Origin of the sequence: Streptomyces mutabilis, assembly GCF_014649815.1 — a bacterium.
GTDB lineage: Bacteria > Actinomycetota > Actinomycetes > Streptomycetales > Streptomycetaceae > Streptomyces > Streptomyces mutabilis.
In genome coordinates this window covers 508,822-622,837 of sequence record NZ_BMTT01000002.1, presented here as the reverse complement: position 1 = coordinate 622,837, position 114,016 = coordinate 508,822, and the positions used below count along the sequence as shown (strand labels likewise).

108 protein-coding genes and 2 pseudogenes (2 of these 110 running past the window's edge) are annotated in these 114,016 nt (G+C 70.8%); 74 read left to right on the top strand and 36 right to left on the bottom strand.

Annotated elements, in window-relative coordinates; translation table 11 throughout:
* From hemL to IE142_RS07065, 9 genes are all read left to right on the top strand, one after another.
* On the top strand, positions 1–406 hold the 3' end of the coding sequence (hemL, locus tag IE142_RS07105; RefSeq protein WP_191884876.1) for a glutamate-1-semialdehyde 2,1-aminomutase. Its footprint begins 911 nt before the window's first position; the window shows 406 of its 1,317 coding nt (coding positions 912–1,317); its start codon lies beyond the left edge, outside the window; the stop codon is at positions 404–406.
* Positions 407–441: 35 nt separating this feature from the next.
* Positions 442–1,089 carry a histidine phosphatase family protein gene (locus tag IE142_RS07100; protein ID WP_191885059.1) on the top strand — a complete coding sequence of 216 codons (648 nt, stop codon included), beginning with the start codon at positions 442–444 and terminating at the stop codon, positions 1,087–1,089.
* Positions 1,090–1,230: 141 nt separating this feature from the next.
* Entirely contained in the window at positions 1,231–2,532 is a 1,302-nt protein-coding gene (locus tag IE142_RS07095) for a polysaccharide deacetylase family protein (RefSeq protein ID WP_191884875.1), read from the top strand.
* Between the two features lie 66 nt (positions 2,533–2,598).
* Entirely contained in the window at positions 2,599–3,249 is a 651-nt protein-coding gene (locus tag IE142_RS07090) for a TlpA family protein disulfide reductase (protein ID WP_191884874.1), read from the top strand.
* A 1-nt stretch (position 3,250) separates the two neighbouring features.
* Positions 3,251–4,021 carry a cytochrome c biogenesis CcdA family protein gene (locus IE142_RS07085; RefSeq protein ID WP_191884873.1) on the top strand — a complete coding sequence of 257 codons (771 nt, stop codon included), beginning with the start codon at positions 3,251–3,253 and terminating at the stop codon, positions 4,019–4,021.
* 3 nt (positions 4,022–4,024) lie between these two features.
* Positions 4,025–5,785, top strand: coding sequence for a cytochrome c biogenesis protein ResB (gene resB, locus IE142_RS07080; RefSeq protein ID WP_191884872.1), 1,761 nt, complete (start codon positions 4,025–4,027; stop codon positions 5,783–5,785).
* Positions 5,782–6,921 carry a c-type cytochrome biogenesis protein CcsB gene (ccsB, locus tag IE142_RS07075; protein WP_191884871.1) on the top strand — a complete coding sequence of 380 codons (1,140 nt, stop codon included), beginning with the start codon at positions 5,782–5,784 and terminating at the stop codon, positions 6,919–6,921. Before resB ends, ccsB begins: the two co-directional genes overlap by 4 nt.
* 86 nt (positions 6,922–7,007) lie before the next feature.
* On the top strand, positions 7,008–7,613 hold the full coding sequence (locus tag IE142_RS07070; RefSeq protein WP_052412290.1) for an RNA polymerase sigma factor: 606 nt from the start codon (positions 7,008–7,010) through the stop codon (positions 7,611–7,613).
* Positions 7,610–8,530, top strand: coding sequence for a CU044_5270 family protein (locus tag IE142_RS07065; protein ID WP_043381412.1), 921 nt, complete (start codon positions 7,610–7,612; stop codon positions 8,528–8,530). Before IE142_RS07070 ends, IE142_RS07065 begins: the two co-directional genes overlap by 4 nt.
* Here IE142_RS07065 and IE142_RS07060 read toward each other — a convergent pair.
* From IE142_RS07060 to IE142_RS07045, 4 genes are all read right to left on the bottom strand, one after another.
* Complete coding sequence (locus IE142_RS07060; RefSeq protein WP_191884870.1) at positions 8,527–9,927, bottom strand: condensation domain-containing protein; 1,401 nt, start codon at positions 9,925–9,927, stop codon at positions 8,527–8,529. The two genes, IE142_RS07065 and IE142_RS07060, sit on opposite strands and share 4 nt — an antisense overlap.
* A 128-nt stretch (positions 9,928–10,055) precedes the next feature.
* Entirely contained in the window at positions 10,056–10,409 is a 354-nt protein-coding gene (locus tag IE142_RS07055) for a hypothetical protein (protein ID WP_191884869.1), read from the bottom strand.
* Positions 10,406–11,047, bottom strand: a complete 642-nt coding sequence (locus IE142_RS07050) for a DUF6232 family protein (protein WP_191884868.1) — start codon at positions 11,045–11,047, stop codon at positions 10,406–10,408. The genes IE142_RS07055 and IE142_RS07050 overlap by 4 nt, the downstream gene beginning before the upstream one ends.
* 47 nt (positions 11,048–11,094) lie before the next feature.
* Complete coding sequence (locus IE142_RS07045; RefSeq protein ID WP_191884867.1) at positions 11,095–11,826, bottom strand: MerR family transcriptional regulator; 732 nt, start codon at positions 11,824–11,826, stop codon at positions 11,095–11,097.
* A 215-nt stretch (positions 11,827–12,041) separates the two neighbouring features.
* On the opposite strand from IE142_RS07045, the gene IE142_RS07040 reads away from it, so the two are divergent.
* The 5 genes from IE142_RS07040 to IE142_RS07020 all read left to right on the top strand — a co-directional run bounded on the left by IE142_RS07040 (position 12,042) and on the right by IE142_RS07020 (position 15,671).
* The gene (locus IE142_RS07040) at positions 12,042–12,449 is read left to right on the top strand and encodes a VOC family protein (protein WP_191884866.1); all 408 of its coding nucleotides are present in this window, start codon (positions 12,042–12,044) and stop codon (positions 12,447–12,449) included.
* 73 nt (positions 12,450–12,522) lie between these two features.
* Positions 12,523–14,316 carry a protein kinase domain-containing protein gene (locus tag IE142_RS07035; protein WP_191884865.1) on the top strand — a complete coding sequence of 598 codons (1,794 nt, stop codon included), beginning with the start codon at positions 12,523–12,525 and terminating at the stop codon, positions 14,314–14,316.
* A 51-nt stretch (positions 14,317–14,367) separates the two neighbouring features.
* Positions 14,368–14,706: an RICIN domain-containing protein gene (locus IE142_RS07030; RefSeq protein WP_191884864.1), complete on the top strand. Its 339-nt coding sequence runs from the start codon at positions 14,368–14,370 to the stop codon at positions 14,704–14,706.
* 150 nt (positions 14,707–14,856) lie between these two features.
* On the top strand, positions 14,857–15,348 hold the full coding sequence (locus IE142_RS07025) for a DUF6232 family protein (RefSeq protein WP_141658514.1): 492 nt from the start codon (positions 14,857–14,859) through the stop codon (positions 15,346–15,348).
* Positions 15,345–15,671, top strand: coding sequence for a hypothetical protein (locus IE142_RS07020; protein WP_191884863.1), 327 nt, complete (start codon positions 15,345–15,347; stop codon positions 15,669–15,671). Before IE142_RS07025 ends, IE142_RS07020 begins: the two co-directional genes overlap by 4 nt.
* Before the next feature lie 23 nt (positions 15,672–15,694).
* Here IE142_RS07020 and IE142_RS07015 read toward each other — a convergent pair whose 3' ends face one another.
* Positions 15,695–16,048 carry a PLD nuclease N-terminal domain-containing protein gene (locus tag IE142_RS07015; protein WP_191884862.1) on the bottom strand — a complete coding sequence of 118 codons (354 nt, stop codon included), beginning with the start codon at positions 16,046–16,048 and terminating at the stop codon, positions 15,695–15,697.
* Positions 16,049–16,122: 74 nt separating this feature from the next.
* On the opposite strand from IE142_RS07015, the gene IE142_RS07010 reads away from it, so the two are divergent.
* The 10 genes from IE142_RS07010 (at position 16,123) to IE142_RS06970 (ending at position 24,295) form a co-directional block, all read left to right on the top strand.
* Complete coding sequence (locus IE142_RS07010; protein ID WP_191884861.1) at positions 16,123–17,580, top strand: menaquinone biosynthesis decarboxylase; 1,458 nt, start codon at positions 16,123–16,125, stop codon at positions 17,578–17,580.
* Positions 17,577–18,482: a menaquinone biosynthesis prenyltransferase MqnP gene (mqnP, locus tag IE142_RS07005; protein WP_191884860.1), complete on the top strand. Its 906-nt coding sequence runs from the start codon at positions 17,577–17,579 to the stop codon at positions 18,480–18,482. The genes IE142_RS07010 and mqnP overlap by 4 nt, the downstream gene beginning before the upstream one ends.
* A 31-nt stretch (positions 18,483–18,513) precedes the next feature.
* Positions 18,514–19,194, top strand: coding sequence for a UbiX family flavin prenyltransferase (locus IE142_RS07000; RefSeq protein ID WP_191884859.1), 681 nt, complete (start codon positions 18,514–18,516; stop codon positions 19,192–19,194).
* 89 nt (positions 19,195–19,283) lie between these two features.
* The gene (locus tag IE142_RS06995) at positions 19,284–19,739 is read left to right on the top strand and encodes an Lrp/AsnC family transcriptional regulator (RefSeq protein ID WP_043381382.1); all 456 of its coding nucleotides are present in this window, start codon (positions 19,284–19,286) and stop codon (positions 19,737–19,739) included.
* A 58-nt stretch (positions 19,740–19,797) separates the two neighbouring features.
* Positions 19,798–20,961 carry an aminofutalosine synthase MqnE gene (gene mqnE, locus IE142_RS06990; protein WP_191884858.1) on the top strand — a complete coding sequence of 388 codons (1,164 nt, stop codon included), beginning with the start codon at positions 19,798–19,800 and terminating at the stop codon, positions 20,959–20,961.
* Positions 20,962–21,060: 99 nt separating this feature from the next.
* Positions 21,061–21,711, top strand: coding sequence for a UdgX family uracil-DNA binding protein (locus IE142_RS06985; RefSeq protein ID WP_191884857.1), 651 nt, complete (start codon positions 21,061–21,063; stop codon positions 21,709–21,711).
* A gap of 16 nt (positions 21,712–21,727) precedes the next feature.
* Positions 21,728–22,252, top strand: coding sequence for a GNAT family N-acetyltransferase (locus tag IE142_RS06980; RefSeq protein ID WP_191884856.1), 525 nt, complete (start codon positions 21,728–21,730; stop codon positions 22,250–22,252).
* Positions 22,253–22,335: 83 nt separating this feature from the next.
* A complete protein-coding gene (locus tag IE142_RS06975) occupies positions 22,336–22,635 on the top strand; it encodes a DUF4229 domain-containing protein (protein WP_191884855.1) in 300 nt (99 codons plus the stop codon).
* Between the two features lie 153 nt (positions 22,636–22,788).
* Positions 22,789–22,890: a putative leader peptide gene (locus tag IE142_RS37620; RefSeq protein WP_328287003.1), complete on the top strand. Its 102-nt coding sequence runs from the start codon at positions 22,789–22,791 to the stop codon at positions 22,888–22,890.
* A 79-nt stretch (positions 22,891–22,969) separates the two neighbouring features.
* A complete protein-coding gene (locus IE142_RS06970) occupies positions 22,970–24,295 on the top strand; it encodes a dicarboxylate/amino acid:cation symporter (protein ID WP_191884854.1) in 1,326 nt (441 codons plus the stop codon).
* A gap of 128 nt (positions 24,296–24,423) precedes the next feature.
* Here IE142_RS06970 and IE142_RS06965 read toward each other — a convergent pair whose 3' ends face one another.
* Entirely contained in the window at positions 24,424–25,317 is an 894-nt protein-coding gene (locus IE142_RS06965; protein WP_191884853.1) for an NADP-dependent oxidoreductase, read from the bottom strand.
* Between the two features lie 70 nt (positions 25,318–25,387).
* On the opposite strand from IE142_RS06965, the gene IE142_RS06960 reads away from it, so the two are divergent.
* Positions 25,388–25,972: a TetR/AcrR family transcriptional regulator gene (locus IE142_RS06960; RefSeq protein WP_191884852.1), complete on the top strand. Its 585-nt coding sequence runs from the start codon at positions 25,388–25,390 to the stop codon at positions 25,970–25,972.
* 31 nt (positions 25,973–26,003) lie between these two features.
* Positions 26,004–26,708: a TetR/AcrR family transcriptional regulator gene (locus IE142_RS06955; RefSeq protein WP_191884851.1), complete on the top strand. Its 705-nt coding sequence runs from the start codon at positions 26,004–26,006 to the stop codon at positions 26,706–26,708.
* Here IE142_RS06955 and IE142_RS06950 read toward each other — a convergent pair.
* Both IE142_RS06950 and IE142_RS06945 read right to left on the bottom strand, forming a co-directional pair.
* Entirely contained in the window at positions 26,696–27,640 is a 945-nt protein-coding gene (locus IE142_RS06950) for a MaoC/PaaZ C-terminal domain-containing protein (protein ID WP_191884850.1), read from the bottom strand. The two genes, IE142_RS06955 and IE142_RS06950, sit on opposite strands and share 13 nt — an antisense overlap.
* On the bottom strand, positions 27,640–28,938 hold the full coding sequence (locus tag IE142_RS06945; RefSeq protein WP_191884849.1) for a 3-oxoacyl-ACP reductase: 1,299 nt from the start codon (positions 28,936–28,938) through the stop codon (positions 27,640–27,642). Before IE142_RS06945 ends, IE142_RS06950 begins: the two co-directional genes overlap by 1 nt.
* 107 nt (positions 28,939–29,045) lie before the next feature.
* Between IE142_RS06945 and IE142_RS06940 the strand changes: the two genes are divergently transcribed.
* Both IE142_RS06940 and IE142_RS06935 read left to right on the top strand, forming a co-directional pair.
* On the top strand, positions 29,046–30,332 hold the full coding sequence (locus IE142_RS06940) for an acetyl-CoA C-acetyltransferase (protein ID WP_191884848.1): 1,287 nt from the start codon (positions 29,046–29,048) through the stop codon (positions 30,330–30,332).
* Between the two features lie 237 nt (positions 30,333–30,569).
* Positions 30,570–32,501, top strand: a complete 1,932-nt coding sequence (locus IE142_RS06935; RefSeq protein ID WP_191884847.1) for an AMP-dependent synthetase/ligase — start codon at positions 30,570–30,572, stop codon at positions 32,499–32,501.
* A gap of 11 nt (positions 32,502–32,512) precedes the next feature.
* Here the strand turns inward: IE142_RS06935 and IE142_RS06930 are convergent, their stop codons facing one another.
* Together IE142_RS06930 and IE142_RS06925 are read right to left on the bottom strand one after the other, a co-directional pair.
* A complete protein-coding gene (locus IE142_RS06930) occupies positions 32,513–33,157 on the bottom strand; it encodes a class I SAM-dependent methyltransferase (RefSeq protein ID WP_191884846.1) in 645 nt (214 codons plus the stop codon).
* 146 nt (positions 33,158–33,303) lie between these two features.
* A complete protein-coding gene (locus IE142_RS06925) occupies positions 33,304–33,507 on the bottom strand; it encodes a cold-shock protein (RefSeq protein WP_004984723.1) in 204 nt (67 codons plus the stop codon).
* Between the two features lie 292 nt (positions 33,508–33,799).
* Here IE142_RS06925 and IE142_RS06920 point away from each other — a divergent pair, with 292 nt between their 5' ends.
* Complete coding sequence (locus IE142_RS06920) at positions 33,800–34,648, top strand: menaquinone biosynthetic enzyme MqnA/MqnD family protein (protein WP_191884845.1); 849 nt, start codon at positions 33,800–33,802, stop codon at positions 34,646–34,648.
* Between the two features lie 116 nt (positions 34,649–34,764).
* Positions 34,765–36,429: pseudogene (locus tag IE142_RS06915) on the top strand (serine/threonine-protein kinase).
* Positions 36,430–36,456: 27 nt separating this feature from the next.
* Here IE142_RS06915 and IE142_RS06910 read toward each other — a convergent pair.
* Complete coding sequence (locus IE142_RS06910) at positions 36,457–41,112, bottom strand: type VII secretion EssC family protein (RefSeq protein WP_191884844.1); 4,656 nt, start codon at positions 41,110–41,112, stop codon at positions 36,457–36,459.
* Between the two features lie 285 nt (positions 41,113–41,397).
* On the opposite strand from IE142_RS06910, the gene IE142_RS06905 reads away from it, so the two are divergent.
* On the top strand, positions 41,398–41,700 hold the full coding sequence (locus IE142_RS06905) for a WXG100 family type VII secretion target (RefSeq protein WP_043381344.1): 303 nt from the start codon (positions 41,398–41,400) through the stop codon (positions 41,698–41,700).
* A gap of 274 nt (positions 41,701–41,974) precedes the next feature.
* Here the strand turns inward: IE142_RS06905 and IE142_RS06900 are convergent, their stop codons facing one another.
* A complete protein-coding gene (locus IE142_RS06900; protein WP_191884843.1) occupies positions 41,975–42,724 on the bottom strand; it encodes a hypothetical protein in 750 nt (249 codons plus the stop codon).
* Positions 42,721–44,070, bottom strand: a complete 1,350-nt coding sequence (locus IE142_RS06895; RefSeq protein WP_191884842.1) for a putative T7SS-secreted protein — start codon at positions 44,068–44,070, stop codon at positions 42,721–42,723. The genes IE142_RS06900 and IE142_RS06895 overlap by 4 nt, the downstream gene beginning before the upstream one ends.
* Before the next feature lie 107 nt (positions 44,071–44,177).
* On the opposite strand from IE142_RS06895, the gene IE142_RS06890 reads away from it, so the two are divergent.
* Positions 44,178–44,774, top strand: coding sequence for a hypothetical protein (locus IE142_RS06890; RefSeq protein WP_191884841.1), 597 nt, complete (start codon positions 44,178–44,180; stop codon positions 44,772–44,774).
* A 3-nt stretch (positions 44,775–44,777) separates the two neighbouring features.
* On the opposite strand, the gene IE142_RS06885 is transcribed toward IE142_RS06890, so the two are convergent.
* From IE142_RS06885 to IE142_RS06875, 3 genes are all read right to left on the bottom strand, one after another.
* Positions 44,778–45,083, bottom strand: coding sequence for a DUF6317 family protein (locus tag IE142_RS06885; RefSeq protein WP_191884840.1), 306 nt, complete (start codon positions 45,081–45,083; stop codon positions 44,778–44,780).
* 115 nt (positions 45,084–45,198) lie between these two features.
* Positions 45,199–45,990, bottom strand: coding sequence for a hypothetical protein (locus IE142_RS06880; RefSeq protein WP_191884839.1), 792 nt, complete (start codon positions 45,988–45,990; stop codon positions 45,199–45,201).
* Between the two features lie 82 nt (positions 45,991–46,072).
* Positions 46,073–47,005 (bottom strand): hypothetical protein, encoded by a 933-nt coding sequence (locus IE142_RS06875; RefSeq protein WP_191884838.1) that lies wholly within the window; start codon positions 47,003–47,005, stop codon positions 46,073–46,075.
* Between the two features lie 496 nt (positions 47,006–47,501).
* Here IE142_RS06875 and IE142_RS06870 point away from each other — a divergent pair, with 496 nt between their 5' ends.
* From IE142_RS06870 to IE142_RS06820, 11 genes are all read left to right on the top strand, one after another.
* Complete coding sequence (locus tag IE142_RS06870; RefSeq protein ID WP_191884837.1) at positions 47,502–48,218, top strand: hypothetical protein; 717 nt, start codon at positions 47,502–47,504, stop codon at positions 48,216–48,218.
* 17 nt (positions 48,219–48,235) lie between these two features.
* Positions 48,236–49,093, top strand: a complete 858-nt coding sequence (locus IE142_RS06865; RefSeq protein ID WP_191884836.1) for a hypothetical protein — start codon at positions 48,236–48,238, stop codon at positions 49,091–49,093.
* Complete coding sequence (locus tag IE142_RS06860; RefSeq protein WP_043381296.1) at positions 49,090–50,397, top strand: TadA family conjugal transfer-associated ATPase; 1,308 nt, start codon at positions 49,090–49,092, stop codon at positions 50,395–50,397. Before IE142_RS06865 ends, IE142_RS06860 begins: the two co-directional genes overlap by 4 nt.
* Positions 50,398–50,402: 5 nt before the next feature.
* Positions 50,403–51,455, top strand: coding sequence for a type II secretion system F family protein (locus tag IE142_RS06855; RefSeq protein WP_191884835.1), 1,053 nt, complete (start codon positions 50,403–50,405; stop codon positions 51,453–51,455).
* Entirely contained in the window at positions 51,452–52,375 is a 924-nt protein-coding gene (locus IE142_RS06850; RefSeq protein ID WP_191884834.1) for a type II secretion system F family protein, read from the top strand. The genes IE142_RS06855 and IE142_RS06850 overlap by 4 nt, the downstream gene beginning before the upstream one ends.
* A gap of 86 nt (positions 52,376–52,461) precedes the next feature.
* Positions 52,462–52,722: a hypothetical protein gene (locus IE142_RS06845; protein ID WP_043381290.1), complete on the top strand. Its 261-nt coding sequence runs from the start codon at positions 52,462–52,464 to the stop codon at positions 52,720–52,722.
* 43 nt (positions 52,723–52,765) lie between these two features.
* A complete protein-coding gene (locus IE142_RS06840) occupies positions 52,766–53,215 on the top strand; it encodes a TadE family protein (RefSeq protein WP_229830190.1) in 450 nt (149 codons plus the stop codon).
* The gene (locus tag IE142_RS06835) at positions 53,216–53,665 is read left to right on the top strand and encodes a TadE/TadG family type IV pilus assembly protein (RefSeq protein WP_191884832.1); all 450 of its coding nucleotides are present in this window, start codon (positions 53,216–53,218) and stop codon (positions 53,663–53,665) included.
* A complete protein-coding gene (locus tag IE142_RS06830; RefSeq protein ID WP_191884831.1) occupies positions 53,662–54,123 on the top strand; it encodes a TadE/TadG family type IV pilus assembly protein in 462 nt (153 codons plus the stop codon). Before IE142_RS06835 ends, IE142_RS06830 begins: the two co-directional genes overlap by 4 nt.
* A 63-nt stretch (positions 54,124–54,186) precedes the next feature.
* Entirely contained in the window at positions 54,187–54,843 is a 657-nt protein-coding gene (locus IE142_RS06825) for a hypothetical protein (RefSeq protein WP_191884830.1), read from the top strand.
* Positions 54,843–55,892, top strand: a complete 1,050-nt coding sequence (locus tag IE142_RS06820) for a hypothetical protein (RefSeq protein WP_191884829.1) — start codon at positions 54,843–54,845, stop codon at positions 55,890–55,892. Before IE142_RS06825 ends, IE142_RS06820 begins: the two co-directional genes overlap by 1 nt.
* 139 nt (positions 55,893–56,031) lie before the next feature.
* Here the strand turns inward: IE142_RS06820 and IE142_RS06815 are convergent, their stop codons facing one another.
* The 7 genes from IE142_RS06815 to IE142_RS06785 all read right to left on the bottom strand — a co-directional run bounded on the left by IE142_RS06815 (position 56,032) and on the right by IE142_RS06785 (position 61,059).
* On the bottom strand, positions 56,032–56,511 hold the full coding sequence (locus IE142_RS06815; RefSeq protein WP_191884828.1) for a DUF4279 domain-containing protein: 480 nt from the start codon (positions 56,509–56,511) through the stop codon (positions 56,032–56,034).
* A 415-nt stretch (positions 56,512–56,926) separates the two neighbouring features.
* A complete protein-coding gene (locus IE142_RS06810; protein WP_191884827.1) occupies positions 56,927–57,265 on the bottom strand; it encodes a hypothetical protein in 339 nt (112 codons plus the stop codon).
* 19 nt (positions 57,266–57,284) lie between these two features.
* Entirely contained in the window at positions 57,285–57,890 is a 606-nt protein-coding gene (locus IE142_RS06805; RefSeq protein WP_191884826.1) for a hypothetical protein, read from the bottom strand.
* Between the two features lie 37 nt (positions 57,891–57,927).
* The gene (locus IE142_RS36340) at positions 57,928–58,323 is read right to left on the bottom strand and encodes a hypothetical protein (RefSeq protein ID WP_229830187.1); all 396 of its coding nucleotides are present in this window, start codon (positions 58,321–58,323) and stop codon (positions 57,928–57,930) included.
* Between the two features lie 26 nt (positions 58,324–58,349).
* The gene (locus IE142_RS06795) at positions 58,350–59,930 is read right to left on the bottom strand and encodes a DUF8616 domain-containing protein (protein WP_191884825.1); all 1,581 of its coding nucleotides are present in this window, start codon (positions 59,928–59,930) and stop codon (positions 58,350–58,352) included.
* 75 nt (positions 59,931–60,005) lie between these two features.
* A complete protein-coding gene (locus IE142_RS06790; RefSeq protein ID WP_191884824.1) occupies positions 60,006–60,197 on the bottom strand; it encodes a DUF397 domain-containing protein in 192 nt (63 codons plus the stop codon).
* Positions 60,198–60,207: 10 nt separating this feature from the next.
* A complete protein-coding gene (locus tag IE142_RS06785) occupies positions 60,208–61,059 on the bottom strand; it encodes a helix-turn-helix domain-containing protein (RefSeq protein WP_191884823.1) in 852 nt (283 codons plus the stop codon).
* Between the two features lie 215 nt (positions 61,060–61,274).
* On the opposite strand from IE142_RS06785, the gene IE142_RS06780 reads away from it, so the two are divergent.
* Entirely contained in the window at positions 61,275–61,700 is a 426-nt protein-coding gene (locus IE142_RS06780; protein ID WP_191884822.1) for an ATP-binding protein, read from the top strand.
* Positions 61,701–61,833: 133 nt separating this feature from the next.
* On the opposite strand, the gene IE142_RS06775 is transcribed toward IE142_RS06780, so the two are convergent.
* Together IE142_RS06775 and IE142_RS06770 are read right to left on the bottom strand one after the other, a co-directional pair.
* Complete coding sequence (locus tag IE142_RS06775; RefSeq protein ID WP_191885057.1) at positions 61,834–62,901, bottom strand: hypothetical protein; 1,068 nt, start codon at positions 62,899–62,901, stop codon at positions 61,834–61,836.
* Complete coding sequence (locus tag IE142_RS06770; RefSeq protein ID WP_191884821.1) at positions 62,901–63,551, bottom strand: hypothetical protein; 651 nt, start codon at positions 63,549–63,551, stop codon at positions 62,901–62,903. The genes IE142_RS06775 and IE142_RS06770 overlap by 1 nt, the downstream gene beginning before the upstream one ends.
* Positions 63,552–63,833: 282 nt before the next feature.
* On the opposite strand from IE142_RS06770, the gene IE142_RS06765 reads away from it, so the two are divergent.
* The 4 genes from IE142_RS06765 (at position 63,834) to IE142_RS06750 (ending at position 69,461) form a co-directional block, all read left to right on the top strand.
* On the top strand, positions 63,834–66,842 hold the full coding sequence (locus IE142_RS06765; RefSeq protein ID WP_191884820.1) for a BTAD domain-containing putative transcriptional regulator: 3,009 nt from the start codon (positions 63,834–63,836) through the stop codon (positions 66,840–66,842).
* On the top strand, positions 66,839–67,576 hold the full coding sequence (locus IE142_RS06760; RefSeq protein WP_191884819.1) for a prepilin peptidase: 738 nt from the start codon (positions 66,839–66,841) through the stop codon (positions 67,574–67,576). The genes IE142_RS06765 and IE142_RS06760 overlap by 4 nt, the downstream gene beginning before the upstream one ends.
* 78 nt (positions 67,577–67,654) lie before the next feature.
* A complete protein-coding gene (mqnC, locus tag IE142_RS06755; protein WP_191884818.1) occupies positions 67,655–68,854 on the top strand; it encodes a cyclic dehypoxanthinyl futalosine synthase in 1,200 nt (399 codons plus the stop codon).
* A 7-nt stretch (positions 68,855–68,861) separates the two neighbouring features.
* Positions 68,862–69,461 (top strand): hypothetical protein, encoded by a 600-nt coding sequence (locus IE142_RS06750; protein WP_191884817.1) that lies wholly within the window; start codon positions 68,862–68,864, stop codon positions 69,459–69,461.
* Positions 69,462–69,493: 32 nt separating this feature from the next.
* Here the strand turns inward: IE142_RS06750 and IE142_RS06745 are convergent, their stop codons facing one another.
* Complete coding sequence (locus tag IE142_RS06745) at positions 69,494–70,516, bottom strand: chitinase (protein WP_191884816.1); 1,023 nt, start codon at positions 70,514–70,516, stop codon at positions 69,494–69,496.
* A 184-nt stretch (positions 70,517–70,700) separates the two neighbouring features.
* Here IE142_RS06745 and IE142_RS06740 point away from each other — a divergent pair, with 184 nt between their 5' ends.
* The 4 genes from IE142_RS06740 to IE142_RS06725 are packed head-to-tail and all read left to right on the top strand — an operon-like array spanning position 70,701 to position 75,333.
* On the top strand, positions 70,701–71,177 hold the full coding sequence (locus IE142_RS06740) for a hypothetical protein (RefSeq protein WP_191884815.1): 477 nt from the start codon (positions 70,701–70,703) through the stop codon (positions 71,175–71,177).
* Positions 71,178–71,196: 19 nt separating this feature from the next.
* Positions 71,197–73,437, top strand: coding sequence for a bifunctional polysaccharide deacetylase/glycosyltransferase family 2 protein (locus tag IE142_RS06735; protein ID WP_191884814.1), 2,241 nt, complete (start codon positions 71,197–71,199; stop codon positions 73,435–73,437).
* Positions 73,437–74,594: an acyltransferase family protein gene (locus IE142_RS06730; protein WP_191884813.1), complete on the top strand. Its 1,158-nt coding sequence runs from the start codon at positions 73,437–73,439 to the stop codon at positions 74,592–74,594. The genes IE142_RS06735 and IE142_RS06730 overlap by 1 nt, the downstream gene beginning before the upstream one ends.
* A 43-nt stretch (positions 74,595–74,637) precedes the next feature.
* Entirely contained in the window at positions 74,638–75,333 is a 696-nt protein-coding gene (locus IE142_RS06725) for a demethylmenaquinone methyltransferase (RefSeq protein WP_100046801.1), read from the top strand.
* Here the strand turns inward: IE142_RS06725 and IE142_RS06720 are convergent.
* Positions 75,320–75,700 carry a PASTA domain-containing protein gene (locus IE142_RS06720; protein ID WP_191884812.1) on the bottom strand — a complete coding sequence of 127 codons (381 nt, stop codon included), beginning with the start codon at positions 75,698–75,700 and terminating at the stop codon, positions 75,320–75,322. The genes IE142_RS06725 and IE142_RS06720 overlap by 14 nt on opposite strands.
* 96 nt (positions 75,701–75,796) lie before the next feature.
* Positions 75,797–76,312 carry a GNAT family N-acetyltransferase gene (locus tag IE142_RS06715; RefSeq protein WP_191884811.1) on the bottom strand — a complete coding sequence of 172 codons (516 nt, stop codon included), beginning with the start codon at positions 76,310–76,312 and terminating at the stop codon, positions 75,797–75,799.
* Positions 76,313–76,409: 97 nt separating this feature from the next.
* Between IE142_RS06715 and IE142_RS06710 the strand changes: the two genes are divergently transcribed.
* The gene (locus IE142_RS06710) at positions 76,410–77,702 is read left to right on the top strand and encodes a geranylgeranyl reductase family protein (protein WP_191884810.1); all 1,293 of its coding nucleotides are present in this window, start codon (positions 76,410–76,412) and stop codon (positions 77,700–77,702) included.
* A 65-nt stretch (positions 77,703–77,767) separates the two neighbouring features.
* On the opposite strand, the pseudogene def reads toward IE142_RS06710, so the two are convergent.
* Both def and IE142_RS06700 read right to left on the bottom strand, forming a co-directional pair.
* Positions 77,768–78,402: pseudogene (gene def / locus IE142_RS06705) on the bottom strand (peptide deformylase).
* A 145-nt stretch (positions 78,403–78,547) separates the two neighbouring features.
* Entirely contained in the window at positions 78,548–79,375 is an 828-nt protein-coding gene (locus IE142_RS06700) for a C40 family peptidase (RefSeq protein WP_191884809.1), read from the bottom strand.
* Between the two features lie 764 nt (positions 79,376–80,139).
* Between IE142_RS06700 and IE142_RS06695 the strand changes: the two genes are divergently transcribed.
* Genes IE142_RS06695 through nuoN form a run of 14 tightly spaced genes read left to right on the top strand, consistent with a single transcriptional unit; the run spans position 80,140 to position 96,224 of the window.
* A complete protein-coding gene (locus tag IE142_RS06695) occupies positions 80,140–80,499 on the top strand; it encodes an NADH-quinone oxidoreductase subunit A (protein ID WP_003974383.1) in 360 nt (119 codons plus the stop codon).
* A 12-nt stretch (positions 80,500–80,511) separates the two neighbouring features.
* Positions 80,512–81,066, top strand: coding sequence for a NuoB/complex I 20 kDa subunit family protein (locus IE142_RS06690; RefSeq protein WP_010041554.1), 555 nt, complete (start codon positions 80,512–80,514; stop codon positions 81,064–81,066).
* The gene (locus IE142_RS06685; protein WP_100046797.1) at positions 81,063–81,818 is read left to right on the top strand and encodes an NADH-quinone oxidoreductase subunit C; all 756 of its coding nucleotides are present in this window, start codon (positions 81,063–81,065) and stop codon (positions 81,816–81,818) included. The genes IE142_RS06690 and IE142_RS06685 overlap by 4 nt, the downstream gene beginning before the upstream one ends.
* Positions 81,815–83,137, top strand: coding sequence for an NADH-quinone oxidoreductase subunit D (locus tag IE142_RS06680; RefSeq protein ID WP_191884808.1), 1,323 nt, complete (start codon positions 81,815–81,817; stop codon positions 83,135–83,137). Before IE142_RS06685 ends, IE142_RS06680 begins: the two co-directional genes overlap by 4 nt.
* The gene (gene nuoE / locus IE142_RS06675) at positions 83,134–84,006 is read left to right on the top strand and encodes an NADH-quinone oxidoreductase subunit NuoE (protein ID WP_191884807.1); all 873 of its coding nucleotides are present in this window, start codon (positions 83,134–83,136) and stop codon (positions 84,004–84,006) included. Before IE142_RS06680 ends, nuoE begins: the two co-directional genes overlap by 4 nt.
* Positions 84,003–85,355, top strand: coding sequence for an NADH-quinone oxidoreductase subunit NuoF (gene nuoF / locus IE142_RS06670; RefSeq protein WP_191884806.1), 1,353 nt, complete (start codon positions 84,003–84,005; stop codon positions 85,353–85,355). Before nuoE ends, nuoF begins: the two co-directional genes overlap by 4 nt.
* Positions 85,352–87,856: an NADH-quinone oxidoreductase subunit G gene (locus IE142_RS06665; RefSeq protein WP_191884805.1), complete on the top strand. Its 2,505-nt coding sequence runs from the start codon at positions 85,352–85,354 to the stop codon at positions 87,854–87,856. The genes nuoF and IE142_RS06665 overlap by 4 nt, the downstream gene beginning before the upstream one ends.
* Positions 87,853–89,229, top strand: coding sequence for an NADH-quinone oxidoreductase subunit NuoH (nuoH, locus tag IE142_RS06660; protein WP_191884804.1), 1,377 nt, complete (start codon positions 87,853–87,855; stop codon positions 89,227–89,229). Before IE142_RS06665 ends, nuoH begins: the two co-directional genes overlap by 4 nt.
* A complete protein-coding gene (gene nuoI / locus IE142_RS06655) occupies positions 89,222–89,863 on the top strand; it encodes an NADH-quinone oxidoreductase subunit NuoI (protein WP_191884803.1) in 642 nt (213 codons plus the stop codon). Before nuoH ends, nuoI begins: the two co-directional genes overlap by 8 nt.
* Positions 89,860–90,717 carry an NADH-quinone oxidoreductase subunit J gene (locus tag IE142_RS06650; protein ID WP_191884802.1) on the top strand — a complete coding sequence of 286 codons (858 nt, stop codon included), beginning with the start codon at positions 89,860–89,862 and terminating at the stop codon, positions 90,715–90,717. The genes nuoI and IE142_RS06650 overlap by 4 nt, the downstream gene beginning before the upstream one ends.
* The gene (gene nuoK, locus IE142_RS06645) at positions 90,714–91,013 is read left to right on the top strand and encodes an NADH-quinone oxidoreductase subunit NuoK (RefSeq protein ID WP_004927567.1); all 300 of its coding nucleotides are present in this window, start codon (positions 90,714–90,716) and stop codon (positions 91,011–91,013) included. The genes IE142_RS06650 and nuoK overlap by 4 nt, the downstream gene beginning before the upstream one ends.
* 14 nt (positions 91,014–91,027) lie before the next feature.
* Positions 91,028–92,992 (top strand): NADH-quinone oxidoreductase subunit L, encoded by a 1,965-nt coding sequence (nuoL, locus tag IE142_RS06640; protein ID WP_191884801.1) that lies wholly within the window; start codon positions 91,028–91,030, stop codon positions 92,990–92,992.
* Between the two features lie 5 nt (positions 92,993–92,997).
* Complete coding sequence (locus IE142_RS06635) at positions 92,998–94,569, top strand: NADH-quinone oxidoreductase subunit M (RefSeq protein WP_191884800.1); 1,572 nt, start codon at positions 92,998–93,000, stop codon at positions 94,567–94,569.
* Positions 94,566–96,224 (top strand): NADH-quinone oxidoreductase subunit NuoN, encoded by a 1,659-nt coding sequence (gene nuoN / locus IE142_RS06630; protein ID WP_191884799.1) that lies wholly within the window; start codon positions 94,566–94,568, stop codon positions 96,222–96,224. The genes IE142_RS06635 and nuoN overlap by 4 nt, the downstream gene beginning before the upstream one ends.
* Before the next feature lie 79 nt (positions 96,225–96,303).
* Here the strand turns inward: nuoN and IE142_RS06625 are convergent, their stop codons facing one another.
* Positions 96,304–96,903 (bottom strand): Uma2 family endonuclease, encoded by a 600-nt coding sequence (locus tag IE142_RS06625; protein WP_191884798.1) that lies wholly within the window; start codon positions 96,901–96,903, stop codon positions 96,304–96,306.
* Between the two features lie 260 nt (positions 96,904–97,163).
* On the opposite strand from IE142_RS06625, the gene recQ reads away from it, so the two are divergent.
* Entirely contained in the window at positions 97,164–99,179 is a 2,016-nt protein-coding gene (gene recQ, locus IE142_RS06620; RefSeq protein ID WP_191884797.1) for a DNA helicase RecQ, read from the top strand.
* Between the two features lie 80 nt (positions 99,180–99,259).
* On the opposite strand, the gene IE142_RS06615 is transcribed toward recQ, so the two are convergent.
* Together IE142_RS06615 and fahA are read right to left on the bottom strand one after the other, a co-directional pair.
* A complete protein-coding gene (locus IE142_RS06615) occupies positions 99,260–100,198 on the bottom strand; it encodes a M56 family metallopeptidase (RefSeq protein ID WP_191884796.1) in 939 nt (312 codons plus the stop codon).
* A gap of 299 nt (positions 100,199–100,497) precedes the next feature.
* Positions 100,498–101,730: a fumarylacetoacetase gene (fahA, locus tag IE142_RS06610; protein WP_191884795.1), complete on the bottom strand. Its 1,233-nt coding sequence runs from the start codon at positions 101,728–101,730 to the stop codon at positions 100,498–100,500.
* 407 nt (positions 101,731–102,137) lie between these two features.
* Here fahA and IE142_RS06605 point away from each other — a divergent pair, with 407 nt between their 5' ends.
* The 5 genes from IE142_RS06605 to IE142_RS06585 all read left to right on the top strand — a co-directional run bounded on the left by IE142_RS06605 (position 102,138) and on the right by IE142_RS06585 (position 109,957).
* Positions 102,138–103,379 (top strand): DegT/DnrJ/EryC1/StrS family aminotransferase, encoded by a 1,242-nt coding sequence (locus tag IE142_RS06605; RefSeq protein WP_191884794.1) that lies wholly within the window; start codon positions 102,138–102,140, stop codon positions 103,377–103,379.
* Positions 103,372–105,963 carry a lipopolysaccharide biosynthesis protein gene (locus tag IE142_RS06600; RefSeq protein ID WP_191884793.1) on the top strand — a complete coding sequence of 864 codons (2,592 nt, stop codon included), beginning with the start codon at positions 103,372–103,374 and terminating at the stop codon, positions 105,961–105,963. The genes IE142_RS06605 and IE142_RS06600 overlap by 8 nt, the downstream gene beginning before the upstream one ends.
* 261 nt (positions 105,964–106,224) lie before the next feature.
* Positions 106,225–108,312, top strand: a complete 2,088-nt coding sequence (locus IE142_RS06595; RefSeq protein WP_229830183.1) for a glycosyltransferase — start codon at positions 106,225–106,227, stop codon at positions 108,310–108,312.
* 38 nt (positions 108,313–108,350) lie between these two features.
* Complete coding sequence (locus IE142_RS06590; RefSeq protein ID WP_229830181.1) at positions 108,351–108,821, top strand: hypothetical protein; 471 nt, start codon at positions 108,351–108,353, stop codon at positions 108,819–108,821.
* Positions 108,818–109,957, top strand: coding sequence for a glycosyl hydrolase (locus tag IE142_RS06585; protein WP_191884792.1), 1,140 nt, complete (start codon positions 108,818–108,820; stop codon positions 109,955–109,957). The genes IE142_RS06590 and IE142_RS06585 overlap by 4 nt, the downstream gene beginning before the upstream one ends.
* Positions 109,958–109,967: 10 nt before the next feature.
* Here the strand turns inward: IE142_RS06585 and IE142_RS06580 are convergent, their stop codons facing one another.
* The 3 genes from IE142_RS06580 to IE142_RS06570 all read right to left on the bottom strand — a co-directional run bounded on the left by IE142_RS06580 (position 109,968) and on the right by IE142_RS06570 (position 113,410).
* Positions 109,968–110,723 carry a polysaccharide deacetylase family protein gene (locus IE142_RS06580; protein WP_191884791.1) on the bottom strand — a complete coding sequence of 252 codons (756 nt, stop codon included), beginning with the start codon at positions 110,721–110,723 and terminating at the stop codon, positions 109,968–109,970.
* Between the two features lie 188 nt (positions 110,724–110,911).
* On the bottom strand, positions 110,912–112,300 hold the full coding sequence (locus IE142_RS06575) for a glycosyltransferase family 2 protein (protein WP_191884790.1): 1,389 nt from the start codon (positions 112,298–112,300) through the stop codon (positions 110,912–110,914).
* A gap of 39 nt (positions 112,301–112,339) precedes the next feature.
* Entirely contained in the window at positions 112,340–113,410 is a 1,071-nt protein-coding gene (locus tag IE142_RS06570) for a GNAT family N-acetyltransferase (protein ID WP_370466306.1), read from the bottom strand.
* A 259-nt stretch (positions 113,411–113,669) separates the two neighbouring features.
* Here IE142_RS06570 and IE142_RS06565 point away from each other — a divergent pair, with 259 nt between their 5' ends.
* Positions 113,670–114,016, top strand: the 5' portion of a protein-coding gene (locus tag IE142_RS06565; RefSeq protein WP_191884789.1) for an HAD family hydrolase. It continues 463 nt past the right edge of the window; 347 of the gene's 810 nt are visible here — the first part of the coding sequence; the start codon lies at positions 113,670–113,672; the stop codon falls past the right edge of the window.

The following is a 114,016-nucleotide window of genomic DNA, read 5'->3' as shown; positions in this document are numbered from 1 at the left end:
CGGCACCCTCTCCGGGAACCCGGTCGCCACCGCCGCCGGTCTCGCCCAGCTGCGCCTCCTCGACGACGCCGCGTACGCCAAGGTCAACGCCGTGTCGGAGCAGATCCAGGGGCTGGTCACCGAGGCGCTGAACAAGGAGGGCGTCGCGCACACGCTGCAGACCGCCTCCAACATGTTCTCCGTCTTCTTCACCGACGGCCCGGTGCGCAACTACGAGGACGCCAAGGCGCAGGAGTCCTTCCGCTTCACCGCCTTCTTCCACTCGCTCCTCTCCGACGGCGTCTACCTGCCGCCGTCCTCCTTCGAGTCCTGGTTCGTGTCCACCGCCCACGACGAGCGGGCCGTCCAGCGCATCGCCGACGCCCTCCCGGCGGCGGCCCGCGCGGCTGCGGAGGCGTCCGCGTGAGCCACGACAACGACGAGCTGACCGTCGTCCACGTCATGCGGCACGGCGAGGTGGAGAACCCCACCGGTGTCCTCTACGGCCGCCTGCCCGGCTACCACCTCTCCGACCTGGGCCGACGCATGGCCGACCGGGTCGCCGAGCACCTCGCCCCCCGCGACGTGAGGTACGTCGTCGCCTCGCCGCTGGAGCGGGCGCAGGAGACGGCGACGCCGATCGCCAAGGCGCACGGGCTGGACCTCGCCACCGACGCCCGGCTCATCGAGGCCGGCAACGTCTTCCAGGGCAAGACCTTCGGCATCGGTGACGGCGCGCTGCGCCGGCCCGCCAACTGGAGGCACGTGGTCAACCCGTTCAAGCCGTCCTGGGGCGAACCGTACGTCGACCAGGTGGTGCGGATGATGGGCGCGGTGGACGCGGCCAAGGAGCGGGCGCGCGGGCACGAGGCCGTGGTCGTCAGCCATCAGCTGCCGATCTGGATCCTGCGCTCGTACGTCGAGCGGCGGCGGCTGTGGCACGACCCGCGCAAGCGGCAGTGCACGCTGGCGTCCCTGACGACGTTCACCTACCGGGGCGACCGCATCGTCTCCGTCGGCTACACCGAGCCCGCCCGCGACCTCGTCCCACCCCACCTCCTCGCCGGCGCCAAGCCGGCCAAGGGGCAGGGCAAGGCGTACGGTGCCTGAGGGCGGCGGCCCCACCGGTCCGCCGTAAGACCCGGCGGCATGTGACGCTCGTTACGGAATCCGCACGTATTTCCGGAACGCGCACGTTCGTCACGTCCTCTGACTGAGTGACCACCAGAGGACGTGACGAACGAGGTTGCGATGCGCACTTCCACCCGCACTCTCACCCGCAGGGGGATGCTCGGACTCGGCGCTGGCGCCGCGGCCGCCGTCGGGCTCGCGGGCTGCGGTACCGGCTCCCACGCGGCGTCGGACGGCCCGCACCCGGCCGGGGGTTCCGGGAAGCCCTCGTCTTCCGGCGGCGACGAGGCCCCCGCGAAGCCCATCGGCGACGGCTCGACGTCGTACACCGGCAAGCAGCCCCACCAGCCGGACGCGCCCGTGCCGCTGGAGCCGGGTCAGACGCCGCCGCAGTTCGTCGTCTTCTCCTGGGACGGTGCGGGCGAGGTCGGCAACGGGCTCTTCCCGCGCTTCCTCGACCTCGCCCAGGAGCACGGCGCGCACATGACCTTCTTCCTCTCCGGGCTGTACCTGCTGCCCGAGTCGAAGAAGCGCCTCTACGACCCGCCGAACAACCCGCGCGGCGCCTCGGACATCGGCTACCTCACCGACGGCCACATCAAGGACACCCTCGCCAACGTCCGCCGGGCCTGGCTGGACGGCCACGAGATCGGCACCCACTTCAACGGGCACTTCTGCGGCGGCGGCGGTACGGTCGGCAACTGGACGCCCGCGCAGTGGCGCAGCGAGATCGACCAGGCGAAGTCCTTCGTGAAGGAGTGGCGGACCAACACCGGCTGGACCGACCTGCCCGCCCTGCCCTTCGACTACGGCAAGGAACTGGTCGGCGGTCGCACGCCCTGCCTCCTCGGCCAGGACAACCTGCTGCCCACCGCCCGCGAGCTCGGCTGGCGCTACGACGCCTCCTCGCCCGGCGGCCGTCAGGTGTGGCCGGCGAAGAAGGACGGGATCTGGGACCTGCCGCTCCAGCAGATGCCTTTCCCCGGGCACTCCTTCGAGGTGCTCTCGATGGACTACAACATCCTCGCCAACCAGTCCGTCAACTCCACCAAGGCGCCCGCCCACAACTACCCGGGCTGGCGCGAGCAGGCCACAAACGCCTACATATCCGGCTTCAAGCGGGCATACGAGACGAACCGGGCGCCGTTCTTCATCGGCAACCACTTCGAGGAGTGGAACGGCGGCATCTACATGGACGCCGTCGAGAACGTCATCGAGCACATCGCCAGGGAGAAGGAGAAGGGCGAGGACGTCCGGCTCGTCTCCTTCCGCCAGTTCACCGACTGGCTGGACGTGCAGGAGCCGGAGGTGCTGGCCAAGCTCCGGAGTGTCGAGGTGGGGCAGCGGCCGCCCGGCGGCTGGAACGCCTTCCTGAGGGACGTCGGCGCCGGCTCCTCGACACCCACCGGAAAGGCTGCCTGAAATGCGGGTTTCCGCCCGTGAGGGGGGTGCGCAAGATCCCCGGAACGGACATGCGAAACTTTTCACATGAGTGCCGCCAGCCGCGCCCCCCTGCGCTCGACCCGCACCGCCGTCCGCGTCCGCCGTCGCGCCGCCCTTGCCGCCGGCGTGGCAGTCTCAGCACTGCTCGTGTCCGCGTGCGGCTCCGGCGGCACCTCGGGCGGCGGCGGCCAGACCGGCTTCGTCACGGGCGCCGACGGGATCTCCACCGCCAAGAAGGGCGAGCGGGCCGACGCCCCCGACCTGTCCGGCAAGACCGTCGACGGCGGACACCTCGACGTCGACGACTACAAGGGCAAGGTCGTCGTCCTCAACGTGTGGGGCTCCTGGTGCCCGCCCTGCCGGGCCGAGGCCAAGAACTTCGAGAAGGTCTACCAGGACGTCAAGGACCAGGGCGTCCAGTTCGTCGGCATCAACACCCGCGACACCTCCACCGGCCCGGCGAAGGCCTTCGAGGAGGAGTTCGGGGTGAGCTACCCGAGCCTGTACGACCCGACCGGCAAGCTGATGCTCCGCTTCGAGAAGGGCACCCTCAACCCGCAGGCCATCCCCTCGACGCTGATCATCGACCGGGAGGGCAAGGTCGCCGCGCGCACCCTCCAGGCGCTCAGCGAGGAGAAGCTCCGCAAGATGCTGGAGCCCTACCTCAAGGACTCCTCCGGCAAGTCGGAGACGTGACGTGTCCGCAGCGATCACGCTCGCCGTGGAGGGATACAACGGCACGGTGCTCAACGGCGCCCTGCTGGTGGCCCTGCCCATCGCGCTGCTCGGGGGCCTCGTCTCCTTCTTCTCGCCCTGCGTCCTGCCGCTCGTCCCCGGCTACCTCTCCTACGTGACCGGAGTCACCGGCACCGACCTCCAAGAGGCCCGGCGCGGCCGGATGGTCGCCGGGGCCTCGCTCTTCGTCCTCGGTTTCACCGCCGTGTTCGTCTCCAGCGGTGCGCTGTTCGGCTACTTCGGCGAAACGCTGCAGTCCAACCGGGGCGTGCTGACCAAGGTGCTGGGCGTCTTCATGATCCTCATGGGCGTCTTCTTCATGGGCCTGATGCCCTGGCTCACCCAGCGCGAGTTCCGCTTCCACAAGAAGCCCGTCAGCGGCCTGGTCGGCGCCCCCGTCCTCGGCGCCCTGTTCGGCATCGGCTGGACGCCCTGCATCGGCCCGACGCTCTCGTCCGTACTGGTGCTCTCCGCCGAGCAGGGCACCGCCGGCCGCGGCGCGATACTGACCGTCGCCTACTGCCTGGGCCTCGGCCTGCCCTTCGTGCTCGCCGCGGTCGCCTTCCGCAAGGCGCTCGGCGCCTTCGGCTGGATCAAGCGCCACTATGTGTGGGTCATGCGGATCGGCGGCGGCATGATGATCGCGACCGGCCTGCTCCTGCTGACCGGTGCCTGGGACAGCATCGTGCAGGACATGCAGACCTGGTCCAACGGCTTCACTGTAGGGATCTGACCGATGAGCAACACCACGACCGGCAAGACCCCGGCCGACAAGGCCCCGGCGGCCAGGACCCCGGCGGCCGGCGAGGACCAGGACCTCGGCGCCGCAGGCTCCCAGCTGACCACCGCCCCCAAGGAGGAGGCACCGAACCTCCCAACCCTCGGCGTCATCGGCTGGGCCCGCTGGTTCTGGCGGCAGCTCACCTCGATGCGGGTGGCGCTGCTGCTGCTCCTGCTGCTGTCGCTGGGCGCCATCCCCGGCTCGCTGATCCCGCAGGAGGGCGTCGACGCCCTCAAGGTGGAGGAGTTCCGCGAGAACCACGACGTCCTGGCGCCGGTCTACGACAAGCTCGGCCTCTTCCACGTCTACAGCTCGGTGTGGTTCTCCGCGATCTACATCCTGCTGTTCGTCTCCCTCATCGGCTGCATCGTGCCGCGCACCTGGCAGTTCGTCGGCCAGCTGCGCGGCCGTCCGCCCGGCGCCCCCCGGTGGCTGACCCGGCTGCCCGCGTACACCACCTGGCGCACCGGGGCCGAGCCCGAGGAGGTCCGCGAGGCCGCGCTGAAGCTGCTGCGGAAGCGCCGCTTCCGCGCCCACGCCGTCGGTGAAGCCGTCGCCGCCGAGAAGGGCTACGTGCGCGAGGCCGGCAACCTGGTCTTCCACGTCGCGCTGATCGTGATGCTGATCGCCTTCGCCTGGGGCCAGCTCTTCAGGTACGAGGGCAACAAGCTGATCCTGGAGGGCGACGGCTTCTCCAACACCCTCACGCAGTACGACGACTTCAGGTCCGGCAACCTCTTCGACCCGGACCACGACCTGGCCCCCTTCAGCTTCACCCTGAAGGACTTCCACGGCACCTACGAGCCGTCCGGCCCCAACCGCGGCACCCCCCGCGTCTACGAGGCCAAGGTCGCCTACAGCGAGGGAGCCTACGGCGAGGAGAGGTCGACCACCATCAAGGTCAACGAGCCGCTGGAGATCGACGGCTCGAAGGTCTACCTCGTCAGCCACGGCTACGCGCCCGTCCTCACCGTCAGGGACGCCAAGGGCAAGGTCGTCATGGACAAGGAGGCGACCGCCCTGCTGCCGCTGGACGCCAACGTCACCTCCTCCGGCGCCGTCATGGTCCGCGACGGCTACCGCAACGCCGAGGGCGAGAGGGAGCAGCTCGGCTTCAACGCCTTCTTCCTGCCGACCTACGGCGGCGAGGGCAGCACGATGCTGTCGACGTTCCCCGCGCTGATCAACCCGATGCTGGCGCTCTCCGCCTACCACGGCGACCTCGGCGTGGACGCGGGCTTCGCGAAGAGCATCTACCAGCTCGACAAGACCAACCTGGAGGAGTTCAAGGACTCCGACGGGGAGCTGTTCAAGAAGCAGCTCAAGGTCGGGGAGACCATGACGCTGCCGGACGGCGCCGGCACGGTCACCTTCGACGGCGTCCAGGAATGGGCCGGTTTCCAGGTCACCCGGCAGCCCGCCAGCGGCTGGGCGCTCGCGGGCGCCGTCGCCGCGATCCTCGGCCTCGCCGCCTCCCTGTTCATCCAGCGCCGCCGCGTCTGGGTGCGGGCCGTCAAGGGCGCCGACGGCGTCACGGTCGTGGAGATGGCCGGCCTCGGGCGGAGCGAGTCCGCGAAGGTCCCCGAAGAGCTCGGCGACCTGGCCGGGATCCTGTACGAGCAGGCACCCGACGCACCCGACGCGCCGAAGAACGACGACGACTCCCCCGAATCCCCCGACACCCACGTCGTACCTGCCGAAGGGGCTGAGAAGTGACTCTCGCCGCCGCAATCGATCTGGCCGCCGCGACCAACGAGGACCTCGCGAACGCCAGCAACACGCTGATCTACTCCGCGATGGCGGTCTACACGCTGGCCTTCTTCGCGTACATCGCCGAGTGGCTCTTCGGCAGCCGCAGCAAGGTCGGCCGCACCGCCGCCGCGCTCACCGCGACCGGTGCGGCCAGGGCGACGGCGAAGGCCGGGCCGGACGTGACCGTGAACAAGGCCGGCGGCACCGCCGTACTGGAACGGCCCAAGGTCGTCGTCCGCGCAGCCACCGGCTCCCGCGACGTACCGGACGGGCCGGGCGCGCACGGCGGCACCGAGAAGGGCGACCTGTACGGCCGGATCGCCATCTCGCTCACCGTGCTCGCCTTCGCCCTGGAGGCCGCCGGCGTGATCGCCCGCGCGCTGTCCGTGAAGCGGGCGCCGTGGGGCAACATGTACGAGTTCAACATCACCTTCACGACGACCGCCGTCGGCGTGTACCTGGTGCTGCTCGCACTGAAGAAGAACGTCCGCTGGCTCGGCCTCCCACTGACCACCACGGTCCTGCTCGACCTCGGCCTCGCCGTCACGGTCCTGTACACCGCCAGCGACCAGCTCGTCCCCGCGCTGCACTCGTACTGGCTGTACATCCACGTCTCGACGGCGATCTTCTGCGGCGCGGTGTTCTACGTCGGCGCGGTCTCCACGATCCTCTACCTGTTCAAGGACTCGTTCGAGGACAAGCTCGCCTCCGGCGGCACCCCCGGCCGCTTCGCCAACTCGGTCCTGGACCGCCTGCCGGCCGCCGCCTCCCTCGACAAGTTCGCCTACCGCGTCAACGCCGCCGTCTTCCCGCTGTGGACGTTCACGATCATCGCGGGCGCGATCTGGGCGGGCGACGCCTGGGGCCGCTACTGGGGCTGGGACCCGAAGGAGACCTGGTCGTTCATCACCTGGGTCGCCTACGCCGGTTACCTGCACGCCCGCGCCACCGCCGGCTGGAAGGGCCGCAAGGCCGCCTACCTGGCCCTGGCCGCCTTCGCCTGCTGGCTGTTCAACTACTACGGCGTGAACATCTTCGTCTCCGGCAAGCACTCCTACGCGGACGTGGGCCTGGGCGCCCTCCGGTCCGTCGGCTTCTGACCCGCCCGACGAACCCACGGCGATGGCCGGTTCCCGTGACCCACGTCACGGGAACCGGCCTTCCGCGTACGGACAGGCGAAAGGGCGTGGATACGAATCTGCGGAACCGCGTCCGCGCGGGGGACCACGACGCATTCGGTGATCTCTTCGACGCGTACGCACGCTCCGTCTACAACCACGCCTTCCGCCTCACCGGTGACTGGGCGAGCGCCGAGGACGTCGTCTCGCTGACGTTCCTGGACGCCTGGCGGCTGCGCGGGCGCGTCGACGAGGAGGGCGGCTCCCTGCGGCCCTGGCTGCTGGGCATCGCCACCAACGTCACGCGCAACACCCGCCGCGCCGCCCGTCGGCACGCCGCCGCCGTCGCCCGGCTGCCCCGCGACGAGTCCGTACGCGACTTCGCCGACGAGGTCGCGGGCCGGGTGGACGACACCGCGCAACTGGCGCTCGTACGGACCGCCCTGGCACGGCTGCGGCGGGCCGAGCGGGAGGTGCTGGCGCTGTGCGTGTGGTCGGGCCTGGACTACCGCGCCGCCGCCGACGCCCTCGGGGTGCCCGTGGGCACCGTGCGGTCCCGGCTCTCCCGCGCACGGACGAAGCTCGCGAGATACACGGAACCCCCCGGGGAGCGCGGACAGCTGAAAGGTGACCGCGGCCCCGCGGTCAGGCCCATCACGGAGGGAAACCGATGACCCGCCTTCCCGAACACGACCTCCCGCCGGGCCGTCACCGACTCCTCAAGGAGCACTTGATGACCGAGATCCGGCGCACGGCACCGTCCGCTCCCGCTCCGACTCCCGCCCGCGGGCCGTCCCGGTGGAAGCGGCCCGCCCTGGTGGCCGCGGCCGTCACGGCGGTGGTCGCCGCCCTCACCGTCGCCCTGCCGACCGACGAGTCCGCACCACCCGCCTCGAAGGAGGCGGTGGCCCTCCTGGAGGACATCGCGCTGGCGGCGGAGCGGACGCCGGCGCCGGCCGGCATCAGGGACGACCAGTTCGTGTACATCAAGAGCGAGGGCGGCTGGACGGTGCAGGAAGGCGACGGGCCCGCGCGGCTCCAGCCCGTCCACCAGCGCGAGGTCTGGCTGTCGGTGGACGGCTCGCGGGAGGGCATGCTGCACTCGCCCTTCGACCGGTCCGACCACGCACCGCTGGAGAAGCCGGCCCCCGGCGTCCCGTCCAGCACCGACTACCGCCACCTCCAGACCCTCCCCACCGACCCGGACGCCATGTACGAGTGGCTGGACAGCGTCAGCGAGGGGAGCGACAGCAAGGACGAGGCGAACTTCGTCCTCGTCGGCGACCTCGCCCGCGAGTCCCTGATGCCGCCCGCCCAGGCCGCCGCGCTCTACCGGGCCGCGGCGAGGATCCGCGGCGTCTTCGTCGTCGACGACGCCGTCGACGCGGCCGGCCGGCACGGTGTCGCGGTCGCCCGGATCGACGACGGGGAGCGCGTCGAGCTCATCTTCGACCGGGAGACCAAGGAGTTCCTGGGCGAGCGCGAGGTGGCCGTCGAGGACTTGTCCTGGGGCTTCGAGAAGGGCGAGGTGACCGGACGCTTCGCCGTCCTGGAGCGGGCCGTGGTGGACCGGGCGGGTCAGCGCCCCTAGGGGCGGGCGCGGGCGACGCCCGCGACGATGTCCCGCAGCCGCTCCACGTACAGGTTCAGGTTCTTGTGCGCGATGTCGGTGTCCGGATGGCGGGCGGCGAACCACAGGCCCTCCGGGAGCCGGGTGACCCACGCGCACACCTGGTCGCCGTACGACACGCGCAGCAGGGCGTACGCCGTCCGGTCCGGCCAGCGGCCGGAACCGGGGACGTCGCGGGCGTCGACGTAGGAGACGATCGAGTACAGGTCGGGCGAGGTGGGCCGGAAGTCCGTGCCGAGCAGGCGCAGCACCCGGTCGATCGGCATGCGGGACATCCGCCGGTTGGCCTGGAGCTGGGCGCGGACGGTGCGCAGGGCGTCCGTGAAGTCGTGGACCCTCGCCACGGGGACCTCGATCGGCGCGCCGCCCACGTACCAGCCCACGGACTCCGACCACTGGGACCGCGACCGGGTGTGGAACGGCACGACGGTGCGGTAGACGGGCTCACCCCCGATCTCGTGGACGACTCGCGCGGTGGCGGCCAGGACACCGACCAGGCTGCCGCCGTAGGGGCGGCAGTACGCCTCGAACGCGGCGGCGTCGGCCGCGTCCACCAGTGGCCCGCGCAACAGCTTCTGCTCGGGCAGCGGGCCGCCCGGCTCCAGGCCGAGGTCGACGGGGAAGGAGGGCAGCCGCCCGTCGCACCGCCGGATGAACTCCCGCCAGCGGCCCACGATGTCGTGGTCGCCGTCGATCCGGTCGGCGTCCGCCCGCTCGGCCTCGCAGAAGTCGACGTAGCTGCCGACCCGGGGCCGCGGCACGGACCGGCCCTCGACGCCGGCCGCGTACAACTCGTCGATCTCGGCGGGGATGCGGTAGATGGAGTAGGCGTCGACGTTGCTGTGGTCGAAGGCCATGTAGACGCTGACGCCGTCGTCGCGGACGACCGCCGTGTAGATGAGGTTGGGCCAGCGCAGCGCGTCGGCGACGCCGTCGAAGCGGTCCTGGAGGTGGCGGGCCAGTTCCGTCGCGTCCGGGAAGTCGCCGACGTCCTCGCGGTGCAGGGACACCGCGTCCGCGTCGAGGGTGAAACGCCGCATCGGGTCCCCGCTCCCCCCGCCCCACCGGAAGCCGCTGCGCAGCGTCTCGTGCCGCAGCGTCCAGGCGCGCAACGCCTCCTGGAGCGCGTCGAGGTCGACCGGGCCGGGGATGTCGAAGGCCGCGCCGAGCCAGGTCGGCACGAAGAGACCGTCGTCGCGGACCGACCGGGCCGTCCGGATGTGCGACTCCTGGATGTACGCAGGCGGCCGCGCGTCCTCGGGCAGCGCTGCCGCGACCTCGACGGTCGCCGGACTGAGCGTCCACTCGACGAGGCGCCCGGGCCGGATCTCGCAGCGGTGGATGTCGGTCAGTCGCACGAGGGGTCTCCGTTCGCAGATGTACAGACCCGACCAAGGGAATGACGAGCCCGCGGCCGTGCACCTGCTGTGTCGGCACGGTTCAACGGAACGGATGGCCCCTCGAACGACGGTACGAAGAACTGCCGTCAACCGCCGAGCAGCGCGAGGACGCTGTTCACCGCCTCGACGACGGGCTGGCCGACCGCTCCCACCGTGGCGGCGATGCCCGCCACCGCCATCAGGGCGCGGTGCCGCTGCTGCGGCTGGACGCCGGGAGCCGCGGTGATGTCCGGCAGGCAGTCGTCGAGGGACCGCGCGCTGGCCGGCGGCACCTGTGCACGCAGCTCGTCGAGCAGCTCGACCAGCTGCTGGATCGCCGCCTCCAGGGCGGGCGACGCCTCCGTCGCGGCGGGCGCCGCCTGGTTCTTGACGATGCCGGTGTTGCCGAGGCCGCCGTGCATCGAGACGCTGTCGCCGAAGTAGTAGTTGTCGCCGCTCAAGATTTCCCCATCCCTACGTTTCCCGATCCGCCGTACATGTTGACGTTGTCGCCGAAGTAGTAGTTGCTGGGGTTGACCAGGAGCTGCTCGACCTCGACGTGGAACTCCGCCTCGGGATTCTCGATGGCCTGCACGATGGGCGCGACGAGTCGGTCCAGCTGGTGCGGGTCGGAGCTGGTCACCATCGCGATGGACGGCCCGGACGTCTCCACCGCCAGGACGTACTGGGCCGGTGCCGACAGCACGGAGAACAGATCCACGATGCTGAACACCAGCGCCGCGACGGCCCCGATCCACACGAAGGTGAGGATGCCGCCGGCCATCGAGCTGTCCGCGATCGCCGTCAGCCCGGCGACGATCGTCAGCGCGAAGGCCACCGACAGGATCAGCGCCGTGCGCTTCAGGAACCGCAGCGTGGCCTCCTTGCGCCGGGGCATCATGGTGAAGGTGTACACCCGGGTGATGTTCTGCAGGGGGTACGCCGCCGCGCCGACCCACAGCAGCCGCTTGCCGACCCGCAGGTCGACGGCCCGGACGGTCCGCGGTGGCACGGCGGGCGGCGGCGGGATGTCGTACTGGCCCGGTGGCTGGGTTCTCTGGCCGGGTGGCTGGAACTCCTGGTGCGGGGCACTCTCCATGTTTTCCTGAGCCTCCGTCGGCTGAGGGGCCGTCAGTAAGTGATCCATTAACCACGCAGGGTGTCGTCGGTGCAAGTCAGATACGTGTGCAGCCGGCCGGCGCCCTTCAGGGCGGCCCGTGTGCGGGCGGTGACCGCCTGTTCCCGGGCGGCGATCGCCGTTCGCAGCCCCTCGCCGCCGCCCTCCCGCCGCAGGCCGTCCAGGACCGGACGGATCTGCTCGAACGGGTAGTGGCTGCGGCGCAGCGTGTGCACGACCCGTGCGTCGCGCACGTCGGCCGGGGCGTACACGCGGTACCCGGTCCCGCGTTCCCGTCCGGGCGTGAGCAGCCCCGCCGCCTCCCACACCCGCAGCGCCGACGTCCGTACGCCGACCAGCGCGGCCACCTCACCGATGCGCAGGCCACCGTTGCCCGGCACCGGTTCCGCCCCCTGCGCATCCAGCGCCTCCAGCGCCTCGCGCGCGGCCCGCAGCGAGCCCCGCTCCCCGTGCAGGGCGGCGTGCGCGGCGTCCACGAGGGCGAGCGCGCCGGAAACGTCCCCCTCGTGCACGGTCCGCATGATCCGCGTCGCCGTCACCGGCCCGTAGCCGTTCTGGAGCGTCCGGTACGTCAGCAACGCCTGCCGGTGCCGCTCGCCGAAGACCCGGTACCCGGACTCCGTCCGCTCGGCTGCGGGGAGGACACCGGCGTCCTCGTAGTTGCGGATCTGCTGAGTCGAGAGACCGGCCGTGCGGGCCAGGTCCACGGTGCGGAGACGGCGGCGGTCGTCGGTGGTCATCGGTCCGCAGCCTATGCGCGGCCCTCGGAGCCGGCACCCGCCGCTTCGATCATTGACGCGTCGGAGGAGTGAGGAGTACCACGAGGATCGGCGGGGACGAGAACGAGTTCGGCGCGGCGACCTCGGGTCTCGACGCCGGAACGGCGGTCGGCAGCTGTCCTACATCGCTCCTAGCGTGCGCCTCAAGACAGCCCCGACCGACCAGGAGCGAACCCATGAACCTCGTCTCGATCCGCGTCATCACGAGCGACGTCGACCGCCTCGTCGACTTCTACGAGCGCGTCACCGGAGTGAAGGCGAACCGGTACACCGAGGACTTCGCCGAACTCCGCACCGGCTCCGGCACCCTCGCGATCGGCAGCACACGGACGGTGCCGCTCTTCGCACCCGGCTCCGCCCACCCGGCCGACAACCGCAGCGCCGTCATCGAGTTCCTCGTCGACGACGTGGACGCCGTGCACCGCGACCTGACCGGATTCGTCGACGACATCGTCAAGGAGCCCACGACGATGCCCTGGGGCAACCGTGCCTTCCTGTTCCGCGACCCCGACGGCAACCTGGTCAACTTCTTCACCCCGGTGACCCCAAAAGCCGTCGAGAGGTCCACCGCGGCCACCGGCTGAGAGCCGCCCCTATGCTGGCACTGCCCGTACGGAGAGACGGATACGGGGAGGGACCGCACGCCGGGAGGCATCTGTGTCAGCGCTGGAACCCGACGATCCGCGCTCCGTCGGGGAGTACCGGTTGCTGAGCCGACTGGGCGTGGGCGGCATGGGCCGGGTCTACCTCGGCCGATCGCCGGGCGGCCGGCTCGTCGCGGTCAAAGTGGTCCACGCCGAGCTGCTGCGCAGGCCGGAGTTCCGCCAGCGCTTCCGCCGCGAGGTGCAGGCGGCCCGGACGGTCAGCGGCGCCTTCACCGCTCCCGTCGTCGACGCCGACCCGGACGCGCCCCGGCCCTGGCTGGTCACCAGCTACATCGCCGGGCCGTCGCTGGAGCGGGCGGTCGCCGAGCGGGGGCCGTTCGAGCCGGGGGCGGTGCTCGCGCTGGCGGCCGGGCTGGCCGAGGCGCTGGTGTCCATCCACGCCGCGCACCTCGTCCACCGCGACCTCAAGCCGTCCAACGTCCTCCTCGCCGAGGACGGGCCGCGCGTCATCGACTTCGGCATCGCGCGCAGCGTCGACGCCGAATCGATCACCGGCACCGGGCACATGGCGGGCTCGCCGGGATTCATGTCCCCCGAGCAGGTCAACGGGGACGAGGTGACCTGGGCCAGCGACGTCTTCTGCCTGGGCGCGGTCCTGGCCCACGCGGCGACCGGCGCCAACCCGTTCGGCGGCGGACCGACCCCCGCGCTCCTCTACCGCGTCGTGCACAACGCCCCCGACGTGGACGCCGTCACCGACCCGGTCCTGCGCGCCCTCGTCGACGACTGCCTCGTCAAGGACCCTGCCCGCCGGCCGACCCCGCGCGAGATCCTCGCCCGGATCGGCCCGTACGTCGGCGAGACCACGGTGGCCCTCCCGCTCGCCGGCCACTGGAACCCGGGCCTCCGCCCGACCGGCACGGACGCGACACCCACCGGGGCCGCCCCGGCTCCCGCCCGGCCCACCGAGGTCACCCCGCCCGCCGCCGTGCCCCCGGCGACCCGGGTGGAGGCCGTGGGGCCGTCGGCGCCCGGTGCACAGGACGTGCGCCCCGCCGCGCCGGACCCGCGCGGGGGCGACCGCGGCCGGCGGGCGTTCCTGCTCTCCGGCGCGGGCGCGATCGCCGCGCTCGGCGTCGGAACGGGATTCTGGCTCAACCGCTCGGCCACCTCACAGGGGACCGGCGTCACGCCCGCGCCGTCACCCTCGCCCTCCACCGCCGGCCCGCGCCTGCCCCGCCCCGTCGGTCGCTGGCCCCTCGACGAGACCTCCGGCGCGATCGCGCGGGACACCGCCGGCGGGCACGACGGCACCGCGACCGCCGTCGCCTGGCAGCCCGGCGGGGCCGGCGCCGCCTTCGACGGGGCCGGCAGCCAGATCGTGACCGACGGCCCGGTGCTGAAGACGGGAGCGGGCCGGAGTTTCACGGTCGCGGCCTGGGTCCGCCTGGCCGCCGTACCGGGCATCTTCGCCACCGCCGTCAGCCAGGAGAGCGGCGGCGCCAGCGGCTTCTACCTCCAGTACTCCAGCGAGGACAAGGGCTGGGCCTTCGCCCGCCCCGGCCGTCGCGCCGTCGCCCGCACCGCCCCCGCCGCGCACGTCTGGACCCACCTGGCCGGCGTCTGCGACGGCGAGGCCCGCAAGCTGCTGCTGTACGTCGACGGCGTGCAGGAGGCCGTCGTCGAGGACCCCGACCCGATGCCCGCCACCGGCGCCTTCATGATCGGCCGCGCGTCCTTCGGCGGGGAGCCCCGCGACTTCTTCCCCGGCGCCGTGCGCGACGTACGGGCCTTCGACCGGGCTCTGTCCCCGGCCGGGATCAAGACGCTGACGGGACGCGGCTGACCGCGTTCACCCGACGCGTGCAGCATCGCACTTGGACCTTTCGTGCCAAAGATGCGGCTTCCCGTGGGTGGCGTCGGCGGCCGGTACGCCGCCCCCGGCAGCGTCCGCCCCGGCTCCTGCGCCGCCGAGGCAGCCGTCTGGAACCTCCAGGGCACGTCCTCCGGCACCTACCGGATCGTCAACAAGGCGACCGGCAACTGCCTGAGCAGCTACGGCGCGCTCCACACCGGATACTGCGGCTCGCAGAGCGGCCAGGAGTGGCGCTTCGGCCCGAACGGCTCGGTGGTCGCCCCCAACACCGGCAAGCGCATGGAGGAGTCCAGGGTGGGCGGCACGGTCATGATGCAGAAGTGCGACGGCTCCGCCGTGCAGCGCTGGGCCCGCTCCTGAGGCACGGGCGTGGCCGGCCGTGCTCCGCCGCTTGCGGACCGTAGATGGCCGGATCGCCTTGTTGCTGTCGGGAGTTGGTCACCCTAGTGTGTCAAGGAGTGGTAAAAAACGGGGGCTGGGGGCTTGGTGCAGGGAAGAGAAACCGTCGACGTGCGTGTCAGCCGTCGCGTGCTGTGGCTGCGCGACGACGCCTACCCGCTGCAGAACATCGCTCGGGCGAAGACCGTCGAGATACCGACCCGTCGTACCGGCGAAACGCTGAAGTTCCTCGCCGGTGGCGTGGGAATGACCCTGTTCGGCGTCATCCTCATTGCGATCCTTGACGCACTGCCCTCGTGGGGCTTCGTTACCTTCCTCGGCTACGCGGTACGCATCTGCGGAATCATCTTCTATCTGCTCCTGGCCTTCGCCCTGTACGAGATCCTGACCCGCAAGCTGCTGTACGCGTTGGTGATCGAGACGTCCGGAAACCCGGCCACCCTGGTGGCGAGCGAGGACCGCGCGGTCGTGGACGACCTCGTCGTCAAGATCATGGACGCGATCGACGACCCCGGCGCGGAGTTCCAGGTCTCGGTGGAGAACTTCCACGTCGGCGACAGGATCCAGCAGATCGGCAACGGCAACACAGGGGTGAGGCGATGAGCGGGGACATGCACTTCGGCGACCGGGTCAGCCAGTACGGCGACAACAACACGGGCATCGTCCACAACTACGGACCCGCGGACCCCGCAGTCGCCCGCGCCCGGATGATCGAGGCCGTCCAGGACCTGCGCACGCACCTCTCGGACGCCGACCGGCAGGTGATCGACCAGTGCCTGCCGGAACTGGAGGCGGCCGACGGGAGCGACCCCACGCGTCTTCGGAACGTGCTCGCGGCGGTGTCGGGTATCGCGGTGCTGGTGGGAGACGTGGGGGCGCCCGTCGTCGAGGCCGTCCGGAACTTCCTGAACGCCCTCGGCGCATAGCGCACCGTCCGCTCGTAGGGCGTTCAGTCGGCCCGGGGGTCCTCGTCCTTCTGACGGTCCTCGCGCCCGTCCCCGTCCGCGTCCCTGTCCCCGCCCTTCTCGTCGTCCTTGCCCAAGGACTTCAGGAAGTCGGGATTGTCGTCCGGCGCCACCCACTGCCGCCGCCCGCCGCCCTGCCAGGGCGACGAGCCGGCCGGCTGCCGCTTCTTGCCGGCGATGATCCAGGAGATCGACCCGACCAGCGGGAACAGCAGCACGAGGATCGCCCACAGCGGCTTGGGCATGTGGCGGATGTCGTCGTCCTTCGTGCTGATGCAGTCGATGAACGCGTAGACGCTCAATGCCAGTGGGATCAGGAACATCAGCACCCGAAGCATGAGCCTCTCCAGCGAAGCGGTGGGGTACAGGGTCGGTACAGGGCCAGGGTAGCCGCTCGGGGATACTGGACCGCATGGCTTACGACGATCTTCGCTCCCTGCTCAGGGCCCTGGAGCGCGACGGCGACCTCAAGCGCGTCAAGGTCGAGGTGGACCCGTACCTGGAGGTCGGGGAGATCGTCGACCGGGTGAACAAGGCCGGTGGCCCCGCTCTCCTCTTCGAGAACGTGAAGGGCTCCGACATGCCCCTCGCGATGAACGTCTTCGGCACCGACCGGCGCCTGCTCAAGGCCCTCGGCCTGAAGTCGTACTCCGACATCTCGGACAAGATCGGCGGGCTGCTGAAGCCCGAGCTGCCCCAGGGCTTCGTCGGCATCCGCGAGGCCTTCGGCAAGCTCGGCGCGATGACGCACGTACCGCCGAAGAAGGTGAAGGGCGACAGCGCCCCTGTCCAGGAGGTCGTCCTGCACGGCGACGACGTGGACCTCGAACGGCTCCCCGCCCTCTTCACCTGGCCGGACGACGGCGGCTCCTTCTTCAACCTCGGGCTCACCCACACCAAGGACCCGGAGACGGGCATCCGCAACCTGGGTCTGTACCGGCTCCAGCGCCACGACAAGCGCACCATCGGCATGCACTGGCAGATCCACAAGGACAGCCGGAACCACTACCAGGTCGCCGCCCGGCGCGGCGAGCGCCTGCCGGTCGCCATCGCCTTCGGCTGCCCGCCCGCCGTGACGTACGCCTCCACCGCCCCGCTCCCCGGCGACATCGACGAGTACCTCTTCGCCGGGTTCCTGCAGGGCAAGCGGATCGAGATGGTCGACTGCAAGACGGTCCCGCTCCAGGTCCCCGCGCAGGCGGAGGTCGTCATCGAGGGCTGGCTGGAGCCCGGCGAGATGCTCCCCGAGGGCCCCTTCGGCGACCACACCGGCTTCTACACCCCGCAGGAGCCCTTCCCCGCCCTGAGGATCGACTGCGTGACGATGCGGAAGCGTCCGCTGCTCCAGTCGATCGTGGTCGGGCGGCCCCCGACGGAGGACGGCCCGCTGGGCCGGGCCACGGAGCGGTTCTTTCTTCCGCTCCTCAAGATCATCGTCCCGGACATCGTGGACTACCACCTCCCCGAGGCCGGCGGCTTCCACAACTGCGCGATCGTCTCGATCGACAAGAAGTACCCCAAGCACGCCCAGAAGGTGATGCACGCCATCTGGGGCGCGCACATGATGTCCCTGACCAAACTGATCGTGGTCGTCGACTCCGACTGCGACGTCCACGACCTGCACGAGGTCGCCTGGCGGGCGCTCGGCAACACCGACTACGCCCGCGACCTCACCGTCGTCGAAGGCCCGGTCGACCACCTCGACCACGCCTCCTACCAGCAGTTCTGGGGCGGCAAGGCCGGCATCGACGCCACGAAGAAGCTGCCCGAGGAGGGGTACACGCGAGACGGGGGCTGGCCGGACATGGTGCTGTCCGACCCGGAGACGGCGGCGAAGGTCGACCGCCGCTGGAAGGAGTACGGACTGTGACGTCGGCTTCCGCCGCGCTGCCGCAGCAGCCGGGGCGCACCAAGGCGTTCCTGCGCCTGGTGATGATCGAGCACTCGGTCTTCGCCCTGCCCTTCGCCTACATCGCCGCGCTGACCGCGATGTACGAGTGGGACGCGAACATCCACTGGGGCCGGCTGCTCCTGGTCACCGTCGCGATGGTGGGCCTGCGCACCTTCGCGATGGCGGTCAACCGGATCATCGACCGCGAGATCGACGCCCGCAATCCGCGCACCGCCCACCGCGAACTGGTCACCGGCGCCATGTCGGTCAAGCACGCCTGGACCGGCGCGCTGATCGCCCTGGTCGTCTTCCTGGGCGCGGCGGCCCTGCTCAACCCGCTCTGCCTCGCCCTCGCCCCCATCGCCGTCGTCCCGATGGTGGTCTACCCCTACGGCAAGCGGTTCACGAACTTCCCGCAGGCCATCCTCGGACTCGCCCAGGCGATGGGCCCGATCGGCGGCTGGCTGGCGATCACCGGCAGCTGGTCCTGGGACGCCGTGATCCTCGGCCTCGCGGTCGGCATCTGGATCGGCGGCTTCGACCTGATCTACGCCTGCCAGGACGTCGAGACCGACCGGCGGGTCGGCGTGAAGTCGGTCCCGGCCCGCTTCGGCATCCCCGCCGCCATCCGGGGCGCCCGCGCCTGCCACACGGTCACCACGGCCCTGTTCGTCTGGTACGCCGTCGCCACCGACGCGGGTGTCTTCTTCTGGCTCGGCCTGCTCATCGTCGCGGGCGCCTTCGGCTACGAGCACACCATCGTGCGCCCCCATGACTTGACCCGCCTGAACAGGGCGTTCTTCAGCGTCAACGGCTTCATCGGCATCGCGCTGTTCGTGTGCGCGCTGCTGGATCTGCTGGTGCGGGGGCTCACGGTCTGAAAACCCTGAGCCTGCGACTAGGCTCAGCATCATGAAGCCAGGACAGACCCAGCGCACGCCTTGGATCGTGGGGGTGTCGGGGGCATCCGGTACGCCCTACGCGGCAGCGGTGCTGCGCGCGTTGCTCGCCGCCGGTGAGAGCGTCGACCTGGTGGTCAGCCGGGCCTCGCGGCTCACCCTGCTCGACGAGACCGGCATCTCCTTCCGGGACGCCCACTGGCGGGACGACCTGCGCGCCTGGCTCGCGCGCGGGGCCGACGGGAAGCCCGACACGTTCGACGTGGACGTCTCCGGCGACCGGGTACGGCACTGGAGCGCGGGCGACCTCGCGGCCGGGCCGTCCTCGGGCTCGTACCCCGTCAGGGGCATGCTGATCGTGCCCGCGTCGACGGCCTGCGTGGCGGGCGTCGCCCTCGGGCTGTCGAAGGACCTGCTGCAGCGGGCGGCGAGCGTGACCCTGAAGGAGCGCCGCAAGCTGGTCGTGGCCGTACGGGAGACCCCGCTGGACGGCCGGACCCTCAGGCACCTGGTGACACTGGACGACGCGGGCGCGGCCGTGGTGCCCGCCTCACCGGCCTTCTACGCGGGGGCGACGCACATCCAGGACCTGGTCGACTTCGTCGCCGGACGCGTCCTCGACGCGGCGGGCGTCGGACACGGCCTCTACCGCCGCTGGAGCGGCGACCTCGGCGGGGCGCGCCCCGCCGACTGAGCACCGACCGAGCATCACGCGAGTACCACCTCCCCCCACACGTTTGTTACCCACATCGTCAGACCTCTTCAGTGGAAGGCTTCGATCGCATGGACGCGGTGGACAGGCAGCTCATCCAGGCCCTGAGGGAGAACGGCCGGGCCTCCTACGCGGAGCTGGGGCGCCTCGTCGGACTGTCGGGGCCCAGCGTCACCGACCGCATCAACCGGCTGGAGGCGGCCGGGGTCATCACCGGCTACCGCGCCACCGTGGACGCCGCCTCGCTCGGTCTGGGCGTCACCGCCCTGATCGGCATCTCGCTCTCCGACGCCGCCGACCACGAGGACGTGGCGCAGCGGCTCAAGGACCTGCGGGAGATCGAGGACTGCTGGTTCATCGCCGGCGACGACTCCTACATGCTCAAGGTGCGGGCCACCGACGTGGACGGCCTGGAGAGCATCATCCGGCGGCTGTCGGGGACGAAGGGCGTCTCCCGGACCCGTACCACCATCATCCTGTCCACCAAGTGGGAGAACAGGGTGGGCGAGCTGCCCGAAGAGGTGTAGGGCGCGGGGCGTACGGTTTACGGGGTCTGACGGCCCCTGTCGGAGAAAGAGGTATCGCATGGACGCCGGGCTCAAGCGGGAGCTGGAGCAGAAGGTCCGCTCCGGTGAGCGGCTGACCCGCGAGGACGGCATCGCGCTGTACGAGTCGGACGACCTGGCCTGGCTCGGCGGCCTCGCGCACGAGGTGCGGACGCGGAAGAACGGCGACGTCGTCCACTTCAACGTCAACCGCCACCTCAACATGACCAACGTGTGCACCGCGTCCTGCGCGTACTGCTCCTTCCAGCGCAAGCCGGGGGAGAAGGACGCGTACACGATGCGCATCGAGGAGGCGGTGAAGCTCGCCAAGGAGATGGAGGGCGAGAACCTCACCGAGCTGCACATCGTCAACGGCCTGCACCCGAACCTGCCGTGGCGCTACTACCCGCGCTCGCTGCGGGAGCTGAAGGCCGCGCTGCCGAACGTGTCGCTCAAGGCGTTCACCGCCACCGAGATCCACCACTTCGAGACGATCTCCGGGATGTCCGCATCCGACATCCTCGACGAACTGATCGACGCCGGTCTGGAGTCCCTGACCGGTGGCGGCGCCGAGATCTTCGACTGGGAGGTGCGGCAGCACATCGTCGACCACCGCACCCACTGGGAGGACTGGTCGCGCATCCACCGCCTGGCGCACGAGAAGGGTCTCAAGACCCCGTGCACCATGCTCTACGGCCACATCGAGGAGCCCCGCCACCGCGTGGACCACGTGCTGCGGCTGCGTGAGCTCCAGGACGAGACGGGCGGCTTCCAGGTCTTCATCCCGCTGCGCTACCAGCACGACTTCGTGGACATGAGGGACGGCAAGGTCCGCAACTGGCTCCAGGCCCGCACCCAGATGGCGACCGGCGCGGAGGCGCTGAAGACCTTCGCGGTCTCGCGGCTCCTCTTCGACAACGTCCCGCACGTCAAGGTCTTCTGGGTCATGCACGGCCTCCAGACCGCGCAGCTCGCCCTCCAGCACGGCGCCGACGACATGGACGGCTCGGTCGTCGAGTACAAGATCACGCACGACGCGGACGACTTCGGCACGCCGAACAAGCTGACGCGGGACGACCTGCTCGACCTGATCCGCGACGCCGGGTTCCGGCCGGTGGAGCGGAACACGCGGTACGAGATCATTCGGGAGTACGACGGTCCCGACCCGGCGCGTCGGGAGTCGCCGCAGCCGATGCGGGTGTGAGTTCCCGGGGCGCGGGTGAGTGGGCACTGCGCGACCAGCCACACCCAACCCGCACCCGACATGGATCCGCCCCCCCCCCACGGCGGGTAGTCGGACCGCATGGTCGGCACCGAGACTCCAGAGGACGCCTACACGGCAGAGCCCTTCGTTCCGGACCGCGGCGGCCTCCCGGCCCTGCGCCGGGCGGCAGCCGACTGCCGTGGCTGCCCCCTGCACCGGGACGCCACCCAGACGGTGTTCGGCGCCGGCAAGGCGACCGCCCGTCTCATGCTCGTCGGTGAGCAGCCCGGCGACCAGGAGGACCGGCAGGGAGAACCCTTCGTCGGCCCCGCCGGGAGGCTCCTCGACCGGGCGCTGGAGGAAGCCGGCATCGACCCGGCGGACGCGTACGTGACCAACGCCGTCAAGCACTTCAAGTTCACGCGGTCCGAGCCCCGCAAGCGCCGCATCCACAAGGCGCCCACCCTGCGCGAGACGACCGCCTGCGGCCCCTGGCTGGCCGCCGAACTGGCCCAGGTCGAACCCGAACTGATCGTGGTGCTCGGCGCCACGGCCGGCAAGGCGCTGCTCGGCTCCTCGTTCCGGGTCACGCGGGTGCGCGGCACGGTGCTGGAGGAGGAGATCAACGGGCGTCCCGAGCGGCTCGTGCCGACGGTGCACCCCTCGGCCGTGCTGCGCGCCGAGGACCGGGACGGGGCGTACCAAGGGCTGCTCTCGGACCTGGGAGTGGCTGCCCGAGCCCTGAGGTAATGGTTACTATTGCTATGTGTCCCTTACCTTCACGTTCGATCCCGCCCTCACCCCGGCCCTGCGCGACGGCGTACTCGACCTGTGGGCCGACGTCACGGACGCGGGCGGCTCCGTGGGCTTCGTCCCGCCCGCCGTCCGCGAGGACATCCGCGCCGAGCTGGTCAAGCACATGGTCGCCATGGCCGAGGGCCGCACCCGCCTCCTCGTCGGACACGATGAGACCGGCCGGGTGGCCGCCACCGCGTTCCTCACGCTGAACACCCATCGGCTGATGACCCACTGGCTGTGGCTCTACACGGTGATGGTCCACCCGCGCCACCAGGGCCGGGGATACGGCCGGGACCTGATGGCCGCCGCCGCGGACGCGGCCCGCACCCTCGACGGCATCGAGGCGATCCGGCTCACCTGCCGGGGCGGCCTCGGCCTGGAGCGGTTCTACGAGTCCTGCGGCTACAAGGAGGTCGGCCGGGTGCCCGGCGCGATCCGGGTCGCGCCCGGCGACGACCGGGACGACGTCTTCATGCTGCTGCCGCTGGCCTGACCGCACCCCCGTGCAAGGGCCGGAGCCCGGCATGTTTCACTGGGCAGTGCCTCTTTGTGCCAGAAACGGAAGAGTGGATTGAGATGCTCCGCTACACGCTGATGCGCCTCGGGATCTTCGTCGGCTGCCTCGTGGCCGTCTGGGGGCTCGTGTACGTCGGCGTGTTCCCGCGCGGTCTCGGCGACTCCAACGGCATGTGGATCATCCTGCTCGCCCTGCTGATCTCCGCGCCCATCAGCTACGTGGCGCTGCGCAAGGAGCGGGACCGGGCCTCGGTGCAGGTCGTGAACCGGGTCGACCGCATGAAGGCCAACCTGGACGCCAATCGCGGCCAGGAGGACGTCGCCGACGACACGGCACGGGCGCAGGAACAGACCTCGTAACGTCCGTCACACGCAGTCCGTCACACACGTACGCCCCGGTTTCCTCGTTTCACAGGAAACCGGGGCGATCTGCGTTTTACGGGCGCTGAGTCCGTCTTGCCTGTCAAAGTGAGGCTTTGGGGGTCTCAAAGCACAGGTGTTAAAGTCGTGTGCATGAAGCACGCAGCCGCGCCCCACACACCGCCGAGCCTCGCGCTCGTGGCGCGCCTGCACGTGGACCTCTGTCGGTGCGCGTCCGCGAACTGTCGCCCCTGACGTTCCCCCACATCCCGTCGTTCTCCACGTCAGCCCTGCGCGTCCGTCCCCGCGTCCCGTCCCCCTACGGAGTCTGTCCGTGTCCTCTTCATCGCCCGCGAAGTCTTCCGCCGGGTCTCCGGTCAAGAAGTCCTTCAAGGCGCCCTTCTGGGCCCAGATACTCGCCGGCCTCGTCCTCGGTGTACTGCTGGGCTGGCTGGCCCGCAGTCAGGACATATCCTGGCTGGTCACCACGCTGGAGAAGGTCGGTGACATCTTCATCGGCCTGCTGAAGCTGGCCGTCGCACCGCTCGTCTTCTTCGCGATCCTGGTGTCGATCACCAACCTGCGGAAGGTCAACAACGCGGCCCGCCTGGCGTCCCGCACCCTTCTCTGGTTCATGGTCACGTCGCTGATCGCGGTCGCCATCGGCCTGGCCATCGGCCTGGTCACCAACCCCGGCGCCGGTACCGGCCTCACCCCGGCCGACGGCGCCAAGCCCGAGCACACCGGTTCCTGGCTCGACTTCCTGACCGGCATCGTGCCGACCGACGTCATCACGCCGTTCACCGAGCTGAACGTCCTGCAGATCGTCTTCATGGCCGCCGTCGCCGGTATCGCCGCCCTCCAGCTCGGCGAGAAGGCCCAGCCGATCCTCAACCTGAGCGAGTCGATCCTCGAACTCCTCCAGAAGGCCCTGTGGTGGGTCATCCGCCTCGCCCCGATCGGCACGATCGGCCTCATCGGCAAGGCCATCGCCACCTACGGCTGGGACCTGCTCGGCAAGTACGCCACCTTCACCGCCGACATCTACGTCGGCTGCGCGATCGTGCTGTTCGTGGTCTACCCGGTGCTGCTCGCCACCGTCGCCAAGGTCAACCCGCTGCAGTTCTTCAAGGGCGCCTGGCCCGCGATCCAGCTGGCCTTCGTCTCCCGCTCGTCCGTCGGCACCATGCCGCTGACCCAGAAGGTCACCGAGCGCCTCGGTGTCCCGAAGGAGTACGCGTCCTTCGCGGTGCCGTTCGGCGCGACGACCAAGATGGACGGCTGCGCCGCGATCTACCCGGCGATCGCCGCGATCTTCGTCGCGCAGATCTTCGGCATCGACCTCGGCGTCGGCGACTACCTCCTGATCGCCTTCGTCTCGGTGGTCGGCTCCGCCGCCACGGCGGGCCTCACCGGTGCCACGGTGATGCTGACCCTGACCCTGTCCACGCTGGGCCTGCCCATGGAGGGCGTCGGTCTGCTCCTCGCGATCGACCCGATCCTGGACATGATGCGCACGGCGACCAACGTGGCCGGGCAGGTCGTGGCACCGCTGATCGTGGCCGCACGGGAGAACATCCTCGACCGCGACAAGTTCAACAGCGTCGCCATGACGCCCGTCGACGCGGACGACCCGCAGCCGGTGGCCGTCGCCGCCTGATCGCCGACCGGCGTCCCGCGCACCATCGGAACGAGCGGGACGACCAGGACGACCAAGGGCTGTCCCCCTTCCGGAGCGAACCCGTTCCGGAAGGGGGGCAGCCCGTTTTCGCGCCCGCGCCCCGTCCCTCAGACGATCAGGACCCGGCGCCCGCGCGTGTGACCTGCCTGACTGTCGATGTGCGCCGCCGCGGCATCGGCGAGCGGGTACGCCTTCTCGACCGGGATGTGGAGCCTGCCCCGCGCTATCAGGCCGACGGCCTCGGCGAGCGCGTCCGGCACGCTCCCGGCCACCCCGGAGAACCGGACACCGTACTCCGGGGCGCCGAGGTCGGCGATGGAGACCACCCTCCGCGGGTCCCCGGTCAGCTCGACGAGCTCGCGGATCACTCCCGAGCCCGCCAGGTCGAGAGCCGCGTCGACGTGCCCGAGCCGTCGCACCCGTTCGACCCAGCCCTCGCCGTAGGTGGTGGGAACGGCGCCCAGGTCCCGCAGGTAGTCCTGGTTCGCGGCACCGGCCGTGCCGATCACCGGGATGCCGCGGTCGCGGGCGATCTGCAGCACCGCCGATCCCACTCCCCCGGACGCGCCGCTCACGAGCAGTGTCTGCCCGGGTCGTACACCGACCTCGCGGATGACGCGCAGCGCGGTCTCCACCACGGACGGATATCCGGCAGCCTCCTCGAACGTAAGGCCCTCGGGCATACGGGCCCAGGCCGACAGCACGGCGAAATCGGCGTAGGTGGCGAAGCCCTCACCGAACACCGGGTCGCCGACCCCGACCCCGCCGACGCCCTCGCCGACCTCGTCCACCACCCCGGCGGCGTCCAGCCCGAGACCGGCGGGCAGCTCGAGCGGATGGGCCCCCAGGACCTGGCCCTCGCGGAGTCTCCAGTCGACGGGGTTCACCCCCGCCGCCCGCACGGCGATGCGTACCTGGCCGGGGCCCGCGTGGGGCTCCTCGGCATCCAGGAGTTCCAGGACGTCCGGGCCGCCGAACTCGGCGAAGCTCACTTTCCTCATGCCGCCGAACATAACACTAACCGTTAGTGTTTTGGAACGGTTTCAGGTTCGTACCTGATAGCGTTGGCGTATGACCGTGCCGACCGGACGCCGTGAGCGCAAGAAGGCCGCGACCCGACAGAAGATCGCCGACACCGCCCTGCGGCTCTTCCTGGAACGCGGATACGACGCGGTGGGCATCCGTGACGTGGCCGCAGAGGCGGATGTGGCCGTCACCACGCTCTTCGCCCACTTCGCCTCCAAAGAGGCCCTGGTGTTCGAGCGGGACACGGACTTCGAGCGGCGCCTCACCGAGGCGGTCACCGGACGGGCACCGGACGAGCCCCTCATGTCCGCGCTGCGCCGCGAGGTACAGGCCCTGGTGGCGCACTGCGCGGCGCCCGGCGCCGCCCCGGTCTGGCGCATGATCGACGCCTCACCCGCGTTGCGGCAGTACGAGGAGTCGATGATGCTGCGCCACGCGGACTCGCTGGCGGCGGCCCTCGCCGCCGACCTCGGCCTGCCGGGGACCACGACGGCCTGCCGGGCGGTCGCGAGGTTCGTGGTCGACGCCCGCGCGCTGGCCCGTGAGGCGGACGACCCCCGGGCGGCGGTGGACGAGATCTTCCGGATGATCGAGGCGGCCTGGGAGGCCGCCGGAGCGCGGACGTCCTGATCACGGCCGCGCGGACCGTACGCTGATGCGCATGGGTGATGGGAAGACCAAGCGGATGCCGCGGGCGGTCCGTGAGCAGCAGATGCTGGACGCCGCCGTGCGGATCTTCGGGCAACGCGGGTACATGGCGGCGTCGATGGACGAGATCGCCGAACTGGCGGGTGTCTCCAAGCCGCTGGTGTACCTGTACCTGAACTCCAAGGACGACCTGTTCAGCGCCTGCATCCGGCGCGAGGCGCGGGCCCTGACCGAGGCGGTGCGGGCAGGCGTGTGCCCAGGGCTCCCGGCCGACGGACAACTCTGGTCGGGACTGCGGGCGTTCTTCACCCACACCGCGCGGAACCCGGACGCCTGGCGGGTGCTGCACCTCCACGCCCGCACCCACGGCGAGCGGTTCGCCGCCGAGGTCGCCGCGATGCGCGAGGACATCGTGGCCTTCGTGACGCAGCTGATCGCCGCCGCCGCACGGGACGCGCACCGCCGCCCGCACCTGCCCGAGGGGGAGGTCGCGGGACTGGCCGAGGCGCTGGTCGGTGCGGCCGAGTCGCTCGCCGACTGGGCCGGCGCCACCGAGGGCGTCACCGCCAAGCAGGCGGCGGCGACCCTGATGAACTTCGCCTGGGCGGGCCTGGGCGACCTGATGGCGGGCCGGCCCTGGGTGGCGCCGGAGGACCCGGAGGCGGATCCGGAGCAGGCGCCGGTGGCCCCGTCGGTACCGGCGGCTCAGGCCGGGTAGGGCACGACCTCACCGCGCAGGTGCTGCCGCCGTCCGTCGCCGCCGCCGCGCAGCTCGAACCTCCCGTCCCCGTCCCCGTACACCACCGTCCCCGGCAGCAGCACCGGCGCCCGGAAATCCGCCCGCACCACGGCCGCGTCCGGCGTCCCGTGCTCGGCGAGACACCGGGCCACGGTCCACATGCCGTGCGCGACGGCCCGCGGGAAGCCGAACAGGCGGGCGGTGAAGGGATGCAGGTGGATCGGGTTGCGGTCGCCGGAGGCGGCACCGTAGCGCCGTCCGACGTCACCGGCGAGGCGCCACTCGGCCCTGACGGGCAGCGGGCCGGCGTTCGCGGCGGTCGGGTCGCAGTGCTGTGCGTTCGCGGCGGTCGGGTCGTGGTCCTGCGTGTCGGCGGCGGCCGGTTCGCCGTCCCGTGGCGCCGCGCTCCCGTCCACCCGGTGCCTCGCCAGGTACGTGCTGCGCGACTCCCACACGGGCTCGGCCCGCCCCCCGGCCCGCAGCTCCGTCACCACACGGGCCTCGGTGCCGCGCCGGTGCGGGGACAGGCCCTCGACGTACGCGGAGAGTTCGTATTCCCCGGTAGCGGGCAGGGCGGCCCGCCGGGTGATGCCGATCGACGTGTGGACGAGCCCGAGCAGCGGCAGCGGGAAGGCCCGGCCGCTCATCAGTCGCATGGCGACGGGGAAGCCCAGCACGTGCGGGTAGGTCACGGGCAGCGCGTCGGCGCCCGTCGGGAACCCGCACACCCTCTCGTACGCCGCCAGCCGCGCGAGGTCCACGCGCAGGCCGGGCAGCACCAGTCGGGTACGGGGGAAGTCGGCGTCCGGGCGGGGGCGCTTGAGGGGCGAGAGCAGGGCGCCGCGCAGGAGGAGCGGCGGCAGGGACGGAACGCCGGCGAGCGTGCCGGTCGAGGCGGTCGGAACGGTCATCACGCCCCCAACAGGCTCTGGCCGCAGACCCGCACGACCTGGCCGTTGACCGAGCCCGAGGCCGGGTGGGCGAGCCAGGCGGTGGTCTCGGCGACGTCGGCCGGCAGGCCGCCCTGGGCGAGGGAGTTCATGCGGCGGCCGGCCTCGCGGATGAACAGCGGGACCGCCGCCGTCATCTTCGTCTCGATGAAGCCAGGCGCCACCGCGTTCACCGTCACCCCGTGTTCCCTCAGCGCGCGCGGCGCGAGCGAGCGGACCATGCCGACGATCCCCGCCTTGCTCGCGCCGTAGTTGGTCTGTCCCGCGTTGCCCGCGAGCCCCGCGATCGAGGCCGTCGCCACGATCCGGCCGCCCCGGTTGACCGCCCCCGCCGCGAGCAGCGCGTCCGTGGTCCGCAGGACGCTCGCGAGGTTGACGTCGAGGACCGAACTCCACCGGTCGGCGGGCATGTTGACCAGTCGCCGGTCGCGGGTGACGCCCGCGTTGTGGATCAGGACGTCGAGCCCGCCGGGCACGGCGGCGGCGATGCGTTCGCCCGCGTCGGCGGCCGTGATGTCGAGGGCGAGGGAGGTGCCGCCGAGGCGTTCGGCGAGCCCGCGCGCCTCCCGTTCGGCCTGCGGCACGTCGAGGACCACGACCCGGGCGCCCTGCCCGGCGAGCATCCCGGCGACCGCCGCGCCGATACCGCGCGCGGCGCCGGTGACCAGCGCGGTGCGCCCGGCGAGGGGGTGTTCGGGGTCGTCGGGGACGGCGGCCGGGGAGTCGGTCGCGGGGCCGACCTCGATCACCTGGCCGCTGACGTAGGCGGAGGCGGGGGAGAGGAGGAAACGGAGCGTGGACTCGGCGGCGGCCGCGTCGGCGAGCCGGACCAGATTGACCGTCCTGCCGCGGCCGATCTCCTTGCCCAGCGAGCGCGTGAAGCCCTCCAACGCCTGTTGCACGGCGGCCTGGTGGTGGTCGTCGGGGTCGAGCGGAGCGCCGAGCACCACCACCCGGCCGCTCACGGCGACGGACCGTACGACGGGGTGGAGCGCGGCGTGCACCTCGGCGAGCGCGTCGACGTCGCGGACGCCGGTGGCGTCGAGGACGACGGCGGCGGGACGCCCGTCGTCGTCCGGGCCGAGGCCGGTCCGGCCCAGTACGGGCGCGAGGTCGAGGTCCGTCCTGCCGGCCGTCAGGTGCAGCAGCCCGCCGTCGAGGGCGTCGCGCCGCAGCTCCGCGGGCTGCGGCAGGCCGAGGCGGTGGGTGAGGAAACGGCCGGGTGCGGTGCCGGCGAAGCTGAGATAGCGGTCGGCCATGTCCTGTCTCCCCAACGGCTGTGTCGTGAGCGTGAGTGCCACTGCTGCTTACTCTAGAGTAAGGTTACCGTAGGTAAGCCTATGTCGCGGGTGAGGAGCAGGTCGAGATGAGCCCTCTGGAGCCGCCCCGGGCGCGTCGCGTCGCGATCATCGGCGGTGCGCGCGTCCCCTTCGCCCGCTCCGACGGGCCGTACGCCACCGCGTCCAACCGGGAGATGCTCACCGCGGCCCTCGACGGCCTGGCCGAGCGCCACGGCCTGACGGAACCGGGCGCGGTCGGCGAGTTCGTGGCCGGCGCGGTCCTCAAGCACAGCCGCGACTACAACCTCGCCCGCGAGACGGTCCTCGGCTCCGCACTGGACCCGCGCACCCCCGCGTACGACGTCCAGCAGGCCTGCGGCACCGGACTCCAGGCCGTGATCGCCGCCGCCAACAAGATCGCTCTCGGCCAGACCGAGTCGGCCGTCGCGGGTGGCGCCGACACGGCCAGCGACGCGCCGCTCGGCGTCAACGACCGTCTGCGCCGCATCCTGTTGGAAGCCCGCCGGGCCAAGTCACCCGGCGGCCGGGTCAAGGCGCTGGCGAAGATCCGCCCGGCCCACCTGGTCCCCGACATCCCGCGCAACGCCGAGCCGCGCACCGGCCTGCCGATGGGCGAGCACGCCGCGGTCACCGCCCGCGCCTGGGGCATCACCCGCGAGGCGCAGGACGAACTGGCGGCCACCAGTCACCGGCGGCTGGCTGCGGCGTACGAGCGCGGTTTTTTCCAGGCCCTGGTGGTCCCGTTCCGGGGCCTGGTCCGCGACCAGAACCTGCGCCCCGGCTCGACGGTGGAGAAACTGGCCACGCTGAAGCCGGTCTTCGGCCTGGACGCCCCCGGCCCCACGATGACCGCGGGCAACTCGACCCCCCTGACGGACGGCGCGGCCACGGTGCTGCTGGCGAGCGAGGAGTGGGCCGAGGCGCGGGGACTGGAACCGCTGGCGTATCTGACCGCGTACGAGACGGCGGCCGTCGATTTCGTCGACGGCGACGTGGCGGGCGGCGAGGACGGTCTGCTGATGGCCCCGGCGCACGCCGTCCCGCGCATGCTGGAGCGGGCCGGGCTCGGCATCGAGGACTTCGACCTGGTGGAGATCCACGAGGCGTTCGCGTCGCAGGTGCTGGCCACGCTCGCCGCCTGGGAGAAGCGGGGCCTGGCCCCGGTGGACCGCGCACGCCTGAACGTGGCGGGCTCCTCCCTCGCCACCGGCCACCCCTTCGCCGCGACCGGCGCCCGCATCGTGGCGACGCTGGCCGGGCTGCTCGCCGAACGCGGGGGCCCGGGACGCGGACTGATCTCGGTCTGCGCGGCGGGCGGTCAGGGTGTCACGGCCATACTGGAACGAACGTGACTTACTGGCAGGTAACCCCCAAGGCTGCACACCCCCGGCGCAGGACCGTCCCCGAACCCGCACCGACTCCCCACGGAAGAACCGTACGATCCCCAACCTGACCGCCGGTAACCCACATCCGCGGACCCGGCGATGAACGCCTCGGCGCGCGAGGCACGTACGTCATGCAGCAGAGCACCGCCGACCGCGCGGTCGCCCGCAGAGCAGTGCCGCCGCTGCACGTCACAGGAGCCGCCCGTGTCCACGCCGCTTCCCTCCTTCGCCGCATCCGCCGCCTACGCCGACTCGCCCGGCCCCACCCTGGTGGCGCCCGAGACACGGCGGCTGGACGGGACCGTGCGGGAGGCGTACGTACCCCCCTTCGCCCCGCCGGTGCGGCGCGGCTCCCTCGCCGACCTGCCCTTCGACAACGCGGCGGCGGTACCCGGCCAGGTGGTCCTCAGCCGCAGGGCACCGGAGGGGAAGTGGGCCGACGTCACGGCCGAGGAGTTCGCGGCGCAGGTGCTGTCGGTGGCCAAGGGCATGATCTCCGAGGGCCTGACGCCGGGCGACCGCATCGCGATCATGGCCCGGACGACGTACGAGTGGACGCTGCTGGACTTCGCCGCCTGGGCCGCCGGCCTGGTCACCGTCCCCGTCTACCCGACCTCCTCCCTCTTCCAGACCCGCTGGATCCTCCAGGACTCCGGCGCGGTCACCCTGGTCACCGAGACCACCGCGCAGGCCGCGGCCCTCGGCCCCGAACTGGACCGCATCCCCGATCTCAAGCACCTGTGGGTCATGGACAAAGGGCACGTGGAGCGGCTGGCGGAGCTGGGCGAGCGGGTGCCGGACGCGGAGGTGGACGTACGCCGCGGCATGCTCGGCCCGACCACCCTCGCCACCCTGATCTACACCTCCGGCACCACCGGCCGCCCCAAGGGCTGCGCGCTCAGCCACGGCAACTTCTTCGCCGAGGTCGACAACGCAATCGAGCTGCTCTACCCCGTCTTCAAGGCGAAGACGGGCGAGGAACCTTCGATCCTGCTCTTCCTCCCGATGTCCCACGTCTTCGGCCGCATGGTCGCCGTGGCCTGCGTCCGCGCCCGGGTCCGCCTCGGCCACGCCCCCAGCCTCAAGCCGCAGGAACTGCTCCCCGACCTGGCGGCCTTCCGCCCGACCTGCCTGCTCACCATCCCGTACATGCTGGAGAAGGTCTTCAACAGCGCCCGCGCCAAGGCCGAGTCCGGCGGCCGGGCCTCCGCCTTCGACCGCGCCGCCACCGTGGCGGAGCGCTACGGCGAGGCCATGGAGGCCCGCCAGACGGGCACGGGCCACGGCCCGGGCCGCGGCCTGAAGACCGCCCGCTCCTTCTACGACCCCCTCGTCTACCGCAAGATCCGGGCCGCCATGGGCGGCCGGGTCCGGTACGCCATCTGCGGCGGCTCCCCGCTCGGCCGCCGCCTGGCCGCCTTCTACGCCGGGGTCGGCATCGAGATCTTCGAGGGCTACGGCCTCACCGAGACCACGGGCGCCGCGACGGTCACCCCGCCGCTCAAGCCGCGCCTCGGCACGGTCGGCTGGCCGCTGCCCGGCACCCGCGTCCGCATAGCCGCCGACGGCGAGATCCTGGTCGCGGGCGACCAGGTCCTGCACGGCTACTGGGACCCCCAGGCGGGCGGCGTCGTCCAGGCCGCCCCCGACGGCTGGTTCGCCACCGGCGACATCGGCAGCCTGGACGACGAGGGGTACCTGACCATCACCGGCCGGAAGAAGGAGCTGCTGATCACCGCGGGCGGCAAGAGTGTGGCCCCGGCGCCCCTGGAGGACTGGCTGCGCTCACACCCCCTGATCTCCCAGTGCATCGTCCTGGGCGACCGCCGCCCCTACGTCTCCGCCCTCTTCACCCTCGACCCCGCCGGCCTCGACCACTGGCGCCGCATGAACGGCAAGCACCCGGTGCCACCGGAGCTGCTCGTCGACGACGAGGAGGTGCACGCGGTCCTCCAGCGCGCCGTCGACGAGGCCAACAAGCTCGTCTCCCGACCGGAGTCCATCCGCCGCTTCGCCGTCCTGCCGAGGGACTTCACCGAACGGGACGGCCATCTGACGCCCTCGATGAAACTGCGGCGCGACGTGATCATGCGCGACTTCGCGGACGCGGTGGAGACGCTGTACGACACCCCGTGAACGCCGTGTGCTCAGCGGCGGGCGATGAGGCAGGCCTGCGGCACCTTCGCGGACGTGTCGTCCTCCTGCACGCGCACGGTCCGCGACAGCACTGTGAACCCGGCCCGCTCCAGCAGCTCCGCCATCGGTTCCGGCCGCCGCCGCTCGAAGTGCAGGGCGACCGGGTGGCCGAAGGGGCGGTCGAGGTGCATCGGCTCGTCGCCGACCTGGAAGGCGAGCAGGAAGTGCCCGCCGGGCGCCAGCACGCGCCGCACCTCCCCGAAGAGGTCCGGCAGCCGCTCCCACGGCGTGTGGATCGAGGAGTACCAGGAGACGGCCCCCGCGAGGGCCCCGTCGGGCAGGTCGAGATCCAGCATGGAGCCCTGCTCGAACCGCAGGTCCGGGTGCTCGCGGCGCGCGATCGAGAGCATGGCGTGGGACAGGTCGAGGCCGAAGACCCGCAGGCCGAGCGAGGCCAGGTGGGCGGTGACCCGGCCGGGCCCGCAGCCCAGGTCGGCCACCTCGCCCTCCGGTCCCACCAGCTCGGCGAAGGCGCCCATCAGCGCCCGGTCCAGCGGCGTGCCGGCGCCTGTGGCGCGGTGCAGGCCGGCGTAGTCCTCGGCGATGGCGTCGTAGAAGGTCCGGGTGGTGTCCAGGAAGCCGGTGTCGTGGGTCATGGGCGGGACCCTAGGGCCTGCCACTGACAGCGACCGACCGTCCGCGGAATTCACCGAGTATTCAGGAAGGGAGCCCACCGGGCCCCGGAAAGGGCAGGAGCCCCATCGCCGAAACCGGCGCGGGGCTCCTTGGGTACTGCTGTCGATCAGACAGGAGTGACATTCTCCGCCTGCGGGCCCTTCGGACCCTGCGTGACGTCGAAGGACACCTGCTGGTTCTCCTCGAGGGACCGGAATCCGGTCGCGTTGATCGCGGAGTAGTGGACGAAGACGTCGGGGCCGCCGCCTTCCTGGGCGATGAAACCAAAGCCCTTTTCGGCGTTGAACCACTTCACGGTTCCGGTAGCCATAAGCCCTCCTTGGGCCCAAAGGGTTGCCCTGCTCCAGAACCAGCAAGTGTGAAGACTTTGAATGCCGCACAACTGCATACGTCTGAGAACGACGAGAGCCCGCGGTCACATGCTCCGCAGGCTCTGTACTGCAAGGGAAACCAAACTGCAACTTGCTGTGAGCCTAGCACGCAGGCCCCCTGGCGCAACAGAGGCCAAGATCACTTCACCCGAATGTTTGAACCATCCGGCCGTTCGGCTGACGCCGGGGGTCGGCCACGGGCGGAAACCGGGGGAGGGCTAGCCTCGCGATGTGGACAATTCTCGCACCCGGCCGCGCGTCGGCCACATCCAGTTCCTGAACTGCCTGCCCCTGTACTGGGGGCTCGCGAGAACAGGCACGCTCCTCGACTTCGAGCTCACGAAGGACACCCCGGAGAAGCTCAGCGAGCAGCTGGTGCAGGGCGATCTCGACATCGGTCCCGTCACCTTGGTCGAATTCCTCAAGAACGCCGACGACCTGATCGCCTTCCCCGACATCGCCGTCGGCTGCGACGGTCCGGTGATGTCCTGCGTGATCGTCTCGCAGGTGCCGCTGGAGAAGCTGGACGGTGCCCGCGTCGCCCTCGGCTCCACCTCGCGCACCTCCGTCCGGCTCGCCCAGCTCCTGCTCGCCGAGCGCTTCGGGGTCCAGCCCGACTACTACACCTGCCCGCCCGACCTGAGCCTGATGATGCAGGAGGCCGACGCGGCCGTCCTCATCGGCGACGCGGCGCTGCGCGCGAACATGATCGACGGCCCGCGCTACGGCCTGGCCGTGCACGACCTGGGCGCGCTGTGGAAGGAGTGGACGGGCCTGCCGTTCGTCTTCGCGGTCTGGGCGGCGCGCAAGGACTACGCGGAAGGCGAGCCGGAGCTGACCCGCAAGGTGCACGAAGCCTTCCTGGCCTCCCGCAACCTCTCCCTGGAGGAGGTCGGCAAGGTCGCCGAGCAGGCGGCCCGCTGGGAGGCCTTCGACGAGGAGACCCTCGCGAAGTACTTCACCACCCTCGACTTCCGCTTCGGCGGCCCGCAGCTCGAAGCGGTCACCGAGTTCGCCCGCCGGGTGGGCCCGACGACCGGCTTCCCGGCGGACGTGCGGGTGGAACTGCTCCAGCCGTGACACGGCCTCCGTGCGGGTATGGAACTCGTCCAGCCGTGACACGGCCCTGATTCCGCCGGGGCCCCGGCGGAGGCGGACCACTACCCTGCTCCCAGGTACTGGCGTCCGGGGGAGGGGTGGACGCCACGCAGCCGCTTTCAGCCGACGAACCCACCACCGTGGGGCCCTACCGGCTCCTCGGCCGACTGGGCTCCGGCGGCATGGGCCGGGTCTACCTGGGCCGCAGCGCCGGCGGGCGCACGGTCGCCGTGAAGATCGTGCACCCGCACTTCGCGCTGGACGAGGAGTTCCGCGCCCGGTTCCGGCGCGAGGTGCAGGCCGCGCGGCGGGTCGGCGGCGCCTGGACGGCCCCCGTGCTCGACGCGGACCCGGACGCCCGCGTCCCGTGGGTCGCCACGGCCTACGCGGCGGGCCCGTCCCTCACCGCGGCGGTCACGGACGGCGGCCCGCTGCCGGCCCACTCGGTACGGGCGCTCGGCGCGGGCCTCGGCGAGGCACTGGCCGCGGTGCACGACCTGGGCCTGGTCCACCGTGACGTGAAGCCGTCCAACGTCCTGCTCACCCTCGACGGCCCCCTCCTGATCGACTTCGGCATCGCCCGCGCCACGGACGGCACCGCGTCCCTGACCTCGACGGGCGTCTCGATCGGCTCCCCCGGCTACATGTCACCCGAGCAGATCCTCGGCATGGGCGTCACGGGCCCGGCGGACGTCTTCTCCCTGGGCGCGGTCCTCGCGTACGCGGCCACGGGCGAGCCGCCCTTCCCCGGGGACTCCTCGGCCGCGCTCCTCTACAAGGTCGTCCACGAGGAGCCGCGGCTCACCACCCTCGACGGGGAGCTGCGGGACCTGGTCGCCGCCTGCCTGGCCAAAGACCCGTCCGCCCGTCCGGCCCCGGGCGGGTGGCCCGGCGTCTCGCCCCCGAGGGCGCCGCCCGCCTGGTCTCCGGCGGCTGGCTGCCGGGTCCGCTGGTGGAACGGGTCAGCCGGAGCGCCGTGCGGCTGCTGAACCTGGAGGCGGCGGAGGCGGCGCCCGGGTCGTCGTCGGGGCCGGTGTCGGGCCCGGTGGGCTTCAGCCGGCCGTCGGTCACGGTCGATGGAGGGCGGCGCGGGCGGCGCGGTGGAACCCGGCGTCTTCGGACCCCCGCCCGTGATGCCCCCGCCGACGGCGCCGGCCGCGGACGTACCGGCCCCGCGCGAGGGCGATCACGCTCCCGGCAAGCTCTTCGTCTCCGTCGCGGCCACCTCCACGCAGGCGGGCGCGGACAGCCGGGGCCGCCGGCTCAGCTGCACGGTGGCCCTCGCGGTGGCCGGGGCGATGGCGGCGGTGACGGTCGGCTCGGTGTTCGTCCTCGACCTGCTGCCCGGCGAGGGCGGCAAGACGACCCCCGGCGACTCCGACACCGCCACCCACTCGCCGGCCGATCCGGTCGCCGTACCCGAACGCTACGTCGGCACCTGGGAGGGCCAGGCCGTTGCCGTCGAGGGCGACCTGCCCCTGGGCACCTTCCGCCTGACCGTCCGCGAGGCCGCGGTGGGCGAGAAGGCGGCCACCCTGCGCCACACCGACATCTTCGGCGGCACCTGCGACGACGTACTGACCCTGAAGAAGGTCACGCAGAAGGAGATCGTCACCGGCGCCGTGGGAGCCGAGGGCAACCGCGACGTCTGCGACCAGGCCCTCCACACCGTCCGCCTCACCCCGGTCGGCGACGACCTCCAGTACGCGTCGGACAGCAAGGACTCGGGGCGGCCGAAGGCGCGGTTGTCGAAGGTCGAGTAGGCACCTGCTCAGGCCCCCTGCCTCCACTCACCCCGGCACCACGACCGTCCGCAGTTCACCGTCACCGAGGTGCAGCATGCCCTTGCCCGGTGCGACCTGGCCGCCGACCATGCCGCGGGAGATGCGCAGGCCGATGAGGTCGCCGCTGGAGGACTCCTGCGGGGAGAGCAGGATGCCGCGGCGGGCCTTCTTGGCGTCCACCTGCCAGCCGGAGAAGCCGCTGCACACGTCCTCCTCGTCACCGGCGATGACGAGGGCGAGGCCGCGTTCGGCACCCCGGGACACGATCTTCTTCATCTGGCTCTCGGCGTCACAGTCCTCCAGGATCTCGCCGTCGTCGACTAGAACGGCGATCGGCTCCTCGAGGCTCGCCTCGTCGATCAGCTCCTCGAACTCGTCCTCGTCGATGTCGTCGCCGGTGAAGACCTTCAGCACGCCCTGTGTGCCGTCCAGGTGACGCAGCGGCGACTGCCGGGGCGCGGCCACGACGAGCCGCGTGCCCTGGGCGAGGAAGGACTGCGCGATGTTCATCAGCACGGTCGAGCGGCCCGACTTGGCCGGGCCAGCGATCACGAACGCCGGTACGCCGTCCGCGAGATCCGGCCCGAAGCCGACGATCTCGTCGCCGCCGATGCCGACCAGCGCCCACAGCTTGGAGCGGGAGGCCTCCGGATCGCGCAGCTCCCACGCCTCGGGGAAGGAGATCCGGCTGGGCAGGCTGTCGACGCGGAACGGACGCCGGGCACGTGGCACGTCCGCGTCTCGGGCCGCGGCCGCCTCGCCGATCGCGGTGAGCGCCGCTGCCTGGCCCTGCCCGGTGGTGTCCTCGGCGAGCAGCGCGAACTGCGTCTCCGTACCGGACTCGTTGCGGAAGGCGCGGCCCGGCGGAATCTCCTCGGGCACCTTGCGGGCCGGGATGCCGAGCGAAGAGAAGTCGCTGCGGTCCGCGAGCCGCAGACCGTACTTGTCCTCGGTGAGCGTCGCGATCCGGCCTACCAACAGCGTGCGGTCACCGGTGAGGACCAGGTGGATGCCGATGCTGGCACCCTCACGCATCATCGTCTGCAACTCGTCGGTCAGCGAACCGTGGTCCACCTCGCCCAGGGTGGGCACCCAGCCCTCCCAGCGGTCCAGCAGCACCACGATGTGCGGCAGCCGTTCGTCCTCGGCGACCGCGGCCCGCTGCTCGCCGATGTCGGCGAAGCCCTTGTCGGCCAGGAGGTTCTGGCGCCGGTCCATCTCTCCCTTCAGCCGGTTGACAAGCCGCACCACCCGCTCCGTCTGGTTGCGGCTGACGACCGCGCCGCAGTGCGGCAGCCGGGTCAGCGCGTTGAGCGCGCCGTTGCCGCAGTCGATGCCGTACAGGTGCACGTCGGCGGTCGAGTGCGTGCGCGCCAGCGAACCCGCGATGGTGCGCAGCACCTGGGAACGGCCGCTGCGCGGGGCACCGCCGATCATCAGGTGGCCGAAGTGCGCGAAGTCGACGACGACCGGGCGGCGGGCCTGGTCGGCGGGCAGGTCCTCGATGCCGTACGGGGCGGGCGGCAGCTTGCCCGGGGCCGTGGCGGCGAGGACCGGAACCTCGATGTCGTCCAGCAGCAGCGTCTCGTCCAGCGCCGGCAGCCACGGGCTGTGCTGAGCGGGGAAGCCCATGGACCGGTTGGCCTCGCGCACCGCGTCGACGAGCACCTTGAGGTCGGTGATCTCGTCGTCCTGGCGGGCCTCGGCCTTCGGTTTGGTGAGCGCGGCCCGGCCCAGGTCCTCCCAGCCCAGCGGTCCGACCCAGGGCGCGAGCGCGGCCGGATCGGCGGCCCCCGGCCGACGGCCTCCCACCCGACCCGACTGGAAGGGCACCAGGGAGGAGTGGCCGAGCCGCACGTAGGCGCGACCCGGGGTGCTCTTGGAGATGTGCCCGGCCTCCGGCGAGTCGATGACGTCCGTCGACTCACCGCCGTCGGTCACCCGCAGCGCGATCCTCAGGTTGGTGTTGGCCCGGATCTCGGGCGACACGACACCGCTGGGCCGCTGCGTGGCGAGCAGCAGGTGAATGCCGAGGGACCGCCCTCGCTGGGCGATGTTCACGAGCCCGGTCACGAAGTCCGGCAGGTCCCGCACCATGGACGCGAACTCGTCGATGACGATGAGCAGTCGCGGCACGGGAGCGTGCGAGGGATCGCGGCGCACGAGGTCCTGGTAGTCCTCGATGTCCTTGGCGTCGGCCGCGGCGAGGATGTGCTCGCGCCGCTTCAGCTCGGCACCCAGAGACTCCAGCGCGCGCTCCACGAGGTGGGCGTCGAGGTCGGTGACCATGCCGACGGTGTGCGGCAGCTTCACGCAGTCCTTGAACGCGGACCCGCCCTTGTAGTCGACGAGCACGAAGGTCATGTTCTCGGGCGTGTTCGCTACGGCCAGAGCCGCCACGATCGTCTGCAACAGCTCGGACTTACCGGAACCGGTCGTACCGGCGATGAGGCCGTGCGGCCCGTCCTTGCGCATGTCGATGCCGAAGGGGCCGTCGTACGACTCACCGATGACGGCCATCGTCGACTGCCCGCCCATCCGCCACCGCGCGGTGATCGCGTCGGCGGTCGGCGGCTCCAGCTGGAGCACGTCCAGAAGCCGGCTGGCACCGGGCAGCGCGGAGTCCTCGGTCTCCCCACTGATGTCGCGCAACGCGGACAGCGAACGCGCCAGCCGCAGACACCAGGCCGGGGTGACGAAGTCCGGCCGCACGTCCGCGATGCGCTCGGCCCCCGCCTCCTCGACCCGCAGCCGCAGCTTCTCGGCCCGCGCCCGCTGCTCGGACTCGGCGGCATCCGCCCCGGTGTGCCAAGCCTGGAACGACGGGAAACCGCCGGCGACCTGCCGCTGTTGCCGCTGCGCGCCCTGCTGCTGCCTCGTCTCCTCCACCTTGGGCTCGGCGACGACGAACGCCTGGCACTCACCGGGCAGGAACCGCTCCTCGGCGTCGAGGCAGATCGCGTAGATGGACACGGAAGGCCCCTCGCGCAGCAGCCGTACGACACCCGGCAGCGACCGCAGCCGCCGCGACCCGTCCCACACGACGACGATGTCGGGATCGCTGAAGGTCGACGCCTGTCCGCCGTTCTGCTGGGCGGCCTTCTTGCGCGCGTCGAGGATCTGCGTCAGCTCTCCGATTCGGGCGCCGACGGTCTCGGCGTCGGTGCCGATGAGGACGTTGACGTCCTGGCCACCCGAGGGCCGGGCATGCGGCAGCCACCGGACCCAATCCCACTCGCTCCGCGCGGAGTTCTCGCTCAGCACGTAGAACTGCACGTCCATGGGGCTGTGCAGCGCGGCGGTCTGCGCGACCGCCCACCGCCCGAGGGACCGGGCACTGTCACCGGGCCCCGCCATGCCGATGACCCCGAGCCCGCGCAGCGACAGCGCGACGGGGGCGTCCTCGATCTTCCAGGTGACCTGGCGACGGTGATCGTCCTGCTCGGGATCGTCGAGCACGACCTCGGAAGGCAGCCGCCCTGTTCCCACCCGCAGCAGCAGATGGTCACGGTCGGTCCGCCGCCGCTCCCACAGCCGCGTCCGCGGCCCCGTCCCGACGGACAGTACGACGGCCGGATCGGGAATCGCGTGCCGCCGGTCGTTCCGCTCGGTGACGAGAGCGTCCTGCGCGTCCTTCTCGATCCGCGCCTTCTGCTCCTCGTACTCCTTGACCTGCTTGGCGTGCGACTTGCGCCCGTGCTTCTTGTCGTTGAAGTAGTTGGCGAAAAGCAGGATCGGGCTGAGCCCCGCCATGATCAGGTAGTACCAGCGCCCGAAAATGGCCACGGCGACGACCGCGCCGACGAGCGGCGTCAACGCCATCAGCCAGGGCAGCGGCCGCGCCTCGTACTCGCGCGGTGGCGACGGCAGCCGGAAGTTGGTCTGCCGCTCCGGCGGGCGCAACCGGGGCGGCCGGTTGTAGTCCAGCCCGATCCCGTCCTCGGACCACTTGAGCGCGGCGTCGGGAGGCGAGTAACGGGCCAGCTCGATGAGCGAGTTCCCGACGGCGATCTGCGCCCCGAGCGGCCAGGCGTCCTTGTCCCTGACGCCCTCCCCGTCGTCGTTCTCCCCCTCCTTCTTCTTCTTCCTCTTGCCCTTCCCGCTCTTCTCGTCCTTCTTCTCGTTCTCCCGCTCCGTGATGGGGGCGCCGTCGAGGGTGACACCCTCCTTGTCGGAGTGCACGGCGACCTTGCAGGTGCCGTCGGTGGCGACGGAGAGGGTGAGTGCGCGGGCGTCGAGTTCGGGGTCGTCGATACGGACGTGGGCGGCGTTCCCGCTGCCGATGTCGTACTTCCCGACGCCGAGCCGGTGCACAAACCCGGCTCCGGGGCCGCCGACGATCCGCAACTCCACGAGTCCCGTGGGCTCCCCGACCAGACATCCGGACGGATCCTGGAGACTGACGACCGCACCCTCGCGCAACGGCGATCCGATGACCGTGGCGGACGGATCGACGGCGTACCCGTCGACGTACACGAGCGGCGCGTTTCCGGTGCCCCCCTGCCGCTGATGCCCGATGGGAATGACCTGCGCGCCCGAGACGCCGACCTGCTTGGCCAACTCCTCAGCGACGTCCCCCACGGTGGACTCAGGATCGGCATCGAGCACGACGTCGGCGGTGCCCCCGCCGAACGGGTCGACGACGGTCAGAGTCAGTCGCACGCTTGTCCTCCCCAGGCGGCTCCCGCGTCCGTTTCCGCAACACGGCTCACAGTCCAGGCGACGATATCCGCTGGGTGTCGCGGCCCGGCAACAGGGAGGTGACCGAATGTTCCCGAAGGCAATGCAGGGATGTGACAGCAGTGGCCTCACCCGTAAGCTGCTGCCTCAAGAACGGACCATCACACCGGTCGTCACATACGACCGGCCTGACCGGTGCGCCGGTTCGGTCCGCAAACGAGGAGCCACGGGGGTTGGCCCTGCGGCGTTGTGAGAGGAAGCGGCTTCATGGCCAAAGACCTTGACATCACATACCAGGACATGCGGGACGCGGCCAAGCATGTCGTGAAGGAGAAGGAAAAGCTCCACGAGAAGCTCGACGGCCTCCGCAAGTACATCTCCAACCTGGTCGAGTCGGGCTACGTCACGAAGTCCTCCTCCAAGGCCTTCGACGAGAACTTCGACGAGTTCACCAAGGGCGCGAAGGACACCCTCGACGGCCTGGACGGCATGGGGGACTACCTGACCACGGCTGCCGACAAGTTCGAGCAGATCGACGACGAGCTGGCGAAGCAGGCGCGGAGCAAGTAGTGCCCGCACGGGGACCCGTCCGACGCTTCTGGCGGGTCCCCGGTGACGGCGGCCGGCTCGAGCCGGTCACTCGTCGGGGAGGGGTTGGCGGAGCAGGTACGTGTGGAGAGTGCTTCGGGGCTCCTCCGTCTCGACACGCAGCCGAAGAGCCGTCCCGGAAACGGATCAGACCCGTACGTGTCTCGAACTAGCCGTGAGCCGTCTTCCTGCGCTATCTCTTCGGGCTCGGCATCGGAGGCTGCAAGTGGTGGGTGGATGCCAGTGACAGGGGGGCTCAGTGGTTCGTCAACTCGACGTCCGCAGGTGGTTCGCCGAACTTGAGAGACCGTCCGATGTGCGCCATGCGAGCACTGTAGGAATCGAGGAGGAAGACCGAGGGTGTGGAGATCGTGACGTACACGCAGTAGCTGTGGGGTGCGGGCACGATCAACTGCAGAGCGGCCACAGGGAGAGGCGGCACGGTGATTCCGGCCTCGAGAGCGGGCAAGCGGAGGGTGCGCAACGAGGTCGACATCACGCCCGGACCGCACGGCAGCTTGGTGGCCAGCACCATGTCCTGCGGCCCCTGCAGCCCTTCCCCGAGCGGGAAGCTGATCTCTTCCAGTCGGTCCTCGGCGACGTCCGAGAAGAACTTCTTCGCGGTCGCCTGGTAGATGCCTTCGGCAGTGAACAGGCGTTGGGCCGGGCTGTGACCGCTCGGCCGTACGGTGACCGCCAGCAGGCCCATGGACAGGCGCTCACCGCCGTCCACCTCCTCGGTACCGATACACATGGCGGTGAGGAGCACGTTCTCCCTGGCACTCAGCAGTGGCAACTGGCGGCGGAGGCCATCACTTGCCGCGTCCTGCGCTGCCGAATCCGCCCCGGGCAGCAATTCGGTCATGGCTTGGCGCCAGCCGTCCGAGGCCGTCGGCTCCGGGAGACGAACGAACTCGTCCGGGACGTCGTGGTGGAAGGCGTAGTGGAAGGGCGATGCCGTGCTGCGCTCGATGTCTTCGAACCGGCCGTGAGTCTCTGCGCTCATGCGGCCGTGCCCATCTGCGAGGGGTCGAGGTGCTTGGTGAAGGTACTGCCCGATGAGCTGAGAGCGGTCGGAACGTCGAATGTGGAGGGTGACGGACCGGGGGCCACGACCTCGTCCTCGTCGACCGGTCCGAAGTAGTCCATGAAGGGACCGACCACGGGAATGTCCCCGATCTTGAACTCGCCGTCCGTCCACCGGCCCTGGTCCCACGTCCCGCTGTGCATGTTGGAACCGACCGCCAGGGCGGCTCCCGCCCATGTAGCCGCCTTGTCGACGGCGGTGCCGGCGGCGACGAAGGTCCATCCCTTGCCGGCCATGTTCAAACCGCGTGCAGAATTGGCGACGCCGCTGGGGAGTCCGCGAAGCCCGTTGAGTATGTTGCCGAACCGCACGTTACCGAGGGCTTTCATGAAGCCGGAGGACAGCCGCAGTTCTCTGCCCGCGGTGACGAGAGCGCGACCGGACTGGGCGAGCGCCGACCCGGCCAGACTGAGACCACCGGCGAAGACGCCGACGGCATCCCAGGCGATGGTTTCCCAGGTCACGTCGGCACCACCGGCCTTGGCGGCCAAGTGGAAGGCAAGTGCGAGTCCGGCGATGATGAAGGCGGCCACGCCGAGGCCGGAGAAGAAGATGGCGAGGACGCCGACCACCAGGGCGATGTCGGCCAGGATGTCGCCGATCAGCTTCCAGAAATTCGGGTCGGTGATGGTGTCCCACGCGTCCGCCAGCAGATCGCCGACGGCATCCAGTGCTTCCTCGAACCAGCCAGGTTCGGGCGGGGCGTCATCCGCGGCACCCTTGACCAGACGGGTGACGTCCGAGGCGGCCTGCCCATGCTCGGTCTGAAGCGTGTGTGCCCGGCTGCGTATCGCAGACAGCTCGCCGTTGGCGGAATTCAGGGAGTCCTTCTTCTCCTTGGATTCCTTCTCGTGCTTCTTCTCGTCCTTCTCCGACATACCCATGGTGGACGAAGGAAGGGAATCCACTGCGGCCTGGGCGGAGCTGACCTTGCGCGCTGCTTCCGCCGCCTCTTCTTCCAGTTTCCTTGCCCGTGCCTGGAATCCGTCCAGTTGCGTTTCCCAGCTACTGAGGGCTCGGTGGGCGGTGTTGAGCGACCCCAACGCCTTCTTCAGATACGGAGGGACAGCCGAGTAGGTGTCCTGGAAGGCCGTCGCTGCCTTGCCGGCCCAAATCCCCTCCGACGTCCCCATCTTGCTCAGCTCCGTCTGAGCCGTGTCGCTGCCACTGGTGACGCGGCCCACCGCCTTCACCAGGTCCCGTACGGCCTCGAGATCGCCCGGCGCTGGATCGAACCCCAGATTCGGGTACTTATCGGAACTCATCGGACTTCTCCCCGTGATTCTGAACTTGCTGAGCCGGTAAGTTACCAGCGGAGGCTGTATGCCACGATAGGGCCCCACCCCTGTACGAGCCGAAGGAGGAGGCGGCCATGGACGAACGGCATCTCGTGCACGAACTGATGAAAGCGGTCTCGGAAGAGGCACCTGAGTTCGCGGTCAGGCCCCGCTTTCCTGGCCTGAAGAAGTTCGCGGCCTTCGCGTACGTGGCGGAGAGGTTCGGTTACCGCTACCTAGGGCATGCTCCGGGTAATGCGGCTCTGAACAACCCGTATTTCCTGTTTCGGCGCACGCCGGACGCCCGCGAACGGGCTGCGGCCCTCATGGAGTCCACCCCTTCAGCTCCCGTTCAGAAGGCGCTGCCGGGTATGCGGCCGGGCCTCGGACTGACTCCGGCACCGGAGGCGCGACGGGAAGTGGACCTGCTGTATTCGCAGATGGTCGTCGATGCCAGCGGCCGGTACAGCCCACGTGTGCTGAGCAACATCCTGATTCTGCCGATCGTTATGGCGATCTTCCTTGCTTTCCCCGGTTACACGGTCGGGAACGTTCTCATTGCGGCGGCTGTATGGGGAGCCTTCTTCGTGCTCTACCTTGTTGGCCTCGGTGTGACCCGCACCAGGAGGAAGAAGCATCTTGCGCACCTGACCGCTGCAGGCGTGGAGTGGCCTCCGCGAGTTGACGTGTGAGGCTCAGGCCTTCCTATTCGAACCGGACTTCTTCAGTTCGTCATATAGTGCCTGGTCCATCTTGAGAAACTCGTCGGACGCCTTGTTGGCGAACTTGGAGACACCTTTCGTCAGCTTGGACAATTGCCCGAATCCGTAATCCCAGGATCCGGCGAAGTCATCGCAGGCGGACTGCAACTCGGAGTGGCCGACCTGACTGGAGTCGGCCCGTGACATCTCCTTCGACGCCTCCTTCATGCGGCCGCCACTGTTCTCCAAGGTGCGGGCCATCTCCTTGACGTCGTCGGAGAAGAACTTCAGGAACGACATATACAGATCCTCCGTGTGCTGCTCAGTGGTTGATCGATTGAAATCCTGGACGGTCGCAGCCTTGGCGTAGGTCCGTGCGGTCACGCTGGCCTTCCGGACGGTGCCATCTCTTGGCTCACGGCACGAAGACTGCCAACGAACGCGCCAGCTCTTCCACGTCCTCGGCGGACGAGAGCTTGGCGTTCTGCGCCTTCACCACCGCAGCCGGCAGCTTCGCGTCGCTGGGCCTCGCGTTCGCGATGGCCATGCCGTCGACGGAGAAGTACACGGCGACGACGTCACCGCTGCGTACGGCCTGGCCGTGCACGGTATGGGTGGCGCCCCGGAACGCCAGCGTCGACCGGAAGGCGAGCGACTCGTCACCGGCCTCTGCCACGGGCTCCTCGGCGGTCACGGAGTCGTAGGCGCTCGTGTTGCCGTTGGCCCTGGCGGTGAAGCCGCCGGCGCAGGCGTCCAGGGCCCCGGACAGGCCGGCCACGGCGGAGGCGGCCTTGGCGGACTCGTACGTCGTGAGCATCACGTACGTGAAGGGCTCGTTGAGGGACGAGCTGAGGGAACGCGTGAGGTCGGCCTGCGGTTCGCCGAGGGGGAGTTGGTTCATGGCGTGGGCGAGTGGGGCGCGGGCGGACTTCTCGACGGTGACCTCCTGCGGGGACTTGGCGAAGGCGTACTCGCTGTTGTCGGACGCCACGTCCGCGTCGGTCACCTTCATGCCGGAGACGTCCGCCTCGGTGATCACCAATTGCTTCAGCCGCTCTTCCGGCGTCGGTTGCTGCTCCCGCGAGGCGGTCGACGCCGGCTTCTCCGCCGAGTCCGCGTCCGAGCCTGAGTCCCCGCCGCACGCGGTGAGCGCGGCGAGGGAAAGGGCGGACAGGACGGCGAGGGCGGCCGGGGCGGCGCGCTTCATGGAGGGCTCCTCGGTGGGGCGCGGAGTGCGGGTGAGGGGGAGACGGGAGGTCGGGGAAGGACGGGAGGGTGAAGGCGCTCGGTCAAGCGTGCGGTGTTTCTGTCAGTTTGCGAAGCTCGGACGAGAGTTCGGGCACCTTGGCCCCGGCCGCCTGCGCTGCCGCGACCTCCTGGACGTAAGCCAGCGCCGCTTCCCGCAACCGCTCCTTCTCCCTGCCCTGCCGGCGGCCGACCAGCCAGACGTACACGGCGAGGGGGACGAGGAGGAGGGCGCCGTAGCCGACGGGTTCGGCGGAAGTGGCGGCCCACATGGCGCCGCCCGCGCCGACCAGGATCAGCAGACAGCCCGTTTCGTCGTGCCAGCCGCCGACGTCGGCCATCGTCTCGTACGACCGGACGGCTTCGGGTTTCGGCGGTACGGCGACCGGTGCGGCGGCCTGGGCGGTGACGGGCTCGGCCGCACCCTGGGACGGTGCCGGACCCGGCAGCGTTTCGTCGCGCAGTGCGTCGTCCGGCAGCGGCTCGACCGCCGTGTACGTCGGAATCGGTGCCGCGCCCTTCCCGTCCCCGGTCGACGAGCGGCCCTCCAGCCACGCCGGTACGTGCGTCAGCGGAATGCCGTGCGCGCGGGCCACACCGAGCACCTCGCGGTAGCCGGCGAGCGGGGCGTGGGTCAGCGCGCGCTTCCAGGCGGTGCGCGCGTGCACCACCAGCGCCACGCCGACGACGAGCAGACACCCGGCGGCACCGAGCGCGGCGAAGAGATGGTCGGTCAGCGCGGGGGCCATCGGAACGACGAAGGGAAGGAGCAGACCGGCCGTCACCGCCAGCACCCCCAGCCACGCCGCAGGCCGACGCTGTTCCGCCTCCAAGGCCCGCCGCCGCTCGGCGAGGAGCGCGGTCACCGCCGTGTCGTCGGTGTAGTCGAGGCCGTGACGCGTGCTGATGGTCCGGACTGCCGCCAGAACCCTGGCATCGGTGGCCAGTGCTGCCCCGTTCACCGGAAGCAGGTCCATCGTCTCCCCCTGCGCTGTACCGATCGTTCACCGGTCCGAGCGAAGATCATGGCACGGGCCGTCTGCGCCTTCGTGAGTGAACCGTGCAGGCATCATGGCCGCACGGTGACGAACAGCACGCGGACGGTGTCCGGCCGTGATGCGGTCGGATTCGCGCGCGCACAGTTGAACGGGTGACCGTCGAGCTGCTCTCAAAGGGGTTGAGCTGTAACGAAGTTGCAGAGGGATAACGGTGGGAGGTGCGAGGCCCGAGGGGTCGGGCGAGCCTTGAGGGGCTTATGTGCGGCTGATACGGTGCGATGGCTTGACACCCGCCTCGCTGCTGGCTATTCGCCCAGGTCAGGCGGGTGCGTCAGGGGTTGTCCCGGGACGCCACCGGTCGGGCGGACACGAGTGAAGTGTCCGAATTTACAGACGATTGCGCTTGCTTGAGCGGTGACTGCTGCTCGAGCGAGTACGCGGCAGACAATTTCTTGGGTGTACGGGGAGCGGTTGCGTGAAGATCCAGGAGCGTACGGGGGCGGGAGCGGGACGTTCCGCGGCTCCGGTTCAGCCATCGGTCGGTGACCGGCTTCCCAGCCCTCCTCGCGAGCGCAAACCCGCGCTGGCCGCGCTGGCGGTGCTGCTGATCCTGCTGGGCGCGCTGGGTGCGACGATGCTGGTGCTGCGGGCCGGGGACCGGGTCGAGGTCGTCAAGGTGACGGCCCCCATCCCGGCGGGCGGCTCCATCAGCAAGAGCAACTCGACCTCGGTGATGGTCGCGGACGACCCCGGTATCCACTACGTCAAGTGGGAACAGTTCGACACGATCAAGACGTACAAGGCCGTGTCCGCGATCCCCGCGGGTTCCGTCGTCGTCGGCGAGATGTTCGCCAAGGAGGCCAAGCTGCCCGCCGGCAAGGCGTCCGTCGGTGTGGCCCTCAAGGAGGGGCAGTACCCCTCGGACATCAAGAGCGGCGACAGCGTGGCTGCCTACCGCGTCGGCACCCGGAGCGCCGGCAGCTCGGACGCCTCCGACAACGACTCGTCGTCGTCCTCCTCCAACGCGCTCATCGCCGAGGCTCGCGTGGAGATCGTCACGAAGGACAGCGACTCCACCGTCAGCACGGGCAGCAAGTCGCTCACCCTCCTCGTGGACGAGGCCGACGCGGCAGCCTTGGCCTCGGCGGCCTCCGCCGGCGAGGTCGCCATCGTGCGCGTCCCCGGCAAGTAGAAGGCGACCAACCACCCATGGCCCTCATCGCCCTCGCCGCCGACAAGGGTTCCCCCGGCGTCACCACCGCGGCCGTCGCCCTCGCGGCGGTCTGGCCGCGACGCGTCCTGCTCGCCGAGACCGACCCGGCGGGCGGCGACCTGGTGTACCGGTCCGCCGCCGCGCACGGCGGGCCGCTCAACCCCAACACCGGCATGCTCTCGATCGCCGCGACCGCGCGCCGCGGCCTCGTCCCCGACCAGCTCTGGGACCACGTGCAGCCCCTCAGCGGCGGCCTCGAGGTCCTCGTCGGACTCGGCATCTCCGAGCAGGCCGCCGGTCTCGCGGGCCTGTGGCCCACCCTCGGCCGGGCCTTCGCCTCCCTCGCCGAGTCCCCGAACGCGCCCGCCGACGTCATCGCCGACTGCGGCCGCATCAGCGGCGACTCCCCGGCCACCGAGCTGTTCCCGCACGCCTCGTTGGTCCTGTTGATCTCCCGTACCGAGCCGGAGGCCATCGCCCGCGTCCGCGACCGCGCCGCCGCGCTGTCCAACAAGCTGCACGGCGGCCCGCGCGGCGCCGCGAGCCTCGGCATGCCCCTGATCGGCGTCGTCCTCGTCGCCGACACCAACAACGCGGCCAAACTCTCGGGCCAGGTCAACGACATGCTGGTGGCCGCCCAGACCGGCGCCCGCGTGGTCGGCACCATCGCCGACGACCCGGCCGGAGCGGACCAGTTGGCGGGACGCAGGCGCGGCCGGCTGGAGAAGTCGCTGCTCATCCGTTCCGCCCGCAAGGTCACCTCGGACCTGTACCAGCAGTTCGGCGCCGCCTGGTCCGCACCGACCGGGCCCGCCGGCACCGACATGAACGGCCACGCGGGGGCCGGCCGATGACCGCTGTCGACCACTCGTTGGTCAAGCGGTTCCGGCAGGACGCCGGTGACCGCATCGCCGAGCAGCGTCGCCAGGACCAGGTCAGCGGCGTCACGCCGATGTCCACCGAGGACGAACGGCAGTACGCGCGTGCCGTCATCGCGCAGATCCTGGAGGAGTACGCCCGCGCCGAGATCAACGCCGGGCGCACGCCGCTGGACGCGGAGACGGAGGAGGCGTACGCCGCCGCCGTGCACGCCGCGCTGTTCGGCGTGGGGCGGCTCCAGCCGCTGCTGGACGACCCCGAGGTCGAGAACATCGACATCAACGGCTGCGACCAGGTCTTCGTCGGCTACTCAGACGGGCGCGAGGAGCGCGGCGAGCCGGTCGCCGAGACCGACGAGGAGCTGATCGAGCTGATCCAGATCCTCGGCGCCTACTCCGGCCTCTCCTCCCGCCCCTTCGACTCCGCCAACCCGCAGCTGGACCTGCGGCTGCCGGACGGTTCGCGTCTGTCTGCGGTCATGGACGTCGCCCGGCGCCCGGCGCTGTCCATCCGTCGCGCCCGCATGGGCAAGGTCTTCATCTCCGACCTGGTCGGCAACGGCACCCTCACCCCGGAGCTGGGCCACTTCCTGGCCTGCGCGGTCCGGGCCCGCAAGAACATCATGATCGCGGGCGCGACCAACGCGGGCAAGACGACGCTGCTGCGTGCCCTCGCCAACGAGATCCCCCCCAACGAGCGCCTGATCACCGTCGAGCGGGCGCTGGAGCTGGGCCTCGACACCTTCCCCGACCTCCACCCCAACGTGGTGGCCTTCGAGGAGCGGCTGCCGAACTCCGAGGGCCAGGGCACCATCAGCATGGCGGAGCTGGTCCGCCGGTCCCTCCGTATGAACCCCTCCCGCGTCATCGTCGGTGAGGTGCTGGGCGACGAGATCGTGACCATGCTCAACGCGATGTCGCAGGGCAACGACGGCTCGCTGTCCACGATCCACGCCAACAGCTCGCACGAGGTCTTCAACCGCATCTCGACGTACGCCCTCCAGGCCGCCGAACGGCTGCCGATCGAGGCCAGTCAGATGCTGGTGGCCGGCGCCGTCAACTTCGTCGTCTTCATCCAGCGGCGCAACAACTTCCACAGCGGCGGACGCCTCCAGCGCATGGTCACCTCCGTCCGCGAGGTCAACGGCGTCGACGGACGCGTCCTCTCCAGCGAGGTCTTCGCCGAGACCCCCGACGGCCGGGTCGTACCGCACGCCCCCATAGCCTGCCTGGAGGAACTCATCGCCTACGGCTACCGGCCCAACGGAACGTGGGGGTGACGCACATGACCACCACGCACACCACTCTGGCCGCGCTCGACTCCCTCGGCTCCATGGGCGGCCTGTTCTCCACCACCGTCCTGTACGCCCTCGGCTGCGGCGTCGCCGTCGGCGGCGGCATCGCCCTGCTCCTGCTCGCCGTACGCGGCCTGCCCGCCAAGCCCGAGCACGAGAAGCGCCAGGCCACCGAGCGGGCCAACGAACTGATCCGCTGGGCCGGTCAGCGCGGCTCCCTCGCGGCCATCGTCGGCCTCGTCGTCCTGCTCGTCACCCGCTGGGCGGTCCTGGGCATCGCCGCCGGCGTCCTCGTCTTCTTCTGGGACCGCCTCTTCGGCGGCGCCGCCGAGGAACGCGCCGCCATGAAGCGGGTGGAGGCCCTGGCCTCCTGGACGGAGTCCCTGCGCGACACCATCGCCGGCGCCGTAGGCCTGGAGCAGGCCATCCCGGCCTCCGCCCGCGCCGCCGCGCCCGTACTGCGCCCGCACCTGGACGCCCTGGTCGACCGGCTGCGCTCGCGCACCCCGCTGCCCGACGCGCTCCAGCACCTCGCCGACGAGATCGACGACGCGTCCGCCGACATCATCGTCGCCGCCCTGATCCTCAACGCGCGGCTGCGCGGCCCCGGTCTGCGCCAGGTCCTCGGCGCGCTCGCCAAGTCGGCGCGCGAGGAGGTCGACATGCGCCAGCGCGTGATGGCCCAGCGCGCCTCGACCCGCCGTTCCGTCCAGATCGTGGTCGCGGTGTCGGTCCTCTTCGTCCTCGGCCTGTCCATCTTCAACCGGGACTTCGTCGAGCCGTACGGATCACCCGTCGGCCAGCTCGTCCTGGCCTGCGTGTGCGGACTGTTCGCGCTGGGCTTCTGGTGGCTGCGCAAGCTGTCGACCATCGAGACACCGGAGCGCTTCCTCGTCCGGGACCACTCCGACGTCCAGTTCGTCCGCCCCCGGACGCCGGGTCAGCCGCAGCACGCGGCTGCCCAGCCGGGCCAGACCGCGCAGCGCCTGCCGCAACCGTCCCAGCCGTCTCAGGCGTCTGGGGACGAGGGGGTACGACGATGAACCTGACGATGCCGGTCCTGGTCGGCGCGGTCATCGGCCTGGGCATCTACGCCCTGGTCCGCGCCCTGATGCCGAGCAGGCAGAGCCCGATCCAGCAGGTCGCCCGCATCGACGCGATGCGGGCGCGCGGGGCGGCGTACGAATCGTCGTCGCGCACGGCGAAGGACACCGGCCGCTTCGGCACGCTGCGCGCCCAGGTCGGTGCCCGCGTCGCCGAGCTGTACCTGCAGCAGGGCTGGGAGCAGCGCTCGCTGCGCGCGGACCTGGCGGTGCTGGACCGCAGCTGGGAGAAGTTCCTGGCGACCAAGGCGCTGCTGGCGGTGGGCGGCCTGTTCTTCGGGCCGTTCCTGTTCGCGATCGTGTGGACCCTCGGCTTCAACGACAGCCCGGTCATCCCCGTCTGGCTGGCCCTGCTCTGCGCGGTGATCTTCTTCTTCCTCCCCGACCTGGAGGTACGCCGGGACGCCGCCGAGAAGCGCCGTGACCTGCGGCGCGTGATCGGCGCGTACCTGGACCTGGTCTCCATGAGCCTGGCCGGCGGCCGTGGTCTGCCCGAGGCGCTGATGGCGGCGGCGGAGGTGTCGGACGGCTGGGCGACCCACCGCATCCGCAACGCCCTGTCGGACGCGCGCATCACGGGCATCAGCCAGTGGCAGGCGCTCGGACAGCTCGGCGAGGACCTGGGCGTCGAGGAACTCAAGGATCTCTCCGCCTCCCTCGCCCTGGTCGCCGACGACGGCGCCAAGGTCCGCGAGTCCCTCGCCTCCCGCGCCGAGACCATGCGGCACCGCGAACTCGCCGAGATCGAGGGCAGCGCGGGGGAGAAGTCCCAGTCGATGCTCGTGGCCCAGCTCCTGCTGTGCGCCGGGTTCCTGGTGTTCCTGATCTATCCGGCGGCGATGCGGGTGTTTCAGGTGTGACGCGGCGGCTTTCTCGGCTCCAGAGGGCCAAGAGGCTCAAAAGCGGCTTCGCTTCCAGAAACTGATACGAGAGGACAGAATTCCACATGAACGGACGGAACCTCCGCACCGGCACCACGGGCATCGTGCCCGTGGACTTCCTGATCACCTTCCTGCGCGCCCGCGTGGACCGCGCCCGTTCCGGCGAACTGGACCGCGGTGCGTCCGCCGTCGAGTGGGTCATCATCTCGGCGGTCGTCGTGGCGATCGTCGGCGTGGTGGCCGCCATCATCAACGCCGCCCTCAGCGAGGGCGCGAACAAGGTCGGCGACTGCATCAAGGGCGCGGACGCGGGCAGCACCTGCTGATCGCACGACGCGACGAACGGGGTTGACGGGGATGCCGGGGAGCATGCTGAGACGGGTGCGCCGCAGGGTGGAGACCGCGCGCGAGGCGGCGGCCACCCGCGGCGATTCCGGCATGACCGCGATCGAGTTCGTACTGCTCACCCCGGTCCTGTTCTTCATGATCTTCGCGACGGTGCAGTTCGGGCTGTACTTCTTCGCCGACCACGTGGCACAGGCGGCGGCCCAGGCCGGCGCCCGCAAGGCCCGCGCGACGGCCGACGCCCAGCCCGGCGGCTGGCGCGGCGAGGCGCAGAACGTGGTCGACAGCTACATCAGCCAACTGGGCCCCCAACTGGTCATCGCACCGAACGTGAAGACGCTCCAGCCGCAACAGGACACGGTCGGCGTGGAGATCACGGCCCGCATCCCGACGGTGTTCCCGGGGCTGGACCTGACGGTGCACGCGGAGTCGATGGGGCCGGTGGAGCGCTTCGTCGAGGACGGGGGGAACTGAATGCGTGTCACCCTGCGCGTCCTCGGCCCGACGGCGCCCGGGAACCGCCGCCGGACATCGGACGACGACGGCCTGTCCACCATCGAGGTGGTCATCCTCGCCCCGGTGATGATCCTCTTCATCCTCGTCCTGGTGGCCTTCGGCCAGCTGGTCGAAGGCCGCGGCGCCCTCGACGGCGCCGCCCGGGACGCCGCCCGCGCGGGCTCCATCCAGAAGGACCACGGCACGGCGATCGCCGAGGCGAAGAGGGCCGCCGAGGCCAACCTCGCGGACGTCTGCTCCGGCCCGGTCTCGGTCGTCCAGAAGAGCGCGGGCTTCGAGCCCGACACCCTCTTCACGGTGGAGGTCAGCTGCGAGGTGCGCGGCCTGGCGATGATCGGGCTCGACATACCCACCACCCTCTCGGCGACCTTCAGCTCCCCGCTGGACCCGTACCGGAGGACGGCGTGAGATCCCTCGTACGCGGCCGGCTAGCCCACCTGCGCGCCCACTTGGACGACCGCGGCTCGGGCGCCGGCGCGGTCATCATCTTCGCCCTGGTGTTCCTCGCCCTCTCGGCCTTCGTCATCGACGGCGGCATGTCCATCTCCAAGCGGGAACGCGCCGCGGACATCGCCGAGCAGGCCGCCCGCTACGCCGCCCAGGACATCGACCGCGAGGCCCTCTACGACGACGTGGGCGGCCCCGCCCCCATCAACTACGAGAACTGCGACGCGAGGGTCAAGGCCTTCGCCGCCGAGATGAACATGACCGGCGCGGACATCGCCGGGACGCATTGCGTGGTGGCCGACGCCGCGCAGGTGCAGGTCGAGGTCCAGCTCACCTACTCCCCGGTCTTCACGGGGATGTTCTACGGCGGCGACGTGGTCGTCCACGGGCAGGCGGTGGCGGAGAACGAGGTGGGCTGACCCACGCGCCGCCACCCTCCCGCCCCTCGCTTCCATCCCCCCACCAACGGAGGTACGACTCCCATGCGCACACGCCCGACCATCGCCGCCGCCGCCCTGACGGCAGCGGTCGCCCTGCTCCTCTCCGGCTGCGGCGGCTCGGACTCCGAGGACTCCGGCAAGGACAAGATCGCGGGAGCGGACACGGGGGCTTCGGCGTCGGCGCCGCCGTCGCCTTCGGCGAGCGAGGACGGCGTCGACCGTCCGGAGATCAAGCTGCCGTCCGACGTGAAGAACGTCTTCGAGGGCGGTGCGACCGGTGACCCGGTCAAGGACGCGGTGCTGGCCGACAATGAGCGGCGCATCAACTCGATCGACGAGGCGATCGTCGTGGACGCGGAGAAGCACCCGGCGCTGGAGTTCTACTCGAAGGACGCAGCCCTCATGTCGGCTGCCACCTACATCAAGTCCTTCTACGACAACAACCGTAGCTTCACGGGCGAGACCCGCTACTACGACCGTGAGGTCACGTTGGCGAAGGACGGATCCGCGACGGTCACGTACTGCATGGACGCGACCGGCACGTACCCGAAGGACCGCAAGACGGGCAAGGTCGACCGCTCCGTCACGGGATCGCCCAGCGACTACGTCTTCTACAACACCCGGCTGGAGAAGAACGCAGAAGGGGTGTGGCAGACCACGAGCGTGTCCTCGACCGATGCGGCGAAGAGGTGCATGTGATGCGTCGCCCCACTGCAACACGGAGGCTCCTCGTCCCCGCCCTTGCCCTCGCCGTGACGGCAGTGCCGTCCGTGGCCGTCGCCGGTGGCGGCCGTGACGCCGGCGGTGGCACGGAGGGCAACGCCACAGGCTCCACTGGGGACGGCGTCATCAGGGCCGAGACCAAGGTCACGACCAGTGTGAACGGCAGTTCGGAGCCGACCGGCACGGGCACGCTCACGCCGGAGAACAGCAACTGGACGCCACCCGCCTGCTGGTACGAGCCCGCGTTCTCACCCAAGCAGATCGAGAAGACCGTGAAGCTGTGGCGGGGACTCGACGGCCTGTTCTTCCTGAGAGGTGTCGGAGACTTCATCGGTGACTCGCTGGATTCGTACTACAAGGATGGCGAGCCCTACAAGAACTACAACCTCGACAAGCAGGGCGAGGGAATGTTCTGGGCTGCGGTGAAGAACCCCAACCGATTGGATGACCCGGAGGCCAACTCGTGCAACAAGCAGCCGTTCTGGGTGGACGAGGGCCAGGTGCCCGAGGAGCCGCTGGCCGTGTCTCCGCAGATTCTCGCCGAATACGCCTATGACGAACTCCCGGTCCCCGGCACCGAAATCGAGATGAAGCCGGCCGGAGCCACAAAGGTGAACCTCCCCACCTGGATCTGGCTCGACAAGGCCAGGTTCAAGAAGATCTCCGTCACCGCCAGCCTCCCCGGCACGGGCCTCTCCGCCACCACCACCGCCGAACCCGTCTCCCTCCACATCGACCCGGGCACGAGCGACGCCCGTACCTACCCCGCATCGGGCGACTGCGAGATCAACGCCGACGGCAGCATCGGCGAGCCGTACGCGGACGGCAAGGCGAACGACACCCCACCTTGCGGCGTCACCTACCTCCGCGCCTCGGGCTCCGACGGCGCGTACGCCTTGCAGGCCACCGTCACCTGGAAGATCTCGTGGACCAGCACCACGGGCGAGGGCGGCGACCTCCCGGAGGGCACGTTCGGCGCCACGCAGGACGTGACGGTGCAGGAGATCCAGTCGGTGAACCGCTGAGGACCGTCAGGCACGAGCCCGAGGAGATACCGAGTTCCGCTTACTCCGATGGTCGTCCAGGCAGCACCGCAGAGAGCACTCGGCGTCGACGGCCGTACCGTCCTGATCACCGACGGTGGCGGGATCGATGTCGGACCGGTTACACCTGTCCTTGTACAGGCGCCCGATGAGCACCGTCGGCCGCGGGCAGCGAGTCCCACGCGTCCTCGGAGCGTTCGGACAGGGGCACGCCGACGGTGAAGGACAGCGGAATGGCCAGAGCGGCCACGCGCGACAGGCTGCGCGGTGAGACGAAGCCATCGGCACGAGTGGCCACCCGGCCACTCAGGTCGATCTGCACAGTGAGCCCGGCCTGACTGAGCTTCTGAATGTCCCGCAACTTGTCGGCCATGAGGTCGATCAGCTCGTCCAGCGCACTGTCGAATCCCTGGTCGGGCGTGGTAGTGATACGGACCGCCCAGACCCGTTCGTCGGGCTGGACACGGGAACGATTCGTCGGTAGGAGGGCGGACGACGGAACGATACCGAGTGTCTGTGTGACGATGCGAGGGGTCAGGCCCTTGCCGGAGATGAGAAGGGCGGCCGTCGGGTTGTCCCACGATGAGTCCGAGATCGTCATTCTTCCCGTTACCGGTTGCTTGTGGTGGGGTGAGCTGTGAGCGGAACGTCCAGAGCAGCAACTCGGGTGATCACGTCGGGAGTCAGGGAAAAACTACTCCCGTTCCCGACGAAGCCCGTCACTCGGATCGATACTTCATATCCTTGGGCCACGAGAGTGCTGATCTCCGCCGAGTAGGGCTCGATCTGTTCCAGGAGCTTGAGGAGCTGACCATTCACTCCTCCAGGACACCTCTCATACACAGTCAGGGAAGCGGGAAGTCCTTGTGTGACCTCCGGAGGAGGAGAGGAAGTGACGTCGGGCCTGCGGACAGCCAGCTGCACGGCCGTCTCCACCCAGTCCCCTTCTTCGTAGCTCAACCACATGTTCTCCATTCCTCTCGAGTGAGCCCCTCCCCGGAGTTCCGTGCGTCGCACTATGCGCCGCCGTCCTTCCCTCCCCGCTTGTCCTCCGTCTTCACGGCATCGTTGACCTTCTTGGTGAGGTCGTCGTCGAGCTTCTTGAACTCCCGGACCACGGCGTCCGACATGTCGGCGAGGGCGTCGAGCTGCTGGGTGATGTCCTCGCGGCCGTCCTCCCAGTTGGACTCGAAGTCGCCGAGGGCGTCGTTGACGCTGCCGTCGCCGATGTCGTCCTTGTACGACTCGAAGAGCTTCTTGGTGTGGTTCAGCCGCGTCTTCAGAGACCGCAGCCGGCGCCCGTAGTCCTCCATCTCGGAGAGCGGCAGCGCGAGGTCGCTCTTGCCCTTGCCCATGGCCCGAAGCCCCCAACAGTCAGACGAAACGGAAGGTGCTGGTGACCGCGTCGAAGATGTCGTGGAACGCCTCGGCGAGATCCAGCACCGGGCTGGCCCCGGAGACGAGGACGACCTGGTCGGTGGTTCCCGGGACGGGAATGTACGTCTGGGTCAGCACCATGCGCAGCGTACGACTGTCGCCCTGGGCCACGGGCACGTCCTCGACGCCGTACGTCCGCGCCGCCATGCCCACCTCCGGCAGATCCACGGTCGTGACCGTTCGCCAGGCGTCCCCTTCACGACGAGGGGTGATCGTACGCAGGCTTTCGGCGATGGCACGGGGGTCGGTGGACAGAGCGGCGCCCTGTTTGTTCTTGGCACCGAGCACGGAGACGGTGACGGTCGCGGAGAGCGGGACGCCGTCGAAATTCTCGGCCATGCAGCCCATATAGAGTGCGCCGGAGTCGTGGGCGTCCTTGGCCATCTTGCGGAGCATTGCCGTCACATCCTTGCGGTACGGGGCCAACTCAGCCGATTCTCGGACCCGTTCGTCCACCAGCGTCCGTACCGTTGATTCACGCCCCTCTGGACGGATGTCAAACTCCCACCATGAGTCCGGAACGGCGAGGGAGAAGCTGGGCATCGCAACCACAATCTCTTTCTGTATCTGGCGTGAACAGCTAACCGATATCCATCCCGAGGTCCTCCACTGCAATCTCGGTAAGCCTGCTGTCCGGTACCTTCGGAGGCGAGTATCCCAAATCTCTGACATGCCTGAGGAATTCTGCGGGTAGACTGACGTGATGGGTGGACACATAGTGGGGAAGGTCTCCGCGCCAGATCCATTCCCCGTCGGTGTAGAGGGATCCGATGCCGGTCAGTAGCGGTCCGTCAGGACTCAACACGTCAGGTCCGGCGCTCATTTCGCTCCAGATTCCTGTCCCGTTCATCAGGTAGGAGACGATGTCCGACTCATCTCGCTCGCCTGAAGGTCGCACTGCATCTCTGATCGAGCCGTCCTCTGGGAACCCCCATCCGGGAGAGAGTTCTGAGAAGAAACCTACGGGGCGAATCATGGGTGCTCCTGGTTGTTGCAGCTATCTCAGACCATGGGCAGGAAGGTGAGCCACACCCCATCGTCCTTGATCTTGGGAGTAAACGGACCCTCTCCGAAGCTGGGGACACCTACCGCGTTGGTCGGCGCCTTGACCGGCACGCCGAGGGAATTAGCCATGTTCTGAATCACTTCGGGCTGGGCGGCGCCTGAGTGGCAGGTGAGCATGCGTACCGGTTCGCCGTTGTAGCCGGGTATGCGGTTTATCGTATCAAGCACGTGATTGGGGTGAACGTCGTGTCCCCCTGCCCTTTGTCCGGCTCGGTTTACCTGACCCGCGACCATCCGTCCATCAGTCGTGCCATGAATGATGACGTCCTGGTATCCAGGGAGTCGCTTCGCGACATCAAAGTTCCTAAGTGTCGCTGGATCGTATCCGATCGCGGTTGCTCCGGGCTTATGGTAGACAGGCATGTCGGAGGGGAGAGCGTCATCAGTGTGTCGGCTGGGAGGGGCTATGCGTGAAGAGTCCGCTTTCCACCATTTACTTTTGCCCATCATGCTGAACAGTGAGAAACGTACATTCCTCAAGTCGCGCACACCGTCGGCCAGGTTTTTGAGGCCTCCTCCTATACCTCCCATGAAGCCGGCGCCTAGCGCCTTTAGCCCGCCCGCCTTCCACAGCTTGCCGAGTTTCGCGAGGCTGGTGAAGCCCTTGGTCGCCGGTATACAGTCCAGTGCCGCCCATAGGAGGTCGCCCCAGCCCGCTTGGCCCTTGATGACTTTTCTTATCGTGTCGGCCATCACGACCAGGGCCGCCGCGAACACCAGCCACCCCAGTGGGCCGCCCACGATCATCACGATGATCCCGACGACGGCGACGACCCACTTGCAGACGGTGACGATCTCGTCCCAGTGGTCGGAGACCCAGTCGCCGATCTCCTCCCACCAGTGCCGGTTCGGGATACCGGCGTCCGACGCCTCCTGGAGCTTGGTCACCGTCCGGCGCGCGGCGTCCTCGCGCAGCCCCTTGGCCTGGGCGGCGAGCTTCCTGGCCGCGTCCAGGGCGTCCTTCGCGCTCTCGACGTTCCGCTCGGCCGTGGCCTGGCGGGCCTTCGCGTGCTGGGCGTCGCGGGTGGCACGCCGTACGTCGGCCTCGTCGGGCTTGGGGATGTCCTTGCCGCCGTTCTTGGCGGGGTCGTAGGAGTCCACCTTTTCGGTAGCGGTGCGGACCCAGTCGTTCGCTCCCGACAACGCCGTCTGGGCGGTGGTGAGTTCGTCGCGCGTCTTACGGCCGTCGCGCAGGGCCTTGTCGGCCTTCTCCTGGGCGTCCTGGAGGTCGGGCCAGAAACTCGCCAGCGCGTCGCCTGCCAGGTCGTACGACTTCTTCAGTTTCCGTAGCTTCTTCGGGACGTCCTCGAACTCCTCGGCGAACACGTCCGCCGTCTTGCCCGCCCAAGAGAGGATCTCGTCCTCCTTGGCTATGCCCTTGAGGTCGCGGAGCGCCTCCGCCACGTCGTCGGCGAAGTCGTGCAGCGTGCCGGCGAGTTTGCGTATGCGTTGCGGGTCGCCCGGGGTCGGGTCCTTCTCCAGGTCGAGTACGTGCCAGTCCGTCGGCCTGTGGGACACCGTGTTCTCCCCCGTGCACGTGCGATGCCTGCTGCTCGAAACGTGCGTACGAACTTATCGCACGGGTGGGGAGGGTCAGTGGGATGCCGTCTTGAGGTTCTGGACGAGTGCGGTGAAGGCCTCGACCGGGACGGTCACTGTGCCCTGGGAGGGGTCCTTGGAGTCACGTATCGCGACGCGGGTGGCGAGTGGGGCTATCTCCACGCAGGTGTTGCCGTCGCCTCCCTCGGAGTAGGAGGACTTCTGCCAGTCGATGGGGACGGTCACGCGTCGCGCCTCACAGTTCCTTCGCCAGGTTATGGATGAAGTCCCGCGTCCGGGCGGGGGCGAGTGCAGCCTTTTCCACTTTACGGAACAGCTTCCGGAAACGGTCGAGCTGAGATTCGGCGTCCAGGAAGGCGGTGCCGCTGGGGGAGTCGCGCAGCACGGTGTCCAGGCGGGGTAGAGGGCCGCCCACGTGCATCATGGCGGCGCTGGCACCGGCGAAGTGGTCGGTGTCGAAGGGGACGACTCGTACCGTGATGTTCTCCCTCTCCGTCTCCTCCAGGATTCTGTGCAGTTGGGCGCGAGTCACCTTGCGGTCGCCCACGCGGATGCGCAGCGCGGCTTCGTGGACGATGGTCTCGTACGGGACAGCAGGTGCGCGCTCGATGACTGCCCGGCGCTTCATCCGGTGCTCGACGCGCGGAGTCAGCTCGCTGTCGGGCAGTTCCGGGACCATGTAGCCGAAGACCGCGCGGGCGTAGTCCGGGGTCTGCAGCAGTCCGGGCACGTGCGTGATGACGACTTCGCGCAGGAACGTCGCATGCTGTTCCACTTCGGCGACGTCCAGGAAGACCGGGGGAAGGACGCCCTGGAACTCCTCCCACCAACCGTGGGTGCGGTCGGTGGCCATCGCCACGAGAGCATCGACCAAGGCGTCGTCGGAACAGGCGTAGTGGGCGGCCAATCGGCGCACACGCTCTTCGCTCACTCCGGCGAAGCCGGCCTCGACCTGACTCATCTGAGCCGAAGTCGAGCTGAGCAGTCCGGCGACCTCACGGGCTTTCAGCCCGGCGGCCTCCCGCAGTCTGCGCAGTTCCGTGCCCAGACGTACCTGCCGCGCCGTCGGTCGGCTCCTTGGTGCCACGCGTCCCCTCCGGCTCTCAACTCACCCACCGATGTACCGCTTACGAGGGTCAGATTAGGGCAACGGCTTGCGCGGGCAAAAATTTTTGCTCTACGTTCAGTGGCGTACCGCATACGCGGCGCTACTTCCGAGGTCGGAAGTGCACCGCTTCGTCATGCCCTGGCGAGGCGGCGATGCCACCGGCCGCTTCTCTCCCACCTGACCGGAGTTCACCCATGCCCGAATCCCGACCGGCAGAGTCAGCCACCCCCTGGGAGTACACCCTCTACATCCCGAACGACCTGCGCGCAGTCACCGTCTCCCGCCGCACCCTCCGGCTCATCCTCACCATGCACGGTCTCATCCGCCTCGTGGACACCGCCGAACTGATCGCTGCCGAGCTGGTCTCCAACGCCGTACGCCATACCAAGGGACCCGCCGCGCTGCGGGTGCGGTGGGCGGCCGGCGTGCTGCGGGTGGGGGCGTGGGACGCCGACCCCGAACCGCCCGAGCCGCCGGGAAAGTGGGCGTCGCTCGCGGAGGCGGAGGAGGGGCGGGGGCTCGCGCTGGTGCGGGCGTGCGCCGACGTGTGGGGGTGGCAGCCGCTGGCCAGGGGAGCCAACCGGGGCAAGTACGTGTGGTGTGACCTCGTCGCGGCGTAGGGCGTCGAGCCGTTGGCTTTCGCTCTGCGGACTGTCGATGCCGAGAGTGCGGCGGTGTTCGGGCAGCTCATCGAATCGTGCCTGGCGAATTCCCGGGCCAAGGAGATGACCGCGGAGCGGGCCGAGGATCCGTTCAGCGGTTGATGGACTGGATCTCCTGGACCTGCATGTCCTGCGTCGTCTCGAAGGTGCCGTCCGGGAGGTCGCCCGCGGTGCCGCCGGAACCCTCCCAGGAAATCTCCCAGGTGACCGATGCCTTCAGCTGGTACGGCTCGCCGTTCGAGGCGCGCCTATAGCGGATGCCGCAGGGCGGGGTCTCGTCGGCCTTGCCCTTCGTGTACGGCGTGCCGATGGAGCCGTCGGCATTGATCTCGCAGTCGCCGGAGGCGGGGAAGGTCTCGGCGTCGTCCGTGCCGGGCTCCAGGTGGAGGGCGACCGGCTTGGCGGTGGTCTCGGCCCACAGGCCCGTGTTGGGGAGTTCGGCGCGGACCTTGACCTCCTTGAAGGTGCCCTTGTCGAGCCAGACCCAGGTGGGGAGGTTCACGGTGGACTTGGTCTGAGGCTTCAGATCCACCTCTGTCTTCGGGATCTTCACCTTGTTGTACGCGTAGTCGGCGAGCATCTCCGGGGTGGGCGCGTGCGGGTCGTCCGGGACCTGGTTCGCGTCGACCCAGAACATGATGCGGCCGCAGTCCCAGGACTCAGGGTCCGAATCGTCGGGCGCCACGCCTCGCCAGAAGTAGCCTTTCTTGCCGAGGTTGTAGTCCTTGTAGCCGTCGGCGACGCTGTTCGTGGGCTTGTGCAGGTCGAAGTTGTCCGCCGGCTTGCCGTCGCGGTAGTGGTCGGTCCACAACTCCTCGCCGAACCACGATTCATGGATACCGACGTCGCCCCCACCGTCCGTTTCCACGAACTTCTTGAGCTGCTCGGGCGTGAATGCGGGTTCGTACCAGCATGCGGGAGGCTCCCAGTCGGGATCGATGGCGGTGAGGTTGCCCTGCTCGCCGCCACCGTCCCCACCGCTGACGTAGGTGATGCGAATGCTGGAGACGGAGGACGACAGCGACCCCTTGCCGTCCGTACTGCCGCTGGTCTCGTCCTTGGTGCCGCCGCCACCGAACGCCTGCGCCGACGTACTGGCGAGAACGAGCGTGATGACCGGAGCCAGCGTTCCCGCCAGGAACTTCGACTGCCACCGCATCAGGAGCACCCGCCCCTCTTCGACTCGGTGGACACCGCTTGCCACACGCCCTGGTCGTTCTTCTGCATCGTCACCGTGTAGGCGACCTTCGGGTCGGTGCCGGGAGGGTTGGCCTCGACCTTGCCCGTCTTGCGGTTCTTGGTGCGTGCTTCGCTCTCGTCCGTGCAGTACTTCAGCTGCGCCTTGGTCTCCTTCGCGAAGAGCGTCGCCTCCGGTTCGAACACCGGCAACTCACCGATGACGGTCAGTCCCTTGTCCGTGTACGACCTGATCCACTCGCGGTCCTGGGAGAGGCCGGCTTCGGTGTCGTAGAAGGCGAGCGCCTCGCTGTCGGGGTTGTCGGCGATGATGGCCGCGTAGCCCGCCCGGAGTTGTTCCTTGCCATCGTTCAGGACTGCCTGCCGGGCGGGGTCGTCGGCCGTCCAGTCCTCGAAGGTGAGCCGGAAACTGCTCGGAAGCGTGATTTCCGGACGCCCGGCGTCTGCCGCCGCAGACGCGGACGCCGACGGCGAGGAACTGCCCGCCCCCGTGTCCGCCCCCTTGATGTCCTCCGACGACGAGTCGTCCCCGCCCCCGCCGCACGCGGTCAGGAGCAGTGCCGCCGTCGCGGTGAAGGTGGCGGCGGAGATGGTGAGGGCGCTGCGGGCCACGGTTGTTCCCCCCGGGGTACGGCGTTGCGAGAGGGAACGAAGCTATCAGGGGGTGGTGCAGGGGGCCTGGGCGGTTTCTGGGGATTGTGTGGGGGCGGTGAAGGGTTGACGGCGTTACGGGGCAAAGGGTGTCAAGCGGACGGACGTTGCGATGGCGTGCTCACGCGGGCCTTCGACGCTGTCGGCGGTAGTCCATAAGATCTCTGTAGGCTCAGCACATCCCTCATACCGGACGTTCCCGCCGCCCTTCTCCGACACGGCCCACGACCCAGGACACCGCCCATGCCGCGACGCCGCACCTCAAGCTCATCAAGCTCGACGGCTCCCTCGGCGGCACCGAGGAACCGGACGCCGCAGCCGGTGCGGGTGCGACGGCGGTCGTTCGGGGACTTCGTCAAGGCGTTCCTCGCCTTCGTCGTGCTGCTCGTGCTGGTCGTCGGGGTTCCGCTCGCACTGGCCACGCAGATCGGCTGGCCGCTGCCCGACGGGGCGCCCAGCCTCGACTGGCTGCAGCGTGAGATCACCGTCCAGACCTTCCTGCACATCCTGACCGTCGTCGTCTGGTTCGCCTGGGCGCAGTTCACCGCCTGCGTGCTCGTCGAGGTCAAGGCCGCGCTGTCCGGCGTCGGGGTGCCGGGGCGGGTGCCGGGGTCCGGGCCCAGTCAGCTGCTGGCCCGGCAACTCGTCGCCGCCCTGCTGCTCGTCGGCGCGACCGCGGCCAGCCTCACGCCGGGACTGTCGCAGCTCGGGCAGAGCATGGAGGGGAACCAGAAGCCCTCCGTGGCCGCGGCGCAGCAGACGCCGGGGATCTTCGCCCAGCAGCAGGAGCAGGCCGCCGGGACGGCGAGCGCCCTCGCCGAGCAGGCCGGTCAGGCCGCCGCCCGCGCCGACGGCGGCTCGGCCGCGCACGGCGACACGAAGTACTACCGGATCCAGCCTCCCGAGGGGCGTCACCACGACTCCCTCTGGGAGATCGCCGACCGGCACCTCGGCGACGGGCGCCGGTACAAGGAGATCTTCGAGCTCAACAAGGACCGCGTGCAGCCGGACGGGTCCAAGCTGTCCGAGGCCAGCCTCATCCGGCCCGGCTGGATCATGGAGATGCCCGGCGACGCCCGCGGCGGCGAGCTGGTCGAGATGCCCGGCGAGGCGCCGAACGTCTCCGAGCAGGTGCAGCAGCAGATCAGCGACTACGCCCGGACCGGCGACCACGCGCAGGGCGGTGGCGGATCCGGCGCCCAGGACGGCGGTTCCGGCGCTCACGGGGGCGGCGACGACGCCCAGGTCTCCCTCCCCGAGCAGCGACCCGCGCCCGCCACTCCCGCCCCCAGCACCGGGCAGGACCACGCCGCCACCCCCGCGGCGGCGGGCCACTCCTTCGGGCTCCCCGAGGCACTCCTCGCCGCCCCCCTCCTCGCCGCCGGTCTCCTCGGCGCCCTCGGCCGCCGGCGCCGGCAGGCGCTGTGGCAGTCGGCGCTCGGCAGCGTCGGCGGGCGGCGCGGCATGGAGCCGCCCACGCCGACCGGCGACGCCCAGGACGTGCAGGACGCGCTGCTCGTCGGCGCCGACCCCGAGGGCGTACGCCTGCTGGACCGGGCGCTGCGCGGGCTCGCCGCCGCACTCGCCGCCGAGTCGCGACCGTTGCCCGTCGTGTACGCGGCCTGGCTGGGCGGCAACGGCGACCTGCACCTCCAGCTCGCCCAGCCCGCCGGGAAGCCGCCGGCGCCCTGGCAGCTCGGGCAGGACCAGACCTTCTGGCTGCTGGCCCGCGCCGACGCCGAGCGGTACGAGGACGTCGACACCGCCGCGCCGTACCCCGGGCTGGTCAGCCTCGGCACCATGGACGACTCCCGGCTGCTGCTGAACCTGGAGTCGGTGCCCGGCATCGTCTCGCTGGGCGGCAGCGAGGCGGACCGGACCGCCGTGTTCGCGTCGGTCGCCGCCGAACTGGCCACCAACGGCTGGTCGGACCGCATGACCATCACGCTCGTCGGGTTCGGGGACGACCTCACGCCGCTCGCCCCCAACCGCATCCGGCACCTCGACGGGTTCGAGGACCTCTTCGAGACCATGTCGGCCGAGACCCGGCAGCGGCGCGGCGCACTCGGCGCCGCCGGGCACGACTCCGTGCTCACCGGCCGCACCGGGCCCGCCCAGCACACGCGTTGGGCCCCGCACCTGGTCCTGCTCGCCTCCCAGCCCTCCGACGAGGACGCCCTCCGCCTCGCCGAACTCGCCGCCGACGCGGGGCGCCTGGGCATCGGCTACCTCGTCGGCACCGAGGGCACGGACCTCCCGGGCGCCGCCTGGGAGATGCAGATCACCGGCGAGGGCAAGCTGCTCGCGCCGCTGCTGGGGCTGGAGCTGGAGGCCCAGACGCTGCCGGCCGCCCAGCAGCGGGCCGTCGTCGAGCTGTTCACGGACGCCGACCCGGAGCACGGACCGGGTGGGTCCGACGGGCCCGGCGGTGCGTCCGGGACGGCCAACACCCCGCCCTTCCTCGTCGACGTCAGCGAGCAGGGGCGGCCCGCGGTGTACGCCCGCCTCGTCGGGACGTACGAGATCATCGGCCTGGACGCGCCCGACGGCGAGCGCAGCGCCCTGCTCCACGAGGCGCTCGCGCTGCTGCTGCTGCACCGCGAGGGCGTCCACCCGCGCGTGCTGTCCTCCGCGCTGTGGCCGCGCGGCGTGACGGCGGACGTGCGCGACGCGCTGCTGGAGCGACTGCGGGCCTGGCTCGGCACCGACCCCGACGGCACCCCGCGGCTCGGCACCGACGCCACCGGACGCCTCACCCTCGCCAAGTCCGTCGTCTCCGACCTCGACGTGCTGCGCTCCCTCTACTACGAGGCCACGCAAGGGCGTGGCGTCGGCAGCCGCCAGGTGCGCGGGCGGCTGCTCACCGACGCGCTGGTCCTGGTGCGCGGTCCGCTGCTCGCCGACCGGCCCGAGGGGCGTTACCGCTGGCTCACCCACGAGATCATCGACGCGCAGCTCCCGCTGCTCGTCGCGGACACCGGCCTCGCGCTCTCCGAGTTCCACCTGGAGAAGAACCGCGCGGAGAAGGCCATCGAGGCGCTGAACGCGGCACTGCGCACCGCCCCCGCGGACGAGCGCCTGTGGCACGAGCTGCTGCGCGCCACGCACACCACCGGTGACACCGACCGGCTCCACGCCCTCGCCGCCGACCTCGTCGGCCGCAGCGGGGCGCGCGGCGTGCCGCCGCGCACCGAGGCGCTGCTGGACGAACTGCTGCCGACCTGGCGCGAGGGCGTCGCCGCCGCCGGATGAGCGTCGATCTCGCGGTCGTCCTCGTCGCCGCGCTCTGGGGCGCGGTGACGGGGGCGCTGCTGCCGCGGGCCGCGTACCGGTTCTCCGCCCCCTCGGGGGAGGCGTGGCGCGACCGGTGTCCGCAGGAGCACGAGGTCCCGGGCTGGGTAGGCCGGGCCCGGTGCGCGCGGTGCGCGACCGGCGAGGCGTCCTACGGCCCCCGTACCGCCGCCCTCGAAACCGTCACCGCACTCGTCTGCGCCGCCCTCGCCGCCGCCACCGGGACCCGTCCGGAGCTGGCCGTCTGGCTGCTGCTCGCACCGGCGGGCGTACTGCTCGCCGTCGTCGACCTGCGGGTACGCAGGCTGCCCGACCCCCTCACCCTGCCGCTCGCCGGCGCCGCACTCGTCCTCCTCGGCGTCACCGCGCTCGTGCCCGAGCACGCGGGGGAGTGGACGACCGCCCTGCTGGGCGCCCTCGCCCTCGGCGGCGGCTACGGCGTGCTGTTCCTCGTCAACCCGGCCGGCATGGGCTTCGGCGACGTGAAGCTGGCCCTCACCGCCGGGGCCGTCCTCGGCTGGTACGGCTGGCCGACGGTCATGCTCGGCACCTTCGCCGGGTTCCTGCTCGGCGCGCTCTACGGAGGCGCCCTCGTCGTCGCCCGGCGGGCGGGGCGCAAGACGGCCATCCCGTTCGGGCCGTTCCTGATCGCGGGTGCCTTCCTCGGCGTGCTCGCGGGCGCCTACGCGGCCTGAGGATCAGCGCCGGAAAGGGCTGGCGTAGGCTGGCCCGGTCCGTCCACAACCCTTACGAACCTTGCGAAAGGGACGCCGGTGACCGAGAAGGCCGACCTTCAGCCCATCCTCGACCGCGCCGCCGCCGGTGGGCGGATCACCCCCGAAGAGGCGCTCGACCTCTACCGCGACGCCCCGCTGCACGCGCTGGGCGCCGCCGCCGACGCCGTACGCAGGCGCAAGTACGCCGGTACCGAGCACATCGCGACGTACATCATCGAGCGCAACATCAACTACACGAACGTGTGCGTCACGGCGTGCAGGTTCTGTGCCTTCTACGCGGCCCCCAAGGACACCGAGAAGGGCTGGACCCGCGACCTCGACGACATCCTGCGCCGCTGCGCGGAGACGGTCGAGCTGGGCGGCACGCAGATCATGTTCCAGGGCGGCCACCACCCGGACTACGGCGTCGAGTACTACGAGCAGCACTTCGCCGCCATCAAGAAGGAGTTCCCCCAGCTCGTCATCCACAGCCTGGGGGCGAGCGAGGTCGAGCACATGGCGCGGATCTCGAAGGTGTCGGTCGAGGAGGCGATCCAGCGCATCCACGCCGCCGGGCTCGACTCCTTCGCCGGCGCCGGCGCGGAGCTGCTGCCGGAGCGTCCGCGCAAGGCCATCGCGCCGCTCAAGGAGTCCGGCGAGCGGTGGCTGGAGATCATGGAGATCGCGCACAACCTGGGTGTCGAGTCGACCTCCACCATGCTCATGGGCACCGGCGAGACCAACGCCGAGCGCATCGAGCACCTGCGCATGATCCGGGACGTGCAGGACCGCACCGGCGGCTTCCGCGCCTTCATCCCGTACACCTACCAGCCCGAGAACAACCACCTGAAGGGCCGTACGCAGGCCACGCTCTTCGAGTACCTGCGGATGATCGCCATCGCCCGGGTCTTCCTCGACAACGTCGCCCACATCCAGGGTTCCTGGCTGACCACCGGCAAGGAGGTCGGCCAGCTCTCCCTGCACTACGGCGCCGACGACCTCGGCTCGATCATGCTGGAGGAGAACGTCGTCTCCTCCGCGGGCGCCAAGCACCGGTCCAACCGGCTGGAGATCATCGACCTGATCCGCAAGGCGGGGCGCGTCCCGGCGCAGCGGGCCACGACGTACGAGCACCTCGTCGTGCACGACGACCCGGCGAACGACCCCGTCGACGAGCGCGTCGTCTCCCACATCTCGTCCACCGCCATCGAGGGCGGCACGGCCCACCCCGAGCTGAAGCTGCTCGCCCCCAACTGAGGCCGCCGTGCTCACGATCCACGTCTGTGAAGCCTCGCCGGAGACGGCCGTCGTGGTCGACGGCGCGCATCTCGCCGCCGTCGGCCCGTACGAGGCACTGGTCGCCGACCACCCGCGGGCGCGGGTGCGCCGGTGGCCCGGCATCCTGACGCCCGGACTGCTGAACCCGTACGGGCCGGAACTGCTGGAGCAGGCGTACCACCCCGACCCGCGCGAAGCGGACCGGCTGGGCACCGAGCCGATCTCCGGGGAGCGCGCGCTCGCCCTCCTCGGCGCGAACCCGTCAGCGCGGGGCGCCAGCGCACGCCGAGGGGTACAGCGCATGCTGGCGCACGGGACGGTCGCCGTCGCCGGGGAGCTGCGCAGTCGCGCGGCGCTGGACGCGGTGCGCGGGGCGGGGCTCGCCGTGGCGGCGCGTCCGGCCACGCTGCCCGGGCCCGCGTCCTTCTCGCCGGTGCCGCTGGTGCTGCTTCCCGGGCTGGCTCCCGGAAAGCCCGCCCGGTTCGCGGTGTTCGACGTAGCCGACCGGGCCGCGCTCGTGCGGGACGGCGCGTCCACGTGCGTGGCCACCGTCGTGGGCGGCCGTCTGGTGTACCGGGGGCGCTGAGCGCGCGGTCCCACGGGGCTCGTCCGGCGGGCCTACGTGCCGAACGCCGTCCCGAACGCCCCGTCCTCCTGCTCCACGCCGCTGCACGTGGTGAGCGCGTCGGTGGCCGACGCGTCCTCGGCACACTGCTCGTCCCGGAAGGCGGCCCACATCGACACCCAGGCGATGCCCTTCTCCTCGGCGAACGCGCGGACCTCCGCGGCGTCCGCGAGGGTGAAGGTCTCGCCGGCGACGTCGTTGACGCCGAGCATCGAGGTGAGTGCCGTGTTCCGCCAGGCGTCCGCGTCCGAGGTGCCGAAGATCTCACGGAGCTGCGTGTGCGCGGCCTCGGCCGAGGTGAGGGCGTAGTCGCCCATGTCGCCGTCGTAGGACTCCCCGTAGTTCATGGTCATGAGGTTGACCGCGGAGACGCGTACGGAGTGGTCGTTGGCGGACGCCAGCAGCGCCAGAGAGTCGGAGTCCAGGCCCGAGGGCATCACCGGGAGGGTGAAGGAGACCTCCAGGCCGTCGCGTTCCTCCTGGAGCAGCGCGATCGCCTCCGAGCGCAGGGCGACGGAGTCCGTGTCGGTCAGGTCGTCGCCCTCGACGTCGAAGTCCGCCCGCGTGGCACCGGCCGCGTCCAGGGCCGCGCCGTACGCGTCCGCCAGGTCGGAGGCGCTGTCGCAGACCGCCGCCAGCTCCGTGCCGGAGGCGCCGCCGAAGGAGACGCGGACGGTGGCGCCGGACTCCTTCAGTTTCGCGATGCGCGAGGCGACGGAGGTGTCGTCGATATCCTGGACGCCGTTCCAGCGCGGGACGCAGTCGTCGCCGGAGGAGATGACGAACGCCAGGTTGTACGTCGCGGGGGAGCCCGCCGAGTCGTTGGCGGAGGCGGTGGTGGCGCTGACGTAGGGGGCGTAGGCGGTGCCCGGCGTGGACGACTCGGACGGTGCCGCGGTGGCCCGGTCCTCCGTGCCGTTCGTGTCGCTGGTGCCGCCGTCCGGTCCGGCGCATCCCGCGGTGGCCAGGGCGAGCAGCAGGGCGCACCCGGCCGCCGCCTTCCGGTAAGCCCTCATGTGCAGCACGCTCCCGTTCTCGTCGTCGGACGAGTGAACCTGTCACGCGATGCTGGGCCTTTCCTGAGAAAAGAGGCCGGGTTGCCGCCGTCTCACAGGGCGCGGACAGCCTGCGGCGCCTTTCACCGGAACCTCATAACGCGGTCCGAGTTCGCGACAGGCAAAGCTCCCTAACGTCCGGGGAATGCATTCCGAGCCTGCCTTCGATTCCCGCGCCGCCCTCGGTGAGAAGCCCGCGCGCGGGCGACGCCGCAAACGCGGCAGCGGGTCCGCGGAGGGGCCCGTGTTCGTCGACACCTCCGGACGCCGCGCACGGCTGCTGCGCCGGGTGGGTCTCCTGGTCGGGGCGGTCTGCGTCGGCTACGCGGCCGTGCTGGGCCTGGCCTTCATGGGGATCGGCACCTCGGTGAGTCCGTCCTCGCTGCTGCCCTTCGGGGGCGGGCAGAACGGTGGCGGCCCCGGCCCGGGCGGTGGTGGCGCGGGCCCGCAGGGCGGCGTCATGCCCACGGGGACCCCGCCCTCGGGTGCGCCCACCGCACCCACCGCACCCTCCGGAGCCACCACCGCGCCCTCCTCCGCCGCCACCCCCAGCGCCGCCACCCCTGGCGCCGTCGCCACCCCGAGCGCCGCCGCCACCTCCAGCGGCGCCGCCACCGACTGACCGGGACACCCCCACCGCCATGACCACGCCCACTCCCTCCTCCCCGCCCGCACGGGGCGGCCGCCGCGCCCCCTCCCGCATCGAGCGGGCCGCAGGCCGTGCCGCCGCGCTGCAACGGCCGCGGGTGCTGCTCGCTCTGCTGCTCCTGCTCGCCCTGACCTGCGTGATGCTCCTCGACGGCTACCTGCGCGCGGAGGTCGGCGGCGACCAGCGCGTGCGCACCGGCGCCGGCGCGAGCGACGTCCCCGACGAGGTCCTCGACGGCGGGCCGATCCTCACTTTCCCCGGCGGGCAGGCCACCACTCTCTCCGTCCCGGACAAGACGATCGCCCTGACCTTCGACGACGGCCCGGACCCCACCTGGACGCCCCAGGTGCTGGAGATCCTCGAGGAGTACGACGTGCCCGGCACGTTCTTCCTGGTCGGGTCGATGGTCTCGCGCTACCCGGACATCGTTCGGGAACTGGTCGAGCAGGGCAACGAGGTGGGCATCCACACCTTCACCCACGTCGACCTCTCCTACCAGAGCGACGCCCGCGTCACCCGCGAGATCGAGCAGACGCAGCTCGCCCTCGCGGGCGCGGCCGGCATCACCACGACGCTGTTCCGGGCGCCGTACTCCTCCGAGACGGACGCCATCGACAACTACAGCTGGCCCGTCTACGAGAAGCTCGGCGAGGAGGGCTACACCAGCGTCTTCATCGACACCGACAGCGACGACTGGCAGCAGCCCGGCGTCTCGAAGATCGTCGAGTGGGCGACACCGGAGGACGGCGAGGGCGCATCCGTCCTCTTCCACGACGCGGGCGGTGAGCGTGCGCAGACGATCGAGGCACTGCCCGAGTACATCGAGAAGATGAAGGCGAAGGGATACACCTTCACCACCATCAGCGGCGCCATGGCCGAGCAGCAGCCCACCGGCCGGCCCGCGGCCCCGGCTGAGGCATCCGGCACCCACGGCGGCCTCCAGGCCGCCCACCACCAGGCCACCGGCACGACCCTCTACGAGGGCAAGGCGCTCATCGCGGCCGTCGCCGTCGCCGAGTGGACGGTGCCCGCGCTCTCGGTCGGGCTGATGGTCGTGGGCGTGGCCGTCATGGGGCGGTTCGGGATGATGGTGATCCTCGCCCGCCGCCACTACGGACAGCGCAACAGACGCCGCTTCGGCTGGGGACCGCCCGTCACCGGCCCGGTCAGCGTGGTCGTCCCGGCGTACAACGAGAAGGAGTGCATCGCCAACACGCTCCAGTCGCTGGCGCGCAGCACCCATCCGATCGAGATCATCGTCGTGGACGACGGTTCGACGGACGGCACGGCCGAGATCGCCGAGTCGCTGGGGCTGCCCGGCGTCCGCGTGATCCGGCAGGCCAACGCGGGCAAGCCCGCAGCCCTCAACAACGGCGTCCGCAACGCCCGGTACGACATCGTCGTGATGATGGACGGCGACACCGTCTTCGAGCCGGACACCGTACGGCACCTGGTGCAGCCCTTCGCCGACCCGTCCGTCGGCGCGGTGGCGGGCAACGCCAAGGTCGGCAACCGGCGCACCCTCATCGGCGCCTGGCAGCACATCGAGTACGTGATGGGCTTCAACCTCGACCGGCGCATGTACGACCTGCTGCGCTGCATGCCGACCATCCCCGGCGCGATCGGTGCCTTCCGTCGGCAGGCGGTCCTGGAGGCCGGCGGCATGAGCGACGACACCCTCGCCGAGGACACCGACATCACCATCGCCCTGCACCGCGCCGGATGGCGGGTCGTCTACCAGGAGCACGCGCGGGCCTGGACGGAGGCGCCGGGCTCGCTGAAGCAGCTCTGGTCGCAGCGCTACCGCTGGTCCTACGGCACCATGCAGGCGCTGTGGAAGCACCGCGGCTCCCTGAGGGACAAGGGGCCCTCGGGCCGCTTCGGACGGGTCGGCATGCCGCTGGTCGTGCTCTTCCAGGTCGTGACTCCGGTCTTCGCGCCGCTGATCGATGTCTTCACCGTCTACTCGATGATCTTCGTCGACGTCCGGTCGGCGCTGCTCGCGTGGTCGGCGGTGCTCGGCGTGCAGCTGCTGTGCGCGGCGTACGCCTTCCGGCTCGACCGGGAGAAGTACCGGTACCTGCTGATGATGCCGCTCCAGCAGCTCGCGTACCGGCAGATGATGTACCTCGTCCTCATCCACTCCTGCGTCACCGCCCTCACCGGTGGCCGGCTGCGCTGGCAGAAGCTGAAGCGGACGGGCGAGGTGGGGACGCCGACGGGGGCCGGGTGATGGGGGCGCACCGCAAGGGTGACCCGGTAGCGAACCGGGCGCCGTCCGGGTCGGCTCCGGCGCCGTGCGCCCCGGGCACAGGCCCGGCGTCGTCCGCCGCCGCACCTACGGCCCCCGCGGCCGGCGGCCGGGACCGCTACTTCGACGTCCTGCGCGCCCTGGCCCTGGTCCGGGTCGTCGCGTACCACGTCTTCGGTTGGCCCTGGGCCGGGCTGGTCTTCCCCTCCATGGGGGTCATGTTCGGCCTGGCCGGCAGCCTGATGGCCAGGTCGCTCGGCAGCCGGCCGGCCCCGGCGGTGATCCGGGGCCGGTTGCGCCGCCTGCTCCCGCCGTTCTGGTGCTGGGGGCTCTTCGTGGTGGGCGCGATGCTGGTGCGCGGCTGGATGCCCGGGTGGCAGATCGTCTTCTGGATCGTGCCGCTCGGCGACCCGCCGGGCAGCGCGTGGGGCGAGCAGGCCTGGGAGATCCTCTGGTACCTGCGGACCTACCTGTGGTTCGTCCTGCTCTCACCGCTGCTGCTGCGGCTGTTCCGGCTCGCCCCGGTGCCGGTGCTGCTGCTGTCCCTGGCCCCGATCGTGGTGCTCTGCTACGTCGGGCAGCCGCCGGAGAACCGCTTCGGGAGCGGACTGCTGGACCTGGCGACGTACCTGTTCTGCTGGATGCTCGGCTTCGCGCACCGCGACGGCGTGCCGGCCCGCCTCAAGCCCGCCGCGGTCGTCGCCCTGTCTCTCGCGGCGCTCTCCTACGGTGCCTGGTACGCCTTCGCGCACCAGGACGAGTACGGCACCTACGACCTCGACGACATCCCGCTCGCCCAGGCGTTCTGGTCGGCCGGGTTCGTGACGCTGCTGATGTACTCCAGGGCGCGGCTCGGGCTCGGCTTCGCGGGGCTCGCCCGGTGCCGGCCGCTGGACCGGCTGGTGACCGTCTTCAACACCCGCGCGGTGACGGTCTACCTCTGGCACGAGCTCGCCCTCGTCCTGGCCGTTCCGCTGATCGACCGGTTCTGGGAGGTGCCCGCCTTCGAGGCCCACCTGCCTCTGGGCAGCCAGTGGTTCCTGTTGGGGGTGGGCTGGGCCCTGGTCGCGGTGTTCGTGCTGCTGTTCGGCTGGGTGGAGGACGCCGCCGCGCGCAAGAGACCGCGCCTGCTGCCGTGAGCCCGTCCGCGCCGGAAGGGACGCGTGCTGCAACAATGGGGCCGTGACCCGCGCTTCCCTGAACAAGCAGCCGCACGAAGTCGCCTCGATGTTCGACCACGTCGCGGAACGGTACGACCTGACGAACGCCGTGCTCTCGCTCGGCCAGGACCGGGCGTGGCGCAAGGCGGTCGCCCGGGCCGTCGACGCCCGCCCCGCGCAGAAGGTTCTGGACCTCGCTGCGGGCACGGCGACCTCCTCCCTGCCCTTCGCCCGCACCGGCGCCTACGTCGTCCCCTGCGACTTCTCCCTCGGCATGCTCCAGGTCGGCAAGGAGCGGCACTCCTGGCTGCCGTTCACCGCGGGCGACGCGACCCGGCTGCCGTTCCGGGACGACACGTTCGACGCCGTCACCATCTCCTTCGGGCTGCGCAACGTGCAGGACACGGATGCCGCGCTGCGCGAGATGTACCGGGTGACGCGGCCCGGCGGCCGGGTCGTCATCTGCGAGTTCTCGCACCCGACCTGGACGCCGTTCCGCACCGTCTACACCGAGTACCTGATGCGCGCCCTGCCGCCGGTGGCCCGCGCGGTGTCGTCCAACCCCGACGCGTACGTCTACCTCGCCGAGTCCATCCGCGCCTGGCCCGACCAGCCGGCGCTCGCCGAGCGGCTGGGCAAGGCCGGCTGGTCGAGGGTGGCGTGGCGGAACCTCACGGGTGGCGTGGTGGCGCTGCACCGGGGGTTCAAGGAGAGCTGAGGGTCGCGCAGTACGGCGGCCCCGCCCGGACGGGCCCTCCCGCGCCCGGTCCGTCCTGACCCGGCTCGTTCAGCTCCCGCCGCGGCCCTCCCCGCGGCGGTCCCGGCACGCGCGGCTCCCGGATGCCTCCGCCGCCCTCGTCCTCGCCGAAGCCGAACCACACGTACACCGCCGACTCCCGCGGCACGCGCGCGCCGGGCTGCGGGTACTGCCGTACGACGTGGTCGACGACGGCGAGGTGGAAGTCGGGCCGGTCCGGTGCCTGCAGGCACAGGCCCCGCGCGTGGGCCTCCTCCCGCGCGTCCACGGCCATCAGGCCGACCAGGCGCGGTACGCGTACGTCGGCCTTCTCGGGTACCGGGCGCACGGGCGTCACCCCCCAGCGGTACCCGGCAGAGTAGCGCCGCCGCGCACCGCCCGGAAGCCGCCGAAGTCGCTCACTGTGGCAGTCGGTTGCGGTGAGTCACCGGTGTTGCAGCGGGAGTCGGTAGCAGTGCCCCTGCCGCCGCGCGGCCGGGGTGGTGAAGACCCCGGCGAGGCGCATGCCCAGCCGCTCCGTGACCGCGATGGACCGGGTGTTGCGGGCGTCGACCATGGCGACCACCTCCGGTACGCCCGCGGCCCGCACCCGCTCCAGCGTCTGCCGGGCCGCCGCCGTGACGTACCCCTTGCCCCAGTACGCCCGCGCCAGGCGCCAGCCGATCTCGATCTCGCCCTTGGGGCCCCAGTCCTGCGGCCACGGCTGGGCGCCCGTGAAGCCGATGACCGTGCCGGCCTCGTCCACCATGGTCCACAGGCAGAAGCCGCGCTCCGCGTCGTGCCGGCGCTGGCGGGCGGTGAGCTCCTCGTAGACGGACAGTTCCGCGGGCCTCCCGCCGTGGAACTCCATGACGTCCGGATCGTCGAAGATCCGGTGCCAGGCGACCGCGTCCTCGTCGGTGGGAACGCGCAACCGTACAACGGGCAGAGCTCGGTTCACTGGGCAGCCCTTCAGCCGGGTCGTGGGTGTCGCTGAATAGACTGCCCATGACCAGTGCCGGTCGGCACGCAGATTCCGAACTTGGGGAGATCCCGCCGTGACCGTCGAGACTGAGCCACTCTCCGAGAACACCGCCGACGTGATCGTCGTGGGCGCGGGGCCGGCCGGCTCCACGGCGGCGTACCACCTGGCCAAGGCGGGGCTCGACGTCCTGCTCCTGGAGAAGACCGCCTTCCCCCGGGAGAAGGTCTGCGGCGACGGCCTGACCCCCCGCGCGGTCAAGCAGCTCGTGGCGATGGGCATCGACATCTCGGAGGAGGCCGGCTGGCTGCGCAACAAGGGCCTGCGCATCATCGGCGGCGGCTCCCGCCTCCAGCTCGACTGGCCGGACCTCGCCTCCTTCCCCGACTACGGACTCGTCCGCAAGCGCGACGACTTCGACGAGCAGCTCGCCCGGCAGGCCCAGAAGGCCGGCGCCCGCCTCCACGAGCGCTGCAACGTCGGCGCCCCCGTCATCGACGACCGCACCGGCCGCATCACCGGCGTCCACGCCAAGCTGGGCGAGGACAAGCGCGAGGTCACCTTCCACGCGCCGCTGGTCGTCGCCGCCGACGGCAACTCCACGCGGCTGTCCCTGGCGATGGGCCTGCACCGCCGCGAGGACCGCCCGATGGGCGTCGCGGTCCGCACGTACTTCACCTCGCCCCGCCACGACGACGACTACCTGGAGTCCTGGCTGGAACTGTGGGACCGCCGCGGCGCCCAGGACCGCCTCCTGCCGGGCTACGGCTGGATCTTCGGCATGGGCGACGGCACCTCGAACGTCGGACTCGGGGTGCTGAACACCTCGGACTCCTTCAAGGAGCTGGACTGGCGCGAGGTGCTGAAGGCCTGGTGCGCATCCATGCCGGAGGACTGGGGGTACACCCCGGACAACATGACCGGTCCGATCCGCGGCGCCGCCCTGCCCATGGCCTTCAACCGCCAGCCCCACTACACCAAGGGCCTGCTGCTCGTCGGTGACGCCGGCGGCCTGGTGAACCCCTTCAACGGCGAGGGCATCGCCTACGCCATGGAGTCCGGCCAGATCGCCGCCGACGTGATCACCCAGGCCCACGCGAGGGCCACGCCGGCCCAGCGGGAGATCGCCCTCCAGCGTTACCCGCGCGTCCTCAAGGACACCTACGGCGGCTACTACACGCTGGGCCGCGCCTTCGTGAAGCTCATCGGCAACCCGAAGGTCATGCAGATCGCGACCCAGCGCGGCCTCACCCACCCGCTGCTGATGAAGTTCACCCTGAAGATGCTCGCCAACCTGACGGACCCGACGGGCGGCGACGCGATGGACCGCATCATCAACGGACTCAGCAAGGTCGCGCCGAAGGCGTGAGCATCGGGCCTGAGCTGCCGGCCTGAGCTGCCGGCCTGAGCAGCGGGGCTGAGCATCAGGCCCGATCACCCCTCGGCCTGCTCGAGTGCCCTGCCCTTGGCCGCCCGGCGCGCGAACACCTCGTCGCGCCGGTCGGCCGACTGCCGCAGCGCCCGCTTGCGGTCGCGCGCGGAGGGCCGGTCCAGGTACACCTGACCGTTCACGTGATCGGTCTCGTGGGCGAGGCAGCGCGCGAAGTGACCGGTGCCCTCGACGACGAGCGGCTCGCCGTCCTCGTCGAGGCCCCGCACGACGCCCGGTCGGGCCGCGGCACGGCCATGACAGCGCCCGGCACCGACAGACACCCCTCGCCCTCGTCCAGCAGCCGGCGCCCGGCCGGGTCGAGGGAACCCGGCACCGGGTTCACGGTGTGCCCGACATGTCGGACACCTTCGTCGTCGGGGCAGTCGTACACGAACAGGCGGAGGGCGACCCCCACCTGATCGGCCGCCAGGCCGCAGCCGTCGGCGGCGTACATGGTGCGGAACATGTCGTCGATGAGCGCGGCGAGGTCGGGCCCGAACTCGGTGACCTCCCGGCAGGGCTTGTGCAGCACCTCTTCGCCGACCTCGGTCATCCGCCGCACCGACCCGCGCCGGGCCTGGGGCGCGAGCGGGGGGTAGGCGGCGGTGGGCCGCCCCTGTACGAACACGCTGGGCATGGTTCTCCTTCGGCTCGTGGACGGGCCGGTGGGAATCCGGCCCGTGCCGAGCACGGCAGGAGCGACCGCGGGGCCGCAGCCCTCGAGTGGCTGCGGCCCCGCGTGCGGACGTGTCCGCGTCGTTCGTACTCGCGGTGCGCCGGAGTTACAGCACCCGCACCGCGCCGCTCGGCGGGTCGTACGACAGCGGTGCCTGGACGACGCCGGTGGAGGAGTTCTGCGCGCCGACGAACATACCGTCGCCGACGTAGACGCCCACGTGGTACGCGCTGCCCGCGCCGCCCCAGTACAGGATGTCGCCCGGCTGGAGGTTGTCGAGGCTCACCTGGGTGCCGGCGGTCGACTGGGACTGGGAGACGCGCGGCAGGTCGATGTTGACCTGCTTGAAGGCCGCCTGCACGAGTCCGGAGCAGTCCCAGGAGTTGGGGCCGGTGCCGCCGGTCACGTAGGCGTCGCCGACCTGGGCCTGCACGAAGGCGATGACCGCGGCGGCCGAACCGGTGGCCGAGGACGAGCTGACGCCGCTGCCCGAGTTGTCGGAGGACCCGGTGTCCACGGAGGCGCTCAGGGTGGCGCGCTCGGCGGTGCGAGAGGCACGCTCGGCGGCCGCCTTGCGCGCGGCCTCCTCGGCCTTCTTCTTCTCCTCCGCGGCCTTCTTCTTGGCCTCGGCGAGGTCCGCCTCGGCCTGCTTGGCGGCCTTGGCGGCGGCCGCGTCACGCTCGGCCTGCAGCTCGTAGCTCGCGGCCGCCTGCTGCGTGACGTCCGCGGACTGGGCGACCTGAGCGGCCAGGTCGGCCGTCAGGGTGGGCAGTTCGAGGGTCTGCGTCACCGGCTCGGCCGCGTTGGCCGAACCCGACGCACCGGCCACTGCCAGGGTGCTGAGGACGCCACCGGCCACTCCGGCCCGCATCGCGATGGTCGACGCGCTGCGGCGGGGCTTCCGGTGGCTACGTATGTGAGCGGTGTGGGACATAGGGACAACCGGTATCAGGAGCTCCTCCATACCTTCAAGAAACGTGGGCTGCGCCACAGTTGTTCAATCCAGCCTCGAATCCCGGGCGTGTCGTCCCGTATTGACGCCCTAACGGACATTGCGGGCGGGCCGTAACCAGCCTGTGATCACGGTCTTTGATCGTTACGCCCGAATTGCCCCGCGCTTACCACTTGTTGAAGCAGTTGGCCAAGCCCGGTTCTCAGGCGCCTCTCATGAATGTGGCACAGGTCACGGAACGGTTGCCTCGTCGACCGCGTCCGCGGCGCGCGACCGAGCTCCGCGGTCGCCGCAGGGTGCTCGTGAATGCGTGCACGTGTCCACATCGCACCCGACCCTCCCTCTGATGTGTGAACGGGCCCTCTATCAAGTGATCGCATCACGTGCCAGTTTGCATGCACGGGAAGCATCTTGATATTGAGACGTTCGCCATGCGCCCCCTCTGGCCAGCGGTGACGATCGAAAATGTCACCTCTGGTGATCACCTGAACGCTTCCTGTGTGAAGATCACCGCTCATCCGACTTCATGATCCTTCGTCAGGTGGTGGAGATCACAAAGCTTGTACAACACCCCGTGTCGCAGATCACAGAGCGGCGGGCATAAGATGCGAGGCAGTTGGGCTTGTGACCTGCTTCACATGTTCGCGATCTTCGCCGGGACGAGCGGGGCTCGTGGGGCTGCCGGGGCGGTTGTGAGTCCAGTGCAACCGCCAGCAGTCAGTGCCGACTGAGAGGAGCGAGGAGCGGTGAACGCGTATGCGCCCATCCTCGTACTGGGAGCCCTCGGGGCAGGCTTTGCGATCTTCTCCGTGGTGATGGCCACGCTGATCGGTCCGAAGCGGTACAACCGGGCGAAGCTCGAGGCCTACGAGTGCGGCATCGAGCCGACCCCCACGCCGGCCGGCGGCGGGCGCTTCCCCATCAAGTACTACCTGACGGCGATGCTCTTCATCATCTTCGATATCGAGATCGTCTTCCTCTACCCCTGGGCCGTCACCTTCGACGCCCTGGGGATTTTCGGGCTCGTGGAGATGCTGCTCTTCGTGCTCACCGTCTTCGTCGCGTACGCGTACGTATGGCGGCGCGGCGGCCTGGAATGGGACTGAGGGGCCTTTGACATGGGACTCGAAGAAAAGCTGCCGAGCGGCTTCCTGCTGACCACCGTCGAGCAGGCCGCGGGGTGGGTGCGCAAGTCGTCCGTCTTCCCCGCCACGTTCGGCCTCGCCTGCTGTGCCATCGAGATGATGACCACCGGTGCCGGCCGCTACGACCTGGCGCGCTTCGGCATGGAGGTCTTCCGCGGATCGCCGCGGCAGGCGGACCTGATGATCGTCGCGGGCCGGGTGAGCCAGAAGATGGCGCCGGTGCTGCGGCAGGTCTACGACCAGATGCCGAACCCGAAATGGGTGATCTCCATGGGGGTCTGCGCCTCCTCGGGCGGCATGTTCAACAACTACGCGATCGTCCAGGGCGTCGACCACATCGTCCCGGTCGACATCTACCTGCCCGGCTGCCCGCCGCGGCCCGAGATGCTGATGGACGCCATCCTCAAGCTCCACCAGAAGATCCAGACCTCCAAACTCGGCGTGAACGCCGAGGAGGCGGCCCGCGAGGCGGAGGAGGCGGCGCTCAAGGCCCTGCCCACGATCGAGATGAAGGGGCTGCTGCGGTGAGCGACGCGAACAACACCGCGGGTGACGCGAACGGGGTGAACCCGGAGAAGGACCTGTCCGCGGAGAACCTCCCGGGCCAGCGCGGCCAGGGCGGCGAGGAGATCCGCGTCCAGCGCGGGATGTTCGGTGCCAACAACGGCGGCGACACCTCCGGCTACGGCGGTCTGGTCCGCTCCGTCCGGCTCCCCGGCCCGGCGAGCCGGCCCTACGGCGGATGGTTCGACGAGGTCGCCGACGAGCTCGAGGGCGCGCTGGAGGAGCAGGGGCTCCTGCCCGAGAACGCCATCGAGAAGACGGTCGTCGACCGCGACGAGCTGACCTTCCACATCGAGCGCGAACACCTGGTCCGCGTCGCCCGCACCCTGCGCGACGACCCGGCCCTCCGCTTCGAACTGTGCACCGGCGTCAGCGGCGTCCACTACCCGAACGACAAGGGCCGCGAGCTGCACGCCGTCTACCACCTGCGCTCGATCACCCACAACCGGCTGATCCGCCTCGAGGTCAGCGCGCCCGACAGCGACCCGCACATCCCGTCGCTGTTCTCGGTCTATCCGACGAACGACTGGCACGAGCGCGAGACGTACGACTTCTTCGGAATCGTCTTCGACGGCCACCCGGCGCTGACGCGGATCATGATGCCGGACGACTGGCAGGGCTTTCCGCAGCGCAAGGACTACCCCCTCGGCGGCATCCCCGTCGAGTACAAGGGCGCCCAGATCCCGGCTCCGGACCAGCGGAGGTCGTACTCATGAGCACTTCGCACGCCTCCCCTCGCGAGACCACCGAGGGCACCGTCTACACGGTCACCGGCGGCGACTGGGACGAGGTCGTCCAGTCCGCGGCCCGCGCCGACGACGAGCGCATCGTCGTCAACATGGGACCGCAGCACCCGTCCACCCACGGCGTGCTCCGCCTGATCCTGGAGATCGACGGCGAGACCGTCACCGAGGCCCGTTGCGGCATCGGCTACCTGCACACCGGCATCGAGAAGAACCTCGAGTACCGGACCTGGACGCAGGGCACCACGTTCGTGACGCGCATGGACTACCTGACGTCGTTCTTCAACGAGACGGCGTACTGCCTGGGAGTCGAGAAGCTGCTCGGTATCGAGGACGAGATCCCGGACCGGGCCACCACCATCCGAGTGCTCCTGATGGAGCTGAACCGGCTCTCCTCCCACCTGGTGTGCATCGCCACGGGAGGCATGGAACTCGGCGCCACCACGATCATGATCTACGGCTTCCGCGATCGTGAACTCGTCCTCGACATCTACGAGCTGATCACCGGCCTGCGGATGAACCACGCGTTCATCCGCCCGGGCGGACTCGCCCAGGACCTGCCGCCCGGCGCGGTGGACCACATCCGCGAGTTCGTGAAGAAGATGAAGAAGAACCTCCCGGAGTACGACAAGCTCGCCACCGGGAACCCGATCTTCAAGGCCCGTATGCAGGACGTCGGCTATCTCGACCTGGCCGGCTGCATGGCCCTCGGCGCCACCGGCCCGGTCCTCAGGTCCACCGGCCTGCCGCACGACCTGCGCAAGACCCAGCCGTACTGCGGCTACGAGACGTACGACTTCGACATCCCGACCGCCGACACCTGTGACGCCTACGGTCGCTTCCTGATCCGGCTGGAGGAGATGCGCCAGTCGCTCCGGATCGTCGAGCAGTGCCTGGACCGGCTCCAGCCCGGCCCGGTCATGGTCGGCGACAAAAAGATCGCCTGGCCCGCCCAGCTCGCCCTGGGACCGGACGGACTGGGCAACTCCCTCGACCACATCAAGAAGATCATGGGCACCTCCATGGAGGCCCTGATCCACCACTTCAAGCTGGTCACAGAGGGCTTCCGGGTGCCGCCGGGCCAGACCTACGCGGCGGTGGAATCGCCCAAGGGCGAGCTCGGGGTGCACGTCGTCTCCGACGGCGGCACCCGTCCCTTCCGGGTCCACTTCCGCGACCCGTCCTTCACCAACCTGCAGGCCATGGCGGCGATGTGCGAGGGCGGCCAGGTCGCCGACGTCATCGTGGCCGTGGCGTCCCTCGACCCCGTGATGGGAGGCGTCGACCGGTGACCACCTCTTCTTCGGAGCGGGGCGTCAGCCTGGGCATGCCGGAACTGCCCGCGCCCGCCTACCCGGACGACGTCCGGGCCCGGCTGGAGACCGACGCGCGCGAGATCATCGCCCGCTACCCGGACTCCCGGTCCGCCCTCCTGCCCCTGCTGCACCTCGTGCAGGCGGAGGAGGGACACGTCACGCGCACCGGGATGCAGTTCTGCGCGGACGTGCTGGGCCTGACCACGGCCGAGGTCACCGCGGTCGCCACCTTCTACACCATGTACCGGCGCAGGCCGAGCGGCGACTACCAGGTCGGCGTCTGCACCAACACGCTGTGCGCGGTCATGGGCGGCGACGCGATCTTCGAGTCCCTCCAGGAGCACCTGGGCGTCGGCAACGGGGAGACCACCGAGGACGGCAAGGTCACCCTGGAGCACATCGAGTGCAACGCGGCCTGCGACTTCGCGCCGGTCGTGATGGTCAACTGGGAGTTCTTCGACAACCAGAACCCGGCGAGCGTCAGGCGCCTCGTCGACGACCTGCGCGCGGGACGGCCGGTGACGCCCACGCGCGGTGCGCCGCTGTGCACCTTCAAGGAGACCGCCCGGATCCTGGCGGGATTCCCCGACGAGCGGGACGGCGCCGTCGCGGCCGGCGGCAGCGCGGGTCCCGCATCCCTGGCCGGACTCAAGCTGGCCAAGGGCGAAGTGTCCGCCGCGCGCGTGGTGCACCCGCGGGACGGCGGACCGCACGACGCACCGCAGGACCGGGCCGTGCACGACCCGTCCCCGACGGAACACCTGAGCTCGCACGACGCGCCGCAGGACACATCGGCATCCGACCCTTCCAACCCGGCAGGGCCTACCGCCGAGGAGGGGGAGTGATGACCGTGGCAGCCGAGATCAAGGGCACCAGCCCGGAGAAGCTGCTCGCACCCGTGCTGTCGGCCTTCTGGGACGAGGACGAGTCCTGGACTCTCGACGTCTACCGGAGGCACGAGGGGTACGAAGGGCTCCGCAAGGCGCTGGCGATGTCGCCGGACGACCTGATCGCGTACGTCAAGGACTCGGGTCTGCGCGGACGCGGCGGAGCGGGGTTCCCGACGGGGATGAAGTGGCAGTTCATTCCCCAGGGAGACGGCAAGCCTCACTATCTGGTTGTCAACGCCGACGAGTCGGAGCCGGGGACCTGCAAGGACATCCCGCTCCTCTTCGCGAACCCGCACAGCCTCATCGAGGGCATCGTCATCGCGTGTTACGCCATCAGGTCTTCGCATGCCTTCATCTATCTGCGTGGTGAAGTCGTCCCAGTGCTGCGGCGGTTGCACGAGGCCGTGCGCGAGGCCTACGAGGCCGGCTTCCTCGGCGAGAACATCCTGGGCAGCGGACTCGACCTCGAACTCACCGTGCACGCGGGCGCGGGCGCGTACATCTGCGGTGAGGAGACCGCACTGCTCGACTCGCTCGAAGGCCGCCGGGGTCAACCGCGGCTCCGTCCCCCCTTCCCTGCCGTCGCGGGCCTCTACGCGTGCCCGACTGTGGTGAACAACGTCGAATCGATCGCGTCGGTTCCCGCGATCCTGAACAAGGGCAAGGACTGGTTCAGGTCGATGGGCAGCGAGAAGTCCCCGGGCTTCACGCTGTACTCGCTCAGCGGCCACGTCGCGAGCCCCGGCCAGTACGAGGCTCCGCTCGGCATCACGCTGCGCCAGCTCCTGGACATGAGCGGCGGCATGCGCCCGGGCCACCGCCTCAAGTTCTGGACGCCGGGCGGCTCCTCGACGCCGATGTTCACCGACGAGCACCTCGACGTCCCCCTCGACTACGAGGGAGTGGGCGCCGCCGGTTCCATGCTCGGCACCAAGGCGCTCCAGTGCTTCGACGAGACGACCTGCGTCGTGCGGGCCGTCACCCGCTGGACCGAGTTCTACGCCCACGAGTCCTGCGGCAAGTGCACCCCCTGCCGCGAAGGCACGTACTGGCTCGTCCAGCTGCTGCGCGACATCGAGGCCGGCAAGGGCGTCATGACCGATCTCGACAAGCTGAACGACATCGCCGACAACATCAACGGCAAGTCCTTCTGCGCCCTCGGCGACGGCGCCGCCTCGCCGATCTTCTCCTCGCTCAAGTACTTCCGCGAGGAGTACGAGCAGCACATCACGGGCCGCGGCTGTCCCTTCGACCCGGCCAAGTCGACGGCCTGGGCCGACCACCGTACGGAGGTGAACGCATGACTGTGACCACCAGCGCTCCCTCCGGCGGGGGAGAGGCGGCGGTCCCGCCGGAGGACCTCGTGTCGCTGACGATCGACGGCGCCGAGATCAGCGTGTCCAAGGGCACCCTGGTCATCCGGGCCGCCGAGCAGCTCGGCATCGAGATCCCCCGGTTCTGCGACCACCCCCTCCTCGACCCGGCCGGCGCCTGCCGCCAGTGCATCGTCGAGGTCGAGGGCCAGCGCAAGCCCATGGCCTCCTGCACCATCACCTGCACCGACGGGATGGTGGTGAAGACCCACCTCACCTCGCCCGTCGCCGAGAAGGCGCAGCACGGTGTGATGGAGCTGCTGCTCATCAACCACCCGCTGGACTGCCCGGTCTGCGACAAGGGCGGCGAGTGCCCGTTGCAGAACCAGGCGATGTCGCACGGCCAGGCGGAGTCCCGCTTCGAAGGAAAGAAGCGGACGTACGAGAAGCCGGTGCCGATCTCCACGCAGGTGCTGCTCGACCGTGAGCGGTGCGTGCTGTGCGCACGCTGCACCCGTTTCTCCAACCAGGTCGCGGGCGACCCGATGATCGAGCTGATCGAGCGGGGCGCGCTCCAGCAGGTCGGCACCGGCGAGGGCGACCCCTTCGAGTCGTACTTCTCCGGCAACACCATCCAGATCTGCCCGGTCGGCGCGCTCACCTCGGCGGCGTACCGGTTCCGCTCCCGCCCCTTCGACCTGGTCTCCTCGCCTTCCGTGTGCGAGCACTGCTCCGGCGGCTGCGCGACCCGCACCGACCACCGGCGCGGCAAGGTCATGCGGCGCCTGGCGGCCGACGACCCCGAGGTCAACGAGGAGTGGATCTGCGACAAGGGCCGCTTCGCCTTCCGGTACGCACAGCAGCGGGACCGGCTGACGACGCCCCTGGTGCGCAACGCCGAGGGCGAGCTGGAGCCCGCCTCCTGGCCGGAGGCCCTGCAGATCGCCGCACAGGGGCTGCTCGCCTCGAAGGGCCGGACCGGTGTCCTGGCCGGCGGGCGGCTCACCGTCGAGGACGCCTACGCGTACAGCAAGTTCGCGCGCGTGGCACTCGACACCAACGACATCGACTTCCGCGCGCGCGTGCACAGCACCGAGGAGGCCGACTTCCTGGCCGCCCGGATCGCCGGGCGCGGCCGCGACCTCGACGGTACGGGCGTCACGTACACCGCGCTGGAGAAGGCGCCCGCCGTGCTGCTGGCCGGTTTCGAGGCCGAGGAGGAGGCGCCCGGCGTCTTCCTGAGGCTGCGCAAGGCCTGGCGCAAGCACGGGCAGAAGGTCTTCTCGCTGGCCACGCACGCCACGCGGGGTCTGGAGAAGGCCGGGGGCACCCTGCTGCCGGCCGCTCCCGGCACCGAGACCGAGTGGCTGGACGCGCTGGCGAGCGGGGTCGGCCTGGAGGACGACGGGGCCCGGGCCGCCGAGGCCCTGCGCGCCGAGGGCGCCGTGATCGTCGTCGGCGAGCGCCTGGCGTCCGTGGCCGGTGGCCTCACCGCCGCCGTACGGACCGCCACCGCGACCGGCGCCCGGCTGGCGTGGATCCCGCGCCGGGCCGGGGAGCGCGGCGCGGTCGAGGCGGGTGCCCTGCCCTCGCTGCTGCCGGGCGGGCGCCCGGCGACCGACCCCCGCGCGCGTGAGGAGGTCGCCGCGGTCTGGGGCCTGGCGGACCTCCCGCACCGCTACGGCCGCGACACGGGCGAGATCGTCGAGGCCGCCGCGCGCGGCGAACTCCAGGCGCTGCTGGTGGCCGGGGTGGAGGTCGCCGACCTGCCCGATCCGGCACGCGCGCGTACGGCACTCGCCGAGGCGGGCTTCGTGGTCTCCCTGGAGCTGCGGCCCAGCGAGGTCACCGCACTGGCCGACGTCGTCCTTCCGGTCGCCGCGGTCGCCGAGAAGGCCGGGACCTTCCTCAACTGGGAGGGCCGTGCACGCTTCTTCGAGGCGGCGCTCAAGCCCGACCAGATGACCCGCCGCCTCGCCCCCGGCGACGCCCGCGTCCTCCAGATGCTGGCCGACGCCATGGACGTACACCTGGGGCTGCCGGATCTGCGCACCACCCGCGCGGAGATCGACCGGCTCGGCGCCTGGGACGGGCCGCGGGCCGGTGAACCGCTGTACACCGCGGGGGCGCTGCCCCGGCCGGCCGCCGGCGAGGCGGTGCTGGCCGGGCACCGGCTGCTGCTCGACCAGGGTGTCCTCCAGCAGGGCGACGAGGCGCTGGCCGGCACCCGGCACGCCGCACGCGCGCGCTTGTCGGCGGCAACCGCCGCCGAGGCGGGCGTCAAGGACGGGGACCTCCTGGCCGTCACCGGTCCGGCCGGTGCCGTCGAATTCCCGCTCCAGGTGACCGAGATGCCCGACCGGGTGGTCTGGCTCCCGCTGAACTCGGCCGGCACCGGCGTCGCCTCCGACGCCGGGGTGCTGCCCGGAACCCTCGTCCGTATCGGCCCGGCCACGCTCGCCGGCGAGGCCCCCAAGGAGGTGGAGGCATGAGCCCGTACCTCGCCGCTGAAGACCTCTCGATGTTCGGCACCGATCCCTGGTGGCTCGTCGTCGTCAAGGCGGTCTTCTGCTTCGCCTTCCTGATGGTGACCGTGCTGTTCGCCATCGTGTGGGAGCGCAAGGTCGTCGCCTGGATGCAGCTGCGCATCGGCCCGAACCGGCACGGCCCCTGGGGCATGCTCCAGTCGCTCGCCGACGGCATCAAGCTGATGCTCAAGGAAGACCTCGTCGTCAAGCGCGCCGACAAGGTGGTGTACGTCCTCGCACCGATCGTCGCCGCCATCCCGGCCTTCATGGCGATCGCCGTGATTCCCTTCGGGCCTGCCGGCAACGAGATCTCGATCTTCGGTCAACGCACCACCATGCAGCTCACCGACCTGCCGATCGCGTTGCTCTACATCCTCGCGGTCGCCTCGATCGGCATCTACGGCATGGTGCTGGCCGGATGGAGCTCCGGATCGACGTACCCGCTCCTCGGCGGCCTGCGCTCCTGCGCGCAGATGATCTCCTACGAGATCGCGATGGGCGCCGCGTTCGCCTCGGTGTTCCTCTACTCGGGGTCCATGTCGACCTCGGAGATCGTCGCAGGGCAGACCGACCGCTGGTACATCGTGCTGCTGCCGGTCTCCTTCATCCTCTACATCGTCACGATGGTCGGCGAGACCAACCGCGCCCCCTTCGACATGCCGGAGTCCGAGGGCGACCTGGTGGGCGGCTTCAACACCGAGTACTCGTCGATCAAGTTCGCGATGTTCATGCTCGCCGAGTACGTGAACATGGTGACCGTCTCGGCGGTCGCCATCACGCTCTTCCTCGGCGGCTGGCGGGCACCGTGGCCGGTCAGCACCTTCTGGGAGGGCGCCAACCACGGCTGGTGGCCGCTGCTCTGGTTCGTGGTCAAGGTGCAGTTGCTGCTGTTCTTCTTCATCTGGCTGCGCGGCACCCTCCCGCGCGTCCGCTACGACCAGCTGATGAAGCTCGGCTGGAAGGTCCTCATCCCGGTCTCCCTGGTCTGGCTGATGCTCGTGGCGACCGTGCGGGCCCTGCGGAACGAGAACTACGGGTTCACCGACATCGCCCTCTACGTCGGCGGCGGCGTCCTGGCCCTGCTGGTGCTGTCGTTCGTCGTCGACATGTACCGAGAGAAGGGCAAGCAGGCCGAGCCGCCCGCCGAGGGGCCGGCCGCCTTCGACCCGATGGCCGGCGGATTCCCCGTACCGCCGTTGCCCGGGCAGGAGTTGCCGCCGGTGCCCAGGCGTCGCCCGCGCCGGGAGCGGGAGCTGGTTGTCAGTGGCGGGCCCGATACTCACAGTGACGGATCTTCGGGCGGATCTACGGATGGAAAGGAGGCGTCCGATGGCTGAGGAACCCAAGGAGACCGACCCCGGTTTCCTGAACCCCGTGGCCGGCTTCGGCGTGACCTTCAAGGCCATGTTCAAGAAGCGGCTGACCGAGCAGTACCCGGAGCAGAAGAAGACCACCGCTCCGCGCTTCCACGGCCGGCACCAGCTCAACCGCCATCCGGACGGCCTGGAGAAGTGCATCGGCTGCGAGTTGTGCGCCTGGGCGTGTCCCGCGGACGCCATCTACGTGGAGGGCGCGGACAACACGGACGAGGAGCGCTACTCGCCGGGTGAGCGGTACGGCCGCGTCTACCAGATCAACTACGCCCGCTGCATCCTGTGCGGCCTGTGCATCGAGGCGTGCCCCACGCGCGCGCTGACGATGACCAACGAGTTCGAGCTGGCCGACTCCAGCCGCGCCAACCTCATCTTCACCAAGGAGCAGCTTCTCGCCGGCCTGGAGGAGGGCATGGTCGACTCGCCCCACGCCATCTACCCGGGCACGGACGAGCAGGACTACTACCGGGGCCTGGTCACCGAGGCCGCGCCCGGGACGGTCCAGCAGGTCGTCCACTCCGAGGGAGAGGTCGTCCAGGAGGGCGACTCGACCTTCGGCGGGACCGAGCCCGCGTCGGAGGAGGTGATCCGCCGATGAGCGCGCAGCTCGCCGCCGCGGCGACTCTCTCCGCCGGCACCTCCACCGGGGAAGCCGTCCAGTTCTGGATCCTGGGCACCGTCGCGGTGATCGGCGCCCTGTGCACCGTTTTCATGAAGCGGGCCGTGCACAGCGCGCTCTGCCTCGCCGGGACCATGATCATCCTGGCGGTGTTCTATCTCGCCAACGGCGCCTACTTCCTCGGCGTGGTGCAGATCATCGTCTACACCGGCGCGATCATGATGCTGTTCCTGTTCGTGGTGATGCTCGTCGGCGTCACCGCGGCGGACTCCCTGAAGGAGACCATCAAGGGCCAGCGCTGGCTGGCCCTGGCGTCCGGGCTCGGCTTCGGCATCCTGCTGATCGGCGGCATCGGGAACGCATCGGTCAGCGAGTTCACCGGCCTCGGTCAGGCCAACGCGAACGGCAACGTGGAGGGACTCGCGTCCCTCATCTTCACCAAGTACGTATTCGCCTTCGAGATCACCGGCGCGCTGCTCATCACGGCCGCCGTAGGCGCCATGGTGCTCACCCACCGCGAGCGCACCGAGCGTGCCAGGACCCAGCGAGAGCTGGCCGAGCAGCGCGTACGCGAGGGCAAGTACCTGCCGCCGCTGCCCGCGCCCGGCGTCTACGCCCGGCACAACGCGGTCGACATCGCGGGCCTGCTGCCCGACGGCACCCCCTCCGAGCTCACCGTCAGCAAGACGCTGCGCGAGCGGGGCCAGGTCCGCGACGTGTCGACGGACGCGCTCGACGACCTCAAGGCGCTGGAGCAGCGTGCCGAGGAGCGCCTCGAGCGAGGGGCGGTCGCGCCGGCCACCTTCAAGCGGTCCGAGGAGGCGTCGAAGTGAACCCGGTCAACTACCTCTACCTCGCGGCCCTGTTGTTCACGATCGGCGCCACCGGTGTGCTGATCCGGCGCAACGCGATCGTGGTGTTCATGTGCGTCGAGCTGATGCTCAACGCCTGCAACCTCGCGTTCGTCGCCTTCTCCCGCATGCACGGCAACCTCGACGGCCAGATCATCGCCTTCTTCACGATGGTCGTCGCCGCCGCGGAGGTCGTGGTCGGGCTCGCGATCATCGTGTCTCTGTTCCGTTCCCGCCACTCGGCCTCGGTCGACGACGCCAGCCTGATGAAGCTGTGAGGGGTCGCTGAATCGTGGAGAATCTGATTGCGCTGCTGGTGGCGGCGCCCTTGCTCGGAGCGGCGGTCCTGCTGTGCGGCGGTCGCCGACTGGACGCCGTAGGCCATTGGATCGGCACGGTGCTGGCGGCCGCCTCCTTCGTGATCGGCGTCGTCCTCTTCGCCGACATGCTCGGTGCCGGCGCCGAGGACCGCACCCTGACGCAGCACCTGTTCAGCTGGATCCCCGTGGAGGGTTTCCAGGCCGACGTCGCCTTCCGGCTCGACCAGCTCTCGATGACGTTCGTGCTGCTGATCACCGGCGTCGGCTCGCTCATCCACCTGTACTCGATCGGGTACATGGAGCACGACGAGCGGCGCCGCCGCTTCTTCGGCTACCTGAACCTGTTCCTCGCGGCGATGCTGATCCTCGTCCTCGCCGACAACTACCTGCTGCTGTACGTCGGCTGGGAGGGCGTCGGTCTCGCCTCGTACCTGCTGATCGGCTTCTGGCAGCACAAGCCCAGCGCCGCCACCGCCGCGAAGAAGGCCTTCCTGGTCAACCGCGTCGGCGACATGGGGCTGTCCATCGCGATCATGCTGATGTTCCTGTGGTTCGGCACCTTCGCCTTCGGGCCGGTGCTCGGTGGCCACGGGGAGGCCGGGCTCGCGGGCGAGGCCGGTGAGGGCAAGCTCACCGCGATCGCCCTGATGCTGCTGCTCGCCGCCTGCGGAAAGTCCGCCCAGGTGCCGTTGCAGTCCTGGCTCGGTGACGCGATGGAGGGCCCGACCCCGGTCTCGGCCCTCATCCACGCCGCGACCATGGTGACGGCGGGCGTGTACCTGATCGTCCGCTCCGGAGCCATCTTCAACGGCGCGCCCGACGCACAGCTCGTCGTGACCATCGTCGGCGCGGTCACGCTGCTGTTCGGTGCGATCGTCGGTTGCGCCAAGGACGACATCAAGAAGGCGCTGGCAGGGTCGACCATGTCGCAGATCGGCTACATGGTGCTGGCGGCCGGTCTCGGCCCCATCGGCTACGTCTTCGCGATCATGCACCTGGTGACGCACGGCTTCTTCAAGGCCGGGCTGTTCCTCGGTGCCGGTTCCGTCATGCACGGCATGAACGACGAGGTCGACATGCGCCGCTACGGCGGACTGCGCAAGTACATGCCGGTCACCTTCATCACCTTCGGCCTCGGATACCTCGCCATCATCGGCTTCCCGGGTCTGTCCGGCTTCTTCTCCAAGGACAAGATCATCGAGTCGGCGTTCGCCAAGGGCGGGGCCGAGGGCTGGATCCTCGGCGCCTGTGCGCTGCTGGGCGCGGCCGTCACCGCGTACTACATGACGCGCGTGATGCTGATGACGTTCTTCGGCGAGGAGCGCTGGCGCAATGCCCCCACGCCGTCGCCCGCGAAGCCCGATGTCGAGCCCGCGGCCCAGACGCACGGCGAGTACACCCCGCCGCACCCGCACGAGTCCCCGAAGGCCATGACGATCCCGATGATCGTGCTGGCCGTCGGCTCGGTGTTCGGCGGTGCGTTCTTCAGCATCGGCGACCGCTTCGTGCACTGGTTGGAGCCCATCACCGGGCACGACCACGGTCACGCGCCGATCAGCGCCCTGACGGTCACCGTCTCGACGGTGGCCGTGATGGTCATCGGCGTCGCGGCCGCCTGGGCGCAGTACGGACGGCGTCCGGTCCCGGCCGTCGCCCCGCGTGGATCCCTGCTCACCCGCGCAGCCCGGCGCGACCTGCTCCAGGACGACTTCAACCACGTGGTCCTGGTACGAGGCGGCGAGCATCTGACGCGCTCCCTGGTCTACGTCGACCACTCCCTGGTCGACGGCGTCGTCAACGGCACGGCGGCCTCGGTCGGCGGTCTGTCCGGGCGGATGCGCAAGCTGCAAAACGGATTCGTGCGCAGTTACGCGGTCTCGATGTTCGGCGGTGCGGCGGTCCTCGTCGCCGCGACCCTGCTGATGAGGGCGGTCTGATACCGATGTCCTTTCCCCTGCTGACAGTCACGGCGGCCCTCCCGGCCGTCGGGGCCATCGCCACGGCCGCCGTACCGGCCGCGAAACGCACCGCGGCCAAGTGGCTCGCGCTGCTGTTCTCGCTGGCCACCCTCGCGCTGGCGATCGCGGTACTGGTCCGCTTCGACCCCGGCGGCGACCGCTACCAGCTCACCGAGTCGCACTCCTGGATCGCGGACTTCGGCGTCCGTTACGAACTGGGCGTGGACGGCATCGCGGTGGCACTGATCGCGCTGACCGCCCTGCTGATCCCGTTCATCATCCTCGCGGGCTGGCACGACGCCGACCCGCTGGAGACCGGCAGCAGCCGGTGGCGGCCGACCCAGGGATTCTTCGCCCTGATCCTGCTGGTCGAGGCGATGGTGATCCTCTCCTTCGAGGCCACCGACGTCTTCCTCTTCTACATCTTCTTCGAAGCCATGCTCATCCCGATGTACTTCCTCATCGGCGGCTTCGGGGACCGGGCCCACGAACACGGTGAGAAGACGGCGGCGACCCAGCGGTCGTACGCCGCGGTGAAGTTCCTCCTCTACAACCTGGCCGGCGGTCTGATCATGCTGGCCGCGGTGATCGGGTTGTACGTGGTCGCCGGGAATTTCTCCCTCACCGAGATCGCCGAGGCCCGGGCCAGCGGAGAACTGGACATGGCGACCAGCACCGAGCGGTGGCTGTTCCTCGGTTTCTTCTTCGCCTTCGCGGTGAAGGCGCCGCTGTGGCCGCTGCACACCTGGCTGCCCAACGCCATGCAGGAGTCCACCGCGCCGGTCGCCGTACTCATTACGGCGGTCGTCGACAAGGTCGGCACCTTCGCGATGCTCCGCTTCTGCCTCCAGCTCTTCCCGGAGGCGAGCAAGTGGGCGACGCCGGTGATCCTGGTGCTGGCGGTCATCAGCATCATCTACGGAGCGCTGCTCGCGGTCGGCCAGCGCGACATCAAGCGGCTGATCGCGTACGCGTCGATCTCGCACTTCGGCTTCATCATCATGGGCATCTTCGCGATGACCAGCCAGGGCCAGTCCGGCGCGACGCTCTACATGGTCAACCACGGCATCTCGACCGCCGTGCTGATGCTGATCGCCGGTTTCCTGATCTCGCGGCGCGGCTCGCGGCTCATCGCCGACTACGGGGGGGTGCAGAAGGTAGCCCCGGTGCTCGCCGGCACCTTCCTGATCGGCGGCCTGGCGACCTTGTCCCTGCCGGGTCTGGCGCCGTTCATCAGCGAGTTCCTGGTCCTGGTCGGCACGTTCACGCGCTATCCGGTGATCGGCGTCATCGCCACCTTCGGCATCGTGCTGGCCGCGCTCTACACCCTCGTCCTCTACCAGCGGACGATGACGGGCCCGGTGAAGCCGGAGGTGTCGGCGATGCCCGACCTGCGGGTGCGGGAGCTGGTGGTCGTGGCGCCGCTGGTGGCGCTGCTGATCTTCCTGGGCGTCTTCCCGAAGCCCCTCACGGACATCGTCAACCCAGCGGTGGAGCAGACCATGTCCGACGTACAGAAGAAGGACCCCCAGCCTGAGGTGGAGGCGGCCAAGTGAGCGCAACAGCCGTCCACAGCCTGTGGACAACGGCGGCGACGGCGGCCGACCCGATCGGCAAGATCGACGCGCCGAAGATCGAGTACGGGCAGCTGTCGCCCACCCTGATCGTCATCGGCGCAGCGGTCATCGGCATCCTGATCGAGGCATTCGTGCCGCGCAGGTCCCGCTACTACGTGCAGATGTTCCTGTCCGTCGTCGCGCTCGTCGCCGCCTTCGCCGCGGTCGTGGCGCTGGCGGCGGGCGGATACGGCACGACCAAGGCGGGCATCGCGGCGATGGGTGCCATCGCCGTCGACGGCCCGGCCCTGTTCCTCCAGGGCACCATCCTGCTGGTGGCGCTGGTCGGCCTCTTCACCTTCGCCGAACGGCGGCTCGACCCGCAGGCGCACGGCAACCGCGTCGACTCCTTCGCCGCCCAGGCCGCGGCCGTGCCGGGCAGCGAGAGCGAGCAGAAGGCGGTCAAGGCCGGCTTCACCACGACGGAGGTCTTCCCGCTCCTCCTTTTCGCCGTCGCCGGCATGCTGATCTTCCCGGCGGCCAACGACTTCCTGACGCTCTTCGTGGCCCTGGAGGTCTTCTCCCTCCCGCTGTACCTGCTGTGCGCGCTGGCCCGCCGCAAGCGGCTGATGTCGCAGGAGGCGGCGGTCAAGTACTTCCTGCTCGGCGCGTTCGCCTCCGCGTTCACGCTGTTCGGCATCGCCTTGCTCTACGGCTACGCGGGCTCCATGTCGTACGGCACGATCGCGCAGGTCGTCGACGGCACCGTGCAGAACGTCACCCCGGCGCTCGCCGACACCATGGGCAACGACGCGCTGCTGCTCGTCGGGGCCGCGCTGATCGTCATGGGGCTGCTGTTCAAGGTGGGCGCGGTGCCGTTCCACATGTGGACGCCGGACGTCTACCAGGGCGCGCCGACACCGGTGACCGGCTTCATGGCGGCGGCGACCAAGGTGGCCGCCTTCGGTGCCCTGCTCCGCATCCTCTACGTCGTCCTGCCCGGCCTGCGCTGGGACTGGCGGCCGGTGATGTGGGCGGTGGCTATCGTCACCATGCTGGCCGGTGCGATCGTCGCGATCACGCAGACCGACATCAAGCGGCTGCTGGCGTACTCGTCGATCGCGCACGCGGGCTTCATCCTCGCCGGTGTCATCGCGACCACGCCGGAGGGCATCTCGTCCGTCCTCTTCTACCTGGCCGCGTACAGCTTCGTCACGATCGGCGCCTTCGCGGTCGTCACGCTGGTGCGCGACGCGGGCGGCGAGGCGACGCACCTGTCGAAGTGGGCCGGGCTCGGACGCAGGTCGCCGCTGGTGGCGGCCGTGTTCGCCGTGTTCCTGCTGGCCTTCGCGGGCATCCCGCTCACCTCCGGATTCTCCGGCAAGTTCGCCGTGTTCAAGGCGGCGGCGGAGGGCGGGGCGGTTCCGCTGGTCGTGATCGGCGTGATTTCGTCGGCGATCGCGGCGTTCTTCTACATCCGTGTGATCGTGCTGATGTTCTTCAGCGAGCCGCGTCCGGAGGGCCCGACCGTCGCGGTGCCGTCACCGCTGACGGTGACGGCCATCGGCGTCGGGGTCGCCGTCACGGTGGTGCTCGGCCTGGCGCCGCAGTACTTCCTGGACCTGGCGGGGCAGGCGGGGGTGTTCGTGCGCTGACGCGGCGCTCGCCGGTTCGGACACGGCGGCGGCCCGGCATCCCCCAAGGGATGCCGGGCCGCCGCCGTGTGCGTGTGGGTCACTCGCCGCCGCGGCGCGCCTTGATGGCCGTCAGGTCCAGATCCAGCGGGAAGGGCACGCTCAGCTTCATCCGCTCACGGAAGATGCCGACGGCGACGTATGCCCCGGTGGCGGGCTCCAGCTCGAAGGCGTGGACGACGGCTAGCCCCTTCTCGTTCTCCACACGCCAGTAGTGGGTGATGCCGGCCCGGGCGTACTTCAGGGGCTTGGTCTCGCGGTCGCGGGAGACGGACTCGGCGGAGACGACCTCGATGGCCAGGGTGACGGCGTCGGCGGGATAGCGAGTCTGCTCCGGGTCGTCGACGACGTCGCCGCGCACGACGATGACGTCCGGTTCGGGCCGGTTCTGCCGGTCGATGTCGATGGTGAACTCGCGGACGACCTCGAACTCCGCCGGGGCGAGGGACTGCAGCTGCCAGTTGAAGAAGTCGACAGCGCGTGAGTGGAAGAGGGGCTGCGGACTCACGAAGACGAGGCTCCCGTCGATCAACTCCGTGTGCGGAGGCAGGTTCGGAAGCCGGTCCAGGTCGTCCGCGGTCCAGCCGCCCTCCGGCGGGACGGGCCAGTCGGGCGTGGACGCCTTCGGTGCGACGCTCATCAGTGCTCCCATGGGACGGAGTCTCGCGGGTGCGATCAGACTATCCGCCGGAAACGGACGGGTCTCCCGCGAACGTGTGAACGACTGTCGTGTCCTTGACGCGGGTGACGATCGCTACGGTGTGCGGCCTGTGGATAACTCCGGCGCTGTCGGCGCGGCCCCCTATCGTTGAGGCAGTGGTCGGGACAGGGCGGACCGGACGGACAGGACGGGACCAGAAGGCCCGGACAGGCAAGGCAGGACATACGGGGGACGAAGCGATGGGCGGGACGGGCGTGATCGGCGAGATGGCAGAGACAGCACAGGCGACGGGTGCGGACGGCGCGGCGCTGGCCGCGCTGCACCGCGTCTTCGGGTACGAGGCCTTCCGCGGCGAGCAGCAAGCGGTCGTCGACCACGTGATCGCGGGCGGCGACGCCGTGGTGCTCATGCCGACCGGCGGCGGCAAGTCGCTCTGCTACCAGATTCCGTCCCTGGTCCGGCCCGGCACGGGCATCGTGGTCTCGCCGCTGATCGCGCTGATGCAGGACCAGGTGGACGCGCTGCGGGCGCTCGGCGTGCGGGCCGGGTTCATGAACTCCACGCAGGACTTCGAAGAGCGGCGCGTGGTGGAGGCCGAGTTCCTCGCCGGTGAGCTGGACCTGCTGTACCTGGCGCCCGAGCGGCTGCGGCTGGAGGGCACCCTGGACCTGCTGTCCCGCGGCAAGATCTCCCTCTTCGCGATCGACGAGGCGCACTGCGTCTCGCAGTGGGGCCACGACTTCCGCCCCGACTACCTCGCGCTGTCCCTGCTCGGCGAGCGCTGGCCGGACGTGCCCCGGCTCGCGCTCACGGCGACGGCCACGCACGCCACGCACCGCGAGATCACCGAGCGGCTGAACATGCCGACGGCCCGGCACTTCGTGGCCAGCTTCGACCGGCCCAACATCCAGTACCGGATCGTGCCCAAGACCGATCCCAAGAAGCAGCTCCTGAGCTTCCTGCGCGAGGAGCACCCGGGCGACGCGGGCATCGTCTACTGCCTCTCGCGCAACTCCGTCGAGAAGACCGCGACGTTCCTCTCCCGCAACGGCGTCGAGGCGGTGCCGTACCACGCGGGCCTGGACGCGGGCACCCGCGCGGCGCACCAGTCCAGGTTCCTGCGGGAGGAGGGCCTGGTGGTCGTGGCGACCATCGCCTTCGGCATGGGCATCGACAAGCCGGACGTGCGGTTCGTCGCCCACCTGGATCTCCCCAAGTCGGTGGAGGGGTACTACCAGGAGACCGGCCGCGCGGGGCGGGACGGGCTGCCCTCGACGGCATGGATGGCGTACGGCCTCAACGACGTCATACAGCAGCGCAAGCTGATCCAGTCCGGCGAGGGCGACGAGGCGTTCCGCCGACGGGCCCAGTCGCACCTGGACGCGATGCTCGCCCTGTGCGAGACCGCCCAGTGCCGCCGCGGCCAGCTCCTCGCCTACTTCGGCCAGGAACCGGACCCGGCCGGCTGCGGCAACTGCGACACCTGTCTCACCCCGCCGCAGACCTGGGACGGCACGGTGGCGGCGCAGAAGGTGCTGTCGACGGTGGTGCGGCTGAAGCGGGAGCGCGGACAGAAGTTCGGCGCGGGGCAGATCATCGACATCCTGCTGGGCAAGCGCACCGCCAAGGTGATCCAGTTCGATCACGACCAGCTCTCCGTGTTCGGCATCGGCGAGGAGCTGACCGAGGGCGAGTGGCGTGGCGTCGCCCGGCAACTGCTGGCCCAGGGCCTGCTCGCCGTCGAAGGCGAGTACGGCACGCTGGTGCTGACCGAGGCCAGCGGCGAGGTCCTGCGGCGGGAGCGCGAGGTGCCGTTGCGCAAGGAGCCCGAGAAGCCGGCCTCGGCACGGGCGGCGGGCGGCGGACGGAGCGACCGCAAGCAGAAGGCCGCCGTCGCCGAACTGCCCCAAGAGCTGTTGCCGGCCTTCGAGGCGCTGCGCGCCTGGCGGGCGGAGCAAGCCCGGGAGCAGGGTGTTCCGGCGTACGTCATCTTCCACGACGCCACCCTCCGGGAGATCGCCACCGCCTGGCCCACCTCGATCGGGCAGCTCGGGGGCATCAGCGGGGTGGGCGAGAAGAAGCTGGCGACGTACGGGGAGGGTGTGCTGGCCGTACTGGCCGGGCTGGAGGGGCCGGCCGCCGTGTCTGCGCCCGTGTCGGAGCCCGCCCCGGGCCGGCCGTCGGTCGGCTCCGTCTCCGACTCCGGAGCGGACGACTGGCCCGAGGTGGAGCCCGAGCCGGACGACTGGACATAAGGAGCTCGCGGCGGGCGTCGGCGACCGGACGGCGCCGCCCGTGCCCGCTCCCTTGCCCCGCCCCTGGGAGGTCGGTTGCCCTACGCCAGCGCGGTCAGCCCCGGAGCGAAGGTGATCAGCAGGGGGAGGAGGGGCACGAGGGCGGCTGTCGCCGTGGTCAGGGCCCGGTGGCGCGGCGCCAGGCGGGGCGGCGGTTCCAGGAGTCGGTCTACCCGCTCGCCGAGGAGGCGGTGGCTGGAGGCGCAGGACAGGACGCCGCGGTGCTGGTTCAGCTCGATCAGGGCGAGCGCCGTGGTCAGGTGACCGCAGCGACGGGAGGCGGTGTCGTCGGCGGCCAGTTCGACCAGGCGGTGGGTCTGGTCGCAGAAGTGAGCGAAGAGGGGGACTCGGGGGAAGCCGGTGGCCAGGGCCGTGGACAGGTGCAGCAGCCAGTCGTGGCGGGCGCGTGCGTGGCCGCGCTCGTGGGTGAGGACAGCGTCGAGCTGGTGGTCGGTGAGACGCTGCAGGGCGCCGGTGGTGACGATCAGCTGGGGTGGGCTGCCGGGCATCCACCAGGCGTCCGGGTACTCGTCCTCCAGGACCAGGAGGGGGCCGCGGGCGGCGGGGAGCCCGGCGGGCAGATCGGGGGCGCGCTCGCGCAGGTGGGCTCGGGACCGGGCACGACGTCGGCGTGCCTCGACGAGCTCGCGGCCGAGCATGGCGGTCGTCCAGGCGGCGCCACCGGCGAGCAGCAGCGTGAGGGCCGCGGCCCAGGGCGGGCCGGCGGAGAGGTTGTACGCCGCGGTCACCGCGGGCGGCGCGGGTGCGAAGAGCTGGGCGCGGACGGTGCCGAAGACGGCGGCGGCCCCGAGGACGAGCGCCGTCAGACAGCACAGCAGGACGGTGGCGACCAGGCACTGCCACACCCACAGCGCGACCACCGGATCCCGTTCGGGCCACGCGGACCGGGTCAGCGCGCGCGGCACCGGTACCGCGGCGGTCACGGCTACGACGAACAGCAGGAGCAGGCAGAGGGTCATGCCACGGGCTCCGGATCCTGGTCGGAAGGGCGGCTCTGGCTGTGGTGCGGTTGCGGTGGGCGGGGCCTGGGCTTCGGCGGGTGGGGGCGCCGACGCGGGTGCGGACGTGCCGCGCACACCGCCCGACGCCAGTATGACGGTGACGGGCGGTGCGAGTCAGGCCCGGCGGGCAACGGATCCGGGCGGGCGGGTCGTACGGCCGCCACTCGCGTGAGTCGTGCGGCCGCCGCCCGCGCGGGAGTCGCTCCCGCGGGGCGCCGCTCCCGTGGGCACCGCCCCCGCGAGTACCGGCCCGGGTGCTACCGCCCGGTCCGCGGTCCCGCGATCCGTCCGGTCACCTCGCCGAGCCCCACCCGGACGCCGTCCGGCCCCGGCGCCCAGGCCGACAGGGTCACCACGTCGCCGTCCTCGAGGAACGTCCGTCTGCCGTCAGGGAGTTCCAGCGGGTCGCGTCCGTTCCAGGTCAGCTCCAGCAGGGACCCGCGTTCCCGCTCGGCCGGTCCGCTCACCGTGCCGGAGCCGTAGAGGTCGCCGGTGCGCAGCGAAGCGCCGTTGACGGTCATGTGGGCCAGCTGCTGGGCGGCCGTCCAGTACATGGTGGAGAACGGCGGCTCGGAGACGACGTGGCCGTTGATCGCGACGGAGATCCGGAGGTCGTAGCCGCCGGGTTCGTCCTGTTCCGGGGCCGTGTCGTCGAGGTAGGGCAGCAGCTCGTGGGTGCGTTCCGGCGGCGCCACCCGCGCCTCCTCCAGGGCGTCCAGCGGCGTGATCCAGGCCGACACCGAGGTGGCGAAGGACTTGCCGAGGAACGGGCCGAGGGGGACGTACTCCCAGGCCTGTACGTCCCGCGCGGACCAGTCGTTGAGGAGGCACAGCCCGAAGACGTGCTCGCGGAAGTCGCCGAGTGGCACCGGGTCGCCCGGCTCGGACGGCACGCCCACCACGAAGCCGACCTCGGCCTCGATGTCCAGGCGGACGGACGGGCCGAAGACGGGAGCGGTGTCGGTCGGGGCCTTGCGCTGCCCGCACGGGCGTACGACATCCGTGCCGGACACCACGACCGTGCCGGAGCGGCCGTGGTAACCGATCGGGAGGTGCTTCCAGTTCGGGGTGAGGGAGTCGGCGGCGTCGGGGCGGAAGATGCTGCCGACGTTCCGGGCGTGGTTCTCGGAGGCGTAGAAGTCGACGTAGTCCGCGACCTCGAAGGGCAGGTGGAGGGTCACCGACGAAAGGGAGTGGAAGAGGGGTTCGAGGGTTTCGCGGTGGGAGGGGACGGTCACCCAGGCGGTCAGGGCGCGCCGTACGTCGGACCAGGCGGTGCGGCCGGCCGCCAGCAGCGGGTTGAGGGTGGGCCGCGCGAGCAGGGAGGCGTACGGCGAGCCGAGCGCGTGGGCCGCCGCGCCGGCGTCGAGGACGTGGTCGCCGAGCCGGACGCCCACCGTCCGGCCCTGCGTGCCGGGGATCGAGAACACGCCGTACGGGAGGTTGTGCGGGCCGAAGGGGTCGCCCTCGGGGACATCGAAGGGGGGCATCGGGTGCTGCCTCGCTTTCGTGCTCGCCATGTGCGCCGTGCGCGCGCGTGTGTGTGCCACGTGGTTCTGGTCGGGCCACACGTTACGGGTGACATACCGGTCTTGGGCAGTGTGTCGGGAGGGAGCGGTGCGTGGCGTGGGGGAGCGTGCGCAGGTGTGCTGACGTGCGGGGAGTGGTCCAAAGGCCGGTGCGGGAGACGGCGGGAGTGGCCGGTGCGGCGGTGCCTCGGCAGTCGGCGCACGCCCGCGTGAACGCGGGGAAGTGTTGCGCTCCGCTTCCGTTTGAGTGCGGGAAGTTGTCCACAGGCCGGTACGCAATCTTGACGGAGCGGTGCGAACGGGGTGACTCTGGGCGGGTGCCGGAAGGCCTCGGGGAGGGGGCTTTCGACGGCACATCAGGGGGGCGGATGGCCATTGGGGAGGCCGGTCCGGGTTCGGTGCGGGATGGTTCGCAGCCGAGGAAGCGGCTGGAAGAGACCATGCGCGCCCGACTCGGCCGGGAATGCGTGTACGTGCCGTCGTGCCGTTTCGGGCTGTACGCGGCACTGCGTCACTGGTGCCCGCCGGGCGGCCGGGTGCTGATGTCGCCGGTCAACGACGACGTCATCTTCTTCGTCGTGCTCGCGGCCGGACTGCGGCCGGTGCAGGCGCCGTTGAACCCGTCGGACGCCTCCATCGACGTCGATGCCGTGCCCGAGGACGTGTGGGGTTCACTGTCCGCCGTACTGACGACGAACCTGTACGGGAATCCGGACCCGGCACCCGGACTGCGGGCCCGCTGTGACGCGTCGGGCATCCCGCTGTTCGAGGACGCCGCGCACGCCATCGGCAGCGAGGTCGGCGGACGGCCGGTCGGGGCCTGGGGCGACGCCTCCGTTTTCAGCCTGTCCAAGCACGTCGGCGCCAAGGCCGGAGGCGTCCTGGCGGTCGCCGACCCGGGGCTGCGCGAGGCGCTGGAGAAAGCCTGTGACGACCTGCTGCTGCCACGCCGTACGACGGCCGAACTCGCCTACGCCGTACGGCCGTACGCCGAAGCCGCCGTACGCGGACTGCGGTTGCGGCGGGCCGCCTGGGCCACGATGCGACTGCTGGGGCTGATGGAACGCGAGGAGATCCGGATGCCGCTGCGTCCGGACGAGCTGGCCCGCGCGGTCGCCTCGGCTCCCGACCTGGACGCTCACGACCCCTGGGTCCGCGTCGACATGCACGACTACCGGTTGCGGGCCGGCCGGTTCCGGCTCGGGCGCATCGGGCGGCGACTCGACCGGCTGGACGACGTCCTCGCGGCCTGCCGCTCGGGGACGGAGCTGCTGCTGTCGACGCGCTGGGGACATCCGGCGGACGGGCAACCGCGAGCGGCCGTACAGCCGTTGTTCCGAGTGCCGCTGCTCGTGGCGGACCGGGACGCGGCGGCCCGGGCGGTGGCCCGGCACGGCATCGTCGTCGGCTACCTCTACGACCCGCCGCTGGACGACTACGCGGGTGCGGCCTTCACCGATCCGTCCCCGTCGCCCGAGGGCGCGCGCTGGTTCGCGCGGCACGCGCTGCCCGTGGACCCGCTGCGGGCCCGTTCGGTGATCGCGGCGCTGGAGGAGTCCGGAGTGGGGCCGGCCGAGGTACCGGAAGGGCTGGGGCCCACCGGTGGCTGAGACCCAGGTGCACGAGACGGCCGCGGCACCCTCGGGTGGCGGGCCGACGCCGTCCGGGAGCGGGCACAGCGGCGACTCGCTCTTCAAGAACGCCTACTTCCTCATGCTCAGCACCGGCGTCTCCGCCGTGCTCGGCCTGGGCTTCTGGCTGGTGGCCGCCCGCTACTACTCGGAGGAGGCGGTCGGCCAGGGCTCCGCCGCCATCGCCGCGATGAGGCTGCTCGCCAGCATCACGGCGACCACGATGATCGGCGCCGTCGTCCGTTTCGTGCCGCGGGCCGGACGTGCGACCGGGCCACTGGTGTGGCGCGCGTACGCGGCCAGTTCCGTGGTCGTCGCCCTGGCCGCGGTCGTCTTCCTGCTCACCCTCGACCTGTGGGGCGCCTCGTACGCTCCGCTGGGCACCGCGGAGGCAGGTGCCCTGTTCGTCGCGGCCTGCGTGGCCTGGGCGCTGCTCACCCTCCAGGACGGTGTGCTGACCGGGCTTCGCAAGGCGGAGTGGGTGCCCGCCGGGAACGCCGTGTTCTCGGTCGGGAAGCTGATCCTGCTCGCCGCCTTCGCCACCACGCTGCCGGTGCTCGGCATCTTCGTGTCCTGGGCCGTGGCCATCGCCTTCTCCACCCTGCCGCTCGGCTGGCTGATCTTCCGCCGGCTCATCCCGCGCCAGGCCGCCGCCGACCACGACGTGCAGCCGCCCGAGGTCCGCGAGATGGGCCGGTTCCTGGCCGGTGACTCGCTGGGCGCGCTGTTCAGCCTGGCGATGATCAACCTGCTGCCGGTGATGGTCGCGGTCAACTTCAGTGCCGCGGAGAACGGCTACTTCTACGTGGCCTACACCGTCGGCGGCACGATGGAGTTCATGGCCATCAACATGGCCTCTTCCCTCACCGCACACGCCTCGCACGACCCGCGCCGCCTCGCCGACGGTGTCCGCGGAGCGCTGCGCCGCATGACGCTGCTGCTGGTGCCGGTCGTCCTCTTCCTGGTCGCCTTCGCCCCGCAGATCCTCGCGCCCTTCGACAAGGGCTACGCCGAGCACGGCTCCACGGTGCTGCGGCTGCTCGCCGTAGGGGCCCTGCCGCGCATCGTGGTGGAGCTGTACATCGGCGTGCTGCGCGTCCAGGGACGTACCGGGATGCTCGCCGCCGTGCAGGGCACCATGTGTGTCCTGGTGCTGGGCAGCGCGGCGATGCTGTTCACGCCGGCCGGGATCGCGGGCGCCGGGTGGGCGGTGCTGGGCAGCATGACCGTGGTCGCCCTCGGCTGCGCGCCCGGACTGCGTGCCGTCCTGCGGGGCGGCGACGGGGGCGGGCGTCGTTCCGGAGGGGCCGACGGACCGGGCGCCGTTCACGGAGGGGCCGGACTGCATGGCGGCCGGGATCCGGGTCCCGGTACCTCGTACGGCACCCGCTGGGCCCGGTTGAACGCCACCGCCGGGTACGGCACGAGCTGGGCGCGGCGGGCGGCGTACGAGCACGGACAGACCGACGAGGCGGCACGCGAGGACACGGTCGCCCTGTTCATAGGGCGACCCGGCTACGAGCGGGAGGCCCTGGAGGCGGACGCCCTCGCGGTGATCGTCCGGCGGCCACGGGATCCTGACACCGGAGCCGTGTCCGCGCCGGACGCCGATGCCGCGTCCGCGCCTGGCACAGAGCCCGCGACCGAGGGCGATGCCGCTTCCGCGGTCGGCACCGAGCGTCCGGCCGTGTCCGGCCGGGGCGCGAAGTCCGACGCGAACGACGTGCACTCGGACCTCGACGCGCGCTCGGACCTCGACGGGCACTCGGACTTCGAGGTGGACCCCGGTCCGGTCGCCACCCCTGTCCCCGAGGCCGGGTCCCGCTCCGAGTTCGGGGAGTCCGTCACCGACTTCGGCGACGACGAGGGCGACGGCGGGATCGGGCCGATCCCGGAGCGGCTCCTGCGCCCCGTACTGTGGCTCCTCCTCGGCATCGCCACCGTCATCCTCCTGGTCGCGTCGCGTGAACTGCCGTGGCTGGGCGCCGGCGTGACGGAGGCCGAGCTCACCGGACGGGAGCTGCTGCGGGAACTGCCCCTGTCGGCCCTCGTCGCCGGGGCCCTGCTGCTCGTGGTGTTCGTGGCGTCCGTGACGTTGTGCGTCGCGACCGACCCGTGGCTGCCCGGCACCGCGCTGGGTACCGCCGTACTCACCCTGTACGCGGCACCCGTCGCCCTCGGCCGGGAACCGGAGGCGGTCGGTGGGGCGTTCTATACCGAGACGGCCGGTTTTCTGGCGGAAGCGGCAGGGCTCGACGGGTCCGGCCCGCTGCTGCGCTGGGCGCCGCTCGTCCTGCAGTTGCTGTGTCTCGTACCGCTGTGGCTGCTGCTCGCGAAGGCGGGTGGCCGGCTGTCGTGGCAGGGGCGCTGGGGGGTCGTGTATCTCGCCGCGGTGGGGGGCTGGGTCTGGCGCGCGGAGCTCGCGCCTCTCGCGCCGCAGCTCCTCCTGCTGCTCGTCCTGGCCGTCCCGCTCCTGTCGCTGCGCCGCCCCGCCCTCACGACGGACACGACAACGACACAGCCCCCGCACCACACCAGACCGAACAGCATGTCCAGGGACTGATCAAGCACAGAGCCGAATCGCCTAGGGGGAACCGTCGTGCGTCCGCCAGCAACTCCACGGGAGAGATCCGTACCAGAGCCCGTGCCCGGGCAGGAAAACCCGGACGCGTCGAACAGGAAGCCCGAGACGACGCACTCGGAGGAGTCGGAGGCGACCGGGACGACCGGGACGACCGGGACGACCGGGACGGCTGGGACGGCTGGGACCAAGAGGACCACAGGAACGGCCGGAGCGGCCGGGGCGACGGGGACCACCGCCACCATGTCCGAGCACGAGGAAGATCACAAGGAAGAGCACGAGGAGGGACATCGGCGCGAGCGCGGTCACGCACACGCCCACGAAGCGACGGCGTCCCCCCGCGCCTCGCAGGAGACGGCCACCAGGACCTCGCAGGAGGTGTCCGCCCGGCCGGGGCGGGAGTCCGCCGCCCGGGAGTCCACCCCCCGGGACCGGGACCCCGCACGCGCCCACCGAGCCCCTGTCCCGGAGCCCTCCGGCTCCGCCACCGAGCCGCCCGTGACGGATCTGTCCGACCTCACCCCCGCCGCCTGGCCGGCCCGCGCGGCCGCCGCCTGGCCGGCCCTGCCCCTGCTCGTCGCGCTCGCGCTGTGGGGCTACGCGATACGGCACACCGACGTGTCCGCCCTGGACGACTTCGGCCTCGTCAGCGCCCTGCACCCCACCTTCTGGGCCGGCCTCGTCGTGCTGACCGCCGGTTTCTGGTTCACGGTCCGCGACCCGCGCCGCCCGGGCGTGTGGTCGTTCGCGTACGTCCTGGGCCTGCTGGTGATGGAGCGGGCCACCCAGGCCCTGCTCTACCCGACCCCGCTGTACGCGTGGGCGTGGAAGCACGACGCCGTCATCGACCACCTGCTGACGTCCGGCGGCCTCCAGAGCGCGGACCAGCTCGGCGACATGGCCGTCTACGACCAGTGGCCGGGCTTCTTCGCCGCCCAGGCCGCGCTGGTGCGGCTGCTGGGCGTGGACAACGCCGCCATGTACATGGCTTGGTGGCCCCTGGTCTCCAGCGTCCTGCTGCTGCTCCCGCTGCTGCTGATCTACCGGACCTACACCGAGGACCGACGGCTTGTCTGGACCGCCGTGTGGCTGTTCTGCGTCGGCAACTGGGTCGGCCAGGACTACTTCTCCCCGCAGTCCGTCGCCTTCGCCCTGCACCTGGGCGTCATCGCGGTCGTGCTGCGCCGCTACGGCCGCTCGGACGGGCGGCGCGGCAGGCAGGGGCAGGCCGTGTGGACCGTCCTGCTCAGCGTGCTGGTCACCGCCATCGTCGTCTCGCACCAGCTCACGCCCGGCATGCTCGTCGTCACGCTCGCCGCCCTGGCCCTCACCCGCCGCCACCGGGACTGGGTCCCGGTGGTCACCACGGTCGTGATCTTCCTGGCCTGGTGCTTCACGGCCGCGCTGCCCTTCCTGTCCGCCGCGCTGCCGGAGATGATCCGGTCCGTCGGTGACGTCGGCGCCAACGTCGAAACAGGGTACGGAGCGACGCCCACGGGCACCGGTGCGGTGGCGACCTCCTGGGCGGCCCGGTTGCTGTCGGGTTCGGTACTGCTGCTGGCGCTGGCCGGCGTGCTGCGCCAACGGGTGCTGCGGCACCGGGCGCTGCCCTTGCTGCTGGTCGCGGCGGCGCCGTTGCCGATGTTCGTGGCGAGCAGCTACGGCAGCGAGATGATCTTCCGGGTACTGATGTTCATGATGCCCGGCGCCGCCTTCTTCGCCGCTGCCGCGCTGCTGCCCGAGGTTCGCACGCTGGCCGCCGACGCCAGGGCGCGTAGGACCGCGGACCCCTCTCCGGCCACCTCCGCACGGCGGCGGCGCATCCCACTGCCCTCGCTGCCCCCGCTGCGGTACGGCGTGTGGTTGCCGTTGCTCGTGCTGCTCGCCGGGACCCTGGCGTTCGTGCCGAGCTACTCCGGCAAGGACCGCGTCAACTACTTCCCGCCCCAGGAGGTCGCCCTCGTCGAGCAGCTCTTCGGCCAGGCGCCCGACGACTCCATGGTGGTCGCCGCCAACCGGAACTACCCGCTCGCCTACGAGCAGTACTGGAGGGTCGACCACTACTGGTTCCTCGACGACGACCGGCGCCACGTCGACGAGATCGTCCGCGATCCTGCCGCCGTCCTGGCCCGCGACATGGCCGCCGTGGAGGCGCCGGCCCGTGCCTACTTCCTGCTCACGCAGGGACAGGTGGCCAACTCGGAGATGAACGGCCATCTGGACAAGACCCAGTTGGACCGCATCCGCAGGTCCGTCGCGTCGTCACCCCGGTTCCAACTGGTCGCCGAGAACGACGCCGGCGTGCTCTACATCCTGAGACCGGCGAGCTGAGGAGGGCGGGCCAGAAGATGACACGAGAGAAGAGGGCCATGACGCAGCGGAACGGCATGACACCGCAGGACCTCGTGATCCGCATGCTGCCCCCGTTCGGCGGCTGGCTGGCGCTCGCCGCACTCGCCCTGCCCGGCGGCTCGCCGTTGCGCGGCGCGGCGGTCGCCGCCTTCCTGGCCGTCGGTCCGGGCGCGGCCCTGGTCGGGATCTGCGGCCCGGCGCTGCGGGCCCGCCGCGCGGAGGGCCCCGTCGAATGCCGGGACGCCCGCTTCGAACGCCACTCCGACCTGCTGGAACGGCTGATGCTGGCCGTCCTGCTCAGCGTCGGCGCCGCGATGCTCGTCGCCACGGTGCTGATAGCCGCGCAAACCCTCAGCGGGGACCGTGTCCTGCTGACGCTCACCCTGCTGACCACGCTGGCCGCGTTCTGCCCGCGCCTGCGTGCCTCCCCGACGCCCAGGACGGCGCCGGGAGCGGCGCCGAGGACACGGAAGGGTTCCACTCTGTGAGGTTCGCCCGTCCCGCGCGCCGTACGCCCGGGGACTCGACGACGACCGGACAGCACCGCCGGCCCAAGGCCCCCGGGAACAGCGGGGGTCGGGGCCGGCGCCGACTGCTGATCACCTCCGTCGCGGCCACCTGCGCGGCCCTGGTCGCGGTGCTCGCCCTGCGCGACGCCTCCGGCCCGGCCGACCCGGCCGACGATCCGAAGTGCCGCCCCACCGAACTCCTCGAACCGCCCTGCGGAGCGTGGTTCGGCGCCTTCGTGCCGCACGACAAGAGCGACCTGGCCGAGAAGGTCCACGCCTACGAGGAGAACGTCGGCCGCAGGCTCGACATCGTGTACACGTACCACGACATGTCCGCGGTCACGGACACCCGCCTGGAGGGCCAGCTCCTCACCGAGCAGGAGCAGCGCGTCGGTGAGGACCGCATGCTGCTGCTGTCCTGGGAGAGCAAGTGGTGGGGCGGAACGAAGGAGCAGCAGCCGACCTGGGCACAGATCGCCGCCGGTGACCTGGACGACTCCGTGATCGACGTCCAGGCACGACGCATCAAGGACTACGGGGAGCGCACGGGGAAGAAGGTGTTCCTCTCCTTCGACCTGGAGATGGACACCCGCACCCCCGACAACGGCACCCCGGCCGACTACGTCCGGGCCTACCGGCACATCCACGACCGCTTCCGTGAGCTGGGGGTCGACAACGTCGTGTGGACCTGGATCATCACGGGCTACCTGGACCACGCCGACCTGTTCGAGAAGATGTACCCGGGGGACGAGTACGTCGACTGGATCGGCTACAACCAGTACAACTACTACCTCTGCCACAAGACGGACTGGCTGAGTTTCGCCCGGACCCAGTACGCCACCCACGACTGGATCCGCGCCAACATCTCCGACGACAAGCCCCTGATGCTGTCGGAGTTCGGCAGCGCGTCCGACCCGAAGCGTCCGGGCCGGCAGGCGGACTGGTACGCGCAGGTGCCGGCGGTGCTCAAGGACCTGGAGGGCGTCAAGGCGGCCCTCCAGTGGAACTACCGCGACCCGGGACCGCACTGCAATCTCGCCGTCGCGGGCGACCGTGCGTGGGCCAGTCTGCGCAAGGTGGCCGCCGACCCCCACCTCAACCAGCCGCTCGGCTGACCCGGCCCGCTCACCCCGCGAACTCGGGCCCCCGGACCACGGCCCGGCCCCGCCGGTACCAGCGCCACGCCACCGTCCTGGGGCCGTCGCGGTAGGGGGCGATCCGGGCGCCCTCGCCCGCCAGCCACGCGGCCACGTCGGCGACCGTGTGGCTCTGCCGCACGATGAGCCGCGCTATGCGGTACCGCTCGTCGCGGTCCGAACTGAGCGCGTGCCGCACCGCGGTGGCGGTCTCGTACCCGGCGCGGGCCGACAGCGTCCGCACCTTCGCGCTGTTGTAGCCGTGCGGGTAGGCGAGGTGGCGCACCGGATGCCCGAGGGCGTCCTCCAGTACCGCCTTGGACCTGCGCAGTTCGTGCGCCAGGTCCTGGGCGGACAGGGTGTCGAGCTGGGCGTGGGTGACGGTGTGGCTGCCGATCTCCATGCCGGAACGTTCCAGCTCCGCCACCGCGTCCAGCGTCATCATGGGTGCGGGTGGCAGCAGGCTGCGGCCGCCCGGGGCGATGGCGCCGGTGGTGAGGTAGGCGGTGGCGGGCAGCGCCCGCGCGGCCAGCGCCTCGGCGGTGGGCCCGGGCAGGTCGGCGAAGCCGTCGTCGAAGGTGAGCAGCACCGGCCGGGGCGGCAGCGGTGCCCGCCCGGCGAGGTGGTCGGAGAGCACGCTGATGGTGACGGGCGTCCGGCCGCTGTCGACGATCGCGTCGAGGTGCGCGGCGAACTCCTTCGGGCGGACGGTGAACTCGGCGATCCACGAGGGCGGGTCGTCCATGACCGCGTGGTAGAGGAAGACGGGTATGGGCCCGACCCCCACCGCCCCGTGTGCCACTGGTCCGGCGCCCACCGCCCCGTGTGCCACTGGTCCGGCGCCCACCGCCCCGTGTGCCACTGACTCGTCCCCCGCCGGTCGGCGTGCCGATGCCGATGGGCCCCCGGCCGCACTCGGCCCCCCGGACCCGCTCACCGCGCCTCCAGCCCGACCGTGCGCAGCGCCCGGCGGGCGCGCAGATAGCCGACGGGGCCGTACAGCATGCCCCGGCGCTGCAGCCGGGACAGCCGCCGCGGCCAGGGATGCGTACGGGAGTCGTGCCCACCCGGAGCCGCCGCCCCCGCGCCCGTCTCCGCCGCGGCTTCCGTGTCACCGGCAGCGGTGGCGCGCACGGCGGTCAGCCCCCGTGCGTGCGCCAGCCCGCCCGGTACCCGCGCGAGGAAGGCGGGCAGCAGCGCGGGCCGGTTCACCAGGATCGCCGTGAGGTACGCGGTGAGGCCGGCGCCGTAGCCGTACGCCTGCGTCTCCAGATCGCGCCACGTCTCCCGGTGGTGGTGCCAGACCAGCGCGCTCGGCGTGTAGCGCAGCCGCCGCCCCTCGGCCAGGACGCGGACGAACCCGTAGAGGTCGTCGCCGCCCCGCGCACGCGTGCCCGCGCCGGTCGCCGGGTCGAAACCGCCGACCGAGCGCAGCACCGCCGTACGGAAGGCCATGTTGGCGCCGGAGCCGAACCGGCCCGCGGTGAACGGGAACAGCGGCTCGTCGGCGGGCGGTTGCGCCGGGTCGTACGTCCGCGGGGTGAACCCCTTCGCGAAGCCCCCGTGGCTCTCCAACAGCACCTGGGCGGGGGTGCGCAGCCGCGCGGGCAGGATCAGCCCCGTGGCACAGCCCAGACCCGGGTCGGCGGCGAAGGGCGCGGTCAGCTCGGTGAGCCAGCGCGGGTCGGCGACCACGTCGTCGTCGGTGAAGGCGACCACCTGGCCGCGTACGGCCGCGAGCCCCCGGTTGTGCGCGATCGCCAGTCCGGGCACCGGTTCGCACACGTACCGCACCCGCTCGCCGTACTTCCGCTCGACCAGTTCCCGGGTCTCCTCGGTCACGGGGGCGTTGTCGACGACGACGATCTCGAAGTCCGGGTGGTCCTGGGCGAGCAGCGAGTCCAGGGCCCGGGCGAGCTGGTCGGCGCGTTCCCGCGTGGCGACCACGACACTGGCGGACGGCGGCACGGGCGACGGCTCCGACGGCGCCTGCGGGGGCAGCTCCCGGGCGAGCCCTGCCAGCACCTCCACGGGATCCGCGCCGTCGGGCACCTGCCCGAGTACGGTGCCGATGGGCCGTCCTGCCCGTCTGACCAGCAGGAACACCGCACCGGACGTCACCGGCGCGCTGCCCGGCCCCGGTCTCAGCTCAACGCCTCTCCAGCTCTCCGCGCTCTCCGCACGCTCCGCGCCCCCCGGCCCCCCAGTCTTCTCTCCCGTCCCGGCACCGAGATCCAGCTCGGCGACCTGCACCGGCCCGATGCTCAGGAACCGCTCCATCTCCCGCCGTGTCTCCTGCCGCGCACGCCGCCCAACGGCCATGCGCCACCCCCTCGTGGTTGCCCTCCGTGTCGCTCTCCGTCATGACCGCCGCAGCCGGGCCGCGCCCCTCAACGTGCGTACCGCCAGCGACGCCAGCCGCGGCCTCTCGCGCACGAAGCCGTGCGCGCGGCGGACCGGTTCGCGCCCGAGCCACTGCAGCGCGGCGCCCGCTCCCGGACGCGCCGCCGTGCCCTCGTACACGGGCAGTTCGCCGGTTTTCAGCGAGTCCTTGTACTCCGCCGGGCCCCGCCCCATGTCGAGCATGCCGATGCCCTCGGCGGCGGCGGCCTCGGCCATCCGCAGGTGCAGGACCAACCCCGGCGAGTACTTCGCGAACTCCGGGTCGTACGCCGGGAACCAGCACGCCAGAACCGTCGCCGAGCGCAGCCCGAAGTGGGCGGCGAGGGGCCGGCCGCCGGCGTAGAGCACCGACAGCGTGCCCGTGCACTCCGGCGCCCGGGTCCCGGCCAGCCGTGCGACGAGCCGGGTGATCCACTCCTGGGCGAACCGGTCCCGGCGCCCCGTCCTGCGGTACTGCGCCGACTTCCACCCCATCAGCGTGCGCAGCGCGGCCGGATCACGCTCGTCGAAGACGAGGCGCACGTTCCCGATCTGGCGGCCGAGCCGGCGCTCCTTGGCCAGGGTGGTCTTCAGGAATTTCGGTGACTGCGCGCGCAGCACGTTCTCGTACGCCTCGTACCCCCGTGCCACGTCGATGACGTAGGTGGCGTGCTTCTCCGCCGCGTGCGGCACGAACAGCTCCTGCTCCGCCTCCAGGTTGTCGAAGGCGAAACTGGACAGGGAACAGGCCCGCAGCAGTTGGCGGGTGTCCGGGGCGAGGTCCTGGCGCAGCACCGCGCCCTGGCAGTCGGACACCCCGAGTCCGATAGCGCGGCCCTGCCCCAGGGGCCCGCGCTCGTGCGGCAGGAACCCCGCCGCCTCGCCGCCGTCGTACACCACCGCCACCCGTGCCCGCGGCCGTACCCGGCCCACGACGTCGGTGAACTCCGGTTCCATGAACGGGTTGCGTGGCGCCGTCGACTTGGCACGCAGCTCCCGCCAGCGTTCCCGTTCCCCCTCGCCCAGCTCCTCCGGCCTGAGCACACGCACCCGTCCGCTGTTCAACCCGACCCCCCGATCAAGTCCCCCCTGAACACAAGGAAGGTACCTCCGGGGCCGTCCGGCCGGTAGGTAGCGGACCATCTTGTTGCCAACCGGTGCACAGGCCTTCAACCGGCTTTAGCCGGTGATGTGCCAGGTTTCGGACACGTTCGGGCGTCGTCGTGCGTACTCGGACGCACTCGCCGCCTCCTCGTTCGGAAGTGGTCGCGGGTGAGTCGGGCAGGTGCGGCGTCCGTATTCTCTGATCATGGACCGCACCGCATATTCACTCGTAGCCACCGACCTCGACGGCACGCTGCTCCGCGGCGACGACACCGTCTCCGACCGGTCGCTGGCCGCGCTGGCCCGGGCGGCCGGCGCCGGTGCGCGGCACCTGGTGGTGACGGGACGGCCGGCACCCCGGGTGCGGTCCCTCCTGGAACGCCTCGGCTGCACGGGGCTCGCGGTGTGCGGTCAGGGCGCGCAGGTCTACGATGCGGGCGCGCACCGGATGCTGTGGTCGGTCACCCTGGACCGGGAGCTGGCCGAGACCGCGCTCGGCAAGATCGAGGCGGAGGTCGGGCAGCTGTACGCCGCGGTCGACCAGGACGGCGT

Bases quoted from the DNA above. Each gene is read 5' to 3' on its own strand.
- IE142_RS06955 (WP_191884851.1), top strand. From the start codon at position 26,004: ATGGGTGATGGGAAGACCAAGCGGATGCCGCGGGCGGTCCGTGAGCAG.
- IE142_RS06890 (WP_191884841.1), top strand. From the start codon at position 44,178: ATGGACGAACGGCATCTCGTGCACGAACTGATGAAAGCGGTCTCGGAA.
- IE142_RS06575 (WP_191884790.1), bottom strand. From the start codon at position 112,300: ATGGCCGTTGGGCGGCGTGCGCGGCAGGAGACACGGCGGGAGATGGAG.
- IE142_RS07000 (WP_191884859.1), top strand. From the start codon at position 18,514: ATGAAGCCAGGACAGACCCAGCGCACGCCTTGGATCGTGGGGGTGTCG.
- mqnE (WP_191884858.1), top strand. From the start codon at position 19,798: ATGGACGCCGGGCTCAAGCGGGAGCTGGAGCAGAAGGTCCGCTCCGGT.
- IE142_RS06730 (WP_191884813.1), top strand. From the start codon at position 73,437: ATGGGGGCGCACCGCAAGGGTGACCCGGTAGCGAACCGGGCGCCGTCC.
- IE142_RS06900 (WP_191884843.1), bottom strand. From the start codon at position 42,724: ATGAGCGCAGAGACTCACGGCCGGTTCGAAGACATCGAGCGCAGCACG.
- IE142_RS06860 (WP_043381296.1), top strand. From the start codon at position 49,090: ATGACCGCTGTCGACCACTCGTTGGTCAAGCGGTTCCGGCAGGACGCC.
- IE142_RS06960 (WP_191884852.1), top strand. From the start codon at position 25,388: ATGACCGTGCCGACCGGACGCCGTGAGCGCAAGAAGGCCGCGACCCGA.
- IE142_RS06850 (WP_191884834.1), top strand. From the start codon at position 51,452: ATGAACCTGACGATGCCGGTCCTGGTCGGCGCGGTCATCGGCCTGGGC.
- IE142_RS06760 (WP_191884819.1), top strand. From the start codon at position 66,839: ATGAGCGTCGATCTCGCGGTCGTCCTCGTCGCCGCGCTCTGGGGCGCG.
- IE142_RS07090 (WP_191884874.1), top strand. From the start codon at position 2,599: ATGAGTGCCGCCAGCCGCGCCCCCCTGCGCTCGACCCGCACCGCCGTC.
- IE142_RS06650 (WP_191884802.1), top strand. From the start codon at position 89,860: ATGAGCGCGCAGCTCGCCGCCGCGGCGACTCTCTCCGCCGGCACCTCC.
- IE142_RS06930 (WP_191884846.1), bottom strand. From the start codon at position 33,157: ATGACCCACGACACCGGCTTCCTGGACACCACCCGGACCTTCTACGAC.
- nuoI (WP_191884803.1), top strand. From the start codon at position 89,222: ATGGCTGAGGAACCCAAGGAGACCGACCCCGGTTTCCTGAACCCCGTG.
- IE142_RS06775 (WP_191885057.1), bottom strand. From the start codon at position 62,901: ATGCGGTGGCAGTCGAAGTTCCTGGCGGGAACGCTGGCTCCGGTCATC.
- IE142_RS06815 (WP_191884828.1), bottom strand. From the start codon at position 56,511: ATGACGATCTCGGACTCATCGTGGGACAACCCGACGGCCGCCCTTCTC.
- IE142_RS06740 (WP_191884815.1), top strand. From the start codon at position 70,701: ATGCATTCCGAGCCTGCCTTCGATTCCCGCGCCGCCCTCGGTGAGAAG.
- IE142_RS06845 (WP_043381290.1), top strand. From the start codon at position 52,462: ATGAACGGACGGAACCTCCGCACCGGCACCACGGGCATCGTGCCCGTG.
- recQ (WP_191884797.1), top strand. From the start codon at position 97,164: ATGGGCGGGACGGGCGTGATCGGCGAGATGGCAGAGACAGCACAGGCG.
- IE142_RS06950 (WP_191884850.1), bottom strand. From the start codon at position 27,640: ATGACCGTTCCGACCGCCTCGACCGGCACGCTCGCCGGCGTTCCGTCC.
- IE142_RS07030 (WP_191884864.1), top strand. From the start codon at position 14,368: ATGCGGCTTCCCGTGGGTGGCGTCGGCGGCCGGTACGCCGCCCCCGGC.
- IE142_RS06835 (WP_191884832.1), top strand. From the start codon at position 53,216: ATGCGTGTCACCCTGCGCGTCCTCGGCCCGACGGCGCCCGGGAACCGC.
- IE142_RS06940 (WP_191884848.1), top strand. From the start codon at position 29,046: ATGAGCCCTCTGGAGCCGCCCCGGGCGCGTCGCGTCGCGATCATCGGC.
- IE142_RS06840 (WP_229830190.1), top strand. From the start codon at position 52,766: ATGCTGAGACGGGTGCGCCGCAGGGTGGAGACCGCGCGCGAGGCGGCG.
- IE142_RS06925 (WP_004984723.1), bottom strand. From the start codon at position 33,507: ATGGCTACCGGAACCGTGAAGTGGTTCAACGCCGAAAAGGGCTTTGGT.
- IE142_RS07010 (WP_191884861.1), top strand. From the start codon at position 16,123: ATGGCTTACGACGATCTTCGCTCCCTGCTCAGGGCCCTGGAGCGCGAC.
- IE142_RS06765 (WP_191884820.1), top strand. From the start codon at position 63,834: ATGCCGCGACGCCGCACCTCAAGCTCATCAAGCTCGACGGCTCCCTCG.
- IE142_RS06995 (WP_043381382.1), top strand. From the start codon at position 19,284: ATGGACGCGGTGGACAGGCAGCTCATCCAGGCCCTGAGGGAGAACGGC.
- nuoH (WP_191884804.1), top strand. From the start codon at position 87,853: ATGAGCCCGTACCTCGCCGCTGAAGACCTCTCGATGTTCGGCACCGAT.
- IE142_RS06780 (WP_191884822.1), top strand. From the start codon at position 61,275: ATGCCCGAATCCCGACCGGCAGAGTCAGCCACCCCCTGGGAGTACACC.
- IE142_RS06985 (WP_191884857.1), top strand. From the start codon at position 21,061: ATGGTCGGCACCGAGACTCCAGAGGACGCCTACACGGCAGAGCCCTTC.
- IE142_RS06865 (WP_191884836.1), top strand. From the start codon at position 48,236: ATGGCCCTCATCGCCCTCGCCGCCGACAAGGGTTCCCCCGGCGTCACC.
- IE142_RS06690 (WP_010041554.1), top strand. From the start codon at position 80,512: ATGGGACTCGAAGAAAAGCTGCCGAGCGGCTTCCTGCTGACCACCGTC.
- IE142_RS37620 (WP_328287003.1), top strand. From the start codon at position 22,789: ATGAAGCACGCAGCCGCGCCCCACACACCGCCGAGCCTCGCGCTCGTG.
- IE142_RS07020 (WP_191884863.1), top strand. From the start codon at position 15,345: ATGAGCGGGGACATGCACTTCGGCGACCGGGTCAGCCAGTACGGCGAC.
- IE142_RS36340 (WP_229830187.1), bottom strand. From the start codon at position 58,323: ATGATTCGCCCCGTAGGTTTCTTCTCAGAACTCTCTCCCGGATGGGGG.
- IE142_RS07040 (WP_191884866.1), top strand. From the start codon at position 12,042: ATGAACCTCGTCTCGATCCGCGTCATCACGAGCGACGTCGACCGCCTC.
- IE142_RS06895 (WP_191884842.1), bottom strand. From the start codon at position 44,070: ATGAGTTCCGATAAGTACCCGAATCTGGGGTTCGATCCAGCGCCGGGC.
- IE142_RS06875 (WP_191884838.1), bottom strand. From the start codon at position 47,005: ATGGACCTGCTTCCGGTGAACGGGGCAGCACTGGCCACCGATGCCAGG.
- IE142_RS06615 (WP_191884796.1), bottom strand. From the start codon at position 100,198: ATGACCCTCTGCCTGCTCCTGCTGTTCGTCGTAGCCGTGACCGCCGCG.
- IE142_RS06735 (WP_191884814.1), top strand. From the start codon at position 71,197: ATGACCACGCCCACTCCCTCCTCCCCGCCCGCACGGGGCGGCCGCCGC.
- fahA (WP_191884795.1), bottom strand. From the start codon at position 101,730: ATGCCCCCCTTCGATGTCCCCGAGGGCGACCCCTTCGGCCCGCACAAC.
- IE142_RS07100 (WP_191885059.1), top strand. From the start codon at position 442: ATGCGGCACGGCGAGGTGGAGAACCCCACCGGTGTCCTCTACGGCCGC.
- IE142_RS06745 (WP_191884816.1), bottom strand. From the start codon at position 70,516: ATGAGGGCTTACCGGAAGGCGGCGGCCGGGTGCGCCCTGCTGCTCGCC.
- IE142_RS06825 (WP_191884830.1), top strand. From the start codon at position 54,187: ATGCGCACACGCCCGACCATCGCCGCCGCCGCCCTGACGGCAGCGGTC.
- IE142_RS06905 (WP_043381344.1), top strand. From the start codon at position 41,398: ATGGCCAAAGACCTTGACATCACATACCAGGACATGCGGGACGCGGCC.
- IE142_RS07095 (WP_191884875.1), top strand. From the start codon at position 1,231: ATGCGCACTTCCACCCGCACTCTCACCCGCAGGGGGATGCTCGGACTC.
- IE142_RS06880 (WP_191884839.1), bottom strand. From the start codon at position 45,990: ATGAAGCGCGCCGCCCCGGCCGCCCTCGCCGTCCTGTCCGCCCTTTCC.
- IE142_RS06665 (WP_191884805.1), top strand. From the start codon at position 85,352: ATGACTGTGACCACCAGCGCTCCCTCCGGCGGGGGAGAGGCGGCGGTC.
- IE142_RS06605 (WP_191884794.1), top strand. From the start codon at position 102,138: ATGGCCATTGGGGAGGCCGGTCCGGGTTCGGTGCGGGATGGTTCGCAG.
- IE142_RS06700 (WP_191884809.1), bottom strand. From the start codon at position 79,375: ATGTCCCACACCGCTCACATACGTAGCCACCGGAAGCCCCGCCGCAGC.
- IE142_RS07065 (WP_043381412.1), top strand. From the start codon at position 7,610: ATGACCCGCCTTCCCGAACACGACCTCCCGCCGGGCCGTCACCGACTC.
- IE142_RS06595 (WP_229830183.1), top strand. From the start codon at position 106,225: ATGTCCGAGCACGAGGAAGATCACAAGGAAGAGCACGAGGAGGGACAT.
- resB (WP_191884872.1), top strand. From the start codon at position 4,025: ATGAGCAACACCACGACCGGCAAGACCCCGGCCGACAAGGCCCCGGCG.
- IE142_RS06810 (WP_191884827.1), bottom strand. From the start codon at position 57,265: ATGGGCAAGGGCAAGAGCGACCTCGCGCTGCCGCTCTCCGAGATGGAG.
- IE142_RS06580 (WP_191884791.1), bottom strand. From the start codon at position 110,723: ATGGACGACCCGCCCTCGTGGATCGCCGAGTTCACCGTCCGCCCGAAG.
- IE142_RS06805 (WP_191884826.1), bottom strand. From the start codon at position 57,890: ATGCCCAGCTTCTCCCTCGCCGTTCCGGACTCATGGTGGGAGTTTGAC.
- IE142_RS06635 (WP_191884800.1), top strand. From the start codon at position 92,998: ATGTCCTTTCCCCTGCTGACAGTCACGGCGGCCCTCCCGGCCGTCGGG.
- IE142_RS06625 (WP_191884798.1), bottom strand. From the start codon at position 96,903: ATGAGCGTCGCACCGAAGGCGTCCACGCCCGACTGGCCCGTCCCGCCG.
- IE142_RS07015 (WP_191884862.1), bottom strand. From the start codon at position 16,048: ATGCTTCGGGTGCTGATGTTCCTGATCCCACTGGCATTGAGCGTCTAC.
- IE142_RS07045 (WP_191884867.1), bottom strand. From the start codon at position 11,826: ATGACCACCGACGACCGCCGCCGTCTCCGCACCGTGGACCTGGCCCGC.
- IE142_RS06680 (WP_191884808.1), top strand. From the start codon at position 81,815: ATGAGCACTTCGCACGCCTCCCCTCGCGAGACCACCGAGGGCACCGTC.
- IE142_RS07050 (WP_191884868.1), bottom strand. From the start codon at position 11,047: ATGGAGAGTGCCCCGCACCAGGAGTTCCAGCCACCCGGCCAGAGAACC.
- IE142_RS06965 (WP_191884853.1), bottom strand. From the start codon at position 25,317: ATGAGGAAAGTGAGCTTCGCCGAGTTCGGCGGCCCGGACGTCCTGGAA.
- IE142_RS06885 (WP_191884840.1), bottom strand. From the start codon at position 45,083: ATGTCGTTCCTGAAGTTCTTCTCCGACGACGTCAAGGAGATGGCCCGC.
- IE142_RS06820 (WP_191884829.1), top strand. From the start codon at position 54,843: ATGCGTCGCCCCACTGCAACACGGAGGCTCCTCGTCCCCGCCCTTGCC.
- IE142_RS06855 (WP_191884835.1), top strand. From the start codon at position 50,403: ATGACCACCACGCACACCACTCTGGCCGCGCTCGACTCCCTCGGCTCC.
- IE142_RS06590 (WP_229830181.1), top strand. From the start codon at position 108,351: ATGACGCAGCGGAACGGCATGACACCGCAGGACCTCGTGATCCGCATG.
- IE142_RS06975 (WP_191884855.1), top strand. From the start codon at position 22,336: ATGCTCCGCTACACGCTGATGCGCCTCGGGATCTTCGTCGGCTGCCTC.
- IE142_RS06945 (WP_191884849.1), bottom strand. From the start codon at position 28,938: ATGGCCGACCGCTATCTCAGCTTCGCCGGCACCGCACCCGGCCGTTTC.